The following is a 113894-nucleotide window of genomic DNA, read 5'->3' as shown; positions in this document are numbered from 1 at the left end:
CGAGGGTGTCGTCGTCGTCGCGTGCGGTGCGGATCGCCATGGCCGGCCTCATCGCGTGGCGGCGGCGTCGGCCGCTGCCGGCGCCTCGGCGTGGAGGCGGTCCAGGTCGCGCGACACCAGTTGCTGCACACCGGCCGACAGATCGCCCAGGCGCTGGCGCAGCCCGCCCAGGCGCCGCGCGAGGTGGTTGTAGAACATCACTGCCGGAATCGCCGCGACCAGGCCCAGCGCCGTCGCCAGCAGCGCTTCGGCGATGCCTGGCGCCACCACCGCCAGGGTAGTGGTATTGGCGCGGGCGATGCCGACGAAGCTGCGCATGATGCCCCACACCGTGCCGAACAGGCCGACGAACGGTGCGGTGGCGCCGATGCTGGCAAGCAGCCCGATGCCCTGGCGCCACTGTCGCGCGTGGTCCAGTTCCACCCGCTCCAGGCGCGAAGCCAGCCGTTCCTTGATCCCGGCCGCGTCGCGCAGGCCGCTGGACTGCTGCAGTTCAGCGCGCGCTTCCTGCAGCAGCGCGCGGGCGGCAGGCGTGTCCAAGGCCGGCTGCGCCTCGGTCTCGCGCAGCCGCTGCGAACCCCGCAGCGCCGCGCGCGCGGCCTGCAGCGCCGCGCCGGCGCGCGCCAGTTCCCGGTGCTTGGCCAGGAGCACCGTCCACGTCGCGACCGAAGCGACGACCAGGCCGATCATCACCGCCTGCACCACCAGGTCGGCATGCAGGAACATCTGCCAGGCGCTGAGGTCGGCTGGACGCGGTGCGATGGGGGAGATGGGGGCGATAGCGGTCATGGGCTGGGAGGCGGCGTGGTAGGAGGGCGGCGCGGCGGGACGGTATTCAGCGCGGTGGTGGCGCGTCGCGCGGCGCAGGGCGGGTCAGCACGAAGGCGGCGCTGGCGGCGATCAGCGCGCCGACGCCGAGCGCCAGCGTCGCGCCGGGATGCGCGCCGCAGCAGAACAGCAGATAGCCCAGCGCCATGCCGCTGGCGGCGAGCCACTTGCCGCGGCGCGTGATGGCGCCCTGCTCGCGCCACAGGCGCAGCGTCGCGCCGTAGCGCGGATGCGCCAGCAGCCAGGCGTCCAGCCGCGGCGAGGAGCGCGAAAAACAGTACGCTGCCAGGATCAGGAAAATGGTGGTCGGCATCACCGGCAGCACGGCGCCGATCAGGCCCAATGCCAGCATCAGCAGGCCCAGGCCGCACCACAGCGCGCGGCTCAGGTGCACGGTCGCCTCCACGGCGGCATCGGCCTCATCGCGGCGTCGCCGGCAGGTGCAGGTCCACGTACGCCTGCACCTGCGCGAACGCGCTGCGCGCGGCGGCGATCACCGCCTGTTCCTGCCCGGCATCGAGCGCCAGGCGGTCGAGCGCGGCGACGAACTGGCGCCAGTGCTGCGCGCGCCCGTCCTCGTGCCCGGCCAGATGGCGCGCGCCGAACTGCGCGTGCAGGCCCAGTTTCGCCGCCAGCCTGGCCAGGATCGCCGCACCCAGGTTGGAGCCTTCGGCCACGTACAGCCAGCCCAGCGCAGCGACCTGGGTGGGGTGGCCGGCGCTGCCGGGCGCGGTAGTGTGGTCGGCGGGAAGCGCAACGCCCAGGTCGTGCAGGTCGGCCACGAGCGCTGGCAGACGCCGGCGCTGCGCCAGGTCCGGCACCACGCTGGCCAGCACCGGGTTGGCGTAGATGCGCTCCATGTCGCAATGGAACCGGTATTGCACCTGCAGGAAGCGCGCGTAGTTGTCGCGCGAGGCGAACGGTTGCGCGGCCATGATGCGCCGGTCCAGCCGGGTATGCGCCTGCGCGGTGGCGGCCTTCAGGCGCTGCGCGCGGCTCGGCGCGGGGGAGGGGGCGATAACGGGTGGCGACGGCGTGTGCGTCACAGGGCGCGCTCCAGTTTCAGGTTGATGGTGTTGCGCTCGTAGCCGTACAGCCAGTCGACGTTGCTGCGCACGCGGTTGTGGCGCAGCGTCAGCAGCGGCACGAAGCCGCCGGCCGCCAGGCGCGGCGCGCGCAGCACCAGGGTGTAGGTGCGCTCGGCATCGTGGCGGCGTGCGCGCAGGACCGCGCTGTAGGCGCCGTAGTCGCGCAGCCGGTAGGAGGCGAACACGGTGGCGTCGATGCCTCCCGGCCATTGCCGCGAACCGCCCAGGCGGACGCCGCGCTGCAGGTACGCCTCGGTGTCCTGCACGGCGGCAGTGTCGCTGGCGTCGACCCCGGCGAACACGGTCCAGCGCGCATCCAGGCTGCGGAAATAGGTGGCCGAGGCGCTGCGCATGATCGCGTCGTAGTTGGCGGCGTAAGCGCGGCGGCGGTAGCGCATGTCCTTCCAGTCGCCTTCCAGCTTGACCAGCGACCGCGGCGACAGGCTCCAACTCCATTCCGCATGCACGCCCCAGGCGCCATACAGCGCCTGGTTGCCCAGCGCGTAGTAATCGAACGAGGGCGCCAGCGCCAGGCTGTGGCGGCCGCTGCGATAGCTGTAACCGGCCTGGGTCAGCGCGGTGAGTTCGTTGTAGGCGCCGTTGTCGCGATAGCTCTGGCCGAACAGCAGCGTGCGCAGGTACAGCCCATGGTGACCGCGCAGCGGCAGGCGCCGTTCGGCGCTGGCATCGTAGTCGGCGCCGAAGGCGACGATCGCCGTGGGCGTGCTGCGGCTGAAGTAGCAGCGCCCTTCCAGCGGCAGCAGGCAGATGGAACTGGCCGAGGTGCGATTGACGTTGTCGCTCCAGGCCGGTCCCAGCGCGAAGGTGCCGTTCCAGTCGCGCCGGTTGGCCAAGGCCTGGCGGAAGCCGGCGATGGTGTTGCGCACGCCCTCGGTCCTGGGATCGCCAGCGTCGATCGAGGCGGCAATGGCTGCGAACGCCTGTTCGGCCTCGCGGTCCTGCTGGTCCTCGAACAGCACCCGCGCCAGTTCCAGACGCCCGGGCAGGAAGTCCGGCTGCAACGTCAGCAGCGCGCGGTACTCCCGCTCGGCGTCGCCGTAGCGGCCGCGGTTGCGCGCCACCGCGCCCTGCGCGTAATGCACCAGCAGCGGGTCGCGCTCGGGCAGGGTCAGGTATTCGGCGAGGAACCGCTGCACGGCCGGCCATTGTTTGTTCTGAAGCGACAGGTACAGCGCGCGGCCGACGTCGTTGGCGGTCGGCGCGACGACGTAGGACATGCCGTCGACGACGATGCTCGGTCGCTCGCCGGTGGCCGGCTCCTGCACCAGCGCGCGTTCGCGTTCGAGCGCCTGGCCCTGGTCGCGCTGTTCGAGCAGGCGTCGGGTATCGTCCTGCGCCTGCGCCATCGCGCACGGCGCGGCCGCCAGCCACGCGAGGCAGGCCGTCAGTGCGACAAGCGTGCGTGCGCGCCGTCGGCGCGCGGAAGAAATGCAAGGCATCGAGCAACCGGTGCGAAAGCGGAGCAGGACTGGCATGGTCGTGGCTGGTCCTGCCCGGGTACGGATCGAAAGGCGCGGACGTGCCGCGCAGACGGATTACTGCTTGGCGCCGCCGAAGGCGGTGTCGTACTTCACCCCGGCAAAGTCGGCGATGCCGGCCAGCGCGGCCTGGTTGGCGTAGAACTGGCCGGACACCGCGCCGTTGGCCGCGACCACGCTGCCGGACTGGCGGGCGATGGCGTTGCTGCCGGAGATGCTGGCGTTGCTGTTGATGCTGGCCGTGCCGATGTTGACCGCGAAGCCGGCGTTGTTCTGGATCGAGCCGGTCAGGCGGCCGGTGCCGAAGTTGGCGGTGAAGGTGCCGGTCAACTGGTTGCCGGCGCTGTAGTCGTTGATGCCGACCATGCTGTAGGTGGCGGTGCCGGCGCTGGGCACGCTGCTGTCCGGCTTGTCGCCGACGAAGTACACCGTGTGCGTGTTCAGGCCATCGGCGTTGTCCTTGCGCGAGTACCACTCGCCGAACCACACGTCCTGGCTGCCGACCTGGGAGAAGGCGAACACGCCGAGGTTGTCGTGGCTGCTCGGTGCGCCGCTGTACGGGAAGTTCAGCACCTTGACCGAGCCGACGCCGCCGTACATCGAGAGCCCCTTGAAGTCCACCGGCTTGTCCAGGCCGGTCGAGTTCACCGCGATGCCGGCCTGGCCGGCACGGTGCGGGCCGCCGTTGACGGTGGATTCGCCGACCTTGACGTAGCTTTCGTTGCTCGACTTGCCCAGGAACGGGGCTGCGTGCGCGCTGCCCAGTACGCTGGCGATGGCCAGGCCCAGCAGTGCGGCGTGAGGACGTTTCATGTTCATGCGATGGATCCTTCTGGTTGGTTTGGAACGAGGAAGGACGTCCGTGTCCGGTTCGAATCACACTCCTTGAACGGCGTGCGGGAGATCAGAATCTCCCGGTCATGCTGAGTTTCAGCGTGCGTCCGGGGGCGGCCACCGTGGAGCGGGTGGCCGGGTCGACGTAGTAGCGATCGGTGAGGTTGGTCGCGCCCAGTTCGATGCTCAGGTTCTTGCGCAGCGCATAGCGGGCGTAGGCGTCCAGCAGCAGCGTGGTGCCCCAGGAGAACGGCACGTTGAAGGTGTAGACCAGGCGGCCGTCGCCGCCTTGCACGGAGTTCTCGCGGAACCATTCCAGATCCGGATTGCGATACTGCCGGTAGTAGGTCAGGCGGCTGCCCAGCTCCAGGCGCCGCTGCAACAGGCGCGTGCCCAGCGACCAACTCGCCGACAGCTTCGGCGTGCTCTGGGTGAGCAGGTAGCCGCCGACGAAGCCGTAGTCCACGCAGGTCGGCACGATCCGGCCGCTGCCGATGACATAGCCGTTGTTGCTGGACAGCAGCGCTGCCGTGGTCTCGTCGCAGACTTCGTTCTTCAGCGTGTAGTTAACCCCCAGATCGGTGAACAGGCGGCCGTCGTCGTAGCGGCCCTGCAGCTCCAGGCCGCGGATGGTCTGCTTGTCGATGTTGTCGAACTTGAACTGCGCGTCGCGTTCGATCACGTCGCGGGTCTTGCTGGCGTAGTAGGCCAGCTTGACGTCGGCGGTGGTGTCCGCGCCGAGCAGCGCGCCCAGGTCTTGGACGTAGGCCAGTTCCCAGGTGTGGGCGTGTTCGGGTTTCAGGTCCCAGGGATTGAGCGAGGCGGAGAACGCAACCGTGCTCTCGAACATGCTCGGGAAGCGCAAGGTCTCGCTGTAGCGCAGATACGCCCTGCTGACATCGCTGAAATCCAGCGTCGCCGAGAAGAACGGCATCCAGCCGTGGTCCTTGCGGCGGCGCGCCCTGGCGTCGCCAGTGCTGACGACGGGGCTGGCCAGGCACGTCTGCCCGAGTGTGCCGGGCAGCGCATCCAGCGATCCGTTTAGGCAGGCATTGCCGGCCTTGGTGTAGCGGCCATGCGCATCGGCCTGCCATGGCGCCTTGTGCTGCACGTCGTACTGGGTCGGCACGTTCTGCAGCAGGTCGGCGGCGATGGCGTCGTACTCCTCCTGGGTGATGATCTCCAGGTCCAGCAGTTCGCGATTGCCGGCAAGCTGGTCGGCGATCAACGCCTCGCGCTCGGCCTGGGTGTAGGTCTGGGTGGTGCGATAGCTGATCTCGTAGCCGTCGACCAGCGACTGTCGCAGTTGCCCGGCGTGCGCGGCCAGGAAGTCGTCGAACGCCCAGTACGTGGCGTAGCGCGCGCCGGCGCTCAGCGCCAGCCGCTCGAGCGGCCGCCATTCCACGTTGAAGTAGGCCTGCCGTTCCTGGCGCCGGCCCGCGCGCGGATACATGCGCCAGCCATCGCTGACGCCGAAATAGGCGTCGTCCGAGCGCAGGCGCTCGTGCTGCACGCTGCCGCCGACGCTCAGATCGAGGCCATCGGCCAGGCGGACGCGGTTGCTCGCGGTGAGCCCGGTGCGGTCGTTGCGCGCATTGGCCAGGGCCGTGTTCCTGAGCAGCGGGTTGTCAGGCCCTTGCGCATAGTTGGGGAAGCCGCCGGCGGTGTAGGTGGCGCTGGCGGTGTCGGTGCGCCACAGCGTGGCGTCGAGGTCGAGCCAGCGGCTGTCGGCCGGGTGCCAGGTGTAGCGCAGGTTCCAGGCCTGCGCATCGACCCGGCTCAGCGGCCACTGGATCGCAGCGCGGTTCGCCGATTCGATGATCCGCGAAGGCATCACCTCGCCGTAGTGCGAGAGGCTGTCGCGATAGCCCAGTTGCAGCGCCTGCGCCTCGCTTGGCCGCCAGCCGAGCTTGAACAGCCACGATTCCATCTGGCTGGAGGTATTGGCGACCTCGTCGCCGGGCCGCCAGTAGTTGGCCATCGACAGGATGTAGTCGTCGGCGGAGGAGCCGCGCGAGCGGCTGTAGTAGCCGGCGCCGTGCCTGCCGGCATAGTAGTTGCCGCGGTCGCGATAGGCGTAGGCGGCGAACAGGTCCACGGAGTCGGCGGGGCGCCAGCCCAGCGCCAGACGGTAGGCGAGGTCCTCTCCGGAGAACACGTTGTCGCCGCCACCGCCATGGCGCGGCTGCACCTGCAGGGTGCGATCCTCGTAGGGTGCGTTCGGCGCGTTCTGCGGGAAGCCGGTCACCGTGCGGTAGTCCTGGCCGGTGTGCAGCCGCGGCAGCCGCGGCGCCACCGCGTTGCTGCTGCCTTCCACACGCACTTCGCCGCCGATGCGCTGACCGGTCTCGAGCACGTCGTCCACGTCCAGGGTGTCGATCACCATCGCGCCACCGATACCGGTGGCGACGTTGCGGGTCAGCGACGGTCCCTTGAGGATCTGGATGCCGCCGATCAGCAGCGGATCGATGTAGTTGCGATTGCTGGCGCCGTTGTATCCGCGCCACACGGTCAGCGCCTGCTCGGTACCGTCGATGCTCACCGGCACCCGGCCCGGCCCCTGGATGCCGCGGATGTTGAGATCCAGCGCGCCGCTGTTGCGCGCATCGCCGCTGAACACGCCGGCGACGCCGTTGACCAGATCAGACGGCGTGGCGCCCTTGTAGCGTTCCACCTCGGTGCGACCGATGTACGCGCTGGACAGGTCCAGGTCGTACACCGCGTCGCGGCCGCGCTGGTCGCGAACGTCGCCGCCGGCGCTGCGGTCGTCGCCGGCCACGCGCAGCGTATCGGTGACGATCGCCCCGGCGGGTGCCGCGGCGCGCTCCAGCGTCATCGCCCGAGTGCCGGTGCGCCGTGCGACCAGGCCGCTGCCCTGCAGCAGGCGTTGCAGCGCCTGTTCGGCGCTGTAGTCGCCTTTCACCGCGGGGGCGTTCGCTCCATCTGCGATCTGGCCGGCGTACAGCACCTGCAGGCCGGTCTGCGCGGAGAGTTTCAGCAACGCCTGCGGCAGCGGCTGCGCCTCCAGATCGATCGCATGGCGGACCGACGCCGCCGTGCTGCCGGGCGCGCGCGGCACCTGGGCCAGGGCTCCGGCGCTGAGCAACATCAGGGTGAGGGTACTGCTGAGCAGGGCGAGACGCGGCGCGGGACGGGGGCGGGCGGTGGAGCGGTGGATGGGCATACGGTCGCTGGGCAGGAAGATGTTTAATGAGAACGAAACGCATTACGTTCTTTCCTGCTTAGACGGGCTCGTCCCGGCCGATCCCCCAGCCGCGACGGCCTGGTCTTGTCCTCTGCCCGGTCTTGTTTATCTCGAGTTCATGTTCTGTGCGCCGGCGGCAGTGGCCGCCTCCCGCGTACGTCGGTGCACGAGGGTGACCACTCCCAGGTCGAGCGCCTCCAGGTTGAGGCTGTCGAGCAAGGTACGCAGCGCGCGCTCGGGGTCGGCGACGTCCAGCGATCCGGAGACCGGCAATGCGCGCAGGCGCGCATCGCGCACCAGGACGCGGTCGTGTCGGTAGCGCGAGAGCTCTTCCAGCACCTGCGCCAGCGGCGTGGCGTCGAACAGCAGTTGCCTGCGTTGCCAGGCGCCGACCGCCAGCGGGTCGAGCGGCGCGAGCCGATGCACCCGGTCGCCGCTCAGGCGCGCGCGCTGGCCGGCGCGCAGCACGGCAGTGCTGCCGCCGTCCGGCGCGCGCACGGCGACACGGCCGTCGATCACGGCGACCTCGGCGGTGCGACCCTGCAGGCGCACATCGAAACGCGTGCCGAGCACCCGGGCGCTGCCGCCGGCGCTGTCGACCACGAACGGACGCCGTGGATCGTGCGTCACCTGCAGCAACGCTTCGCCGCGCAACAGCTGGACCGAGCGCAGGTGTGCCTGCATGTCCACGGCGATGGCGCTATCGGTGTTGAGCGTGACCACGCTGCCGTCGCGCAGATGCACGATGCGCACCTCGCCGACCCGGGTGAAGGCATCGCTGCGCAGTCGGTCCAGGCCGCCCCCGCCAATCCAGGCGCTGCCGCCGATCGCCAGCGCCAGCGTGGCGGCCGCGGCGTAGACCGGCCGCCGGGTTCGCCGCCGCCGCAGGGGGGATGCCGGCGCGCGCGGCGCGACGGCAGCGGCAGAGACGGGCGGGGCGAGGTCGATGCCCAGTTCGTCGCCGATGGCCGCGGCTGGGGCGTGCAGCACGCCGAGCAGCGCGCGTGCCTCGGCCATCGCCTGCGCATGCAGCGCCGGCGCCAGCGCCAGCCACGCGGCATGGGCGCGCCAGGTGGCGTCATCGGCATCCGGGTCCAGGCGCAAGGTCCAGTGCACCGCCTGTTCGAACACGCTGTCATCGAGCAGGCTGTCATCGGGTGAGTGAGGGGCGGTCATCGGTTGCCTATCCGTCAAGGAATGGGTCGGGCATCAGCGCAGACGGATGCCGGGCTATGTACGGGACGACGGGTCGACAGCGCCGGTTCCCCCGGCGGTGCCGTCAAATCTCGCGGCCGGCCTCGCGCAAGCGGCGTCGGCAATGGGTCACGGCCACGGCGATGTGTTTTTCGACCGTGCGCGGGGAGATGTCCAGATGCGCTGCGATCTGCGCGGTGCTCATGTTGCGGCCGCGGAACAGCACGAAGACGCGCCGTGCCTGCGGCGGCAGGTCGCGGATCGCCTGCAGCAGCACGGCGTACTCCTGCCGGCTCAGCGCGCTCTGGTAGGGCGAGGGCGCCGGACTGGGCACCTCGTGGCTGGTGTCGTTGGCGGCAAGGAAGCGGCTGCGCGATGCGGTCACGCGGCCGTGGTCGTTGGCGACGTTATCGATCACCGTGCGCAGGTAGCGTCCCGGGTCGCGCACAGCCTCGGCGCCCCCGGTGCCGGTGCCGGCGCCGCGCGTGGCCAGGCGGATCCAGGCATCGTGCACCAGATCGCCGGCCGCCCCCGCGTACTTGCGCGCGGCGTAGCGCTGCAGCTCCTCGTACTGGCGTTCCAGCGCCTCCACCAGCGGTGCAGGGCCGGGCGGGGGAGAGGAAAGGGGCATGGCATCCATCCCGGAAACCGTGTGGAAGACCGGCAGTCTAGTGCGGGTGATAGTCATTCTCAATTGCGGCGATATTGTGCCGCCTGTCGGCGCCGGCGCGCGCAGCGCGCCGGCCGAGACCGGTCGCCCTTGGAAATCGCTTGTGCATCATGCGCTTGCCGCCCCGTTGCGGAGGCGGCCGGCGCGCCAGTGTCAGGTGCGACATGCGCGCCGGCTTGCGGTCGCGGCTGGGACTGGTATCGTGCGCCGCCCGACCGTCGACGCCGAGACCCGAGCGATGCGTGGCACTCTCTACATCGTGGCGGCCCCCTCCGGCGCCGGCAAGAGCAGCATCGTCAACGCCACCCTGGCGCGCGATCCGCAGATCGCGCTGTCGATCTCGTTCACCTCGCGCGCGCCGCGGCCGGGCGAACGCCATGCCGAGCACTACCATTTCGTCTCCGCCGACGCGTTCCAGGGCATGATCGATGCGGGCGACTTCTTCGAGTACGCCCGCGTGCACGGCGACTGGAAAGGCACCGCGCGGCAGTCGGTGGAGCCGCAGCTGGCCGCCGGCCACGACGTGCTGCTGGAGATCGACTGGCAGGGCGCGCGCCAGGTGCGGGCCAAGGTGCCGGATGCGGTCAGCGTGTTCATCCTGCCGCCGTCGCGCGAGGCCCTGGAGCAGCGCATGCGCAAGCGCGGCCAGGACAGCGAGGCGGTGATCGCGCAGCGGCTGGCCGCCGCGCGCGAGGAGATGTCGCACTACGCCGACTTCGACTACGTGATCGTCAACGAGCATTTCGACACCGCGGTGGACGAGATGTGCGCGATCTTCGTCGCCAGCCGCCTGCGCCGGCCGCAGCAGCAGCAGCGCCATGCCGCGCTGATCGACACCCTCCTGCAGGAACAGCCAACTGGCTGATTCCAAAGGGAACTGAATGGGGTGGGGTTGATCTCGGGCGGTTGCCGCCCTACAATCCCCGCCCTTTCCCTCATTCGAACGCGTGGCCGCCGCCGGCCCGCCGGGAGCCCGCATGGCCCGCATCACCGTAGAAGATTGCCTGGAAGTCGTTAACAACCGTTTCGAACTGGTCATGATGGCGTCCAAGCGCGCCCGCCAGCTCGCCAACGGCGTGCAGGCCACCCTCGACAACACCGAGTCGGCCGACAAGCCGACCGTGCTGGCGCTGCGCGAGATCGCCGCGCGCAAGATCGACAACGCGCTGATCGACGAGGTCGAGAAGGCCGAGCGCGAGCGCGCCGAGCGCGAAGCCCTGGAATGGGCCGCGGCCGAAGTGGTGGCCGACGAGGACATGTCCAAGAACGACGACTGATCGCGTCCCGCGTCGCGATCGTCCTGCGAACAGCCCGCATCCGCGGGCTGTTTCGTTTTGCGGGTTTGCCGTCCACGCGCCGCTGGCATAGTCTTTCCGCATGAACCCAGGCCCTTCTGCCCAGGTCGCCCACGCCGCGCCATCGTCGGCCGACGAGGCGGTCCCCGACTACGTCCTGCAGCTCGAACGCAGCGCCAGCTATCTGCCGCCCGAGCAGATCCCGCTGCTGCGCCGCGCCTGGGAGGTCGGTGCGGCCGCGCACGCGGGGCAGACCCGCAAGTCCGGCGAGCCCTACATCACCCATCCGGTGGCAGTGGCCGGGGTGCTGGCCGAGCTGGGCCTGGACGTGGAAGCGCTGATCGCGGCGATCCTGCACGACACCATCGAAGACACGCCGCTGACCCGCGCCGAGCTGGCCGCCGAGTTCGGCGAGGCGGTGGCGGAACTGGTCGACGGCGTCACCAAGCTGGACAAGCTCAAGTTCCGCGACCGCCAGGAAGCGGCCGCCGAGAGCTTCCGCAAGATGCTGCTGGCGATGTCGCGCGACCTGCGCGTGATCATGATCAAGCTCGCCGACCGCCTGCACAACATGCGCACGCTGGGCGCGCAGAGCGCCGAGGCGCGCAGCCGCATCGCCCGCGAGACCCTGGAGATCTACGCGCCGATCGCCCAGCGCCTGGGCATGAGCCTGATGAAGTCCGAGCTGCAGAACCTCGGCTTCCGCGCGCTGCATCCGTGGCGCCACGCGATCATCGAAAAGCACATCCGCAGCCAGCCGGTGGTGCGCCGCGAGTCGATGGCGCAGGTGGAAGTGCAGTTGTCGCAGCGTCTGGCCAAGGAAGGGCTGGAGCACCGGCTGGTGAGCCGGATCAAGACCCCGTGGAGCATCTACAACAAGATGCGCGACGAGAACAAATCCTTCGACCAGGTGATGGACGTGTTCGGCTTCCGCCTGGTGGTGCGCGGCGTGCCCGACTGCTACCACGCCCTCGGCGCGGTGCATGCCACCTTCAAGCCGCTGGACGCCCGCTTCCGCGACTTCATCGCCATTCCCAAGGCCAACGGCTACCAGTCGCTGCACACGGTGCTGTTCGGGCCTTACGGCTCGCCGATCGAGGTGCAGATCCGCACCGAGGAAATGGACCTGATCGCCGAACGCGGCGTCGCCGCGCACTGGACCTACAAGTTCGGTGGCGACTCGCCCAACAGCGCGCAGAGCCGCGCGCATGCGTGGATCGTCGAGCTGATCGAATCGCAGCGCGCCGCCGGCTCGTCGCTGGAGTTCCTGGACAACGTCAAGGTCGACCTGTTCCCGGACGAGGTCTACCTGTTCACGCCCAAGGGCAAGATCCTGGCGCTGCCGCGCAATTCCACCGCGCTGGACTTCGCCTATGCGGTGCACACCGACGTCGGCAACCGCGCGGTGGCCTCGCGCGTGGACAAGAAGCTGGTGCCGCTGCGCACCAAGCTGGTCAGCGGACAGACGGTGGAAGTGATCACCGCGCGCTCGGCCACGCCCAAGCCGCAGTGGCTGGAGTTCGTGGTCAGCAGCAAGGCGCGCACCGCGATCCGCCACCAGCTCAAGCAGCTCGAACACGAGGACGCGGTGCAGCTCGGCCATCGCATGCTCGATCGCGCGCTAGAGGCGATGGACAGCTCGCTGGAGCGGCTGCCCAAGGGGCGCCTGGATTCGTTCCTCAGCGAGCACCGCTACCCGCGCCTGGAGGCGCTGCTGGCCGACGTGGCGCTGGGCAACTGGATGCCCAACCAGGCCGCGCAGGCGCTGATGGCGTATGCCGAACTGCGCGGCGGCGGGCACTCCAAGCACTCGCAGGAAAAGATCCTGATCAACGGCACCGAGCGCGGCGTGGTCAGCTTCGCCAATTGCTGCCAGCCGATTCCCGGCGACGAGATCATGGGCTACCACACCGCCGGCAAGGGCATCGTGGTGCATCGTCTGGACTGTCCGAACCTGGCCGAACTGCGCAAGTCGCCCGAGCGCTGGGTGCCGATCGGCTGGGATACCAGCGTCATCGGCGACTACGACACCGCGCTGGTGGTGGACGTGGAGAACCGCACCGGCGTGCTCGCGCAACTGGCGGCGGCGATCGCGCAGAGCCAGTCCAACATCGAGCGCGTCGACTACCTGGACCGTGACTTCAACGCCGCGGTGCTGCGCTTCAACATCCAGGTGCGCGACCGCAACCACCTGGCCGAGGTGATGCGCCGGCTGCGGCGCTTGAATGCGGTGCAGAGCGTGCGCCGCCAGTAGGCGGTGCCGGGCGGAATGGGTCGGGAGTTCTTGTGGGAGGGACTTCAGTCCCGACGCGTGATGGTGTCGGGCGGCTTTCTGCTTCCCTCGTCGCGGCTGAAGCCGCTCCCACAAGGAATGGGTAGGGGCTTCGTGCCAGTGCCCGTGATCGGGCATCGTCCGCGCCGCCTGCCAACGCGGCTGCATGACAGTCGACGCCTGCGAAAAACGCTTGGTCGCGATCCTGTCACGGTCATGCTCCCAAATCCCCAATCCCCAACCACGCACGCCAGCTAAACTAGGCGGACATTCTTCCAACGGAGTCGCCATGTCCCGCCAGATCATCCATACCGACCGTGCACCGGCCGCGATCGGCCCGTATTCGCAGGCCGTGCGCGCCGGCAACACCGTGTACTTCTCCGGGCAGATCCCGCTGGATCCGGCCACCGGCGAGATCGTCGCCGGCGACATCGCCGCGCAGGCGCGCCGCGCGTTCGACAACCTGCAGGCGGTGGCCGAGGCGGCCGGCGGCTCGCTGGACCGCATCGTGCGCCTGGGGCTGTACCTCACCGACCTGGCGCAGTTCGCGCAGGTCAACGCGGTCATGCAGGACTACTTCCAGGCGCCGTTCCCCGCGCGCTCCACCATCGAAGTCTCGGCGCTGCCCAAGGGCGCGGGCTTCGAAGTGGACGCGGTGATGGTGCTGGACTGATCCCCCGCCGTGCCGCGCGTGCAGGTTCCGGCGCCGGCGCTGTCGGCGGCAGGCGAGGCGCCGCTGACCACGCTGCCCGGCGTCGGTCCCAAGCTGGCGGAGAAATTCGCCGCGCGCGGCCTGTCCACTCTGCAGGACCTGTGGCTGCACCTGCCGCTGCGCTATGAGGACCGCACCCGCCTGACCACGGTGGCGGCGCTGCAGCCGGGCGTGCCCGCCCAGATCGAGGGGCGGGTGCAGGCGGTGGATCGCGGCTTCCGCTACCGGCCGATGCTGCGCGTGGCGGTCGCCGACGAGTCGCGTGGCACCCTGGTGCTGCGCTTTTTCCAGTTCCGTGCCGCGCAGGCGGCGCAGTTCGCGGTCGGCGCGCGCTTGCGCGCCTTCGGCACGCCCAAGCCGGGCCAGCACGGGCTGGAGTTCGTGCATCCCAGCTACCAGTTCCTCGGCGAGGGCGACGATGCGGCGCTGGGCGATCGCCTGGATCCGGTGTACCCGGCGGTGGAGGGTGTCGGCCCGGCGACCGTGCGCCGGCTGATCGGCCAGGCGCTGGACCGGCTGCCGGAGGAGGCGGCACTGGAACTGCTGCCGGCGTCGCTGCTGAGCGAACTTGGCCTGCCGTCGCTGCGCAGTGCGTTGCTGGTCGCGCACCGGCCGCCGCCGCAGGCCGACCTGGCCGCGCTCGCCGCCGGCCTGCATCCGGCGCAGCAGCGCCTGGCGCTGGAGGAACTGCTCGCGCATCACCTGAGCCTGCGCCGCCAGCGCATCGCCATGCAGTGCCAGCCGGCGCCGTCGCTGCGCGGCCGCGGGCTGCTGGCCAAGCGCCTGCAGCAGTCGCTGCCGTTCCAACTGACCGGCGCACAGCAACGCGTGTTCGCGCAGATCCGCACCGACCTGGAGCGGCCGGCGCCGATGCTGCGGCTGGTGCAGGGCGACGTCGGCAGCGGCAAGACCGTGGTCGCCGCGCTGGCGGCGATGCTGGCGGTGGACAAGCGCAAGCAGGCGGCGCTGGCCGCGCCCACCGAACTGCTTGCCGAACAGCATCTGGCCAACCTGCGCGGCTGGCTGGAGCCTCTGGGCGTGCGCGTGGCCTGGCTGGCCGGCAAGGTCACCGGAAAGGCGCGCAGCGCGACCCTGGCGCAGATCGCCTCGGGCGAGGCGCAGGTGGTGGTCGGCACGCACGCGCTGATGCAGGAGGCGGTGCGCTTCCACGACCTGGCCCTGGCCATCGTCGACGAGCAGCACCGCTTCGGCGTGCACCAGCGCCTGGCGCTGCGCGACAAGGGCGCTTCCGGCGCAGGCGTGCCGCATCAACTGGTGATGACCGCCACGCCGATCCCGCGCACCCTGGCGATGGCCGCCTATGCCGATCTGGACGTCTCCTCGATCGACGAACTGCCGCCGGGGCGCACGCCGGTGCAGACCATCGTGCTCAACGCCGAGCGCCGTCCCGAGCTGGTGCAGCGCATCCGTGTGGCCTGCGCCGAAGGCCGCCAGGCCTACTGGGTCTGCACCCTGATCGAAGAGGCCGAGGACAACGAGAAATCCGCGCTGGGTGGTGCCGGCAACCGGCTCGAGGCCAGCGCCGCGCAGGCCACCTTCGAAGCGTTGTCGGCGCAGTTGCCGGAACTGCGCGTGGGCCTGGTCCACGGACGCATGAAGCCGGCGGAGAAGCAGGCGGCGATGCGCGCGTTCAAGCAGGGCGAGATCGACCTGCTGGTCGCCACCACCGTCATCGAGGTCGGCGTGGACGTGCCCAACGCCTCGCTGATGATCATCGAGAACGCCGAGCGCCTGGGCCTGGCGCAGCTGCACCAGTTGCGCGGGCGGGTCGGGCGCGGCGCGGCGGCGTCGAGCTGCGTGCTCATGTACCAGGCGCCGCTGTCGGCGATGGCGCGGCAGCGCCTGGAAACCATGCGCCAGACCAACGACGGCTTCGTCATCGCCGAGAAGGATCTGGAACTGCGCGGTCCCGGCGAACTGCTCGGCACCCGCCAGACCGGCCTGGCCGCGTTCCGCGTGGCCGACCTGGCCCGCGACGCCGGCCTGCTGCCGCGCGTGCACGCGCTGGCCGACCGGCTGCTGGAGGAAGCGCCGGTCCTGGCCGACCGCATCGTCGCGCGCTGGGTCGGTGGGGCGGTGCGGTTCGCCGGGGCGTGAGAGGCCGGGATTCGGCATTGGGGATGACCAGTCATTCGGCTGTTGAAAGCGGGGATTCGTAAAGCGACCGGCCCGGCTGCCCCCGCGAATCCCCACTCCCCACTCCTTCCCATGCCTGCGCCGCAGTGCCAGACTCGGCGGCCGAATGGACGAGCGAAGCGACGCATGAGCGACAAGATTCCCCTGTTGATCGATACCGACCCCGGCGTGGACGATGCGCTGGCGCTGCTGATGGCCTTCGCCGATCCGCGCCACGAGGTGGTCGGGCTGACCATCGCCGCCGGCAACGTCGGGCTGCGCCACACCGTGCGCAATGCGCTGAAGCTGTGCGAGGTGGCCGGGCGCGAGGATGTGCCGGTGTTCGCCGGCTGCGCCGATCCGCTGCTGCACCCGTCGGTGGACGCCGGGCACGTGCACGGTCAGGACGGTTTCGGCGACGTCGACCTGCCGCCGGCCGCGCGCGGCGCCGAGGCCGAGCATGCCGCGCTGGCGATCCTGCGCCTGTCGCACCAGTACGCAGGGCGCCTGCTGCTGGTCGCGCTGGGACCGCTGACCAATATCGCGCTGGCGCTGAAGCTGGACCCGACCCTGCCGCAGCGCGTCGGCCGCTTCCTGGTGATGGGCGGGGCGATCACCTGCCACGGCAACATCACCCCGGCCGCCGAGTTCAACATCGCCTTCGACCCGGAAGCCGCGCACATCGTGTTCAAGGCGTTCCCGCACATCGAGGTCGCCGACTGGGAGGCGACCGTGGCGCACGGCCTGCCGCACCGCGAGGTCGAGCAGTGGCTGGCGGTGGATGCGCCCAAGGCGCGCTTCTACGAACTGATCTCGCGCAAGACCCGGCTGTGGTCGGAAGACGCACGCGGCGAGCACTGGTACGCCGCCGACGCGCTGGCGATGGCCTGGGCGCTGCAGCCCGACGGCGCCGAGGAGGTGCAGTCGCGACCGATGCAGATCGAGCTGTCCGGGGTGCATACCCGCGGCGCCACCCTGGTCGACTGGAATCGCCAGCTGGGCCTGCCGGACAACGCGACCATGCTCATCCGCTATGACCACGCCCGCTTCCTGGGCCTGGCCCGCACGGCGGTCGACGCCGGCTGAGCCTGCCGATCCCGCCCGGTTACGGGCGGGACCCCAGTGGTAGAGCAGTCGCGAGCCGTCACCTCACTTGCCACCACGTAAACGTTGCGTGGAGGGCGGCAGGGCTGTTATAGTTTCCCTCTTGTCCAGCAGCCACCTACGGTGCGAGCCCATGAAGGCCGACATCCATCCCCAGTACCGCGACGTCGTGTTCCACGATGTCACCTCCGATTTCAAGATCCTGACCCGTTCGACCATGTCCTCGAAAGAGACGGTCAAGTGGGAGGACGGCGAAGAGTATCCGCTGATCAAGGTCGAAATCTCCTCGGCTTCGCACCCGTTCTACACGGGCAAGCACAAGGTCATCGACACCAGCGGCCGCATCGACAAGTTCCAGAAGCGCTACGCGCGCTGATCGGAACCGTCGAACGGATGTAAAGCGACGGCCGCTTGCGCGGCCGTTTTGCTATCCGCCACATCCTGTCTTCCCGGCGTTGACGCGCCGGTGTCATCCTTCCGTGAAAGTGCGGCGAGGATGCAACGCTGTGTCGCTTTCCTGCCGCCATCGTGCAACGTGGGTGGTGAGCGACGACGCAAATGCTGCTGTGCGATAATGGCGCGATCCGTGGCGATTGCCGTGGACTTCCTTCACGCGTCTGTTCGCAACGTAATCGGACAGGCGCCTTCCATCGAGGAGCGCACACTGTGTCCGATCTTGATCAGGTCACGTTGAACGCCGGCGACAAGTCGGTCGTTCTTCCGGTACTCAAGCCCACCCTGGGCAACGATTGCGTCGACATTTCCAAGTTGACCAAGGAGACCGGTCTCTTCACCTACGACTCGGGCTTCACCGCGACCGCCAGCTGCAAGTCGGCGATCACCTACATCGACGGCGACAACGGCGTGCTGCTGTACCGCGGCTACCCGATCGAGCAGCTGGCCGAGAAGTCCAACTTCCTCGAAGTGGCCTATCTGCTGATGAACGGCGAGCTGCCCACCGCCGACGAATTCAAGAAGTTCGACCACGAAGTGACGCATCACACGATGATGCACGAGTCGCTGAAGAACTTCCTCGGCGGCTTCCGCCACGACGCGCACCCGATGGCGATGATGGCCGGTACCGTGGCCTCGCTGTCGGCGTTCTACCACGACACCCTCGACCTGAACGATCCGGAGCAGCGCCGCCTGGCCGCGATCCGCCTGATCGCCAAGGTGCCGACCATCGCCGCCGCCGCCTACCGCTACTCGATCGGCTGGCCGATTCGTTATCCGCGCAACAACCTCGGCTACGTCGAGCGCTTTCTGCACATGATGTTCGAGGTGCCGAGCGAGCAGTTGCAGATGAACCCGGTCGTGGCCAAGGCCCTGGATCTGCTGTTCATCCTGCACGCCGATCACGAGCAGAACGCCTCGACCTCGACCGTGCGTCTGGTCGGTTCCACCGGCGCCAATCCGTATGCCTCGGTCGCCGCGGGCATCACCGCGCTGTGGGGCCCGGCGCACGGCGGCGCCAACGAAGCCGTGCTGAAGATGCTGGAAGAGATCGGCACCGCCGACAACGTCGAGAGCGCCGTGGCCAAGGCCAAGGACAAGAACTCGAGCTTCCGCCTGATGGGCTTCGGCCACCGCGTGTACAAGAACTTCGACCCGCGCGCGAAGATCATCCGCGAGATGACCCACAAGGTGCTGGGCGAGCTGGGCGTCAACGACCCGCTGTTGGAAGTGGCGCTGAAGCTGGAAGAGGCCGCGCTGAAGGACGACTACTTCGTGCAGCGCAAGCTGTACCCGAACGTCGACTTCTACTCGGGCATCATCTACAAGGCGCTGAACATTCCGGTGGAGATGTTCACCGTGATGTTCGCCATTGCCCGCACCGCTGGCTGGGTCTCGCATTGGCTGGAGCAGCAGGTCGACCCGGAAATGAAGATCGGCCGTCCGCGCCAGATCTACACCGGCTACGACAAGCGCGACTACACCAGCGCCGACAAGCGCTGAGCGATCGCCGTCAAGGCTCTCCCGAACGCCCCGCCTCGCGGGGCGTTTTTCGTTTGTGGCGGGGTCGAAGCGGGGAGGCAGATTGGTAGTAGCCTGTCGTGCCCACTGCAGGCCGCGACGCGGGGCGCCAGCCAGCTGTGCGGCGCCCGCGGCATCCTGGCGCGGCGGTCCGCTCAGCCGGACTGGTAGTCGGCGATGTCCTGCTCGGTCAGCAGCTGCCGCAGTTGCGGCATCGAGGCGCGCCGCATCGGTTTTTCGTCCACCTGCGACAGCGGCGCCTGGCGCAGCGCGTCGTAGGGCAGCACGGTCAGGTCGAAGGTCAGCTCCTCGGCGGTGAACAGCCACACCGGGAAGTCCTCGCTGCGCTCGCGGTCCAGGCGCAGGCGGCGGCTGCGCAGTTCGGCCGGGATCCGGTGTTCTTCGAGAAAACGTGCCACCGCCTCGGTGTCGTCGCTGTGCAGGTGCAACTGCACCGGACTGTTGGCGTCGGCGGTACCGTCGTGCACCGGTCCGGCCAGGCGTGGCGCGAAGGCGTGCAGGAAGTCCATCGCGCGCAGCGCCGCCTCGCGGCGCCGGCGCAGTTCGCCGGCATGGTCGGGGCCGGCGAACAGCCGCTGGTACTCGCGCAGGGCGTCCTCGATCTCGCTGTTGCGCGGCAGCGAGGCGTCGTCGTGGATGCCGAGCCGGTCGGCGGCCTTGAGCTTGGCCTGGTGGAAATCGCGGATGCCGCCTTCGGCCATCAGCCGAGCGGCTTCATGCGCCAGCCGGCGGCGGCGTTCGTGCGTGCGGGTCCGGGCGTGTTGCCGAGCGTGGTGCATGGTGCGCCTCCCCTCAAAGCCTGCCCCGACTGTACCGCAGCCTTGCGAAATTCGGGTGTAGCAGCTGTCCCTGCCTGAGGCGGCGTCCGCCGGGCGAGGCACGCCCGGCGGGAACTGCCCCGGCGAGCGCCGGGGCGGGGGAACGCGACGCGATCAGAAGATGTCGAATGCCGCGTCGTCGGTCTTCTGGTCCTGCAGGCTTTCGTCGAACTGCTGGATGCGGTCCATGTCCTCGGTCTTGACCCATTCCGTGGCGCCGTTGAGGCTGACCTGGACCATGCCGCCCGGCGGATCGTTGCGGGCGATCGGCTGATCCTTCAGCGCGACCCGCATGTAGTCGATCCAGATCGGCAGCGCCGCCTTGCCGCCGTATTCGCGGTAGCCGAGCGAGCGGTAGTCGTCGCGACCGACCCACACGGTGGTCACGTACGGGCCGCCGAAGCCGGAGAACCAGGCGTCGCGATGGTCGTTGGTGGAGCCGGTCTTGCCGCCCACGTCCTCGCGGCCGAGCACCTTGGCGGCGGTGCCGGTGCCGCGCTGGACAACGTCGCGCATCATCGACACCAATTGATAGGCGGTGCGCTCGTCGATCGCGCGCGGCGCCACCTTGGCCTCGGGGTCGGCGGGCTTCTCGGCGGCAGCCGCCGTGGCCGCGGGCTCCGCAGGCTTGGCCGCCGGCGGCGGCGTGGCCGCGCCGAAGTTGAAGCCGTCCACCACCTGGCTGACCGGTGCGGCGTTGCCGCCGACGCTGCCGCAACTGCGGCAGGCGGTCAGCGGATGTTCCTGGAACAGGACATTGCCGTCGCGGTCGGTGACCTTGTCGATGATCCAGGTGTTGACCAGCGAGCCGCCGTTGGCGAACACGGTGTACCCGCGCGCCACCGACAGCGGGGTCAGCGAGGCGGTGCCCAGCGACATCGACAGGTTCGGCGGCAACTCGGCTTCCTGGAAGCCGAACTGGCTGATGTACTTGCGCGCGAAGTCCACGCCGATGGCGTCCAGCAGGCGCACCGAGACCAGGTTGCGCGACTGCACCAGCGCCTCGCGCAGGCGCATCGGGCCGCGGAAGCCGCCGCCGTCGTTCTGCGGCGACCAGGTCTTGCCGCGGCGGTCGCGGAACACCACCGGTGCGTCGAGCACGATCGAGGCCGGGTTGAAGCCCTTCTCGAACGAGGCCGCGTACAGGAACGGCTTGAAGCTGGAGCCTGGCTGGCGGCGCGCCTGGGTGGCGCGGTTGAACTTGTTGCCGGCGTAGCTGAAGCCGCCGACCATGGCGCGCAGCGCGCCGTTGTTGGCGTCCAGCGACACCAGCGCGGCCTGGCCGCGCGGGATCTGGGTGATCTCCCATTCGCCCGGCTTGTCGCCTTCCTGGATGCGCACCAGGTCGCCGCGCTTGAGCAGGGTGGCGGGGCTGCGCCCGGTCCAGCGGCTGGCGGCCACCGGCAGCACCAGCTCGGTCTTGTTGGCGAGCACCACGGTGGCGCTGCCGTCGCTGCCGGTGCCGGCGACGATGCTGGGCAGCATCCCGCCTTGCGCGTAGACGCCGCTCAGATGGCTGGCCAGCGCCGCCGCATCGGCGGTGGCCGGGACGTCGAAATGCTTTTCCACTCCATGCCAGCCGTGGCGGCGATCGTAGACGACCAGGCCCTGGCGCACGGCATGGTTGGCGGCGGCCTGCAGGGTCGCATCGATGCTGGTGTAGACGTGGTAGCCCTTGTCCAGCACGTCGCCGCCGAAGCGCGCGATCATTTCCTGGCGCACCAGCTCGGCCACGTACGGGGCCTCGACCTCGACCGGGCGCTCGTGCGGCGCGGCGTGCATCGGCACCGCCTTGGCCGCCTCGGCCTCGGCCGGGGTGATGAAGCCCAGCGCGGCCATGCGGCTGAGCACATAGTTGTCGCGGCGCTGCTTGGCGCGCTCGGGGTTGCTGATCGGGTTGCCGCTGGAGGGGAACTTGGGGATGCCGGCCAGCGAGGCCATCTCGTCCAGGCTCAGCTCGTTGAGCTTCTTGCCGTAGTAGTACTCGGCGGCGGCGGCGACGCCGTAGGCGCGGTTGCCGAAGAAGCTCTTGTTGAGATACAGCTCGAAGATCTCGTCCTTGGTCAGTTCGGCCTCGATCTTGCGCGCCAGCAGGATCTCCGCCAGCTTGCGGGTATAGCTGTATTCCGAGCTCAGGAAGAACTGGCGGGCCACCTGCTGGGTGATGGTGGAGCCGCCCGGCACGCGCTTGTCGTTGGTGGTGGCCAGCAGCCACACCGCGCGGGCGATGCCCTTGTAGTCGACCCCGCCATGCTCGTAGAACCGGGCGTCCTCGGTGGCCAGGAAGGCCTGCTTCAGCCGCTCCGGCACGTCTTTCATGGTGATGGGGTAGCGCCGGGTCTCGCCGAACAGCGCCATCAGCTTGCCGTCGCTGGAGTAGACGTACATCGGCTCCTGCAGTTCGACCTTGCGCAGGGTCTGCACGTCCGGGAGCTTGGAGGAGACGACGTAGTACAGCCCGCCTGCCACGGCGGCGCCGACCAGGCCAAGGAGGACGAACAAGACCAGCGCCCAGCGCAGCCAACGACGAAAACGGGGCATCGCGAGAGATTCCGATTGCAGATTTCTTGGGCGCAGAGTATAGAGTACGCCGGGGAACGGCTGGGGCCGGTTCCGGGGATGCGACGGGTTTGCTGCCGCAGGTCATGCCGTGACACGGATCGCGACATGCAACCGGGCGGTTGCCAATTGCAAAAAATTTGTTATTAATGCGCTGGCGCAACATTGGCGTCCAAGTGCCCGCCGGCAGGGGAAAATCCGTGGGGCTTATCCCAAAGAGTCAGCAGCCGCTGATCGGCATCGACATCAGCTCGACCGCGGTCAAGCTGCTGCAGCTTTCGCGTAACGGCAACCGGTTCCGGGTCGAGCATTACGCCGTCGAACCCTTGCCGCCCAATGCCGTGGTCGAAAAGAACATCGTCGAGGTCGAGGCGGTGGGCGAGGCGATCCGCCGCGCCGTGACCCGGTCCGGCACCCGCGCCAAGCATGCCGCGGCCGCCGTGGCCGGTTCGGCGGTGATCACCAAGGTGATCCCGATGCCGGCCGAGCTGGACGAGAGCGAGCTGGAAGCCCAGGTCGAGCTGGAGGCGGTGAACTACATCCCGTACCCGATCGACGAAGTGAACCTGGATTTCGAAGTGCTGGGCGTCATCCCCAACAACCCCGAGATGGTGCAGGTGCTGCTGGCCGCCTCGCGCTCGGAGAACGTGGAACTGCGCCAGTCGGCCCTGGAGCTGGGCGGGCTGGTGGCCAAGGTGATGGACGTGGAGGCCTTCGCGGTCGAGAACGCCTTCGCGCTGGTGGCCAGCGAGCTGCCGGTGGCCGCCGACGGCATCGTCGCCCTGGTCGACATCGGCGCCACCATGACCACCCTCAACGTCCTGCGTGGCGGGCGCAGCCTGTACAGCCGCGAGCAGGTGTTCGGCGGCAAGCAACTGACCGACGAAGTGATGCGCCGCTACGGCCTGACCTACGAAGAAGCCGGCATGGCCAAGCGCCAGGGCGGGCTGCCGGAAAGCTACGAGGTCGAGGTGCTGGAGCCGTTCAAGGAAGCCACGGTGCAGCAGATCAGCCGCCTGCTGCAGTTCTTCTATGCCGGCAGCGAATTCAACCGCGTCGACCATATCGTGCTGGCCGGCGGCTGCGCCGCCCTGGCCGGATTGCCGGAGATGGTGGAGGAGCAACTGGGCGTGGCCACGGTGGTCGCCAACCCGTTGGCGCAGATGACCCTGGGGCCGAAGGTGCAGGCGCATGCGCTGGCCCAGGACGCGCCGGCGCTGATGATCGCCACCGGCCTGGCGCTGAGGAGCTTCGACTGATGGCGAAGATCAATCTGCTGCCCTGGCGGGCGGAACGGCGCAAGCAGCGCGAACGCGAGTTCTATTCGATGCTTGGCCTGGCCGCGTTCGCCGGGGTGCTGCTGGCGGGGCTGATCTGGTTCTACTACGACCTGCAGATCAGCGGCCAGAACGAGCGTAACGCGTATCTGCAGGCCGAGATCGAGAAGGTCCAGGCGCAGAACAAGGAAATCGACACCCTCGACGAGAAGAAGCGCCGCCTGCTGGCGCGCAAGCAGGTGATCGAGGAACTGCAGGCCAAGCGTTCGCAGATGGTGCACCTGTTCGACTCGCTGGTGCGGACCATTCCCGACGGCGTGGTGCTGACCTCGGTGAAGCAGGAAGGCGACATGCTGACCCTGGAGGGCCGCTCGCAGTCCAACGCGCGGGTCAGTACCTACATGCGCAACCTCGAGGGCTCGGGCTGGATGACCAATCCGGAGCTGACGGTGATCGAGGCCAAGGCCCAGGAGAAGGAAGCCAAGGGTCCGATCGTCGATACCAAGGCGCTGCCGTACGTGTTCACGCTGCGGGTCAAGCTGCCAGTGCCGGGCGAGAGCGCCGATCCGGCCGCCGCCGGGACGGCACCTGCGGGTTCCGCTGCGCCCGGAACTCCTGGCGCAGCCCCCGCGGGCGGCTCGCCTGGCACGCCGCCGGCGCAGGCTCCGGGCGCTCCTGCGCCTGCACCTGCCGCGGGTAGTCCTGCCGCACCGGCGCCGGCCACCGCGCCGGCACCCGCCGCCACGCCAGCGAAACAGGGACCGGCGTCATGAGCAAGAAATTCAACATCAAAGAGCTGGATTTCAACAACATCGGCAATTGGCCGCAGCAGGCCAAGATCGTGTTCTGCGTGCTGGTGACCCTGTTCATCCTGACCCTGTCCTGGTTCCTGCTGATCAGCAGCAAGAGCGACGAGTTGCAGGCGCTGGAGCAGAAGGAAACCGAACTGCGCGCCTCCTTCGAGAAGGAGCAGAGCCGTGCGGTGAACCTGCAGCCGCTGAAGCAGCAACTGGTGCAGATGGAGCAGGTGCTGCAGCAGATGCTGCGGCAGCTGCCGAGCAAGACCGAGATGCCCGACCTGATCATCGACATCTCGCAGACCGCGCTGTCCAGCGGCCTGACCAACGAGTTGTTCCAGCCGGGCCCGGAGTCGCCGAAGGAGTTTTACGCGGAGAAGCCGATCGCCCTGCGCATGGTCGGCAGCTACCACCAGTTCGGCGCCTTCGTCAGTGGCGTGGCCTCGCTGCCGCGGGTGGTGATCCTGACCATGCACGACATCAACCTGAAGCCGCGCGACAAGAGCAACGGCATCACCGCGCGCGGCGAACTGGAGCTGTCCGGTACGGTCAAGACCTATCGCTACCTGGACGACAAGGAAATGGCCGACCAGGAACAGGCCGCGGCGGCCGCGAAGAAGGCCGGAAAGCAAGGCGGTGGCGCATGAGCCGGCAGCATCGGGTGGTCAGGATTCTCGTTGCGGGCGCGCTGGCGCTGGTGCTTGGCGCTTGCGGCCGCACCATCACCAGCACGCCGGGCGATGCGCCGAATCTGGAGAACTGGGTGAAGGAAGTGCGCGCGCGACCGGCGCAGCCGCTGGAGCCGTTGCCGGTGATGCAGCAGTTCGAAACCTTCGAGTATGCGGCGCAGGGCCTGCGCGATCCGTTCAGCGATGCCTGGGCCAGTCCCGACGGCAGCAGCGGCCTGCGCCCGGATCCGAACCGTCGCAAGGAACCGCTGGAACAGTTCCCGCTGGACAGCCTCAACATGGTCGGCACGCTGGGCAGCGGCGCGGGCCAGGTGGCGCTGGTGATGGCGCCGGACAAGGTGACCTACCGCGTGCGTCCGGGCGTGTACATGGGGCAGAGCGATGGCCGCGTGACCGGGGTGCACGAGGATCGCATCGATTTGATTGAACTGGTGCCGGATGGCGCCGGCGGCTGGCTGGAACGTCCCGCCTCCGTCGCGCTGGACGATCAATGATTGATTATGGGGATAGCACGATGACTTTTTCCAAAGCCCTGAGCCTGCGCCCCATCCGGCGCCACGCGACGATGCGGCTATGCGCGTTGGGGTTGGCGGCGATGCTCGGGAATGCGGTCGTCGCCAGCGCGGCGCCGCCCGCCGCGCCTGTTGCCGCGTCTCCCGCACCTGCGGCGGCGCCGGCCAAGCTCACGGTGTCGAAGATCGACTTCAAGCGCGGCGACGGCGGTGCGGGGCGGCTGATCCTGTCCTTCAGCGGCACCGGCGCCAGCCCGGACCTGCGCACCCAGGGCAACAGCGTGGTGGTCGATGTCGGCAACGCCACGCTGCCGCCGGAGTTGCAGCGTCCGCTCAACGTCACCGACTTCGCCACGCCGGTGCAGCGCATCGATGCCAAGCCCTATGCGGGCGGCGCCGAGCTGGTGTTGAACACCAATGGCGCGTTCGAATCGCTGGCCTATCAGTCGGGCAACGAGTACGTGGTCGAGATCACTCCGCGCGCCGCCGCGCCGGCGGTGGGTGCGGTCACCGCGACCACGGTCAGCCAGGCCGCCGCGCAGGTGGCGGCCCGCGGCTACAGCGGCAAGCCGGTAACCTTCAACTTCCAGGACGTGCCGGTGCGCACGGTGCTGCAGTTGATCGCCGAGGAGTCCAATCTCAATATCGTCGCCTCCGACACTGTGCAGGGCAGCGTCACCCTGCGCCTGGTCAATGTGCCCTGGGACCAGGCGCTGGACATCGTGCTGCGCGCCAAGGGCCTGGACAAGCGCCGCGACGGCAAGGTGATCTGGGTCGCGCCGCAGCAGGAGTTGGCCAAGTTCGAGCAGGACAAGGAAGACGCGCGCATCGCGATCGAGAACCGCGAGGACCTGATCACCGACTACGTGCAGATCAACTATCACAGCGCCACGGCGATCTTCAAAGCGCTGACCGAGGCCAAGGGCATCGGCGGCAGCGGTGGTGGTGGCGGCGGAAGTGGTGGTGGCAGCGGCAACAGCCAGAACGACAATGGCTTCCTGTCGCCGCGCGGGCGTCTGGTCGCCGACGAGCGCACCAACACGCTGATGATCAGCGACATCCCGAAGAAGGTCGCGCAGATGCGCGAGCTGATCAATGTGATCGACCGCCCGGTCGACCAGGTGCTGATCGAAGGCCGCATCGTCATCGCCACCGATACCTTCGCACGCGATCTGGGTGCCAAGTTCGGTGTCGGCGCGACGCGCACCTATGGGGACAATGTCGCTACGGTCGGAAGTAACGCGGCTGGCGGTGGCGTCAATACGCGTGGTCTCAACGTCGATCTGAGCGGTCCGACCTTCACCAGCGCGCAGACCCTACCCAGTCTTGCCTACACCCTGCTCGGCAAGAACTTCAATCTGGACCTGCAGCTGTCGGCATTGCAGGAAGAAGGGCGGGGCGAAGTCATTTCCAATCCGCGCATCGTGACCTCCAACCAGCGCGAGGCCGTGATTCGGCAAGGTAAGGAAATCGGCTATGTCACCATTACCGGTGGAACCGCCGGAACTGCGGCGACGCCCAACGTACAGTTCAAGGAAGTGCTGCTGGAGCTGAAGGTCACCCCGACCATCACCGACGATAATCGTGTGTTCTTGAACATGAACGTCAAGAAGGACGAAGTCGAACGCTACGTGGTCTTGCAGAACTACGGCACCGTACCGGAAATCAACCGCCGCGAGATCAATACGGCGGTGCTGGTCGACGATGGGCAGACGGTGGTGATCGGCGGTGTCTACGAGTTCAACGACCGCAGCAGCATCTCCAAGGTGCCGTTCCTGGGCGACGTGCCGTTCCTGGGCAATCTGTTCAAGAAGCGTGGCCGCAACAAGACCAAGGCCGAATTGCTGATTTTCGTGACCCCGAAGGTGATGCACGTGGCCAAGCGTCCGCCGGCCTAAATGCCGCGGACAAGGCGGGAAACCTTCGACGGGAGAGGCGCAAGCCTCTCCCGTCGGCGTTTAGTCCCATCGATGAGGAAATCCTGAATTCGCAGCACGCGGCCTCTGCCGCGCGCGGAACCATTTTCACCGGCGATCGGTCAGACTGCACAAATGAACACTCCATCCCCGACCCTCGATTCCCCGCCGGCCGCGCCCGAGCAGCAGCGCCTGCACGCCGCGTTCGTCGCCCTGCGCGACGGCCTGTCCCAGACCATCGTCGGCCAGTCGGCGCTGGTGGAGCGCCTGCTGATCGCGCTGCTCGCCGATGGCCATCTGCTGGTCGAAGGCGCGCCCGGCCTGGCCAAGACCACCGCGATCCGCGCCCTGGCCTCGCGCCTGGAAGCGGATTTCGCCCGCGTCCAGTTCACCCCCGACCTGCTCCCGGCCGACCTTACCGGCACCGAGGTGTGGCGCCCGCAGGAGAGTCGCTTCGAGTTCCTGCCTGGGCCGATCTTCCATCCGATCCTGCTCGCCGACGAAATCAACCGTGCGCCGGCCAAGGTTCAATCGGCCCTGCTCGAGGCGATGGGCGAGCGCCAGGTCACCGTCGGCCGGCATACCTATGCGCTGCCGAAGCTGTTCCTGGTGATGGCGACGCAGAATCCGATCGAGCAGGAAGGCACCTTCCCGCTGCCGGAGGCGCAGTTGGACCGCTTCCTGATGCATGTGCGGATCGGCTACCCGGAAGCGGCCGCGGAGGCGGAGATCCTGCGCCTGGCGCGTGAGCGCGCCCGCGAGACGCTGGAGGCCGGCGAGGCGCCGCCGCCGCGCATGCCGTTGGAAGACGTGTTCGCGGCGCGCCGCGCGGTGCTGGCGCTGCACATGGCACCGCCGCTGGAGCGCTATCTGATCGAATTGGTGCTGGCCTCGCGCGATGCCAGCGGCTACGACGCCGCGTTGGCGCGGCGCATCGCCTGGGGCGCGAGTCCGCGCGGTTCGATCGCATTGGAGCGGTGCGCCCGCGCCCGCGCCTGGCTGGCCGGGCGCGATTTCGTCACGCCCGACGACGTGCGCGCGGTCGCCGCCGATGTGCTGCGCCACCGCGTGCTGCCCAGCTACGAAGCGACCGCCGAGGGCTGGGATGGCGATCGTCTGGTCGCGGCGCTGCTGGACAAGGTGCCGCCGCCGTGAGCGGACGCCGCCAAGTACGGCTGTTGCCCGCCGCCCGCCTCCGCGCGGAGTAACGACGATGGCACCGCAGCCGACCGCGCCGGGCACGCCGCACGCTGCCGCGCCGGCCGAGGCGGGGATCCGTCCCAGCCTGGCCGAGCTGATGGCCTTGCGCGCCGCGGTCGCACGCATGCCGCCGCCGCGCCGAGGCCGCCATGGCCTCAGTGGCGCCGCCCCGTCGCCGATGCGCGGGCGCGGCATGGAGTACGCCGAGTCGCGCGAGTACGTGGCCGGCGACGACGTGCGGCACATCGACTGGCGGCTGACTGCGCGCAGCGGCCGCACCCACACCAAATTGTTCCAGGCCGAGCGCGAACGGCTCAGTCTGATCGTCGCCGACACCGCGCCGTCGCTGTACTTCGGCACGCGCGTGCGCTTCAAGTCGGTGCAGGCGGCGCGTGCCGGGGCGGTGGCGGCGTGGGCGGCGCAGCGGCAGGGCGATCGGCTGGCCGCCTTGCGCGGCAGCCGCAGCGAAGCGCCGGTGCCGCCCGCCGCCGGGCCGCGCGGCGTGCTGCGCGTGCTCGATGCACTGGCGCGCTGGTATGCGCAGCCGCCGCAGGACGATGCCGGCCTGAGCATGGCGCTGGATCACGCGGCCAAGCTGCTGCGCCCGGGATCGCGCCTGACCGTGCTGGCCGATCCGGCCAGTGCGCAGGCCGTGCCCGCCGCGCGCTGGGCCGGGCTGGCGCTGCACAACGAAGTGGAGTTGCTGCTGCTCGCCGATCCGCTGGAAGTGCATCCGCCACGCGCCGCGCTGCCGTTCTGGGCAAGCGGCCGCCGCGTGGAAGTGGATCTGCTGGCAGGCACCGCGCAACAGCGCTGGCGCGCGCAATTCGTGCAGCCGTTGGAAACCCTGGCGGCGGAACTGCCGGGCCGCGGCGTGCAGGTGCGGGTGTTGCTGAGCGACGCACCCAGCGAGTCGTGGTTGCTGCCGGTGCAACGGGGGGCGTCGGCATGAGCCCGCAGCAATTGCCCCTGCGCGATGTGCATCTGCCGCCGGCACCGGCCTGGTGGCCGCCCGCACCGGGCTGGTGGATGCTGGCGGCGGTGCTGCTGCTGGCGCTCGGCGTGGCACTGTTGGTATGGATGCGCCGGCGCCGGCGCGAGCAGCGCTGGCAGCGTCAGTTCGATGCGGCGACGCGTACGGGCGAACCGCCGGCGCAGGTGGCCGCGGTCTCGGAGCTGCTGCGGCGCGCGGCGCAACGCCGCGATCCGGCCGCTGCGGCGCTGCAGGGCGAAGACTGGTTGCGGTTCCTTGATGGCGGCGACAAACACCAGGCGTTCTCCGCCGGCCCCGGCCGCGTGTTGCTCGACGGTGGCTACCGCCCCAGCCTCGACCCGGCGCTGGTGCAGGCATTGCTGCCGCTGGCGCGGCGCCGCTTCCTGGCGTTGATGACGGCGCGGCGTGGAGGACGGCGATGAGCCTGTTGTCGTCGTCGTGGCAGAGCCTCAGCGACTTGCTGGCCGGCTTCGCCTGGCCGTGGATGTGGCTGGCGATGCCGCTGCCCCTGCTGGCCAATCTGTTGCTGCCGGCACGGCGCGGCAATGCGCCGGCCTTGCGCGTGCCCTATGGCGAGCGCCTGCAGGCCGTGGCCGCCGCGCCGGCGCGCGGCGGGCTGTGGCGCGCCAGCGTGTGGCTGGCGTGGCTGGCCTGGTTCTGCCTGTGCGCGGCGGCGGCGCGGCCGCTGCAACTGGGCGAACCCATCGCGCCACCGCAGCAGGCGCGGCAGCTGATGCTGGCGGTGGATCTGTCCGGCAGCATGAGCGAGCCCGACATGACCCTGGGCGGGCGCGTGGTCGATCGTCTGACCGCGGCCAAGGCGGTGCTGGCCGACTTCCTCGATCGCCGCGATGGCGACCGCATCGGCCTGCTGGTGTTCGGCCAGCAGGCGTATGCGCTGACTCCGTTGACTGCGGATCTGGCCACGGTGCGCGACCAGTTGCGCGACAGCGTGGTCGGCCTGGCCGGGCGCGAGACCGCGCTGGGCGACGCGATCGCGCTGGCGGTCAAGCGCCTGCGCGAGCAGAAGCAGGGCGAGCGCGTGCTGATCGTGCTCACCGACGGCGTCAACACCGCCGGCGTGCTCGACCCGCTGAAGGCCGCCGAACTGGCCAAGGCCGAACACGTGCGTGTGTACACCATCGCCTTCGGTGGCGATGGCGGCATGTCCCTGTTCGGCCTGCCGATCCCCGGCAGCGGCGGCGACGACCAGGTCGACGAGGACACGCTGCGCAAGATCGCGCAGGACACCGGTGGGCGCTTCTTCCGCGCCCGTGATACCGCGGAGCTGGCGTCGATCTACGCCGAACTGGACCGGCTCGAGCCGGTGCGTTCGGCCGGTCCTGCGGTGCGGCCGCGGATCGAGCGCTACGCCTGGCCGCTGGCGGCGGCGCTGGCGCTGGCGTTGCTGTCCTTCATCTGGCCCTGGAGGCGGCAATGACCCGCGCGATGGAGTTCCTCCAGGCATTGCACCTGTTGCGCCCCGAATGGTTGTGGGCGCTGCTGTTGCTGCCGTTGCTCGGCTGGAGCTGGTGGCGCCGGCGGCGGCGCCGCGACATCTGGCGGCGCACGGTGGACCCGCATCTGTTGCCGCATCTGCTCGCGCGTGGCGATGCCAAGGGCAGTGCTGGCCTGTTGCTGGGCGCGCTGGGCTATGCGCTGGCGGTGCTGGCGCTGGCCGGACCGAGCTGGCGCCAGGAACAGCAGCCGCTTTGGCAGGCGCGCACGCCGTTGGTGATCGCGCTGGACCTGTCCGCGCAGATCGACGCGCGCGACCTGCCGCCGTCGCGGCTGCTGCAGGCGCGGGCCAAGCTGGCGCGGCTGCTGCACGAGCGCGCCGGCGGCGAAGTGGCGCTGGTGGCCTACGCTGGCGAGCCGTACACGGTGGCGCCGCTGACCGACGATGCGGCGAACGTGGCCCTGTTCCTCGACGCGCTGTCGCCGCAGGTGATGCCGGTGGCGGGGCAGCGCACCGACCTGGCGATCGATTGGGCGGCGCAGTTGCTGCGCCAGGCCGGCTTCTCCCGCGGCGACATCCTGGTGCTCAGCGACCAGGCCGACGCGCAGGCGCAGCAGGCCGCGGCGCGCGCGGCCAGGCAGGGCTATCACGTGTCCGCGCTGGGGCTGGGCACGGCGCAGGGCGCGGCCTACCGCGACGACCAGGGTCGGCTGTCGCACGCGCAATTGGATGCGGGCGCGCTGCGCGCGCTGGCGGAAGCGGGCGCGGGCCGCTACGCGGCGTTGACGCCAGACGATACGGATCTGCGCGCGCTGGGCGTGCTGCGGCCGCAGGAAGCGGACGCCACGGCGGCCGACGAAAGCCATGGCCGCGTGTGGCTCGATCAAGGCTATTGGTTGCTGCCGCCGCTGATGCTGCTGGCCTTGCTCGCGTTCCGCCGTCGCGGTGGCGCCGCGGTGCTGCTGCTGGTGTTGGCGCCGCTGGCGATGCCGCTACCGGTGCATGCGCAGGCTCAGGCGCCAGCGCCAGCACAGACGCCGACACTCGGTCCTGTCGCAGGCGGGTGGTGGGAACGTGCCGACCAGGTCCGCCAGCAACGGCTCGATGCAGGCGTGCAGGCCTACCGCAAGGGCGATTTCGCCGCCGCGCAACAGCAGTTCGAAGGCATCGACAGCGACGCCGGCTGGTACAACCTCGGCAATGCGCTGGCACGGCAGGGCCGTTACGACGAGGCGATCGACGCCTACGACAAGGCGCTGAAACTGCATCCGCAGATGGCCGATGCGATCGCCAACCGCGCCGCGGTGGAGGCCGCGCGCAAGCGCCAGTCGTCGCAGGACTCCAAGTCCGGCCAGCAGGGCAAGGACGGCAAGCAGCAGAAGAGCGGGCAGTCGCAGAACGGCCAGCAACAGAACGGCCAGCAACAGAACGGTCAACAGCAAAACGGTCAACAGCAGGCGGGTCAGCAGCAGAACGGCGCCCAGCAGAACCCGCAGCAGAAGAACCAGCAGCAAAACGGCCAGCAGCGCGACGGCCAGCAGGGACGCAATGGCGCCAAGGACGCGCGGCAGGCGCCGCCGAAGCCGGGCGATGCACAGGCGCAACAGCAGGCCGATGCGGCGCAGCGCCAGCAGATGCAGCAGGCGATGGCACAGCAGGGCGGCACCGACAAACAGTCCGCCGAGCGCGCCGCTGCCGCCGCGAACGAGACGCCGCAGCAACGCGAGCAGCGCCAGGCGGTCGAGGCGTGGCTACGGCGGGTGCCGGACGATCCGGGCAATCTGCTGCGCGCCAAATTCAGGCTGGAACACGAACGCAGGCAGCGGGAACAAGAGCCATGATCCACTTCAAGCGACTCGGCCAGGGAGCCCGCGCCTGCGTGGTGCTGATGGTGTTGGCCGCGCTGCTGCTGGCGCTGCCGGCGGCTGCCGCCACGCGCGCGTGGCTTGATCGCGACAACGTCGGCGCCGGCGAGGGCGTGACCCTCAACATCGAGACCGACCAGGCGGCGGCCACGCCGGACTACGCGCCGCTGCGCGCGGATTTCGCGCTCAGCAACGAGGTCAAGAGCCGGCAGATGCAGATCGTCAACGGCGCGGTCTCGTCGAAGTCCTTGTTCGGGGTGATGCTGACGCCGCGCAGCACCGGCACGCTGGAGATTCCGTCGCTGCAGGTCGGCAACGAACGCACCGCGCCCTTGCGGCTGGAGGTGGCCGCGGCCAGCGCCGCGGTGCCGGCCACCGCCAATGCCGACGTGCCCGCGCAGGTGGGCAACGCCGACGTCTTCGTGCAGACCGTCGTCGACGACGCGCGGCCCTACGTGCAGCAGAGCGTGGGCGTGGTGGTGCGGCTGTATCTCGGTGTGCCGCTGAGCTCGGGCGAGCTGGACCTGGACGCGCCGGCCGGCGCGTCGCTGCAGCGCGTCGGCGACGACATCCAGAACCGCCGTCAGATCGACGGGCGCATGTACACGGTGGTCGAGCGGCACTACCTGCTGGTGCCCGAGCGCAGCGGCTCGCTGCTGTTGCCGGGCGCGCGTTTCAGCGGCCGCGGCCCCACCGGCTTCTTCGACGACTACTTCGGCCGCGGCGGCGAACTCAATGCGCGCGGTACCGCGCAGACCCTGCAGGTGCGCGCGCAGCCGGCCAATGCGCCGCAGCCGTGGCTGCCGCTGCACGAACTGCGCCTGCGCTACACCGCCACGCCGCAGCGTGCCAAGGCCGGCGAGGCTGCCGACATCGTGGTCGAGGCCACGGCACGCGGCGCGACCCAGGCGCAGTTCCCCGAACTGCCCACGCCCAGTGTCGATGGCGCGCAGGTGTTCGCCGAGCCGCCGCAGGTGCAGGAACGCTTCGTCGACGGCGGGCCGCAAGTGACCGTCACCCGCCGTTACTCGATCGTGCCGCAGGCGGCCGGCCCGTTACTGGTGCGTGGCCTGCGCATGCCGTGGTGGGACGTGGGCGCCGGCGCCGCGCGCGAGGCCAGCCTGCCGGACCTGACCCTGCAGGTGCAGCCCGGACAGGGCGTGCCCGCGCCGGCCCCGGCTCCGGTCAGCCCGGCGGCGCCGACGCTGAGCCTGGTTCCCGCTGACACCGCGGTGGCGCCGACGCATACCCTGCGGGGATGGCTCGCCTCGTCGCCGCTGTGGATGGCGCTGGCCGCGGGCTTTGCGGTGCTGTGGCTGGCGACCCTGGTCTGGGCCTGGCGCCGCTTGCGCCGTGCACGCGGCGTCGCAGCGCTGCCGGGCTCGGCGGCCAACGCTGCGCCGGGTGCGACATCGGCACCCGCGACGGCGCGCGCCGCATTGCCGGAATTGCGCAAGGCCCTGGACAGCGGTGGTCTGGACGAGGTCGCGGCGATCCTGTGCGCGCAGGCCGGCGTCGCCGACCTGGATACGGTGGTGCAGCGTCTGGACGATCCGGCGCAGCGCGACGCGGTGCGACGCATGCAGCACGCACGCTGGGGCGGTGGCGGCGATGTGAGCGGCGCACGCGCCGCGTTGCGCCAGGCGTTCTGGGCTGGGCCGCGCTGGCGCACTACGCCGCGCAAGCAGGACAAGGACGAGTTGCCGCCGCTGTATCCGCGTGATGCGTGAGGCATTGGCGCTTGCGGCCCGCGATTGGTGGGCGCTGTGACGCGGGTGTTTGCCGACGAGGACGCGGTGGTGCCGGACGATGGCGCCGCTTGCTCAGTCGAGGAAGCGCATTCCCGCATACGGCCGCGCGCGACACGAGGCCAGCCGCGAATGCAGGTCGCCGACATGCGCCTCCAGGCGATGCCCATCCGGATCGAGGAAATACAGCGAGTCGCCTTCGCTGCGATTGCGCTGCCACAGCGGCACTGCGTGATCTTGCAGGCGCTGGGCAAAGTCGGCGAAGGCGTCGGTGGCGATGGAGAACGCATAGTGCGTGTAGTCGGCCGACGCGGGGCCGCGCTGCGGGTCCAGCGACAGGCAGAGCCACAGTTCGCCCAGACTCAGGTAGGCGCCGTGGTCCCAGCACGCATGCGCGCGCAGACCGAGGACATGCCGGTAGAACTCCAAGCTGCGCTCCACATCGCGCACGGCCAGCGTGAGGTGGTTGAATCCGGTCAGCATGGGCGGCGTTCGAGATGGTTGATGTGGGCACTTTAGCGTCTGCGCCGTAGGCACGCTGGCCGCCCTATGGCCCTGCTGCGGGGCGCAGGGCGGACACCGGTCATGCGATGACTTGAGAACGGCCAGTGTGGGTTTGTTAAGCTTCACGCTTCTTCTGGCCAGGCGCTGCTCATGACCGATACCCCCGTGAAGGCCGAAACCGGCATGCCGTTGCACTGGAAAATGGCGATCGGCTTCGTCCTCGGGCTGGTGCTGGGCCTGGCGGTGCATCTGAGCGTGGGCGGCGATGCGGCCTGGGTGCAGGCGCTGACCAAGTACCTGACCACGCCGTTCTCCAAGCTGTTCCTCAATCTGATCTTCATGCTGATCGTGCCGCTGCTGTTCTCGGCGCTGGTGATGGGCATTTCGGAGATGGGCGACATCCGCGCGCTCGGCCGGATCGGCTGGAAGACGCTGGGCTACACGGTGGTGCTGTCGGGTGTGGCGGTGCTGCTGGGTCTGGTGCTGGTGAACGTGCTCAAGCCGGGCATCGGCGTGGATCGCGAGTTGGCGCAGCAACTGCTGCAGCAGAACGTGGAGCGCACCGCGCAGATCGTCGACCAGAGCAGGCATCAGCCGCACGGCATGGACATGCTGCTGTCGATCGTGCCCGACAACGTGGTCGAAGCCGCGTCCAGCAATGGCGCGATCCTGTCGCTGATGTTCTTCGCGGTGATGTTCGGCGTGGGCATGGTGCTCAGCGAAGACGCCAAGGTGGCGACGCTGCGGCGCGGCATCGAGGGTGTGTTCGAGATCTCGATGACCTTGATCGGGCTGGTGATCCGCCTGGCGCCGTATGCGGTCGCCTGCTTCATGTTCAACCTGGCGGCATTGTTCGGATTCGAGCTGCTGGTGCGGCTGGGCGCCTACGTGGGCGTGGTGGTGCTGGCGCTGGGCCTGCACATGGTGGTGAGCTACGGCGTGGCGGTGCGCCTGGCCGGGCGCTCGCCGTTGTGGTTCTTCCGCGCCACCCGCGAGGCGACGGTGATGGCGTTTTCCACCGCGTCCAGCAACGCCACGCTGCCGACCGCGCTGCGCGTGGCCGACCAGATGGGGCTGCCGCACAAGGTCTCGCGTTTCGTGCTCACCGTCGGCGCCACCGCCAACCAGAACGGCACCGCGCTGTTCGAGGGCGTGACGGTGATCTTCCTGGCCCAGTTCTTTGGCGTGGAGTTGAGCATCGCGCAGCAGTGCATGGTGATGCTGGTCTGTATTCTCGGCGGCATCGGCACCGCCGGCGTCCCGTCCGGCTCGTTGCCGGTGGTGGCGCTGATCTGCGCGATGGTCGGGGTGGACCCGGTCGGCATCGGCATGATCCTGGGCGTCAACCATTTTCTGGACATGTGCCGTACCGCGCTGAACGTGACCGGCGACCTGGCCCTGACCACGATGGTGGCCAAGGGGGAGGATGGCGGGGATTCGGGAGTCGGGATTCGGGATTGATGAAGGCGGCAGCGTCGCGGCCTGAAGGGCCAGGCATTGGACCAGCTTCAGCCGCGATGGGTGTTTGCTGGCAATGGCCCGTCGCGGCTGAAGCCGCCCCTACGTCATCTCGGGTGTCCAGCCGGTGACGCTACCAATCCCCAATCCCCAATCCCCGCCTGTGGGACAATAGTGGGCCCGACGCCACGCGCCCGCTTCCGACAGATCCCTCATGACGACGCCCACCCGCCGCGAACTCGCCAACGCGATCCGTTTCCTTGCCGCCGATGCGGTCGAGGCCGCCAATTCCGGCCATCCCGGCATGCCGATGGGCATGGCCGACATCGCCGAAGTGCTGTGGAACGACTTCCTCAGCCACAATCCGAACAACCCGCACTGGTTCAACCGCGACCGCTTCGTGCTGTCCAATGGCCACGGTTCGATGCTGCAGTACGCGCTGCTGCACCTGTCCGGCTACGACCTGCCGATCGAGGAGCTCAAGCGCTTCCGTCAGCTGCACAGCAAGACCGCCGGCCACCCGGAGCGCAGCGAGACCCCCGGGGTGGAGACCACCACCGGTCCGCTCGGCCAGGGCTTCGCCAACGCGGTCGGTTTCGCGCTGGCCGAGAAGTTGCTGGCGCAGCGCTACAACCGTCCCGAGCACCAGATCGTCGACCACCGTACCTGGGTGTTCATGGGCGACGGCTGCATGATGGAAGGCGTGTCCCATGAAGCCGCCTCGCTGGCCGGCACCTGGGGCCTGGGCAAGCTGGTGGCGTTCTGGGACAACAACCATATCTCGATCGACGGCAACACCGCCGGCTGGTTCAGCGACAACACCCCGGCGCGGTTCGAGGCCTACGGCTGGCACGTGATCCGCGATGTCGACGGCCAGGATGCCGATGCGGTCAAGGCCGCGATCGAGGCGGCGATCGCCGAGAGCGAGAAGCCGACCCTGATCTGCTGCCGCACCACCATCGGCTTCGGTGCGCCGACCAAGGCCGGCAAGGAATCCTCGCACGGCGCCGCGCTGGGCAAGGAAGAACTGGAAGGCGCGCGCAAGGCGCTGAACTGGCCGTATGCGCCGTTCGAGATCCCGCAGGAAATCTACGACGGCTGGCGCGCCGGCGGTGCCGGTACGTTGCGCCAGGCCGAGTGGGAGCAGGCCTTCGACAAGTACGCCAAGCAGTACCCGGCCGAAGCCGCGGAACTGACCCGCCGCTCGCATGGCGAGCTGCCGGAAGACTTCTTCTCCCAGGCCGACGCCTACATCGCCAAGCAGGCCGCCGAAGGCCAGACCATCGCCTCGCGCAAGGCCTCGCAGATGGCGATCGAGGCGTTCGCGCCGCTGCTGCCGGAACTGGTCGGCGGGTCGGCCGACCTGGCGCATTCCAACCTGACCCTGTGGAAGGCCAGCAAGTCGGTCGCCACGGATGATCCGAACGCCAACTACGTGTACTACGGCGTGCGCGAGTTCGGCATGACCGCCATCGCCAACGGTCTGGCACTGCACGGCGGCTTCATTCCGTTCGACGCCACCTTCCTGGTGTTCAGCGACTACGCACGCAACGGCGTGCGCATGAGCGCGCTGATCCCGGCGCACGCGATCCACGTCTACACCCACGACTCGATCGGCCTGGGCGAGGACGGCCCGACCCATCAGCCGGTGGAGCATCTGGCGTCGCTGCGCTACATCCCCAACAACGACGTGTGGCGCCCCTGCGACACGGTGGAGTCGGCGGTGAGCTGGAAGGCCGCGATCACCCGCAAGGACGGCCCGAGCTGCCTGGTGTTCAGCCGCCAGAACCTGCCGTTCCAGGCTCGCACTGAGGCGCAGATCAAGCTGATCGAGCGCGGCGGTTACGTGCTGGCCGATGCCGAGGGCGGTACGCCCGACGTGATCCTGATCGGTACCGGTTCGGAGGTGGGCCTGGCGGTGGAAGCCAAGCAGGCGCTGGATGCCGCGGGCCTGAAGACCCGCGTGGTGTCGATGCCCTGCACCGACGTGTTCGATCGCCAGGACGCCGCCTACCGCGAGTCGGTGCTGCCGTCGGCGGTGCGCAAGCGCGTGGCGGTGGAAGCCGGGGTCACCGCGTTCTGGCGCGCCTACGTGGGCCTGGACGGCGCCGTGGTCGGCATCGACAGCTTCGGCGCCTCGGCGCCGGCGAACGTGCTGTACAAGCACTTCCAGATCACCGCCGAACACGTGGTGGCGGCGGCGAAGGCGCTGTAAGCCGAGAGCCACGATAGGGGACGAAAAAGGCCGGCGCATGCCGGCCTTTTTCTTGCCTGTGTGGGTGTGTCGGATGAGGAAAGGGACGCTTCTACGACCACGCAATCGGCGCGATGCGCATCGGTGATGCGATCAACCGCGCTTGCGCGGCTTGCTGCGCGGCGTCGCAGGCTTGCCGGCGGCGCTGCCGGATTTCTGCGGCGTCGCCAGTGCGCCCGCCTCCTGCAGTTGCTGCAGCCAGGACAGTGCATCGACGTAGGACAGGAAGTGCTGCAGGTAGCCGGGCGAGAGCGTGCGCATCAGCGCCAATGCGCGATGCACCAGCACGCCGGAGTTGAGCGGGCCGGCGTCGGCGGGGGCCGGTTGCAGCGACTGCCGCAATTGGCTGCGGCTGCGCAGTTCTGTCCACAGCCGGCGCGCGTCTTCGACCGCGGGCAGTTGCGGTGCGGTGAGTCGCGCCGCTGCGGTCGCTGCGGTGGGCAAGGGCGATGGTGCGGGGAGTTCTGTGTCGATGGCATCGGTCGCCGTGGGGGCTTCGTCGTTGGCCTCCAGGTTGGCGCCGTGGTCGTTGCCGGCGCGGATCGCAACCGCCGCGGCGCGGAACTGCGCCAGCAAGGCGCCGAGCGGGCCGGGTTGCATCGCTCGCACTGCGGCCTCGGCATCGCCAGCGCTTTGCGGCGCCGCGTCCAGTGCCGCGGCGTACGCGTCGAGCAACGCGGACAGTTTCTGCTCCAGCAGTTCCCGCGCCTTGCCCTGCTGCGCCTCGGTGCGGCGCGCCAGCGCTTCGAGGAAGCGGAAGCGCAGCGGGTCCAGCCGCTCGGCATGCTCAGCACGCCAGGCGGCGAGGCGATCGGCGGCGGCGATCCGATCAGGGCGCATGCGGTGTCGCTGTGCTCTTGCGCATGCGCGGCAGCGGCGCCATCTCCACGCGGCGGTTGCTGGCGCGTCCGGCCTCGTCCACGTTCGGCGCCACCGGCTGCTGCGCGCCGAAGGCGGCGGCGAAGACTGCATCGGCCGGTACGCCGGCCTCGATCAGCGCGCGGGTCACGGTCAATGCGCGCTCGGCCGACAGTTCCCAGTTGTCGGCGAACTGGCGATTGCTCTCGCGCACCTGGCGATCGTCGGTGAAGCCGCTGACCATCAGGATCTCGTCGCGCGCCTTGAGGTAGCCGGCCAGCGGCGCGGCCAGGCTCTTCAGCAGGTCGCGGCCCTCCGGCTGCAACTGGTCGGAGTTCAGTGCGAACAGCACGTTGCCGCGGATGCCGATGCGGCCGTCGACCAGGGTCACCCGGCCGGCCGCCAGCGGCGCGGCCAGCGCCTGTTCCAGGGTCTTGCGCTGCTGCGCTTCACGCTGGCGCTGGCGCATTTCCGCATCCAGCTTGTTCGACAGCTGCAACTGCACGCCGATCACCCCGATCAGGATCAGCACGAAGGCGCCGAGCAGCACCGACATCAGGTCGCCGAACACCGCCCAGACCGGTGCGCCGTTGTCGGCCTCGAGTTCCAGCTCGTCGCTCATGCCGCGTCGGCCTGGTCGGGCGCCTGGCGCGCGGCGAGCTGACGCAATTCCTCGGTGATCTGCTGCTGCGAGAGCATGCTCAGGTCGATCACCTCACGCGCCTGCGCCACGTAGTAGGCCAGTTGCTCGTCGCTGCGCGTCAGCGACTTGTCCAGCGCCTGCTCGATGCCCTGCAGGCGTTCCAGCAGGGCCATGTTGGATTCGCCGAAGGCCTGCACCGCGCCGGAGAACGCGTCGCCCAGGCTGACCACCTCGGTGACGCCGGCGACGACCTGCGCGGCAGCGTCGTCGAGCTTGCCGGTCTGGGCGTCGATCTGCTCGGTGAAGCGGCTGCCGACGCGCTCCAGTAGATCGGCCGACGTCGCGACCAGGGCGTCCACCGCGCTGCGTTGTTCGGTGGACGCGTGGTTGACCGCTTCCAGCAAGGTCTGCAGCGTGGCCAGCAGGCGGTTGCGCTCGTCGAGCATGGCGGTGTCGCGGACCATGCTGTCGGAGAGTTTCTGGCGCAGTTCCGCGACCACGTCGGCCGCGGCCTTCGGCGCTTCCGAGGCCACCTGCACCAGCCGTTCGATCTCGGCGATGGTGTCGCGCGCCTGTGCCTGGCCTTGCTCGGACATCGCCGCCGCGGTTTCCTGCAGGGTGCTGCAGATCTCCTGCTGGCGCTGTGCGATGCGCTCGCCATGGTGCTCCCACTGTCCGCCGAGGGTCGCGGCCATGCTGGCGAAGCTGTCGGTCCAGGCACGCAGACGCGCCTGGTCGCGCGCTTCCAGTGCCTCCTGCAGGTCGGCATGGGCCTGCTGCAGCGTCTCGGCGAGGGCGGCGGCGCGCTGTTCCAGGCTGGCCGCGGCGGTGTCCAACGCCTGCGCGTTGCGCGTGGCCAGGGCCTCGTTGACCTCGCGTTGCTGCGCCAGCGCCGCGCTCCACGCCTGTTGCACGGCCTCGACGGTGGCGTCCAGGCGGGTCGCCACGGTCTCCAGCGCCTGCGTCGTGTGCGTGGCGAGGGTGTCGTTGATCGCGCGCTGCTGGGCCAGCGCCGCGTCCCAGCCCTGCTGTGCGGCCTCGGCGGTGGCGTCCAGCCGCGTCGCCACGGTGTCCAGTGCCTGTGCGTTGCGTGCGACCAGGGCCGCGTTGGCCTCGCGCTGCTGTTCCAGCGCCGTGCTCCAGGCTTGCTGGGCAGCTTCCGCGGTGGCATCCAGACGGCTGGCCACCGCGTCCAGTGCCTGTGCCTGGCGCGCGGCGAGGCCGTCGTTCGCTTCGCGTTGCTGCGCCATCGCCTCGCTCCAGGCCTGCCTGGCGTCGTCGCTGGCGGCTTGCAGGCGTGCCGCGGTCGCCTCCACCAGCGTGGTGGCACGTTGCTCCAGGCCGTCGCCGGCGCGTTGCAACGCGCTGCCAAGTTCCTGCAGCAGCGCGCCATTGACGCGTTGCTGCTCGGCCAGCGCGCTGTCCCAGCGCTGCGTTGCCTGTTCGGCGGCCTGGGCGAAGCCATTGGTCAGGCCGTCCAGCTGCTGCTGCACCGCCTGGCCGACGCTGTCCTGCAGCGCGGCGGTCTCGCGTGCCACGCCGTCGAGCGTGCGTTGCACCACCGGTTCCAGCGCGTCGCCGAACGCCCGCGCGTGCGCGGCCACGCCGGCCTGCAGGGCGTGTTCGACCGCGCCGGCCAGGCGCGTGTAGGCGGCCTCGGTGCGGCTGTGGAAGGCGTCCTGGCTGCTGGCCAGGCGTTCGCCGCTGACCGCGCTGTGCTGTTCCAGCGCCGCCATCATCGTCTGCATGCGTTCGATCAGGCCGGGCATCAGCGTGGCCTGGGTCTGCAGCAGCTTGAAGGCCTCGTTGCGCTGGTAGGCCAGCGAATGCGTGCGCAGCGCGGTGGCCGCATGCAGGTCCAGGTGCTGTACCACCTGCAGGCGCTCGCGCCGGCACAGCGCGGCGAGCAGGCCGAGCATCGCCGAGGCGGCCACGCCGGCGATGGAGGTGCCGAAGGCGAAGCCCAGGCCCTTCAGCGGCGCCGCCAGCGAGGCGCGGATGGCATTCAGATCGGTGGCGCTGTCCAGCGCCAGGCCGGTGCCGCGCAGCGTCGCCATCATGCCCAGGAAGGTGCCGAGCATGCCCAGCAGCACCAGCAGGCCGACCAGGTACGGGGTCAGCGCCGGCACCGGCAGGGCCGCGCGTTCGCCTTCGATGCGCAGGCGCACCGCGTTGCGCAGGCTCGGGTGCAGCCGTTGCAGCCAGCCGCCCAGATCGCTGCGCGCGGCCTCGGCGTCGCTCAGCGCGGTGTGCAGGGTGGCAGTGGCCTGGCGGTAGCGGTACAGCTCGGCGATGCCGGCCAGGTAGCACAGGCCGATCAGCGCGGCGAAGCTTGTGCCCAGCGGGTTGGAGCCGAGATAGCCGACGCCGATCCAGCAGACCACGGCAAGGCCGGCGAGGAACAGGACGGAATGGAGCAGGGTCTTGGGCATGAGGGTCGAATCAACGGCTGCGAAGCGCGGCGAGCAGCGCTTCGATGGGATGGAAACGGACGTCCAGCTCGGCGCGCAACACGCTGTGCAGGTCCTGGCGGAACAGGTCCAGCCAGGCCGTGTCGGCAGGCGCCGGCGGAACGTCGGTGAGGGATGGATCGGGGGCGGGCGCGGCGGCCGCGCGCAGGCGCTGGAAATGCGCTTCCAGCAGGTTGGGCACCGTCGCCAGCAGGGTCTGCTCGCGCGGGCTCAGGGTCAGTTCCATCACCGCATCGACCTCGGCCAGCCGCGCCATGTCCGGCGAGAGCGGGACCAGGGCATCGCGCAGCAGGCCGCGCAGGCGTCCGGTCGCGGTCAGCATCGCGCGCTGCAGCGCCTGGTAGCGCTGGCGGAACGGCGCGTAGTCGATCGGTGCGTCGGGGTCGTGCTGGCGCTTGCCCACGGGCTTGCCGGTTTCCTTGGCGATGTCCAGGGCGATGCTCTCTTCCAGTGCAGCGCGCACGCGGCCGCATTCGGCCTCCAGGGCCGACGGTTCCGGCGCCTCGGGGGCGTCCTCGGCAGGCTCGGGCAGTTTGCCGTCCAGCGCCCGCGACACCGCCACCGCGCGGTTCCAGTCGATCCATTGGCCGAGCCGGTCGGCCAGCGCGGGGCTGGACGCGGGCATCGGCGCATCGCTCAGGCGCGCCAGCAGGCGAATGAAGGCCGGGCCCGGGACGGGCGCCCGTGGAGGGGCTTTCGCCATGTGAGTGGTCAAAAACCCGCAATTTTACACGCGAATGACATCGGCTGCCCGGAGGCGGCCGATGCCGAACCGCGAGGGGACGCCAGCGACCTCAGCGCGCCTGGCGTTCGTTGCGAATGCGTTGCCTCATTTGCATTGCGGCTTGTTCATCTTGATGTCTTTCAGATCGGCAGCCGTATACAGCGCCGCGGGGCGGTTCGGGTCGTTCTGCATGTTCTGGTAGAGATTGGCCAGTGCCTGCAGATGGCCGTCTTCGCCGCTGCCGAAACGCTGCTGTTCCGAAGCCTTGGCGCCGTACAGGCCATTGCACAGCAGGGCTTTCCTGAAGATCTTCAGCACTTCCACGCGCGCGTAGTAGGTCTGCAGGCGCTGTGCGGCGTCTTGCGGTTGGTGATTGATCTTCGCGTAGTTGCTGTTGCAACGCGGACCGAGGTCCGTCGGATAGGCAGCGGCGATGCCCGCGCAACTGGCGACGGTGGCGGGCGGAGCGGCCAGCGCAGCAAAGGGCAGGAGTGTCGACAGCACGAGCAGAAGAGCGCGGAGCGATGGGCGCATGTTCATCGAAGGGAATCCTTGGTCGCAATGGGGATGGATGGTCGGCTTGCGCGCCATGCAGACATGGTCGTCGCGCAGCCACTGTCGTTGCGTGCCGATATGTGCGGGATCGGGAAATGTCCCTAGATGCCCGGGCCTTCAGCCCGAGGAAGCGCGATGCAGCTTGCGGAGGATTGCCGCACCCCTCGATGCTTCGGCGCCAGGAGTGGCCTCTGAGGGCGGGTCGCGGCGCTGGTGCATCCTGCCCAATGCCTTGCGTGCAGTCTGCACGCAAGGCACTCGCCGCAGCGGCGGAGGCAGGGCAGCGTCAGTAGGTGTAGCTCAGCGTGAGCATGTACACGCGCCCGGTTTCCACGTAGGCGCCGTCGGCACCGGGGTCGTAGGCCATGTAGCGGGTGGACTTGCCCTGGGTTTCGTAGAACGTGGCCGAATTCAGCAGGTTCTTCGCGGCGATGCCGACGTCGATGCCGTGCGGCAGGTGGTAGGTGGCGGTGAAGTCCAGCGACTTGACCGGCTGCAGGTAGTAGTTGAGCCGGTCGCTGGTCAGGCCGAGCAGTTGCAGGCCGGTGTAGTTGTAGCTCAGGTCGGCGCGCAGGCGGCTGTCGTCGTAGAACAGGTCCAGGTTGTAGATACGCTCGGGCGCACGCGGCAGCCAGGTCTTTTCCGGCTGGTCGGCGCGCTTGCTGTCGGCGGAACTGTGTTGCAGGGTCAGGTTGGCGGCAACGCCGAAGTTGCTCCAGAACCCAGGCAGATCCTGCAGGCGCTTGCTGCCGGCCAGTTCCACGCCGTACAGCGTCGCGGTGCCGCCGTTCTGCGGCATGGTCACCGGCACGCCGTCCTCGAAGGTGGTACCGGTCGAGACCAGGCCGCCGAGCGTGTTGTCGTTGCTGGTCGCCGACTGCGAGGTGTAGATGAAGCCGGTGATGCGCTTGTAGTAGGTCGAGGCGCTGAGCACGCCGCCGTTGCGGTCGTAGAACTCCGCGGACAGGTCTGCATTGTCGGCCTTGCTCGGCTGCAGGTCGGGATTGGGTTTGGAGATGCCGATGACCTTCTGGGTGGGGTCGACCGTGTACACCGTCTCGCCGGAGATCAGCCCGAACGCCGGGCGGCTGAAACTGCGCCGCAGCGAGGCGCGGTAGACGGTCAGCTCGTCCGGGCGGTAGTTGAGGCTGATGCCCGGCAATACTTCGCCATAGGTGCGGCCGCTGCCGACGAAGCGGCCGTTGATGCCGTCGCCGTTCGATTGCCAGGCATCGGCGGAGTAGCGGGTCAGTTCGTAGCGCACGCCGGGCAGGAGGGTCACCGCGCCGACATGCAGCGTGGCCATCGCGTAGCCGGCGTAGATCGCCTCGGTACTGGAGGTGGTGTTGGCGTTGTAGTCGTTGGCGGTATAGACGCCTGCCCCATTGGGATCGTTGACGTACTTGTACGGCACCGCCTGCGCACGCACCCAGTCGCGGTCGAGGATCTTGAACGGGCCGTCGTAGTGGCCGTCGAAGGCGGCATAGGTGAGGCGGCCGGGCAGTGCGCTCAGCGGCGGGCCGCCAGCGTTGGGGAACACGTAATTGGGGCCGCCGAAATACGGGCCGTTGTAGACGAAGTTGCCGTCCTTGTGGAAGAACGGGTGATCGTAGGAGCCGCGGTCGGCGTGATCGAGCGACAGGCCGGTCTTGACCTCGTCGAGCACGTCGCCGTCCACGCGGTAGCTGATGTCGGCATGCGCGCTGGCGCGGTTGTCGTGGCTGCCGGCATCGTGGCCCTGGGTCTTCCAGAACAGCGCCGAATCCAGGCTGTAGAAGAAGTTCTTCAGGGCCGGCGAGCTCGGGCCGATGCTCGGATAGGTCGGGTCGCTCAGGTCGAACGCAAAGCTGCCCGGGGTGAAGCCGTACAGGCTTGCGGCGACGTAGTCCGGGCGGCTGCGCGTGCCGCGTCCGAAGGAACTGCCGTAATCGAAGCGCAGACGATCCAGCGTGGTCTGCCCGCCCAACTGCAGCGTGGCCAGGGTTTCCTTGATGTCGTGGGTGTTGAAGTAGCCGCCACGCACCGCGGTCGGCTGGTTGTTGACGGTTTCCAGGCGTGCGCTGGATTGGTCCTGCTGGCCGGTGACGTTGTAGCTGCCGTAGATGGCGCGCGCGAAAAGGGTGGTGTGCTCGCCCTGCCAGTCGAAGGCGAGGTTGCCGCCGTAGCGCTCGATCTGGCTGGTGTAGACGCTGTACTTGTAGCGGGCGCTGAGCAGCGGGCCGACGTCGCGCAGGTCCACCGCCTTGGCCTGCGCCGGGTCCGCCGGGAAGTAGGCGCTGTTGGGCGCCGGCGCCTGCGCCATGTTGTTGTTCCTGCCGTAGTAGGCCGAGGCATAGACGCCGAACGCATGGTCGTCGCCGAACTTCCAGGCCAGCTCCTGTTGCAGCGTGCCGCCGGTATGCTTGCCGCCAAGGTCGGAAGCGAGCGCGTTGAACTGGCCTTGCGTGGTGGTCTTGCCGTAGAAGTCGCCGTCGAAGTCGAACGCGCTGGGCGTGCGCATGTCGATCGTGCCGCCGATCGCGTCGCCCGGCAGGTCCGGGGTCGGCGACTTGGAGACCTTGACCGACTGGATGCCGAACGGCGCGAGCATGTTCAGCGAGATCGCGCGCGTGGACGAATCGGTCTCGGGCATGCCGAAGCCGTTGAGGCGGTAGCTGTTGTAGCTGGCATCCAGGCCGCGGATGCTGACGTAGGCGTTCTCGCCGGTGGTGGCCTGGCCCAGGTGCATGTCGCTGTAGGCCGACAGCCCGGGCAGGTGCGCGACCACGTCGGCGATGCCGGCGGAGGGAATCGCATCGATCTGCTGCTTGCTCATCACGCTGTTGACGCCGTTGGACAGGCGCTGTTCGTCCAATGAGCCCGGCACGGTGGCCTGCGCGGCCTGCACGTTGACCGAGTCCAGGGTGGTGGTGCGCGCGCTGGCGTCATCGGCGTCGCTGGCGCGGGCGGTTGGCGAGAGCGCAAGCGCGAGGGCGATGGCACAGCACAGGGGGCAGGGGCGATGGAACGGGAGCATGGGGGTGGCTCGTTGGGGGGAAACAGCGGTTGCGATCCGAAGTCCGGACACGCCGATGCCGGCGCGCGGATCGCCCAGGCCTTCCATTGCGTACGTGTGGGGCGTGGCCGCGACGTCGCGCGGCCAATGGCATTCAGTGGCCCAGGTCGACGCCGTGGCAGTCGGCCTGCGGACGCTGCGGATTGCAGCGGGCGACGGCGTCGTCGGGGAAGCGCACCACGTAGCCGGAGGCGGCAGGCTCGTGATCGGGAAAGTCGGTGCTGAGCAGTTGCGCGCCGCTGGCGAGCATGGCGTCGCGTCGCGCAGTGTCGTTGCGCAGGGCTTCCTTGAGGTCCGCGTCGGTGCGGGTGCGCACCAGGTAGCCGGCCTTCACCAGCGTCGCGATCTCGTCGGCGCTGCCGTCGTTGCGTTCGACGAAGGCGGCGTCGTCTGTGCCGGGATCGGCATTGGTGAAGCACACGCGGCCGCGCAAGGACGGATGGCCGGCCAGGTAGGCCGGGCCGATCGAACGCTGGTCGAGCAGGAACACCACCTTGCCGCGCGCCGCGGAGAGCGCCGGCCAGCCCTGCGCGAGCACGGCGGCGTTGAGCGTGGCCGCGCTGCCGCGTACCTGGTCGGGGCTGATGTAGTCGTTCGCGGCGAATACCGAGCGCAGTTCGGCATCCAGTGCATCCAGCGCCTTGCCGTCGAACGGCTCCGGCTGCACCGTGGGGAAGGCCGCCGGCACGGTGGATTGCTTGGTTTCCAGCAGGATGAAGATCGGCAGATGCCCGGGGTGCCGTTGCGACCACGCCCGCACCTCGCGCAGGCAGGCCAGCAGCGGCTGGCAGGTGCTGCGCTGGTCGAGGTCCTGGATGTGCATGACCTTGAAGCCCGGCCGCTGCATCACGCCTGGCGCGGCGATCGGCGGAGCCGGCGGCAGCCCGGCCTTGGCAAGCTGGTCGATCATCGCCGGGTGCGCGTAGCGTCCGCCCTTGGCGTCGGCGTAGATGTCCAGTTCGATCTGGCGCACGCCGTCGTCCAGTTGCTGCGTCAACGGCGGATGCCGGTAGTCCAGCACCGCGAACGTCGCTGGATCCAGGCGTTTCCACAGCGCCGCTTCGCTGGGCGCGAAGCCGGCGTGGTAGCTGTTGTGGCTGCCGATGTACTGCAGGTCGCCAAGCCTGGGTGCGGCGCACAGCGCAGATGGCAACAGCGCCAACACCGCCAGCGGCGCGCGCAGCGCAGCTGGCGCACTGCGGAGTTTCGACGACATCGGGACAGAACGTTGGGGGAACATCGTGGTCACGCTTGGTAACGATATCTCGACAGCATCCCGAGTGCAGTTGACGCGGGTGTTGCCAAATCGTGTCATGGTCCGCGCTGTGCCCACGATCGTGCGCGGTGTCCTATGCGTGCATGATCGTCGTCACGTTGTCGCGGCTGGTTTGGACAAGCACCGCCGGCGATGCGCTTTTGCCGCAACTCAGCGCGAAGCGTTGTCGTTGTTGCGAGAGCGACTTGGCCGCGACGGGCATTCCCGATCGCGCGCGTTGCGGCTGTCGGCCCAGGGCACGTCGAGCCGCTTCTATACGTAAACCCTGCGTCGCCGGGTGGCTCCCTGCCGTTGCCGCGCGTGCGTCATTGCGGCGTGCGCGTGCGCTGCAGGGCGAATGCCAGCAACGTCGCGTCCAGCCGTTCGCCGAGGCTGCGCGGCGCGTCCAGCCCCATGCGCTGCATGCAGGCGGCATCCGCCGCGGGACGCGCCAGCACCGCGCTGGCCACCGTCTTCAGCTTGGCGCCGGTGCTGGCAGTGTGCTGCTGAAGCCAGGACAGGGCGCGCAGCAGGCGTTGCTCGACCTCGGTGAAATCGCTGCCCAGCGGATAGTCGGGCAGGGTGCCGTCGCGGCGGAACGGCGCCAGCGCGTCGCGCACGCGCGCAGCCTGATTGCGTTGCCAGTGCGTGGGTGCTGCGAAGTCGGCGGCCAGCTTGCCGTTGGCCTTCGCCGTCTCCAGCAACGCAAGTTGCGCCTGCACGTCGGCGATCCCGACCATCGCCGCGATGCAGTCCTCGTCGGTCAGGCCGCGCAGGTCGGCGATGCCGTACTCGTTGACGTAGAGGTCGCGCAGGTGCCGCGGGATGGTGGTGTGGCCGTAGTTCCAGCGCACGTTCGACTGCGTTGCGCCGGCATCGCTGCGGACGGCGCGGAACATCAGTACGCTGCGCGCGTCGTCCAGCGCGTGCGCCATGGACACGAAGTTGTACTGGCCGCCGACGCCGGACACCACGCGGCCATCGTCCAGTGCATCGGACACCGCCGCGCCGAGCGCGGTGGCCATCATGCACGAGTTGAAGAAGCGCGCCTCGCGCCGCTGTACCCGGCGCAATGCCTCGTCGCCGTAGAGCTGGTTGATCTCGCTGATGCGGCGCATGCCGATCGCCGCGCGCGCCTGCGGATCCATGTCGCGCAACCAGGCGTAGAACTCCGGCGAACCCAGGTAGAACGCGCCCTGCAGGTATTCGCCCTCGCGCTCCAGGCGCTGCAGGTCCTGCGCATCGGCAGTGCCGTCGGCCACGCGCTGCAGCAGCGGCGCGTCGTCGAGCACCTTGCGCCGGATCACCCCGCACTGGACCAGTTGCCGGAAACCTTCGTTGAGCATCTCGCTGCAGCCGAACAGGCCGACCGCGAACGGCTCCAGGCCGCCGCATTCGCGCACCGCCGGATGCCACTCCAGTTCCGGATCCAGCGCCGCCAGCACCTGCCGGTAGCGCGCGTTGTCGGTATGCCGCAGCACCAGCGCATGGCACAGCGCATCGGCCAGCGTGCCGATGCCGATCTGCAGGGTGCCGCCGTCGCGCACCAGCGTGCTGGCGTACAGGCCGATGGCGTAATCGGCATCGGCGACCGGCTGCCGCGGCAGCCCGAACAGGCGCGGATACGGCCCCGGCGGCGTCACCACCACGTCGAAGAAGCTCGGCTCCACCGCCGCGCAGCCGCCGATCCACGGCAACTGCGGATCGACTTCGGCCACCAGCAGCGGCCGCGGCAGGCCGCGCCGCTGCACTGCGGCCAGGGTGTCCTGGGTGATGTCGTTGTTGCACGAGAACGACAGCCGGGTGCCGTCGGGTTCGAGCGCCACCTTCTGCACGATCAGGTTCGGCGCGCGCTGCGCCACCGCATCGGCGGCATGGGTGTAGTTGAGGCTGGTGTAGCTGCGCTGCGCCTGGGTCGAGCGCAGCAGCGCGCCGGACTGCATGTAGAACTCTTCGACCTGGATGTGCGCCGGCAGCGCATCGCGCTGCATCGCCTGCACGTAGCGCAGGCGCGGGAAGTCCTCGCCGAAATGGCGCTGCACGAACGGCCGCGCGAACCGACCCTGCAGCCCACCGCCGGGCGCCGGCGGATTGAGCGACAGCGCGGTGTAGATCTGCAGCGGCCGCGTCGGATCGTGCTCGATGCGCTCGTACAGCGCGTTGAGCAGGCGATGCGGCTTGCCCAGGCCCAGCGGTGCGCCCACGCGCAGCGGGCCGGCGATGCGCTGCAGGATCAGGTCGGCAGCGGCGTCGAGGTCGTCGAGATGATCGGTCATCGGCATAGCTTAGAGGGTGTGCCGGCGATTGCGTGGATCGTGGTGCGCGCGCGATGCGCGGGGTGCCGCGGCGTACGCGATTGGCGGCGACGACCCCCGGGCGTGGTGGCATGCCGATCGCCAGGGCATCGGTCGTTGCGCAAAAAAACGCTTGACATGCGTTTTGTTTACGCGCGTAATCATTGAAAATTTACGGGCGTAAACGAAATGTCGATCAGCGATGCGGAAGCCGTGGTCATGGAGGTGCTGTGGGAGCGGCACCCGCTCAGCGCCGAAGAGGTGTTCGCCGCCTTGTCCGGGCATGGCGGCTGGGCCGAACCCACGGTCAAGACCCTGCTCAACCGCTTGCTCAACAAGGGCGCGATCCGCGCCGACAAACAAGGCCGCCGCTATCTGTACACGCCCCTGCTGCAGCGCGCGCAGTGGGTGCAGCAACAGAGCGAAGGCCTGCTCGACCGCCTGTTCGGCGGCCGTATCGCGCCGTTGGTGGCGCACTTCAGCGAACGCGGCAAGCTCAGCGATGCCGATATCGCCGAACTCAAACGACTGATCCAGGAGCTGGACGATGAGCATTGACGGGATCGTGAGGGACCTCGGGAGTACCGCGCTGGTCGTCAGCGTGGCCATCGCGGCGGTGCTGGCATTGCGCGTGCCGATGCGGCGCGCGTTCGGCGCCGGCATCGCCTACGCGCTATGGATCGCGGTGCCATTGGCGCTGCTGGCGGCACTGTTGCCGAGCGGCTGGCGTCCAGCGTTGCCGGCGGGCTTGGCGCTGGACATGCCGGCGGTGCTGGTCGGCGTGACACGGGCGCAGATGTCGGTAGGCGACGGCGTGTCGGCGAGCGGACAGGCCACAGTCTGGTTGCTTTCGTTGTGGCTGGCGGGTGCGCTGGCCTCGGCGACCGTGCTGTGGCGGCAGCAGCGCCGCTACCGACGCAGCCTGGGTCGCTTGCAACCTGGCGAGGATGGCGTGCTGGTCGCCGAGCATGCGCTGCATGGGCCGCTGGTGCTGGGTGCGTGGCAGCCGCAAGTGGTGGTGCCGATGGACTTCGCCGCGCGCTATCCGCCGCCGCAGGCGCAACTGGTGCTGGCGCACGAACGCATGCATATCGCCCGCGGCGACACCCGCAGCAATCTGCTGCTCGCCGTGCTGCGCTGCGTGTACTGGTTCAATCCGCTGCTGCACTGGGCGGCCACGCGCTTCCGCCTGGATCAGGAACTGGCTTGCGATGCCGCGGTGCTGGTTCGCCATCCCGGCACGCGCCGGCATTACGCCGAGGCGATGCTGCAGACCCAGTTGGACGCGCTTGCCTTGCCGGTGGGCTGCCATTGGCAGGCGGGCAGCGTCCTGTGCCAGCGCATTGCCTTGCTGCGGCGTCCGGCGGTGCGCGGTTGGCGTCGTCGTCTGGGCCTCGCGGCGGTGACGCTGGCCGCGTTGAGCGGGAGTGCGATGGCACTGGCGTTGCCAACTGGAACAGATGCCACGGGCGTGGCACGCGATCTTGCTGCGAGCGAGGTGGATGGCACGTCGGCACGATCGGTGCAGCAGGCGTCGGTGGTCGCCGCGCGGACCGGAGCGCGGCCTGCCAAGGTGATCGACATGCCGCCCCCGAAATACCCGGATGAAGCGGTGCGTGCCGGCGTCTCCGGCAAGCTGGTCCTGCTGGTCGACGTGGATGCGCACGGGGCGCCGAGCGGCGTGCGCGTGCTGGATCATGGCAGCGGTAGCGCAGTCTTGGATGCTGCCGCGGTCACCGCCGCCTGGAAGTGGCGCTTCTCGCCGGCGACTGCGCACGGACGCGCTGTGGCCAGCCGCGTGAAGATCCCGGTCGCGTTCGACGTGGAAATGTACCCCGAGGAGGCGCCGGCTGGCGTCGCCGATGCTGCGAATTACCGCTGGTATCGCCTGGGCGAGGATGCCGGCGACACTTTGGCGAGCTTGTGCGACAAGGTGTTCTCCGGCAAGGGCGGCGCCGCGCCGCTGTGCGGCATGGCGCGGACCGTGCGATGAGTGCGCACTTGCGGACCGGCATGCTGCTGGCGTTGGTCCTTTCCGGCTGCGCCAGCCACGTGCCGAAAGACGCGCCGCAACCGACCCAGCGCATCGACTCGGTGGATCAGCGCATGCTGGAAACAGGATTCGGCGCGGCGCCCGGTGCAGCGGCGGTGCAGTCGTATCGGATGCAGCCGCAGGAAGTGTTCCGCATGCCGCAACCGCTGCAGGCGCCGACGCCGCAGTTGCCAGGCGCGTCGCTGCGCCGCACGTTGGCCCCGACCACGGTGTGCGTGCGGGTGATCCTGTCCGCGCAAGGCATGGTGGAGCGCAGCGCCCTGTTGAACGATCGCCCAGACTGCAGCGCGGGCGCGCAGCCGGAGATGGCCGATCTGCTGCAGGCGGTGCAGGACGCGGTCGCGCACTGGCGCTTCGTGCCGGCGGCGATCTGCACCTATGCCGATCCGGCGCAGCGGCCGGCGCAGGAGGGGCGCTGCGACGATGCGCAGTCGGTGCAGGAGGTGCCGGTGACGCTGGCCTACGCGTTCACCTTCGAGGTCCGACAGGGCAAGGCCAGCGTGCAGTCGGGACGCGTCGGCGGCGCGCGCTGAGCGCCGCGATCGCAGTGTGCGGTCTGCCTCGTCCGTTGCCGGGAACTACAGCATCTCCGGCTTGAACAGGCGCCGCCGCGAGATCTCCGGGCCGGACAGCATGAAGCGGCCGTCGCCCCGGTAGTGCAGGGTGCGCGGCCGCTTCGGCGAGGCGGCGACGTGCGCCTTGACCACCTCCCATACGAACAGGCCGTGTTTGCCGATCTGGCTGCCATCGTGCAGGCGGCATTCGAAGCTGGCGTAGCACTCGGCGATCAGTGGCGCCGCCAGGTGCGTGGCGGGCACCGCGGTGAGGCCGAAGTGCGCGAACTTGTCCAGGTCCGCACCGCTGGTATTGCCGATGCCGACCACGGTGTCGACCAGGTCGGCGGTGGGCAGGTTGATCACGCATTGCTTGCTGCGCCGGAGCAGCGCGAAGCTGTGGTTGGCGCTGGAAATGCAGCAGGCCAGCAGCGAGGGCGAGAACTCCAGCACCATGTGCCAGCCCAGGGTCATGATGTCGCGTTGCTGCTTCCACGCCGAACTGACCAGCACCACCGGGCCCGGCTCGAGGAAGCGGCGCACGTCCTGGGTGGGGAAGTCGAGCTTGCGGTAGCGGCGCATGCGCAGTCTGCCGTGGCGGGGCCTTCAGTCTCGCCGGCCCGGGTGAACGCGATGTCGGCGTCAGTCCAGCCGATGCACCGCGTCGGCGATGCGTGCCACTTCCTCGGCCTGGTGGCTGACGTAGAGCATCGGCAGGCGCACGTCGTCGCGTACGCGCTGCAGGTAGGGGATCAGTTCGCTGCGGCGGTCCGCGTCCAGCGCCGACAGCGGTTCGTCGAACAGCAGCAGCGACGGTTGCGACAGCAGCGCGCGGCCGATCGCCACGCGCTGCGCTTCGCCGCCGGAGAGCGTGTCGGGGCGCCGCCCGAGCAACGCGCCGATGCCGAGCAGCTCGACCACCGCGTCCAGTGCAAAGCGCGCCGGCCGGCCGCGGCCGTGGCGGCCGTAGCCAAGGTTGCGGCGCACGTCCATGTGCGGGAACAGGCGCGCGTCCTGGAATACGTAGCCGATGCCACGGCGATGCGCCGGCAGGTCGATGCCGGCGGCGCTGTCGTACAGCACCCGGCCATCGATGGCGATGCGCCCGCCGCGCGGCGGCAGCACCCCGGCGATGGCGTTGAGCAGGCTGGTCTTGCCCGCACCGGACGGACCGACCAGGGCGACCACGCGCGCCTGTTCCTCGATGCGCACGTGACGGGCGAAACGGCCGCGCTGCAGGTGCAGGTCGATGCTCAGCATCGGTGCAGGCTCCGGGTGCTTGCGCGGCTCATGCATCCGCCTCCGCGCCGCGCTGGCGCCGGACCAGCCACTCGGAGGCCAGCAAGGCGCCCAGCGAGATCGCCAGCGCCACCGCCGCCAGCCGCCAGATGCCGGCTTCGGCGCCGGGCACCTGCAGCAGGCTGTAGATCGCCGAGGCCAGGGTCTGGGTCTGTCCCGGGATGTTGGAGACGAAGGTGATGGTGGCGCCGAACTCGCCCAGCGCCTTGGCGAAGCCGAGCACGCCGCCGGCGACCACGCCCGGCCACGCCAGCGGCAGGGTGACGGTGAAGAACACCCGCCAAGGGCCTGCGCCGAGCGTGGCGGCGGCCGCTTCCAGGCGGCGGTCGGTGGATTCCAGGGCCAGGCGGATCGCCCGCACCATCAGCGGGAAGCCCATCACTGCGCTGGCCAGCGCCGCGCCGGTCCAGCGGAACGCGAACTGCACGCCCAGGTGCTCGAACAGCCAGCCGCCGATCGGCCCCTGCAGGCCGAACAGTTGCAGCAGCGCGTAGCCGGTGACGATCGGCGGCATCACCAGCGGCAGGTGCAGCAGCGCGTCCAGCAACGACTTGCCGAAGAAGCGGCGCCGCGCCAGCAGCCAGCCGCAGGCCACGGCGAACGGCAGGCTGGCCAGCGCCGCGACCAGCGCGACCTTGACGCTCAGCGCGATCGCGGTCAGTTCCTGCGCGGTGAAGTCGAACAACGCCAGGCCTCAACGGGCGAGCGAGAAACCGTGGCGACGGAAGATCGCCTGTGCCGGTGGCGTGCCCAGCCAACGCACGAAATCGGCAGCGCTCTTCGCCTGCGCGCTCGCCCGCAGCGGCGCCACCGGATACACGATCGGCGCGTGGCTGTCGGCGGGGAAGGTCGCCACCACCCGCACCTTCGGTTCGGCCTGGGCGTCGGACCCGTAGACGATGCCCAGCGGCGCTTCGCCGCGCGCCACCAGCATCAGCGCGCTGCGCACGCTCTCGCTCTCGGCCAGGCGCGGCTGCACGCTGTCCCACTGACCCAGCGCCTGCAGTGCGGCGCGCGCGTACTTGCCGGCCGGCACGCTGGCGGTCTGGCCGACCGCCAGGCGCCCCTGCGCGCCGAGCGCGGCGAGCAGCGCGCCGGGTTTGCGCAGGTCGACCTGCGCCTTGCTGGCGGCCTGCGCCACCAGCACCAGCGTGTTGCCGAGCAGGTCGCGGCGCAGTGCCGGATCGATCAACTTGCGCTGCTGCAGGTAGTCCATCCATTCCTGGTCGGCGGACACGAACACGTCCGCCGGCGCGCCCTGTTCCACCTGCCGGGCCAGCGTGGAGCTGGCGGCGTAGGACACCTGCACGGGGGTGCCGCTGGCGCGCTGGTAGGCGCTGGCGGCCTCGTCCAGCGATTCCTTGAGGCTGGCGGCGGCGAACACGGTCAGCGGCGTCTGCGCCGAGACCGGCGCGATCGCGGTGGCGGCGATCAAGGTGCACAGGCACAGCAGGCGGCGCAGCGGTCGGGTCATGGGTCACTCCAGCGGGATAGGGGAGGCGATGCGACAGGGCGCGGCGGCGCGCGCGCCTACGGTCGCGCAGCGCTGTCGCAACTCCGCATCCTAGCGCGCCGGCGGCGCGCTGCCTGCTCACGCCGCCGGCGGCGCCAGGTCGTCGGTGCGGCCGGCCTGGATGTTGGCGCGCACCGACGGCTGCATCAGCCGCGGCTCGGCCAGCGTCGCATCGCGCGCCTGGCGCAAGGCCACGAAGGCCGCTTCTTCGATGCCATCGCGCACATGGATGTTGCTGCGGCGCTGTTCGCCGATGCTGGTCTGGCAGGCCACCGCGCGGCCGCCTGCGCCGTAGTCGTGGCACACGAACACGCGCGTCGCCTCCGGCAGCGCGTACAGCCGCTGGATCGAGCGGTACAGCGTGGCCGCGTCGCCGCCGGGGAAATCGCAGCGCGCGGTGCCGCTGTCGGGCATGAACAGCGAATCGCCCGGGAACAGCGCATCGCCGATCAGGTAGGCGACGCTGTCGCCGGTATGGCCGGGCACGGCGATCACCTGCGCGTGCACACTGCCGATCGCGAAGCGCTCGCCATCGGCGAACAGGTGATCGAAGCCGCAGCGCGCCTGCGCTTCCGCGTCCAAGCCGAACTGCGGCGCGAAACGGGCGCGTACCTCGCGGATGCCGTCGCCGATCGCCAGCGTCGCCTGCGGCCAGCGCTGCTTGAACCATTGCGCGGCGGAGACATGATCGGCGTGGGCGTGGGTCTCGAGAATCCAGCGCAGGTGCAGCCCGCGCGCGTCCAGGCAGGCGGCAAGCGCCTGCGACGGTGCGTCGTCCAGTGCGCCGGTCTGCGGGTCGTAGCCGACCACCGGGTCGATCACCGCGGCGTCGTGGCCGTCCTCGACCACGTAGCTCCAGGTGCCGGAACCGGCGTGGTGGAAGGCGTGGACGTGCGGATGCTGGCTCATCGATCGCTCCGGGTGGCGGCAGGTGGCGCGGCGCTGCAGTAGATGCCGTGCAGCACCTCGAGGATGTGCTGCACCGGGCCGGGCACCAGCGAATAATAGATGGTCTGACCCTCGCGGCGGGTCTGCACCAGTCCATCCTCGCGCAGCAGCGCCAGGTGTTGCGACAGCGCCGACTGGCTCAGCTCCACACGTGCGTTGAGCTCGCCGACCGATTGCTCGTGGTCCACCAGCAGGCACAGCAGCAGCAGCCGCTTCTCGTTGCCGAGCGCCTTCAGCAGGCGCGCCGCCTCGCTGGCGTGCGCGCGCATCGCAGCAGGGTCCAGGGCGGTTGCGGCGCGGCGCGGCATGGGCTCAGAAATCGACCGGGCCACCGGCCGCGGTCCAGCCCAGGAAGCCGCCGGTCAGCGAGCGCACCGCGGTGTAGCCCAGATGCTGCAGGCTCAGTGCCGCCAGGGTGGAGCGGCCGCCGCTGGCGCAGTACAGCAGGATCGGCTGGTCGCGTCGGGCCAGCGCCGGATCGGCGTCGAGACGGAATTCGAGGATGCCGCGCGGGATGTTGATGGCGTTGGGCAGATGGCCCATGGCGAACTCGCCGGGTTCGCGCACGTCGATGATCCACTCGCCGGGCAGCGGCGTGGCGGCGGCATCGGTGTGGGCAGGGGTTTCGTGGATCTGCGCGCGTGCGCGGTCGACCAGGACTTGGGCGGAGGAGGCGGGCATTGGGGGTGCTCGGCGGGAAAGTGCGGCCATCATATCAGTTGACTCTAATATAAGAAAATTCTAATTTATCTCGCGGCCAGCCTCGGGCGGCCGCGCCCGATCTGCCGCGGTGGGGTGCCCACCGACGGCGCGGATGCGCCCTTTCCTCTGGAGTTCGATCATGCGTGTGCTTCGTTGGCCGATCCGCTGTGCCTGGCGTGCTGGACGGCGGCGCGGGACGCTTGCGTCTGCCGCTGCGCCGGCCCGCGGCAGCGGTCGCGCACCCCCGGTGGGCGCGCTCGTGGCGCTCGCGGCGCTGGCGCTCGCTGGTTGTCGCCATGACGCCGAAAGCCTCGCGCCGCCGCCGTTGCCGGCGCTGGCGACTGTGCCGGTGGAGCCCGCGGCCATGGCCTCGCGCTCCTGGGACGGCGTCGTGACCGCGGTGGAGTACGCCGATCTCAGCGCGCAGACCAGCGGGCGCGTGCGCAGCGTCGCGGTGGATGTGGGCGACCGGGTCGCCGCCGGCCAGGTGCTGCTGCAACTCAGCGCGGTGGAACAGCGCGCCAGCGTGGCCAGTGCGCAGGCGCAAGTGCGTGCCGCCACGGCCAGCGCCGACGAGGCCGAGGCCAGCTATCGCCGCTATGTGTCCCTGGCCGGGGCGCAATACGTGTCCCGCGCGCAACTGGACCAGGCCCGCGCCACCCGCGATGCGGCGAACGCCGCACGCGCTGCCGCCGTCGCGCAACTGGCGCAGGCGCAGCAGCCGGCCGACTACACCGTGGTGCGCGCGCCGTTTGCGGGCGTCATCAGCGCGCGTCAGGTGCAGCCGGGCGAGGCGGTGGCGGCCGGGCAGGCCTTGCTGTCGCTGTACGTGCCCGGCGCGCAGCGCATCGAGGTGCAGGTGCCGCAGTCGGATGCGGACGCTGTCCGCGCCGCGCGTCGCGTGCAGGTGCGGTTGGACGATGGACGCCTCCTGCAGATTCCGCAGATGACGGTGTTCCCTACCGCCGATCCACGCAGCCACAGCGTCACGGTGCGGGTGCCGTTGCCGGCGCTGCAGCCGGCCCCGGCACCCGGTACCACGGCCAAGGTCGAGATGCCGCTGGTTGCCGGCGATGCCGCGGAGGCGGCGCCGTTGCGCATTCCGCTGTCGGCGCTGCTGCAGCGGGGCGAACTCAGCGCGGCCTATGTGCTGGCCGACGGTCGGCTCAGCCTGCGGCAGCTGCGGATCGGGCAGCGCGATGCGCAGCGCGTGGAAGTGCTGGCCGGGCTGCGCACGGGCGAGTGGGTGGTGCGCGATCCGGTCGCTGCCGGGCAGGCGCTGGCCGCGCAGCGGCGCGCGCTGGCGGAGCGTTGAGATGGCTGCCGGTTTCGGGATGTCCGGCCGCCTGGCGGCGTTCTTCCAGGCCAATCCGCTGACGCCGGTGCTCGCCCTGCTCGGCCTGCTGCTTGGTCTGGCGGCGGTGGCGATCACCCCGCGCGAGGAAGAGCCGCAGATCGACGTGACCATGGCCAACGTGTTCGTGTCGCTGCCGGGCGCCGATGCGCGCGAGGTCGAACAGCTGCTGAGCACGCCGCTGGAACAGAAGCTCGACGAGATCGAGGGTATCAAGCACGTGTACTCGGTGAGCCGCCCCGGGCAGGCGGTGTTGACCGTCGAATTCCAGGTCGGGGTGCCGCGGCAGACCGCGCTGGTGCGCCTGTACAACCAGGTGTATTCCAACCTGGACGTGTTGCCGACGCAGATGGGCGCCAGCGCGCCACTGGTCAAGCCCAAGGGCATCGACGACGTGCCGGTGATGAGCGTGACCCTGTGGAGCGACGATCCGCAGCGCAGCGCCGCCGACCTGGGGGCGATCGCGCGCACCCTGGAGACCGAACTCAAGCGCATCCCTGGCACGCGCGACATCTACAGCATCGGCGCGCCGCCGCGGGTGGTCACGGTGACGCTGGATCCGGCGCGGCTGGCCGCCTACGACCTCACCGTGGCCGACCTCGGCCAGGCGCTGCAGGGGGCGAACGTGGTGCGTCCGCTCGGCGACCGCATCGGTGGCGGCGGTGCGGTGCCGCTCAGCGCCGGGCGGTTCCTGGCCGATGCCGACGCCGTGCGCGAGCTGGTGATCGGCGTGCACGACGGCCGGCCGCTGCAGTTGCGCGATGTGGCACAGACCCAGGCCGGTGCCGACCTGCCCACGGCCTACGTGTGGTACGGCACGCCGCCCACGCGCGGCGGCCCGGCGCAGGGGCGCGCGCCGGCGGTGACCCTGGCCATCGCCAAGAAGCCGGGCAGCGACGCCTCGGCGCTCACCCGCGCGGTGAGCGCGCGCCTGCAGGCCCTGCGCGGCGAACTGCTGCCGCAGGGCGTGCATGCCGAGGTCACCCGCGACTACGGCACCAGCGCGGCGGCCAAGGCCGCCAAGCTGATCCACAAGCTGGTGTTCGCCACCGCCTCGGTGGTGCTGCTGGTGCTGTTCGCGCTGGGCTGGCGCGAGGCCATCGTAGTCGGCAGCGCGGTGGTGCTGACCCTGGCGCTCACGCTGTTCGCCTCGTGGGCGATGGGCTTCACCCTCAATCGCGTGTCGCTGTTCGCGCTGATCTTCTCCATCGGCATCCTGGTCGACGACGCCATCGTGGTGGTGGAGAACATCCACCGCCATCTGCGCGCCGGCGGCAAGACCTTGCGCGAGGCGATTCCGCCGGCGGTGGACGAGGTCGGCGGCCCGACCATCCTCGCCACCTTCACCGTGATCGCGGCGCTGATGCCGATGGCCTTCGTCAGCGGCCTGATGGGGCCGTACATGCGGCCGATCCCGATCAACGCCTCGGTCGGCATGCTGCTGTCGCTGGCGATCGCGCTGGTGGTGACGCCCTGGCTGGCGCTGAAGCTGCTGAAGCGGCATGTGCCGGCGCAAGCCGCGCAGGCACACGCGCGGGGCGACGCGCCACCGCGCCTGCAGCGCCTGTTCGGGCGCTTGCTGCACCCATTCCTGGATCCTGTCCGCGGCGCGCGCCGGCGCGGCTGGCTGTTCGCCGACATTGCGGCACTGCTGCTGGCCGCGGTGGGCCTGGTCGGGCTGCAGTGGGTGGTGCTGAAGATGCTGCCGTTCGGCGACAAATCGGAACTGCAGATCGTGGTCGACCTGCCCGAAGGCAGCACCGTGCAGGACACCGATGCGTTGCTGGTGGACCTGGCCGGGGTGCTCGACCGCGCGCCCGAGGTGCACGACTACCAGGGCTATGCCGGGACCTCGGCGCCGGTCAACTTCAATGGCCTGGTGCGGCAGTACTTCCTGCGCAGCGGCAACAACGTCGGCGACCTGCAGGTGAACCTGGTCGACAAACACCAGCGCACGCGCCACAGCCATGCCATCGCCCGCGCGCTGCGTCCGCCGCTGGCGGCGATCGCACGCCGGCATGGCGCCTCGCTGAAGGTGGTGGAGGTGCCGCCGGGGCCGCCGGTGCTGTCACCGTTGGTGGCCGAGGTGTACGGGCCGGACTATCCGCGCAGCCGCCAGCTCGCCCTGGCGCTGGAGCGGCGCTTCCTGCGCACGCCGAACGTGGTCGATGTCGACACCAGCGTGGAGAGTGCCGCCACCCGCGAAACGCTGGTGGTCGACCGCGTGCGCGCCGCGCGCCTGGGCGTGAGTCAGGCCTCCATCGCCGATGCCCTGGCCACGGCGGTGCAGGGTCTGGACGTCACCTGGCTGCACGATGGCACATCCAAGGTGGCACAGCCGGTGCGGCTGCGCCTGCCGGGCGCCGCACAGGCCGCCAGCGCGCGCCTGCTGGCGCTGCGCGTACGCGGCGGCGATGGGCAACTGGTGCCGCTGTCGGAACTGGTCACGGTGCAGCGCCTGCCCTGGGACGACAGCATCGCGCACAAGGACCTGCGGCCGGTGGTGTACGTCACCGGCGACGAAGCCGGACGCCTGGACAGCCCGCTATACGGCATGTTCGACCTGGTCGGGCAACTGCGCAGCCACCGGCTCGATGGGCAGACGCTGCAGCAGCATTTCATCGCGCCGCCGGTCGACACCGCCGACTTCGCGGTGAAATGGGACGGCGAATGGCAGATCACCTACGAGACCTTCCGCGACATGGGCATCGCCTACGCGGTGGGCCTGTTGCTGATCTATCTGCTGGTGGTGGCACAGTTCCGCAGCTATCTGCTGCCGCTGGTGATCATGGCGCCGATTCCGCTGACGGTGATCGGGGTGATGCCGGGTCATGCCCTGCTCGGCGCGCAGTTCACCGCGACCAGCATGATCGGCATGATCGCCCTGGCCGGCATCATCGTGCGCAATTCGATCCTGCTGGTGGACTTCGTCCGCCATGCCCTGGCGCAGGGACGCAGCGCCGAGCAGGCGGTGATCGAGGCCTGTGCGGTGCGCGCACCGCCGATCGTGCTGACCGGCCTGGCGGCGATGCTGGGTGCGCTGTTCATCCTCGACGATCCGATCTTCAACGGCCTGGCGGTGGCGCTGCTGTTCGGCATCCTGGTCAGCACCGCACTGACCCTGCTGGTCATCCCGTTGCTGTACTACCCGCTGGCACGGCGCGAAGCGGCGATGTGAGCGCAAGGCTGCGTCCACACGCCGTTACCGGTGCTGGCGTAGAGTCGAAATCCCTTTCTGCGAAGTGGAGTTTCCACGATGCCCATCGGCGATCCGATCCGCGTCACCCTCGAGCAGGACACGGACTTCGCGTTCCGCATTCGCTTCGACGAAACCACGCTGGAGCCCTGGTTGAGCGACGAAACCGCGCCGCTGGGCCAGGAGCGCGGCCCCAATCCCACGCGCATCCTGCTGGCCGGCATCGCCAATTGCCTGGCGGCCAGCCTGCTGTTCGCGATGCGCAAGTACAAGAACGATCCGGCCGGCGTGGTCGCGCACATCACCGCCACGCCGATGCGCAATCCGGAAGGGTTCTGGCGCATTCCGCAGGCCTCGGTGGAACTGCAACTGCCCGTCGCCAACCAGGACTACGCGCAGCTGGAACGGATCCTGGCCCAGTTCGAGCAGTTCTGCGTGGTCACCCAGAGCGTGCGCCAGGGCATCGACGTGCAGGTCACGGTCAAGGATGCGCAAGGCACCGTGCTGCTGGGCGACAAGAGCATCGAGGCCGGCGCATGACCACGCTGCTGCATGTCGCCTGCCCGCACTGCGCCGCGCTCAACCGGGTGCCGGAGGCGAAACTGACGGACGCGCCGCAATGCGGACGCTGCCATCGCGGCTTGTTCGACGCCACACCGGTCACGCTGACCGCCGAGACGTTTGCCGCGCATGCCGAGCGCAGCGAGCTGCCGCTGCTGGTGGACGTGTGGGCGCCGTGGTGCGGCCCATGCCGGACCATGGCCCCGCACTTCGCCGCCGCGGCCGCGCAGCTCGAGCCGCGGCTGCGCCTGGGCAAGCTGGACAGCGACGCGCAGCCGGCGTTGGCCCGGCGCTTCGGCATCCGCAGCATCCCGACGCTGCTCCTGCTGCGCCAGGGCCGCGAACTCGGCCGACACAGCGGCGCCATCGGCACCGCCGAGATCGTGCGCTGGACGCGGGCACAGTTGAATTCTGCGTGACGCTCTCGTAGCAGCGGCTTCAGCCGCGATAGGTTTGCCCAGGAAAGCCCATCGCGGCTGAAGCCGCTCCTGCACGGTGCGCCGGGCTTACTTGCCCAGCGCTGCGTTCAACGTGGCCGCCAGATCCGCACCGGCCTGGCGCAACTGCGCCTCGGCCACCGGGCGCCAGGTCGTCACGTAATCGGGCGGCAGCGTGGCGCCGGGCGGATAGAAGCCCGGACGCAGCATGATCTTGCAGGAGGCCTCGGCCCACGCCGCGGCCGGCGGCGGCAGCGCGCTGCCCGCCGGCGAGGGCGCCGGCAACGGCTGCTTTTCCAGCTCGGCCAGGTAGGCCTGCTCGTCCAGTCCGCGGCTGCGCAGCAGGCCGCTGTCCCACAGCGAGTGCAGATTGCTGCCCTTGCCCTCGAACTGGATCTGCACGGTGTTGGCGCCCTTGTCGCGGGCGTAGCCGGCATGCAGCGGCTGCTGCACGTCGCCGGCGAAATGCACCACGAACTTCAGCGCCTGCGCACGCGCGGCCTGCGGCTGGCTGCGGTCGGCGAGGATCGCGGCCTGGCGGCGCAGCGCCTCGACCGCGCAGTTGCCGTCCGGGCAGTCGCGGGTCTGTTCGTAGTGGCAGTCGTTCTCGGCCAGGTTGACGTAGTGCCAGCGCGCGCTGCGCTTTCCCAGGTCGGGATCGTGTTCGCGGAGCTGGTCGGCCCAGTTGGCGACGCCGGCCAGGGTCGGGTCGGGTTCGCCCTGCAGCAGGGTGCGGACCTGCGCGCGGGCTTGCGGGGTGAGTTGTGTGTCGGCGAGATCGGCGACCAGGCGGTGACCCAGCGGGCCCCAGGCGAAGGCGGCGGACGGTGCGGCGGCGAGGGCCGCGGCGAGCGCGGTGCGAACGAAGGGAGAGATTTTCATGCGCCGATTCTAGCCGGCGCCGACGACGCGGCCATGACGCGCGTCAGGTCTGTTGCGTTGCCGCTCAGCACGGCGGACGCCGGTGCCAGACGGCGTCGCCGACCGCGCCGAGCCGCATCCGAGGACGCGACCCGGCTGCAGGCTCAGAAATACATCAGGTACGCGACGCCGTAGGTGACCGGATCGAGCTTGGCCTTGCCGAGCGTGCTGCCGTCCACTTTCACGTCGCTGCGCATGCCGGTCCAGCGCGCATCCACGCGGATCGCGCTGCGTTCGCCGACCGCGAAATCCACGCCGGCATGCAGCGCCGGGCCAATGCTGTCCTTGAACTTCACGTCGTTGGACGCGAACGCGCCCTTGCCGTCGCTGCCGAGGAAGGCGGTGTAGTTGAGGCCGGCGCCGACGAACGGGGAGATGTCGCCGTTGCCGTTGAAGTGGTACTGCAGCGAGATGGTCGGCGACAGCATCCAGGCGCTGCCGATATCGCCGCCGCGGTCCAGGCCGATCTTCTGCTGGCCGACCAGGCCCTGGATTTCCACGCCGAGGTTGCCGCGGAAGAAGTATTCGTAACTGAACGACACGGCCGGCGCGACGTCGGCGTCGAAGCGCTGGTCGCTGCCGCGCAGCGTGCCGTTGGACGACCCCGGCACCATGCCGTGCAGACCATAGCTGGTGGTGAAGTGGCCGGCCGACTGCGCCGCGGCGGGCAGGGCGATGCTGGCGAGGGCGGCGACGGCAAGGCGACGGAACAGGCGTGGCGGCATGGGAGACCCCGGTGGACGACGAGTGGGCGGATGCGAACCCCGTGTCGGCCTGGCGGGCACCGATCCACATCCGTGTGGCGCGTAGTCTGCCAGAGAAGCGGGGCGGACGCGCTGCGCTCCGGCGAGGCCGCGTGTGCGGCCCGCGCGTCGATCCGGTACGGCCATGCTCCGGAATGGCGCCGCTGCCGCGAGCGGCGCCGATCCTGTTGCCGCCGGCGCCGCAGGTCGCAGCGGCGCCGGCGCCCGTCTCAGAACTTCATCACGTAGGCCAGGCCGTACACCAGCGGATCGATGTGCGCGGTGCCCAGGTCGCTGCCGTTGACCTTGACCTTGCTGTCAATGTCGATCCAGCGCATGTCCACGCGCAGCGCCGACTTGTCGGTGAGCGCGATGTCCACGCCGGCATGCGCGGCCAGGCCCCAGGAGTCGTCCAGCTTGAGCTTGCTGCCGGCCAGCGCGCCGGTGGTCTTCTCGCTGAAGAAGGTGGTGTAGTTGAGGCCGGCGCCGACGAACGGCGAGACCTTGCCGGCGCTGTTGAAGTGGTACTGCAGTGACACCACCGGCGGCAGGTGCTTGGTGCTGCCGACCTTGCCCACGCCCTTGACGCTGATGTCGTGCTCGAACGGCAGCGCAGCCAGCACTTCCACGCCCAGGTCCTGGTGCACGAAGTACTCGAAGGTCACCGTCGGGCGGATGTTGCTGTCGATGCGCAGCGGCAGGGTGCCGCCGGCGAGCGTGCCGTTGTCGGACTTCGGGTTGACCTGGTGGGCGCCGATGCCGATGGTCCAGTCGCCTTGCGATTGCGCCAGCGCCGGCAGGGCGCACAGGGTCAGGGCGGCGGCCAGGCCGGCGAGCAGGAGGGGGGAGGTGGTGCGCATGGTGGAGTCTCGGTTGGGTGTGGGCGCAGTGTCCGGCGCGCCGCCCCATGCCGCCTTGATCCTGATCAAACCGGCGTGCCCGGCGTGGCGCGGCCGGCCTGCTAGAATGGGATTTCCCCTTCCATCCGCCGCGCCAGGCGCGGCCGCAGGAGCTACTGAAATGGCAATCAAGGTCGGCATCAACGGTTTCGGTCGCATCGGGCGCAACGTGCTGCGCTCGGCGGTGCAGAATTTCGGCAGCGACATCGAGATCGTCGCCATCAACGACCTGCTCGAGCCGGATTATCTGGCTTACATGCTGCAGTACGACTCCGTGCACGGCCGCTTCCAGGCGGAGGTGTCGGTCGACGGCAATCATCTGCTGGTCAACGGCAAGAAGATCCGCCTGACCCAGGAGCGCGATCCGGCGGCGCTGAAGTGGGGCGAGGTCGGCGTGGACGTGGTGATCGAGTCCACCGGCCTGTTCCTGACCAAGGAAACCGCGCAGAAGCACCTGGACGCCGGCGCCAAGAAGGTGATCCTGTCGGCGCCGTCGAAGGACGACACGCCGATGTTCGTGTATGGCGTCAACGACAGCACCTACGCCGGCCAGGCCATCGTCTCCAACGCCAGCTGCACCACCAACTGCCTTGCGCCGCTGGCCAAGGTGATCAACGACAAGTGGGGCATCAAGCGCGGCCTGATGACCACCGTGCACGCGGCCACCGCCACCCAGAAGACCGTGGACGGGCCGAGCAACAAGGATTGGCGCGGCGGCCGCGGCATCCTGGAGAACATCATTCCGTCCAGCACCGGTGCGGCCAAGGCGGTCGGCGTGGTGATCCCGGAGTTGAACAAGAAGCTCACCGGCATGAGCTTCCGCGTGCCGACCTCGGACGTGTCGGTGGTCGACCTGACCGTGGAACTGGAGAAGCCGGCCACCTACGCCGAGATCTGCGCTGAGGTGAAGGCGCAGAGCGAAGGCGCGCTGAAGGGCATCCTTGGCTACACCGAGGACAAGGTGGTGGCCACCGATTTCCGCGGCGACGCGCGCACCTCCATCTTCGACGCCGATGCCGGCATCGCCCTGGACGGCACCTTCGTCAAGCTGGTGTCCTGGTACGACAACGAGTGGGGCTACTCCAACAAGTGCCTGGAAATGGTCAAGGTGGTGGCGAAGTAAGCCGCCTGGCGTCGTCCACAAAGAAAGCGCCGTGCGGCGCTTTTTTTGTGTCTGTCCTATCGCCGTTGTGAACCGGCTGCCGTTGGCGCTGCGCTTACTCGGCTTCGATGCGCATGTCCTCTCCGCTACCGGTCACTTTGACCCGGCTGCCGACCGCCAGCCCGGACACCTCGGCACTGGGCTTGGAGACCACCACTTGCGTCTTGTTGTCGAAGCGGACTTTAACCATATAGTGCGCCGCCGGGCCATTGCCGGCGATCTTGGCGCCGACGGTCTTGCCTGCGGCTTCGCCGGCGCCAGCGGCCACTGCCGTTGCGCCGACGTTGGCATTGCTGGCTTTCAAACCCAAAATGCTGCCAGCCATGCCGCCGAGCTTGGACGCGACATCGGTGATCTTCTTAGTGCGCTCAGGCACGTCCGTATTCTTGTTCTCGATCGGCTCCAGCGCCACGATCTCGCCGTGCCGTACTTCTGAGGCCATCGCGGATGCGGCCATCGCCAGTAGTGTCAATGCGATAGCCGACCAAGCGAAGCGGACGAGCGGTTTCTTTGCGGTCATTGATCTGCCCCTGTAGGTATGATGAAGCGCTGGCTTACCTGCGCTGTGCTTACTTGCTTTTCTTTGGCCGGCCCCAGCTTCGGAAGTAAGGATCGCATTTGCTGCCGGCGAAGTCGTAGCGGGTGATGATGCCCTCGGCATTTGCGATGAAGGTGACTTCGCAGTGATGTTCGGCCGGCACATACACCTGCTGGCTGTGCTCGTTCTGTTCGAAGATCGGTGTGGGCGCCATGCCCCCGCCGCCCGGGGTCATGCCGACGACTGCGCCCTGCGTGGTCCAGTAGTCGGTGCGGTAGTGCGCATCGACACCGAAGTTGTATGTATAGGCGGTTTCGTGAGTCTCGGGGTTTTCAGAGGTGTACAGGCCACGGTCTACCGGCCACTGCATCATCAATTCGCCGGCGTCGTGACCGACCCAGCTGCGGGCGATATCTTCGGGTTTGCCGAACATGTCGGCAGAAGAGAGTGGCGACACGCCTAATAGCGCAAAAGCGCACAGCAAGCGCATAACGCAGGAGCGACGAAACCTGTGCATTGCGGTACATCCTTGCTCTAGTGGTGCTGGATCCATGGACGAGCGTATCGAGCGCGATTGCGCGATTTCTATCACGCTCAGGTGACGCCGACAAGCGCCCTTGGATGCTTCCTTGGCTGACCTTCCAATAATATTTCCTACAGCGCCTGCAGGATCAGCGAGTGCCAGCCGGTGCGGTAGGTTTCGTAGCCGGGAGAGGCGGCGTGCGCGATGCAGTGCGGCCGGCCGTCGAGATCGATCAGCACGGCGCCGCGCGGCTGCTTGAACAAGGCATCGCGGCCGTCGAAGTCGATCCGGTCCTGCAGCATGCGCCCGGCCGAGTCGGCCAGCACCCGGCCCTGCGCATCGACGATGCAGACGCGGCTGCGGCCCCATTCGGATTCGGACAGCGGCGTGCGCTGCACGATCGTCTGCGCCAGCGCGTCCCAGCGGAACACGATGCCCAGCACGCCTAGTACGCGGCCATCGACGCGACCGCCGTCGCGCACCGTGCATGCGTACACCAACACGCGCTCGCCGTCGGCCAGCGCGCTGGCATGCACGTCCTGAAAGCCGAATTCCTCGCCGCTGCGCGTGCGCATCGCGTGTTCGAACCATGGCTGCGCGGAGACGTCGCTGCCGACCGAGCCGAACTGCCGTGGCCGGCCGTTGGCGCGGATGCGGCCATCGCTTCCGGCCAGGATCAGGTCGAAGTAGACCGTGTACGAATCCAGGATCTGGCCCATGCGCCGCGAGGCGTAGGCCAGCGCCTCGGCATCGCTGTCGGCACGCGCCGCGGCGACCACCGCGGCGTCGGTGGCCCACCAGCGCACGTCGCAACTGCGCTCGTAGAGGTTGCGGTCGATCAGGTCGATGTTGCTCAGGGCCAGCTCGCTGAGCCGCGTGCGACGCACGTCGTCCTGCAGGCGGCCCAGTGTCTGCCGCATCTCCGCGCTGGTGCGCGCGGCGACCTTGTCCAGGTCCTGGGTGGCCTCGGCCACGCGTCGCGACAGCCCGTCCATTTCCTGCGCGATCACGCTGAAGCCGCGTCCGGCGGCGCCGATCCGCGCCGACTCGATGCGCGCGTTCATGGAGATCATGTGGGTGGTGCGGTTGATCGCGTCGATCCCCTGCAGCGAGCGGCGCAACTGGCCGAGCAACTGGTCGGACAAGCCGACGACGGCGCGAATATGGTCATCGATCCCCGCGTCGGCGGGGTGGGCGGGTAGGTTCATTCATGCTGCCGGTGGGGTGGGAGAAAACAGCAGACGGACGGCGCGATAAGGGGTGTAGCGGCCGCCGGTGCACGGGACTTGAGGACGGTGCGAAGACCGTTTGTCGGAACGCCGGGCCTTGCGCTGACTGGGCTGCGGCCCCGTCCGTGGGCCGATGTCGGTGCCGAACTCGTCTACCATCTGCGCCAGGTCCGGCGCCGCCGGGCTCCCGGTGCGCGCCACGGGCGCCGCACCACCGCCTTTGGAGATGTGAGACGAATGGACAAGTTGGTCGTGCTGGTGGTGTTTGCGGCGCTGGTGGTGCTGGCGTTGCCACTGCTGTCGATCGTGGCCTTGGTTGGGCAGTCGCGCCTGCGCCAGCGGCTCGCCGCACTGGAGGCGCAGGTGGCGCGGATGGCCGCCGCCACGCCTGCCGCCGCAACGGATCGCGCCGATTCCGCGGCCGCTGCCGCAGAGGGCCAGGCTGCCGTCGCCGAACCTGAGCCCGAGGCGGAGGGCATGCCGTTCGCTGCAGGCCTCGACCTTCCGCGTCCAGACCCGTTCGCCGAGCGCGCCGCGGCGCCACCGCCGCTGCCGCCGCCCTTGCCGGTGCCTCCCGGGGACGACGATTTCGCGACGCTGGCCGCCGCGGTCGAACGCGCCGAGCAGCAGCAAGCCCAGGCGCGTACCGCCGCGACGGCCCAGCCCGCCGCGCCGCGTGGGCCGGATCCGATCGAACGGCTGTTGGGCGGGATCAAACGCTGGTTCACCGAGGGCAATGTCCCGGTCAAGATCGGCATGCTGGTGCTGCTGGCCGGCGTCGCCGCACTGCTGAAGTACGCCGGCGACCAGGGCTGGCTGCGCATGCCGATCGAGCTGCGCTACGCCGGTATCGCCGCCGCGTCGCTGGCCGGCCTGGCCTTCGGCTGGCGCCAGCGCACGCGCAAGCGCAGCTTCGCGCTGGCCCTGCAGGGTGGGGCGATCGGCGTGCTGCTGCTGACCGTGTTCGCCGCCTTCAAGCTGTCCGGGCTGATCCTCGCCGGCGCGGCGCTGGCGCTGAGCATCGCCCTGGTCGCGGGCATGTGCGTGCTGGCGGTGGCGCAGGAATCGCGCACGCTGGCGGTGCTGGGCACGCTGGCCGGCTTCCTCGCGCCACTGTGGCTGTCCACCGGCGGCGGCAACCATGTGGCGCTGTTCTCCTACTACGCGCTGCTCAATGCCGCGGTGTTCGCGATCGCCTGGTACCGGCCGTGGCGGGTGCTGAACCTGCTCGGGTTCGGCTTCACCTTCGGCATCGGCACGCTGTGGGGCGTGTTGCAGTACCGGCCCGAGAAGTTCGCCAGCACCGAGCCGTTCCTGCTGCTGTTCTTCGCCTTCTACCTGCTGATCCCGATCCTGTACGCGCGGCGCCAGGCAGCGCGCAGCACGCTGATCGACGGCAGCCTGGTGTTCGGCACGCCGCTGATCGCGTTTTCGCTGCAGGCGGGGCTGCTGCGCGGCGACGGCCTGCCGTTGGCCCTGTGTGCGCTGGGACTGGCGGCGATCTATGCCCTGCTGGCGGCGGCGCTGATCCGGCGCGCGAGCTTCGCGATGCTGGGGCAGGCGTATGCGGTGCTGGCGGTGGGGTTCGCCACGTTGGCGGTGCCGCTGGCGCTGTCCGCGCGCGCGACCGCCAGCGTGTTCGCGCTGGAGGGGGCGGCGTTGGCGTGGCTGGGCCTGCGCCAGCGGCGCTGGCTGCCGCAGTTCAGCGGCGCCGGCCTGCAACTGGCGGCGTCGTTCGGTTTCCTGGTGGGCGTGGAGGACATCGCCCAGGACACCCAGGCGGTGGCCAACGCCACCTTCATGAGCGGGCTGCTGCTGGCGCTGGCCGGCTTCGCCAGCGCCTGGTGCTACCGCCGTGGGCGGGCCGCCGTGCCGGCGCTGGGCTACTACGTGTGGGGGCTGTTCTGGTGGTGCGGGATCGGCGTCACCGAGATCGTGCGATTCGTCGACGCCGACGCGCGTGCCGACGTGCTGCTCGCCTGGGTCGCGGTCAGCGGCTGGCTCGCCGCCGAGGCGCAGCGGCGCTGGCCGGCACTGGCGCTGGCCGCGACCACGCTGGGTGGCCTGGCCCTGGCCTTGCCGCTGGCGGTCTGGCAGGCCGATGTGCACGGGCAGCCGTTCGCCGGGCATGGCGCCTGGGCCTGGGCGCTGTTCGCGGTGCTCGGCGTGCGCAGCCTGCTGTGCCTGCGCGACAGCGGTGGCGGCGTCGCGCGTGCGGCGCAGTTCGTGTGGTGGCTGGTGTGGCCCAGCGTGGTCGGGCTGCTGTGCACCTGGATCGCGCTGCACAGCGAGCTCGCCGCCGGCTGGCGCTGGATGCTGTTGCTGGCGCCCTGGTTGCTGGCGACGGCGCTGTCGCTGTGGCGCTGGAATTGGCTGGCGGCCCCGCTGGGTGCGGCATTCGCGCCGTGCCGCAGCGCGCTGCAGAGCACCTACTTCGGCCTGCTGGCGGTGGCCTGGCTGTACAGCCTGGGCCTGCCCGGCAGCAGCGCGCCGCTGCCCTGGGTGCCGGTGCTCAATCCGCTGGAACTGACCCAACTGGCGCTGCTGGTCCTGGGCGTGCGCTGGACCCGCACCGCGGAGCTGCCGGCGCTGCTGCGGCCCTGGCGCACCCAACTGTTGGCCGGTGCCGGCTTCCTGTGGATCACCAGCGTCACCCTGCATGCGGTGCATTACTGGGCGGCGGTGCCGTGGCCCGGCGTGCTTGGCAATGGCGTGGCGCAGACCAGCCTGACCGTGGTCTGGAGCGTGCTGGGCGTGCTCGGCTGGGTGCTGGGCTCGCGGCGCGGCCAGCGCGGCCTGTGGCTGGCCGGCGCGGTATTGATGGCGGTGGTGCTGGGCAAGCTGCTGCTGGTGGACCGCGGCAACCTCGGCAACGTCGCCGGTATCGCCTCGTTCATCGCGTACGGGTTGTTGTGTACGGTGGTCGGCTATCTGGCGCCGGCGCCGCCGCGCGCTGCCGAACCGGCCGAGGAGGCCATCCCATGATCCGACGTGCGCTGTTTCCATTGTTGCTGGCCGGGTTGCCGCTGTGCGCGTTCGCGACCAGCCAGCGCGACGACTACGCCCAGCAGTGGCCGCTGACCCTGCAGGACGCCGATGCCGGCGCCTATCGCGTGCAGCTCGACGATGCGGTCTACCGCAGCGCGCAGCGCGCCTCGCTGGGCGACGTGGAGGTGTTCAACGCGGCCGGCGACCCGCTGCCGGCGGCCCTGTTCGCCGCCGAACAGGCCGAGACGGCGCCGCGCCGGCAGCCGTTGCCGTGGTTTCCGCTGCCGGCGGCGCCCGACGGGCGGACCCCGGATCTGGAGCTGATCGCCGAGCGCGACAGCGACGGCAGTGTGCGCCGCATCCAGACCCGCGTGGCCGGCGCTGGCTCCGACGCGGGCGCTGCCGGCTGGCTGGTCGATGCCAGCGCGTTGCATGCGCCGCTGCGCGCGCTGTCGCTGCAATGGGCCGCCGCTGCGCAGCCACAGCAGGCGCGCTACCGCGTCGAGGGCAGCGACGATCTGCGCGACTGGGAGGTGCTGGTGGCCGATGCGACCCTGGTCGACCTCAGCAACCAGGGGCACCGGCTGCAGCAACTGCGCATCCCCATCGGCCGCGAAGTGCGCTATCTGCGCCTGCTGCCGCTGGCCGGTGCCGGCGCGCCGCCGCTGACCGGGGTGGAGGCCGAACTGGCACCGACGCCGGTCGTCGCCGACTGGCATTGGCAACAACTGGACGCGGCGAGCACCGATCCCGCGCAGCACGGCTATGCCTTCGTGTCGCCGGGGCGCTACCCGGTGACGCGCGTCGACATCGCCTTGCCCGGCAACAACGCCATCGAATGGCGCGTGCAGAGCCGCGACAGCGCCGAGGCGCCGTGGCAGGACCGCGCCGGTCCATGGTTGGCCTACCAGGTGGGCGGCGGCAGCCGCTCGCCGCCGCAGGCGCTGACTGCGCCGGTGCGCGACCGCTACTGGCGGTTGCTGGCGGCGCAGGACCCGGGCCGGCAGCGGCCGGCGCTGCGCCTGGGCTACCAGCCGGAGACGCTGGTGTTCCTGGCGCAGGGCGCGCCGCCTTATGCGCTGGCCGCCGGCAGTGCGCGCACCCAGCGTGCGCAGGCGCCGCTGGCCGCCGCGTTGCAGGCCTTGCACACCCAGCGTGGGCCGCAATGGGCGCCGGCCACTGCCAGCCTCGGCGCGGCGCAGCCACTTGCCGGTGCCGCGGCGCTGCAGGCGCCACCGCCGCCGCGCGACTGGAAGACCTGGCTGCTGTGGGCGCTGCTGGTCGGCGGTGCGCTGCTGGTGGTCGGTTTCGCGCTCAGCCTGCTGCGCAAACCCGGCGCCGGCGAGGGCACGGGCTGATCGATCCCGCGGCGACGGCGTGCACGCCGCGCCGCGCGCGCGGGGCAGCGCACCGTCCCCCAGCGATTTGCCGCTGTGCGGCCGACGCCGGACAATGGCGGTTTCGCCGGCGCGCGGCGATCGGCCGAACGGCGTGCACCCGACGTTCCGATGCCGACGCCGATACTGCACCGATGGCGCGGTTTTCCCTTTGCAACCCCACGAAAGCGAGCAATCACATGTCCATCCTGCGAATGACCGATCTCGACCTGTCCGGCAAGCGCGTGCTGATCCGGCAAGATCTGAATGTGCCGATCGACAATGGCCTGATCACCTCCGAGCAGCGCATCCTGGCCTCGGTGCCGACGCTCAAGCACGCGCTGGAGCAGGGCGCGGCGGTGATGGTGACCTCGCATCTGGGCCGGCCCAAGGAAGGCGTGTGGACCCAGGAGGATTCGCTGGAGCCGGTGGCCATCCGCCTGGCTGCGCTGCTCGGCGTCGACGTGCCGCTGATCCGCGACTGGGTCGATGGCGTGGACGTGCAGCCCGGGCAGATCGTGCTGCTGGAGAACTGCCGCATGAACGTCGGCGAGGGCAAGGACGACGAGGCCCTGGCGAAGAAGTACGCGGCGCTGTGCGACGTATTCGTGATGGATGCCTTCGGCACCGCGCACCGCGCGCAGGCGTCCACCCATGGCGTGATCAGGTTCGCGCCGGTCGCCGCCGGCGGCCCGCTGCTGATGGCGGAGCTGGACGCGCTGGCCAAGGCGCTGGAACAGCCGGCCAAGCCGCTGCTGGCGATCGTCGCCGGCAGCAAGGTCTCGACCAAGCTGGAACTGCTGTCCAACCTGGTGGACAAGGTCGATCAGCTGATCGTCGGCGGCGGCATCGCCAACACCTTCATCGCCGCGGCCGGGCATGCGGTCGGCAAGTCGCTGTGCGAGCCGGACCTGCTCGACACCGCGCGCAAGATCGTGGCCGATGCCAATGCGCGCGGCGCGGCGATCCCGCTGCCCAGCGACGTGGTGGTGGCCAAGCAGTTCATGCCCGACGCCGAGGCCACGGTGAAGGCGGTCACCGACGTCGCCGACGACGACCTGATCCTGGACATCGGCCCGCAGACCGCCGCGCACTACGCCGAGCTGATCGCCAGGGCCGGCACCGTGGTCTGGAACGGCCCGGTCGGCGTATTCGAGTTCGATGCCTTCGGCAAGGGCACCGAAACCCTGGCGCGGGCGATCGCCGCATCGTCGGCGTTCTCCATCGCCGGCGGTGGCGACACCCTGGCCGCGGTCGACAAGTACGGCATCGCCGAGCAGGTCAGCTACATCTCCACCGGCGGCGGCGCGTTCCTGGAGTTCCTGGAAGGCAAGACCCTGCCGGCGGTGGCCGCATTGCAGGCGCGCGGCGCGTGAGCGCCGCCGACGTCCTGTTCTTCGACCTGGACGGCACCCTGGTCGATTCGGAGGTCGGCATCGTCGGCAGCCTGCGCCATGCCTTCGCCGAACTGGGCCAGCCGCTGCCGACCCCGGCGCAGTTGCGCGCCTGGATCGGCCCGCCGCTGCGCGACAGCTTCCAGCAGCACTTCGGCGGCGATGCGGCGTTGGTGGAGCAGGCCTTGACGCTGTACCGCAGCCGCTACGACAGCCATGGCTGGCGCGAGCACACGGTGTTCCCGGACATCGGCGCGGCGGTGGAGGCGATCGCCGCAGCCGGGCATCGCCTGGCGGTGGTGACCTCGAAGAACGAGCGCTTCGCGCGGCGCATCGTCGAGCAGTTGCCGTTCGGCGCTCGCTTCGAGGAGATCGTCGGTGCCAGCGACGACGGCGCGCGCCGGGCCAAGCCGGACCTGATCGCCGAGGCGCTGCGCCGGCTCTCTGTCGTGCCGGCGCAGTGCCGCATGATCGGTGACCGGCGCATGGACATCGACGGCGCGCGCCATCACGGCATGCGCAGCATCGGCGTGCTGTGGGGCTTCGGCGATGCCGAGGAGCTGCGCCAGGCCGGTGCCGATGTGCTGGCGCAGTCGCCGGCGCAGTTGCCGGCGCTGGTTGCGGCCTGAGTCGCCTGAATGGGCATGTGCGCCGGTGCGTTCGGCGCACATGGCTTGGCCGCGCATCGCGCGTGGCCTGATGTCATCTCATCCAGATGGCGCCCGCGGGCCGGCGCCGGTTGGCGCGGCATGACCACATACTGTCCCGCATTGTCCGCTCGCTATGCCGGACCGCGCGTGCGTCTATGCCGAAATGCCATGCTGTGTGATGGGCGCGTGTGCTAGCTTTGAGCGCTTTTTCCAAGGATGCCATCATGATCGAACGCCAGCGCCGCACCAAGATTCTCGCCACCCTCGGTCCGGCCACCGACCCGCCCGGCGTGCTCGAGGATCTGTTCCGCGCCGGCGTCAACGTGGTGCGGTTGAACTTCAGCCACGGCGATCCGTCCGGCCAGGCCAAGCGCGCCGCCGAAGTGCGCGCCGCCGCGGCCCGCGTCGGTGCCGAGATCGGCATCCTCGCCGACCTGCCCGGTCCGAAGATCCGCATCGAGCGCTTCGCCCAGGGCAAGGTCTCGCTCAAGCTCGGCGACCGCTTCGACCTCATCGCCGATGCCAATGCCGCGCCGGGCGACGCCAGCCAGGTCGGCGTCAGCTACCTGGGCCTGCCGCAGGACGTGGCGCCGGGCGACGTGCTGCTGCTGGACGATGGCCTGATGCAGCTGAAGGTGGTCGAGGTGCAGGGCGAGCGCATCGTCACCAGCGTGCTCAACGATGGCGTGCTGTCCGACCGCAAGGGACTCAACAAGCAGGGTGGCGGCCTGTCGCTGGGCGCACTGACCGAGCGCGACAAGGAACTGATCGGCATCGTCGCCAAGATCGGCGTGGACTTCATCGCGGTGTCGTTCTGCCGCAACGCCGAGGACATGAACGAGGCGCGGCGCATCGCCCGCGCGCACGGCTGCGACGCGGCGCTGGTGTCCAAGATCGAGCGCACCGAGGCGATCGAGAACCTGAGCGAGATCGTCGAGGCCTCGGACGTGGTGATGGTCGCGCGTGGCGACCTGGGCGTGGAAATCGGCGACGCCGAGCTGCCCGGCCTGCAGAAGAAGATCATCAAGGAATCGCTGGCGCAGAACAAAGTGGTGATCACCGCCACGCAGATGCTGCAGTCGATGGTGGAGAGCCCGATCCCGACCCGCGCCGAAGTGCTGGACGTGGCCAACTCGGTGATCGACGGCACCGACGCGGTGATGCTGTCGGCCGAGAGCGCCGCCGGCGCCTATCCGATCCGCGCGGTCGAGGCGATGGCGCGCATCTGCCTGGGCGCCGAGCGCCAGTTCGAGACCGAAACCGACTTCGGCATGGCCCCGCGCAACCTCGAGCGCGCCGACCAGGCCATCGCCATGGCCACGATGTTCCTGTCCCAGCACGTGGGCGTGCGCGCGATCGTGGCGATGACCGAATCCGGCGGCACGCCGCGCTACCTGTCGCGCTTCCGCGCCAAGGCGCCGATCTTCGCGGTGACCCGCCACGACGGCGCGCGCCGGCACATGGCGATGATGCGCGACGTGTTTCCGATCAACTTCGACAGCCGCGGCCTGACCCCGCGCGAGGCCGCGCGCGGCGCGATCCGCGTGCTGGTCGAAGCCGGCCTGCTGGCGCCGGGCGACCGCGTGGTGTTCACCAGCGGCGAGCACATGGAAACCCACGGCGCGACCAACACCCTGCGCCTGCTGGAGGTCGGCCCGGACGGCCGTGCCAGCGGCCTGGGCGAACTCTGAAGGACGCGGCGCGGCGGCTCCGGCCGCCGCGCCGTCGGCAATACCTGTTCGATCGCGCATGGAACGGCGCGGCGCCCTCCCGTTCCCTGATCGTGCGACACCCCCATGACGTCCCCAAGCGCGCACGCCGAACTCGGGCTGGACCTGCCCGAGCGCCCCGGCACGCATTGCCTTGAACACCTGATCCAGGCCTCGGCCACGCGCGAGCTGGTGGTCACCGAGGATATCCGCGACCGCCGCGGCATCCTGCTCGTCGCCAAGGGCCAGCGCATCAACGCCGGCCTGCGCGAGCGCCTGATCGCGCGGCGCCTGCTGCGTCCGCTGGAATCCTCGCTGGCGTTCTGCGAGGAACTGCGCCCGAGCGAAGTGCAGTTGGCCGCGCAGCGCGAACTGGACGAACACCCGCACCTGCGGCAATTGCTGGGCGAGCAGGCGCAGCCGGTGATGGCCATGCTGGCCCGCGCCCGCACGCTGGGCGCGCCGGGCACCTTGCTGACCACCCTCGGCCAGACCCGGCCGGCCGCGTTCTCGCACGCGGTGCGGGTGGCGATGCTGGTGTCCTGGCTGGCGGCGCTGCTGTCGCGCTCGGATGCGGCGATGCGCGAGGCCGCGGAAGTCGGCCTGCTGCACGATCTCGGCGAGATGTACGTGGATCCGGTGGTGCTGGAGATTCCGGAGGCGCAGCAGGACTTCGCGCAGTGGCGCATGCGCTGCGTGCACCCGGTGATCAGCGCCGCGCTGCTGGGCGAATCCGGCGTGTACTCGGCGCAGCAGGCCGCGGCTGCACGCGAGCACCACGAACGCATCGACGGCTCCGGCTATCCGGTCGGCGCGTCGGCGCTGTCGCCGTTGGGCCGGTTGATCTCCTGTGCCGAAGCGCTGGATGGGTTGTTCGAACGCGAGCAGGGCCATGCGCAGGCGCTGGCGCGGATGCGCATCGCGCTGCGCGTGGTGCCCGGACAGTTCCCGCGCGACGTGGTCGACCTGCTGACCGAGCGCCTGCGCGACTGCGCGCTGGAACAGGCGCCGGCGCACGATCCGCAGCACCTGCGCGAGGTGGTGGCCGCCCTGCTCGACGGCCTGGAACGGGCGCGCGACGAGGCGTTGCGGCTGCAGCGCGGCGGCGACCTGCGCGAGGACGAGCGCGCGGCCTTGCAGCATCTGCTGCTGTTGATCGTGGGCTACATCATGGCCATCCACGATTCCGGCGCCGGCAAGATGGTCGAGCAACTGCCGTGGCTGATCGCCGCGCCGGAAGCGGCCGAGGAAGTCGATCGCGTCTGCTGCGAACTGCGCTGGCAGCTGCCGGGGCTGCGCCGCCACGCCGCGTTGCTGGCGCACCGCCGCGCGCGCAGTGCCGACGACTGGCAGCCCTTGCTCGATGCGCTCGACATCGCCTTGCCGACAGCGCAGGGCGCGCCTGCGCCGGTGCCGGCCCTGGACACTGCGCCGCTGCAGACCGCGCAGGCCGAACAAGAGGCGCAGTGTGACGCAATGACGGATGCACTTGGCTGACGTGCCGGGAACATGCACGGTCTACGCCTGTAACCGCTTGCAATTCCCGCGGTAACGGAATGCATGCAGGCCGGCCCGGTATAATGGGCGTTCCCCCGCTGCAGCCATCAGGAACCGTATGAGCATCGAACAGCTTGCCGAAACCGCACAGGCAATGGTCGCCCCGGGCAAGGGCATCATCGCGATCGACGAATCCACCAGCACCATCGCCAAGCGCTTCGCCGGCGTGGGCATCGAGAATGTCGAAGAGAATCGCCGTGCCTACCGCGAGCTGCTGCTGACCACGCCCAAGCTGAGCGACCACATCTCCGGCGCGATCCTGTACGACGAGACGATCCGCCAGAAGACCAAGGACGGCGTGCCGTTCGCCAAGTACATGGCCGAGCACGGCATCATCCCCGGCATCAAGGTCGACAAGGGCACGCATCCGCTGGCCGGCATGCCGGGCGAACTGATCACCGAAGGCCTGGACGGTCTGCGCGCGCGCCTGGAGGAGTACTACAAGCTCGGCGCGCGCTTCGCCAAGTGGCGTGCGGTCATCACCATCGGCGAGGACATCCCGTCGGGCGTGTGCATCGAGACCAATGCGCATGCGCTGGCCCGTTATGCCGCGCTGTGCCAGGAGCAGGGCCTGGTGCCGATGGTGGAGCCGGAAGTGCTGATGGACGGCGACCACGACATCGAGACCTGCTACGAGGTCACCGAAGCCACGCTGCGTTCGCTGTTCGGCGCGCTGTACGAGCAGAACGTGGTCCTGGAAGGCACCATCCTCAAGGCCTCGATGGTCATCGCCGGCAAGGACTGCGACGAGCAGGCCAGTGTCGAGGAAGTGGCCGAGTCCACCGTGATGTGCCTCAAGAGCACCGTGCCGGCGATCCTGCCGGGCATCGTGTTCCTGTCCGGCGGCCAGACCGACGAGCAGTCCACCGCGCACCTCAACGCGATGAACCAGCTCGGCAACCTGCCGTGGCCGCTGAGCTTCTCCTACGGCCGCGCCATGCAGCAGGCCGCGCTGAAGCTGTGGGCGCAGGACATGAAGGGCAATTTCGCCAAGGCGCAGCAGGTGGTGTACGAGCGCGCCAAGGAAAACGGCCTGGCCGCGCTGGGCAAGTGGCAGGGCTGATCGGCCCCGCAACGCCTGCGAGGAAAGAAAAACGCCGGCATCGCCGGCGTTTTTCGTTTCGGGGCCATCGTGTTGCGGGAGCCGGCAGCGGAGCTTGCGCACTGGTGGCAAGGCCGCAGGGCGCGTCGGCGAGGCACGCCGCGGCGCTCAGGGGGCGATCGCCGCTGGCGCGTGGAAGCGATAGCCGCTGTTGCGCAAGGTCTTCACCGGCAGCGGGCGTCCGCTGATCTCTTCCACGCGGCGCCGCAGGCGGTACATCTGCGTGTCCAGCCGCCGCCGGTCGTACTCGAGGAAGTTCACCCCCAGCCCCTCGGCGATCTCGCGGTGGCCCACGCTCTCGCCGGCATGGCGCATCAGGCAGGCCAGCACCAGCAGATCCTGGCGCGACAGCGGCACCGGCGGCGCGTTGGGAACGTTCAGGCGTGCGGCGGCCAGTTCCAGGACCCAGCGCGCCGCCGGCGGCGGCAGGGCCAGGCGCCGGCCCAGCGACGCCAGGGTGGCAGCGAGTTCGTCCAGATCGACGCCCTTGCCCAGGTAGTGGTCCACGCCGAGTTCCAGTCCCGCGATGCGGTCGCTGGCGGTGTTGCGTGCACTGAACACCACGATGCCCAGCCGATGGCCGGCACGCCGCAGTTCACTGACCAGTTCCAGGCCGCTGCCGTCGGGAAGACCGACGTCGATCACGGCCATGGTGTGGCGCGCCGGATCGAACCGCGTCCGGAAGCCGGCGATGCTGTCCACGCAGAGGACGACGTAGCCCAGATCCTGCAGGAACTCGCTGAGTTCCTCGCACAGCACCGGCTCGTCCTCGAGCAGGATCACGTCGGACATGGAGTCGCGTCCTCGCGCAGTGCGGTTTGCTGTAACGTCATCGGCTGGCAAGGGTGCGGTATGGCGAATGATGGCGCAATGGTGGCGCTGGCTGGTGGGCGCATGGCTTGTGGTGGGCGTGGCCGTGGCCGCCGACGCGGCGCCATCCCCGGTCGCGGCGCTGCCGTTGACCAGCGCGCACCAGGATGCGAGCGGGTATCTGCAGCGCCTGGACGATCCGCACGGCCGACTGGACGTGGTGCAGGCCGCCGCCGCGACCGGCTGGACCCGGCTGCCCGACGGCCTCAACGCGGGATTCGCCGACGGTGCCGTGTGGCTGCGCCTGCCTGTTCATGTCCAGAGTGTACCGCCCGGCGGCTGGATGGTGCGATTGAGCAATGCCTTGCTCGACGACGTGCAGGCCTACGCGCGGCCCGCGGGCGGCGCCTGGCGCGCGCTGGGGGACAGCGGCGAGCGCGTGCCGCGGCGCGATTGGCCGGTGGACTACCGCAGTCCGGTCTTCCAGTTTGCGCCAACGCATGCGGGCGATTACGAGGTGCTGCTGCGGTTGCGCAGCAAGAACGCGTTGGTCACCCGTCTGGACGTCTGGCAACGGCTGCCGTTCGATAACCACTCGCGGCGCGAGGGGCTGCAGTTCGGCCTGTATTTCGGCTTCTACCTGTTGCTGCTGTGCCTGCACGTGTTGTTCTGGCTCGCCACGCGCGCGCGCATGAGTGGCCTGTTCGTGGCCTATCTCGGCGGCTGCGTATTCAACGAAGCGATGTCCATCGGTCTGGTGCAGCAGGTCACCGGCATGCCGATGGCGTGGAGCGACACGCTGTTGGGCATCAGCATCGCCTGCAGTCTGCCGGTGGGATTCCAGGTCGCCAGCCGGCAACTGAACCTGCGCGCCTTTCATCCGCGGCTGGTGCGCTGGGGCACACGTCTGTTGTGGGCGGTCGCGTTGGGTTGCGCCGTGTTCGTGCTCGCCGGCCACTACGCCTGGGGCATGCAGCCGGTGCAGTCGCTGGGCCTGCTGGAGATCCTGCTGCTGGCGGGGCTGGGGCTGCACCTGCTGTGGCGCCGCTATCGGCCGGCGCTGTTCTTCGTGCTCGCGTTCTTTCCGTTCTATCTGGGGGTGATGTTGGGCTTCCTGCGCAACCTCGGATTCGTCCCGGTCAATGCATGGACCCAGTACGCCACCACGTTCGGCACCATGCTGCACATGACGCTGCTGAGCGTGTTCCTCATCGGCCGTTACGAGCGGCAGCGCCGATTGCGCGAACGGCGGCATGCCGAGGCCGCGGTGGCACTCGCGCGCAGGCACGGTCTGGCGCTGGAGCGTGACGTGGCCTTGCGCACCGCAGAGCTGCGCAACGAAATCGGCAGGCGGCAGGCGCTGGAGAACGACCTGCGCGGCTTGCTGCAGACCGAGCGCAAGGTCATGCAGGAGCAACGCGATTTCGTGGCGATGGTGTCGCATGAGTTCCGCACGCCGCTGGCCGTCATCATGACCTCGGCGCAACAGCTGGCGCGCAAGCTGGATGCGCCGCCGGAACGCAATCGCGTGCGCTGCGGCAACATCCGCGACGCGGCGCAACGGCTGCTGGCGCTGGTGGACGAGTATCTCGCCGACGACCGCATGGGCGAGGCGGCCTCGGAACTGCGGCTGCAGCCGTGCGCCCTGCGCGTCCTGCTCGACGACCTGTGCGGTGACTTCCCGCCGCAGCGCGTGGTCTGCGAGATTCTCACCGACGACGACGGTCTGCTCACCGACACCGGACTGCTGCGGGTGGCCGTGCGCAACCTGCTCGCCAATGCCGACCGCCATTGCCCGGCGGGCATGGCCATCCGCGTGCGCGTCCGCGGCAGTGCCGGAGGGCTGCGGCTGGAGGTCGCCAATCCGGGCGAACGCATCGCGCCTGCCGAACGCGAGCGGCTGTTCCAGAAGTACTACCGCGGCGAAAGCGCGCGGCATGCGCCGGGCGCGGGGCTCGGTCTGTACCTGGTGCGGCGCATCGCCGAACGTCTTGGGGGATGGGTCGGCCTGGCCAGGCAGGCACCCGACGAGTCGGTCTGCTTCGTATTGCTGCTGCCGCGCCGCCCGGATGCACAGCTCGCAGTGTCGCGCGTGCCGCCGGCGACGGATGCCTGATCGCAGGCGGCCGTGCGTATCCCGACGCACGCTCTGCGCCAACAGCAAAAACAATCGGGCGCGGCGACGACCGATCGCCGCGCGTTTGTGCAGAGAGCCCGGTGCCGATTCGTGTGCCGGCGAGGGCCGTGACGAAAGCCGTGCCATGACCCGACGACACCGCCGCGCGGTGTCGTCGGGTCATTCCCGGCTACTGCCGGATGATGCAGCTGTCCGCGGAGGCGTTGGACGCGCCCGGGCTGCAGGCGACCGCCGGGGCGCGGATGCCGCCGTCGACGATCAGGATCGAGTCGGTGGCGGCCGTCACGGTGCCGCTGCTGCCGCCATGTGCCGCGGCCGCCAGTTGCCTGGCCGTCTCGTCGGCCTTTTGCGGACTGGTCTCTGTCGTGCTGCCGGCATCGCTGGTCACCGTGGCGGCGGCGACCGAGGTGTTGATCGCCTGCACGGTGGTGGTGGGCAACTGGACAGCGGCGCCGCCGCCATCGCCGCTGCCGGCGACCACGTTCAACAGGCCATCGACGTAGCTGATGGCGTAGTTGGATAGTCCCGTACCGGTGGCGCCGGAGGCGGTGATGGCGTAGTTGCCGACCGCAGCGCCGCTGCCGGCACCGGCACTGTTCAGGGCGACGCCGGAGACGGTGTCGCGGTTGAGCAGGCCGGAGACACGGTAGCCGGTGAGGGTGGCGGTGCTGCCGACGGTCTTGCTGGCATCGCTGGCGACGATGCGCAAGGTGGCCGGATCGACGCGGAGGCTGCCGTCGACGTAGCTGACGACGTAGTTCGACAGCCCGGCGCCGGTCGCGCCGGAGGCGGTGATGGCGTAGTTGCCGACCGCGGCGCCGGCACCGGCGCCGGCGCTGCCCAGGGCGACGCCGGAGACGGTGTCGCCGTTGAGCAGGCCCGAAACGCTGTAGCCGCTGAGGTTGACGGTGCCGCCATAGGTCTTGTTGGCGTCGTTGGCGACGATGCGCAGGGTGGCCGGATCGACACGCAGGCTGCCGTCGACGTAGCTGACGACGTAGTTGGACAGCCCTGCGCCGGTCGCGCCGGAGGCGGTGATGGCGTAGTTGCCGACCGCGGCGCCGGCACCGGCGCCGGCGCTGCCCAGGGCGACGCCGGAGACGGTGTCGCCGTTGAGCAGGCCCGAAACGCTGTAGCCACTGAGGTTGACGGTGCCGCCGTAGGTCTTGTTGGCGTCGCTGGCGACGATGCGCAGCGTCGCCGGATCGACGCGCAGGCTGCCGTCGACGTAGTTGACGACATAGTTGGACAGCCCGGCGCCGGTCGCGCCGGAGGCGGTGACGGCATAGTTGCCCACTGCGGCGCCGCTACCGGCGCCCGCGCTGCTCAGCGCGACCCCGGAGACGCTGTCGTTGCCGATCAGGCCGGAAACGCGGTAGCCGCTGAGGTTGAGGGTGCTGCCGTAGGTCTTGGAGCCCGAGGTCGCCGTCACTGTCAGCGTCGCCGGGGTGATGGCGATGCCGCCGGAGACCACGTAGCCGATGTCGTAGCCCTGCTGCGAGGACGCCAGGCCACCGATCTGCAGCATGCCGTTGCCGGTGGTATAGCTGCCGACGCCATTGCCTGCGGTCGCGTAGCGCAGCGACGATCCGAACAGCAGGCTGGGGTCGAAGGCGCCGCCGGCCGTGTAGGACGAGATCGTGCCGCTGACACCGTTGCCATCGTAGGTCTTGTCGAGCCCGGAGAGGCTGGTGCCGATCGTCAACGGGGTCAGGAAGCTGCGCAGCAGCGGCGTGCCCATGTGTTCGTACAGGCGCCAGGTCTGGCCGGTGCCGCCGCGGTTGTCGATCGCCCAGCCGGCATCGGTGAAGGTGGACAGCGTGTTCAACGCGCTCCAGGACCTGCCGCCGCTGATCGCATCGATGCTGCCGGTGTTGCTGCCCGCCAAGCGCAGGCCGGCGTTGATCGGATTACCGCCGATGTCGGTGGCGAAGAAGCTGGCGTTGATCGTGCCACTGTTGGTGCCGACCAGGCCGCCGACGGCGTTGCTGCCGCCTATGTCGCCGATGGCGTAGCTGGCGTTGATGATGCCGCCATCGTTATAGCCGACCAGACCGCCGAGATACTGGGTGCCGATCACGCCACGGCCGCCGGCATAGGCCGCGTTGATGGTGCCGGTCAGGTTGTAACCGACCAGGCCGCCCGCATACTCGGTGGCGGCGATGAAACCAGTGGCATAGACACGGGCCAGGCTGCCTCGAGAGTTGTACCCGACCAGCCCGCCGATGTACGACGTGCCGGAAACATCGCCGACGGCGTAAGCGTCGCTGAGGCTTGTGCTGAAGAGGTTACCGACCAGTCCGCCGACATAGTTGACTCCCGATGCGCCACCGGTCGCGTGCGCGTTCGTGATGGTCCCCCTGTTCGCCACTCCGATCAGCCCGCCGACGTAGTTCGAGCCGGAGACGCTCCCGCTGGCCTGCACATTGGTGAGGGTAGCGGTGGACGCCTGGCCTAGCAGACCGCCCGCATGCGTGGTGGTCGCGGTGACGTTGCCGCTGGCCGAGGCGTTCTGGATCTGGCTCTGATTGGCGTTGCCGATCAGCCCGCCGACATGGTCGCCGCTGGCGGTGCTGGTGCTGGTCGCGCTGCCGCTGGCCTGCACGTTGCTGTAGTTGCCCTGGTAGTCGTTGCCGACCAGGCCGCCGACACTGCTGCCGCCGGAGACCGTGCTCGACGAGGACGACGCGTTGATCGTGCCGCCAGCGTTGCTGCCGATCAGTCCGCCGACGTAGTTGCCGCTGTAGGGGCCGCCGCTGCCGACCACGCTGCCGCTGGTCTGCGCGCCGGTGATCGTCCCGGCGTTGTTGTAGCCGCTGAGGCCGCCGATGAAGTTGCCGGTGCCGCTCATGGTGCCGGTGACGCGGATGCCGCTGAGCGTGCCGGCATTGAAGCCGGCGACGCCGCCCACGTAGGCAGTGCCGGTGACGGTGGCGCCGGTCAGGGCGAGGTTGACGATCCGGCTGGCAGCGCCGGTGTTGCCGAACAGGCCGACGTAGGACGTGCCGCCGCGGGCGATGGTCAGCCCGGAGATCGCGTGGTTCGCGCCGTCGAGGCTGCCGGTGAAGGCGTTGTTGCTGTCGCCGACCGGGCTGAAGCCGGCGCTGCTCCACATGCCGCTGGCGTTGCTGCCGGCGGTCTGGCTGGCGTCGATGTCGGCCGACAGGCTGTAGTTGGCCGCCATGTTGTACGCCATCAGTTGCAACTGGTGTGCGTTGCCGATGGTGGTGCTGTACTCGCTGGCCAGGAACGGGCGCGTCTGCCCCTCGATCATGATCCAGGCCGGACTGCCGACGCCATCGCTGGCGACGTAGACGTTGCTGGTGCCGGCGAGCAACGCCCAGGTGCCGAGATTGCCGTAGGTGCTGTGGCTGTAACGGTTGTTGCTGCCGAAGCTGGTCAGATTGGTGGCGCTGCCGCCGCCCCCGCTGCTGATGGCATTGGCCTGGCCGGTGCTGTCGACGTCCCACGACGCATTGCTGACGCTGCCCGAATTGGCGCCGATCAGTCCGCCCACGTTGTTGTTGTTGGTGCTGATGACGGCACCCGTGGCGTAGCTGTTGCTGACGCTGCTGGAGCTGACGCTGGCACCACCCGCGTTATTGACGCCCACGAGCCCGCCCACCGAGGCCGTTGCGGTGACGCTGCCGGTGGCGTAGGTGTTGGCGATGGTGCTCTGGTAGTTCATGCCGACCAGCCCGCCGACCATGGAACTGCTGCCGGTCACGCTGCCGGTGGCGTAGCTGTTCTTGATCGAGCCGGCGTTCTGGTTGGTTCCGACCAGGCCGCCGACGGAACTGGTGCCGCTCACGGTGCTGGTGGAATACGTGTTGGTCAGGCTGCCGCCGTCGTTGTAGCCGACCAGGCCGCCGGTGTTGCTGGAGCTGCCGGTCACGCTGCCGGTGCTGTGGGAATTGCGGATCGTGGCGCCGACGTTGTTGCCCGCCACGCCGCCGACGGTGTTTTGCCCGTTGACGCTGCCGTTGAACACGCCGTTGTCGATCAAACCCAGGTTGTAGCCGGCCAATCCGCCGATGCCGCCCGAGGTGCCGCTCACCACGCCGTCGACGGTGACGTTCTTGATCGCGCCCTGGCCGTAGCCGACCAGGCCACCGACGTAATAGCCGCCGGAGATGGAGACGTTGCCCAGGTGCACATCGCGGATGAGGCTGTTGCTGCTGGTGGTGCCGAACAGACCGACGTAACCGCTGGCGCCGGAGATGGTCAGGTTGTTGATGCTGTGGCCCAGGCCGGCCAGCTTGCTCTGGAAGGAGGACACCAGGGCGCTGCTGCGGGTGACGCCGGCCAGGTCGATGTCCTGGGCCAACGCATAGGCGCCGGGGCTGTTGAAATAGGTAGCCGCGTCGGCCAGCGAGTGGATCAGCGTGTACGCCTGCCCGTTGATCGCCAGGCTGGCGTGCGCGCCGCCGAGCGAGACGGGGGTGTTGACGTAGTAGTCGCCCGTGCCGCCGACGGTGCCGTTGTCGGTGTAGCCGCCGTAGTTCAGCACCAGGCCGGCCGTGTTGCCGGTGGCGGTGACGGCGGCATTGAGATAGATGCTGTGGTAGGCGTCCAGGGTCAGCGTGGAGTTGCCGCTCCAGCCGATCGCCGCATTGACGTTGATGTCGCCGCTGCCGTTGCTCACGGTGCCCGGGCCGCTGGCGTTGGTGCTGGAGGTGAGCAGGATGACGTTGGTGCCGCCGTTCAACGCGCCGCTGATGGTGCTGGCGGCCGCGCTGTCCACGGTCAGGTCTTCCGGGTCGACCAGCCAGGTGCCGGCGCTGCCGGGGCCGGCGCCCTTGGCGCCGACGGCGATGCCGGAGAAGTCGACGGTGTGGCCGCTGGTTTCGAGCAGGCCGCCGCTGCCGCTGCCGGCCGCGTTGGCGCGCAGCGCGCCATGCACCGCGGTGTGGCCGTCGGACCAGACCACGATGGAGCCGCCGTTGCCCTGGCCGGTCGCGCTGGCATCGAGCAGCGCGCCGTCGGCGACTGTGGCCGCACTGGCGTGTTGCAACTGTTCGCCGCCCTGGTAGCCGCCGCCGATGCGCACGCTGCCGCCGGCGGCGGTGCCGCTGGCGTCGATGCGGCCAGCGACGTTCACCGCGCCATCGGACAGCACCTGCACGCTGCCGCCGTGGGTGCCGGAGACATCGATGCGGCCGCTGCTGGCCACGTCGCCGCCGCTGCCGACCAGGCGCACGCTGCCGCCGGAGGTGTCGATGCCGGTGGCTTCGAGCGCGCCGGTGTTGTTGACCAGCAACTGCGACAGCCCGGTGCTGCCGGCCTGCAGCAGGATCTGCCCGCCATTGGCGCGCAGCGTGCCGCTGTTCTCCACCGCCGCCGCCGCGCCGTCCACCGACTGGCTGGCCGCCGCGACCATCTGCATGCCGATCGCGCCGGCCGCGTCCATGGTCACCTTGACCTGATCGGCGGAGAGCAGGCGGATGGCGCCGCCGTCGGCGCTGATGCTGCCGCGGTTGGCGACATGGTTGCCGACGAGATTGACCGAGCCGCCGTTGCCGGCGCGGATGCTGCCCTGGTTGACCACGCTGGCGGCGCCATGGTCGCCCCGCGCGAGCAGGTAGCCGTTGTCGTCGTCGCTGGCCAGGCCCAGCGAACTGGCGACCAGGCCGCCGACGTTCACCTGCGCGTGGTTGCCGAACAGAATGCCGGCGGAGTTGATCAGGAACACATTGCCGTTGGCGCGCAGGCTGCCGTCGATGACGCTGGCGCCGCGGCTGGCATCGATCAGGTTGAGTGCCACCGCCGAGCTGGACGGCTGCACGAACACCACGCTGGCGTCCTTGCCGACGTTGAAGCTGTTCCAGTTCAGCACCGCCTTGGCCGCGTTCTGGTCGATCTGCAGCGTGCCGCCGTTCTGCGACACGGTGGCGCCGGTGGCGCTGGACAGCGACGGCACGCCGCTGGCGTGGGCCGGCGCCGCCAGCGCACAGGCCAGGGCGAAGGGCAGCAGCGGCGCGGCCAGGCGCGCCGCGCCGGTGCCGGTGGCGCCGGCGTGGCCGGTGGCGACTTCGGAGGCGACCTGGAGCACGCCGAGGTGGCGGTTGAAGACGAGGCGGTAGATGCGGTTCATGGAGATCCCCAGGTCAGAAGGTCAGGCCGAAGCGGGCCCAGTAGCGCACATCCTTGCCGTCGCCCGGCTTGGTGGTGCCGGTGGGCTTGGCCGCGGCCAGATCGAACGAGAGTCCGTGCCAGTCGGGCAGCCGGAAGCTGAGGCCGACGCCGGCGCCCTCGAAGGTGGTGACGCTGTCGTACACCGCGCGGTTGGCGCCGTTCGGGTAGACCCGGCCGTAGTCGTAGAACACGCTGGCGGTCAGCAGTTGGCCCCAGGCGCGGCCGCCGAACGGCGAGGCGGCGCTGGCGAAGCCTGGTGCGTCCACCTGGTACTCCAGGCCGGAGTCGAAGCCGCGGTCGCCGAGCGCGGCGCCGAGCGGGAAGGCGCGCACGCTGGTCGGTCCACCCAGCGAGAACTGCTCCAGCGGGGTCAGGGTGTCGTCGCTGTACTGGCCGTTGACCCGCAACTGCAGGCGCTGCGTGGCGGTCAGCCCCTGCAGCCGGGTGTAGCTCAGGCGCGCGACGGTGAAGTGGCGGTCGTGGCGGGCGTACAGGTAATCGGTCTGCGGCGAATCGTCGTCGAGCGCGCCGCGCACGCTGAGCTGCAGCAGGTCGATGGCGTGGAGCCGGCGGTCGTCGTGGCGCACGCTGGTGCCGAGCTCGGCCACGTCGAATTTCTGCTTGGACAGCAGCACGCCCAGGCCCTGCAGGCGCGAGCTTTCCTTGACCAGGTGCAGCCAGCTCTGCACGCGCCAGGCATCGGAATTGACGAACTTCCAGTCCAGGCCCAGCGCGCTCTGCTGGGTCGGGCCCTGGATGTCGAGCGCGGCGAACGCGCCGTTGTCGAGGTTGACCACGCTGCGCGTGTAGGACGCGCTGGCGCTGAGGCCGTCGACGCCGGCGATCGGCACCTGGTAGGCGAGGCTGCCCTGCCAGGTATTGGCCGGATCCAGCGCATAGGCATAGCTGGCCGACAGGTGGTCGCCCAGACCGAGCGGGTTGTTCCAGTCCACGCCGAGCTGCGCGCGGTAGCGGCCGATGCTCGGGGTGCCGTAGTTGCTGGCGCCGACGCTGACCTGCAGCGGGCGCTCCTCGCTGGCCTGGATCACCACGTCGGTCTCGCCGGGGTTGGCGCCGGGCTTGAGCACGGAGGTGGCGGACACGCCCGGCAGGTCGCGGGCATACAGCAGCGCCGACTGCAGATCCTGCTGGCGCAGGATCTGGCCCTGCAGGGCCAGGGCAGGGCTGGCGATCAGGCGGTCGTCGTAGCGGCGCGTGCCCTCGACGGTGATCTTGCCGACCCGGCCTTCGACCACGCGGATCTCGACCACCTGGTCCGGCCCCAGGGTCTGCACCGGCAGATATGCCCGGGCGACCAGGAAGCCGGCCTGGCGGTAGGCCTGGGTCAGCGTGTCGGCGATCTGCTGCAGTTGCGCGAAGCTGAGCTGGGCCGGCACCGTGCCGCCGCCGAGTGCGCGCAGGCGCGCGTCGGCCAGCGCCTGCAGGCGCGCCGGATCGATCTGCTCGCGCGGATGGTCGCCGACCCCGGTGACGCGGATCGCCTGTACCGCGATCGGCGCCGCGGCGTCGGTGGTGCTGGTGCCGGTGGACGGGGCGGCCTCCTGGGCCAGTGCCGTCGCGCAGGTCAGCGTCAAGGCCAGGCCGGCGGCCCACGGAAGCACGAACAGCGCATTCGCCAGCGTACTCGGACGCGGACGGCAAGAAATCGTCATGATGTTAAGGTGGCGTTAGGGTTGAGGCTCGCGCAATGTAGCCTTCCCACCGCCGATCAATCTGAGCGAATCTGAGCGCGCGATCACTCTTTGCGCGGTCCCCCGACACGGTGTCGGGATAATCCCCACAGCACGCTGTGCCAGCGCCGGGCGCTGGGCGGCCGCCATCTCAGTGAATCAGGGCGTGCCTGCGCCCGGGTGGAACGCAGGCCCTGTGGTGATTCGCGGGTAGTCGCCGGGTCTCTGAGAGCGTCCGGGTCGACCGCTCAGGCTGCAGTGGCGCACTGCGCGTCGCGCAACGCCTGCCGGTACGCCTTGGCGGTGGCGTCGTTGTAGGCCACCAGGATGATCCGCTTGGGCACCGCATGCGCGCGCTGCCAGGCGTCGGTCTCGGCCACCGCGATACGCGCGGCCTGGTGCAGCGGGTAGCCGTAGACGCCGCAGCTGATCGCCGGGAACGCCACCGAGTGCAGGCCCATCTGTTCGGCCATGCGCAGGGCGCGCCAGTAGCAGTTGGCCAACAGGGCCGGTTCGTTGTGGGCGCCGTCGCGCCACACCGGACCGACGGTATGCAGCACGTGCCGCGCCTTGAGCTGGTGGCCCGCGGTGGCGCGCACCTCGCCGACCGGGCAGCGTACGCCCGGCTTGAGTTCCGGCAGGCGCCGGCATTCTTCCAGCAGTTCCGGGCCGGCGGCACGGTGGATGGCGCCGTCCACGCCGCCGCCACCGAGCAGGGACTCGTTGGCGGCGTTGACGATCGCGTCCACGTCGAGCTGGGTGATGTCGCCTTGCCAGATTTCGATCTTCATGCGCCGATCTTTAGGGGAGCCGAATGATGGATGCGTGAGGGTGTCGCCACCGCCGCCGCGCGCTGCCACGGCCGCTTAACCGGCCAGCGGCAAGACTGACGCGCCCCCATCTCAGCACCTGCGACATGAACCCGAACCCGCCGCCGCCACAGGTCGCCGATGCCCTCGCGCAGGGCCAGATCATCAAGGCGATCAAGCTGCTGCGCGCGCACAGCGGCATGGACCTGCGCAGTGCGAAGGAGCAGGTCGATGCCTGGCTGCTGGCCGGCGCAGCGCGCACGGTGACGGAGATGCTCGACCGCCACGCCTCCGGGGCGGCAGCGGGCGCGACGTCGGCGACCGGGGCGCAGGCGCCGGCGGCGGCCGAGGAACGGCACCTGCCTCCGGCGGCGGAACTGGCGCTGCGTCGCGGCGAGCGGCGGACGGCCGCCAAGCTGGTGTTCGAGCACTATCCGGACATGTCGCTGCGCGAGGCACTGGAGATGGTGCAGCGGCATCTGCGCTCGGCGCCGACGCTGGGTGCCGCCTCGACCGTGGCCGCCGGCGACCGCGGCGGGGCCTGGCGTTGGGTGCTGCTGGCGCTGTTGCTGGCTGCGGCGGCGGCCTGGTGGCTGGCGCGCTGAGGCATGCTGACGCGGCCAGTGGCTACAGCCAGCGCGCGACCTGCGCGCAGTAGCGCGCATAGGCGCTGCCGAAGCGTTCGCGCAGGCGCGCTTCCTCGTAGGGGATGACCACCCGCTGCAAGGCTAGCAGCGGCAAGGGCAGCAACAGCGCCGACCACGGCCAGCCGATCTGCACGCTCAGGCCGAGGTAACTCAGGGTCAGGCTGACGTACATCGGGTTGCGGGTCAGCCGGTAGGGCCCGTGGCAGACCAGGTGCGAGGGCGCGCGCTCGGGCAGCAGGGTGGTGCGGTCGCGCGCGAACAGCACGAAGCACCAGCAAGCCAGCAGCAGGCCGGCGAGCGCGACGGCGCCGCCGCCCAGTTGCAGCCAGGCCAGTGCAGCGCCCTGCGGCAACGGCAACGGCAGCGCGTGCTGCAGGCTGGCGCCGAGCAGCAGCGCCAGCAGGAAATGCACCGGCGAGGTCGTGCGCACCAGCAACGGCACGCGCACCTGCGCACGTGCGGGCGGTGGATCGGTGCGGTCGGTTCGGTCGTGCATGCAGTCCTTCCCTGGTTCGGTTGCGGCCGCGCAAGTTTACGCGGCTGCCCACGGCGTCCGCGCGCGCACGCGTCACGAATGGGCACGGGCGCGACCCGGCAGTGCCTCGTCGTGCGTGGCAGTGCGCGCAAACCCGATTACCCTAGCGCCCGTGCGGCACGTCGCAGACGCTTGCGTTCGACGTGTCGCGTCGTTCCGCGTCGATCGCACCCGATGCGCCGGTCGTTCCCCTTCCGCCACCACTGTCCCGCCTCATGCCAATCGCTTCCGCCAGCAGCACCGCCGCCCCGCGCCGCCGGGTCATCCTCGAAGACGACATCGACGGCTTCACTCCTGCGCAGCTGTTGCTGCTGCAATCGCCCGAGGTGGAGGTGCTGGGCATCTCGGTGGTCAGCGGCAACATCTGGCGCGACGAAGCGCTGGCGCATACCCGGCGCCTGCTTGAGATCGCCGGGCGAGGCGAAGTGCCGGTGCTGCCCGGCCCGGTGTTCCCGCTGCTCAACAGCGAGGTCGCCACCGAGCGCTGGGAAGCGCTGTACGGCAAGTTGCTGTGGAAGGGCGCCTGGACCCGGCAGTGGGTCGAGCACGACACCGTGCAGAGCGCGCCGCGCTACCACGCCCACGACGTGGTCCCGGACCTGCCGCTGGGCAATCCCACCGTGGTGCAGGCGGCCAGCGAGCCGGCCGCCTTGTTCATGATCCGCAAGGTGCGCGAGTTCCCCGGCGAGGTCAGCATCGTCGCCACCGGGCCGCTGACCAACCTGGCCTTGGCGCAACGGCTCGATCCCGACTTCGCCACGCTGGCCAAGGAACTGGTCTACATGGGCGGCAGCCTCAATCCGCGGCAGCGCCGCGACAGCGTCTCGGCGGCGCAGTTCGCGCGCGAGTTCGTCAATTCGCCGCGGCGCGAATTCAACATCCGTTGGGATCCGGAGGCGGCCAGCATCGTGATGCGCGCGCCGTGGCGGCGCATGGTGATGGTGCCGGTGGATCCGTCCACCGCCACCGAACTGACCCCGCAGCTGCTGGCGCGGATGGGCGCCGCCGACACGCCGATCGGCCATGCGCTGCGCCGGCGCGAGCCTGGCTTCCCGATGTGGGACGAACTGGCCACCGCGGTGTGGCTGCGCCCGGAGCTGGCCACCGTCAGCGAGACGCTGTACGTGGACACCAACACCGAGTTCGGCGCCGGCTATGGCGACATCCTGTCGTGGGCGCCGGGCTATCAGCCGGGCCTGGGCGAGCAGGCGCAGCAGGTGGTGCGCGAGGTCGACGTGGCCGCCATCGAGCAGTTGCTGGTGGAGCGCCTGACCGCGCCGCAGCCGCCGGCGCTGGGCGCGCCGCTGCCGGGTTGAGGCATGGCGCACGCGGACCTGCAGTCCGCTGCACGCCACGTCGTCCTGGTGCGCAGCGGGCTCGTCGTCCTGCCGCTCGCGTGCGGGGCAGGCGGGACGCCGGCCTGCGGTGTGCCGGCATGAGCGCATCCGTGCCCGACGACCGCCTCGCGCAGGCGAAGGCCTTGGTCATGGCAGCGTTCCGGGAGCCGCAGCGTGCCGATGCGCTGCTGGCCGAGGCCGAGACACTTGTGCGCGCCGCGGCCAGAGCGGCACCCGCCGATCCACGCCCGCTCACCTGTCTGGGCGCGGTGCTGTGCGATCGCGGGCACTACCGGCGGGCAGCGGCGGCACTGCGCCGCGCCGTGCGCTTGCAGTCCGACGATCGCAGTACCTACTTCAATCTGGGCGTGGCCTTGCTCAACGTGGGCCAGCAGGCCGAAGCCATGGCCGCGTTCCGGCACGCGGCCAGCCTGCGCGCCGCGCCGATATCGTGGACGGCGTACTTCGATCCGCACGCACAATAGCGATGCCGCGCCGGTGCGGCATTGCCAGCTGCGCGCTTACGGCAGGCCGGCCAGCCAGTCGTCGTCGCTGCCTTCGTTGATGTCGGCGAACAGCGGCGTGGAGAAGTAGCGTTCGCCGGTATCCGGCAGCATCGCCAGGATCACCGCGCCGGGCGCCGCGGTCTCGGCCACGCGCAGCGCGGTGGCCACCGTGCCGCCGCCGGAGATGCCGGTGAAGATGCCTTCCTCGGCGGCGAGGCGCCGCGACACCGTGATGGCGTCGGTGTCTTCCACGCTCAACACTTCGTCGTAGACCTCGCGGTTGAGCACCTCGGGCACGAAATCCGGCGTCCAGCCCTGGATCTTGTGCGGCTTCCACTCCTGGCCCTGCAGCAGGGCCGCGCCGGCCGGTTCGGTGGCGGTGATGTGCACTTCCGGACGCGCGAGCCGCAGCACTTCGCCGACGCCGGTGAGGGTGCCGCCAGTGCCCCAGCCGCTGACGAAGTGGTCGAGCCGGCGGCCGGCGAAGTCGCGCAGGATCTCCGCGGCGGTAGTGCTGCGGTGGTAGGCCGGATTGGCCGGGTTGGCGAACTGCCGAGCCAGGAACCAGCCATGCTGCTTGGCCAGTTCCTCGGCCTTGCGCACCATGCCGCTGCCGCGCTCGGCGGCCGGGGTCAGGATCACCTTGGCGCCGTAGGCGCGCATCAGCTTGCGGCGCTCGATCGAGAAGGTCTCCACCATCGTCGCCACGAACTTGTAGCCGCGTGCGGCGGCGACCATCGCCAGCGCCACGCCGGTATTGCCGGAGGTCGCTTCGACGATGGTGTCGCCGGGCTTGAGCAGGCCGCGCGCCTCGGCGTCGAGCACGATCGCCAGGGCCAGGCGGTCCTTGACCGAACCGCCGGGATTGAAGGCCTCGACCTTGACGTACAGGTCCACGTGCGCCGGCGCCAGCCGCTGCAGCTTGACGATCGGGGTGTGGCCGATGGTGTCGAGGATGTTGTCGTAGATGGCCATGCGTGGGGTCTCCGGAAAGTGCGGGTCAGGCGGCGTGGGCCAGGGTAGGCGCCGCCTGCTTCGGGGAAGGTGAGGGCAGCGCGTGCAGCGGTGCGGCGCCGAACCAGTGCAGGGTGTCGGCCAGCGCGGCCACCTCGCCCAGGATCAGCAGCGCCGGCGCACGCACCGCATGCGCGCGGGCGGTGTCGGGCAGGTCGGCGAGGGTGCCGCGCACCACCCGCTGCTCGGCACGCGAGCCGTTCTCGACCAGCGCGAAGGGCGTGCCGGCGGCGCGGCCGGCGGCGAGCAGGCGCGTGCGCACCGTGTCCAGGCCGGCCACGCCCATGTACACCGCCAGGGTCTGCCGTTCCTGTGCCAGTGCGGTCCAGTCCAGGGTGTCCAGCGAGGCCTTGCAGTGCGCGGTGACCAGGCGCAGCGACTGTGCGTGGTCGCGATGGGTCAGCGGGATGCCGGCGTAGGCGGCGCAGGCGAGTGCGGCGGTGATGCCGGGCACCACCGCGTAGTCCACGCCGTGCGCGCGCAGGTATTCCAGTTCCTCGCCGCCGCGGCCGAACACGAACGGGTCGCCGCCCTTCAGTCGCACCACCCGGCGTCCGCGCCGCGCGTGTTCCAGCAGCAAGGCATGGATCTGCTCCTGCGCCACGCTATGGCCGTCGGCCGACTTGCCGACGGCGATGCGCTCGGTGCCGGCCGGCACAAGCTGCAGGATCGCGGCGCTGACCAGGCGGTCGTGCAGGACCACGTCGGCCTGGCGCAGGGCGTGCAGCGCGTGGCCGGTGAGCAGGCCGGGATCGCCGGGACCGGCGCCGACCAGGGTCACGCTGCCTGGGCGCAGCGGCAGCGCCTGCTGTGCGGCGGTCTCGGCGGCAGCGGCATTGGCTGCGGACGCCGGCTCGGCCGGCACGGCTTGCGCCAGCACCCGCCGCGCGGCCGCGGCCTGCAGCGCCTGGCGGTTGGCCGTGGCGTCCTCGCTCGCGGCGATCAGGTACCAGACGCTGTCCAGCCAGGCACTGTCGAAGGCGCCGTGCAGCCAGGCCAGCCGTCCCTGCGCGGCCAGCGCATGCAAGCCCGGGGTCAGGGTCGGCGCGGCGACCCGTGGCAGGGCGCCGGCGGCGAGCAGTGCCTGCAGCTGGCGCTCGGCGGCCGCGCCGCCGCCGATCACCAGCACGGCCCGGTCGCGCAGGTCCGGATACAGGGCAATCGGGGCAGGGCTCACAGGGCGGCTCGCAACGCGGGGCAGGCGGGAGCGACGACCGTAGCGCCGGCTCATAGCCCCAGGAAATGACTTCATGCCCAAGGCAGATAGCTTTCGGTTATAAGGTGAAAGGCCGAATTCCACTACAGTCGAGCGTCCCGCCTGGCGGCGCCTCGCCCTCGTCCCGATGACGCTGACCCAACTCCGCTACCTCGTCGCCATTGCCGATGCCGATCTGAACATCACCCTGGCGGCGGCGCGCGTGCACGCCACCCAGCCGGGGCTGTCCAAACAGCTCAAGCAACTGGAGGACGAACTGGGATTCCTGTTGTTCGTGCGCAAGGGCCGCAGCCTGGAAACGGTGACTCCGGCCGGGCGCGAGGTGATCGAGCGCGCCCGTGCGGTGCTGGCCGAGGCCAACAACATCCGCACCTACGCCGCCAACCAGCGCCGCGAGAGCCAGGGCCAACTGACCCTCACCACCACCCACACCCAGGCGCGCTTCGTGCTGCCGCCGGCGGTGGCGCAGATCAAGCAGGCCTATCCTCAGGTCAGCGTGCACCTGCAGCAGGCCGCCGAGAGCGCGGCGCTGGATCTGCTCAGCCAGGGCGACGCCGACATCGCCATCGTCAGCACCGCCGGTAGCGCGCCGGCGGCGGGCATCGCCGTGCCGCTGTACCGCTGGCGGCGGCTGGTGCTGGTGCCGCGCGGGCATGCGCTGGACGTGCCCAAGCGGGTGCCGGACATGGTCGCGTTGGCGGCACAGCCGCTGATCAGCTACGAATCCTCCACGCGCGCCGGCTCCTCGCTGCAGCGCGCCTTCGGCCGGCTCGGACTGGAGCCGCGGATCGCGCTGACCGCGCTCGACGCGGACCTGATCAAGACCTACGTGCGTACCGGACTCGGCGTGGGCCTGCTGGCGGAAATGGCGGTGAGCGCCAACGACACCGATCTGCGCGCGTGGCCGGCGCCGCCGGAGATTCCCGACTGCATCGCCTGGGCGGTGCTGCCGCGCGACCGGGTGCTGCGCGACTACGCGCTGGAGCTGGTGCACGTGCTGGCGCCGCAGATCGACACCCGCGACCTGCGCCGGGTGATGGAAGGCAACCAGCAGCCGGACTGGCCGGCGCCGCCGAGCTGGGAAGATCTGACTCAGACCATTACCAGCTAGAAGCCGGGAATGGGGAATCGGGACTGGGGAATCGCGACAGCGGCGTCCTTTGATCGATATGGCGATTGGCTTCGGACAGACGTCTGGCAAAAGAAGTAAGGGCAACGGCGTCGCGGCCTGCACTGGAATGAAGACCCCGCACCGGCGTGGTTGCCTGCAGTGCGCGTTGCCGCAGCGCGAGCCGCCGCCTATCATGCGGCCCCTTCTGCCACCCGGCAGACCGCGACCCTGGGCGTGCCGGCGCCTGCCGGTACCACGCCGCCGCTGTGCGGCCGCCGCCCAGGGCGCGTCGACTTTCCCAACGCAAGGACGCCCGATGCATCCTGTTCTTCAGCACAACCTGTTCTTCGTCAAGGAACAGGTCGGCATGTTCAAGGCCGCCAACAACTACGACGTGTTCGATCCGCACAGCAACCGCAAGCTGCTGGAATGCCGCGAGCCGAACCTGGGCGTGTTCACCAAGATCTTCCGGTTCTCCGACTACAAGCGCATGACCCCGTTCCAGGTGGAAGTGCGCACTCCCGAAGGGCAGAAGGTGCTGACGGTGAAGCGCGGCTTCTCGCTGTTCCTGTCCCGGGTGGAGGTGCTGGATGAGCACGATCGGCTGGTCGGTTCCTTCAGCCAGAAGTTCTTCTCCATCGGCGGCAAGTTCGACGTGCTCGATGCCCAGGGCGCGCCGGTGTGCACCCTGCGCGGCAAGTGGACCAGCTGGGATTTCCGCTTCGTGCAGGGCGAGCGCGAACTGGCGCAAGTGTCCAAGAAGTGGGCCGGGCTGGGCAAGGAACTGTTCACCAGCGCCGACAACTACATGCTGTCGATCGCCGAGAGCCTGCCGGCCGAGGATCCGCGGCGGATCCTGATCATGGCGGCGGTGCTGTGCATCGATATGGTGTTGAAGGAGTGACTTTGAGGCCGGGATTGGGGAATCGCGGTGAAGCCGGGAATGGGGAATCGGGATTGGGGAATCGCAAAAGCTGGATTCCCGCGGCTGCTGCACCCTGGCCCCTCGCACTGAGCGGCGCTGGCCATTGCGGGAGGGACTTCAGTCCCGACTGCAGGCTGCCGGAAGACCTCAGTACCTCACTGTTCCCTGCCAAGCCTTAGCGACTCAACGCTGCGCGGCTGCGCTTGACATCTTCCTTCTCCCCCCGGGAGAAGGTGCCCCGAAGGGGCGGATGAGGGTACGGTCGCCAGTGCCAGTACCCGCGCTCAGCGCAGCGCAGTTCAGGCCCCTCACACTGAGTGGCCGTGGCCATTGTGGGAGGGACTTCAGTCCCGACTGCAGGCTGCCGGAAGACCTCAACCTCACTGTTCCCTGCCAAGCCTTAGCGACTCAACGCTGCGCGGCTGCGCTTGACATCTTCCTTCTCCCCCCCGGGGAGAAGGTGACCCGAAGGGGCGGATGAGGGGACGGTCGCCAGCGCAAGTACACCTGCGCCAGCGTGGCTCGGGCGTCAGGCGTCCGTGCTCGCCGCCGGCAGCAGCACGGTGAAGTGGCTGCCGTGGCCCGGCTGGCTGCGCACTTCCACGGTGCAACCCAGGGTCTCGGCGGCGCGGCGCACGATCCACAGGCCCAGGCCGAGGCCGTCGCTGCGCGGGTCGGCCTGGCGGAAGGCCTGGAACAAGGTGCGCAGGCCCTCTTCGTCCATGCCGATGCCGCGGTCGATGATCTCCACCGCCACCTGGTCGCCGCGGCGCCGGCAGCCGATCAGCACCTTGCCCTGCGCGGTGTACTTGACCGCGTTACCGAGCAGGTTGCCGAGCAACGTGGACAGCAAGGCCGCGCTGCTGCGCACGCGCAAGGACGTCGGCACGCTGCGCAGCTGCACGCCCTTGGCCGCGGCCTGCGGCTGCCAGGTGGCCAGGATCGGTGCCAGCACGTCGGCCAGGGCCAGGGTCTGCAGCGCCGGCAGGCGCAGCTCGCCGGCGGCGGCGTTGGTGGCGAGCTGGTCGAGCCCGCTGGCGACCTGGTTCAAGGCGGTACGTGCGGTCTCCAGCGACCCATCCTGCGCCGCGTCCTGCTGGCGCTGCAGCTTGCTCAGCGCATAGGACGCGGTACGCAGCGGGGTCTTCAGGTCGTGGCCGGCGATGGCCATCAGGCGACTGCGGTAATGGTCGGATTCCTGCGCCAGATGCAGCGCCTTGCGCAGTTCCAGTTGGCCCATCGCCTGCCGCGCCAGCGCGCGCAGCGCTTCGATCTGCTCGTAGCTGAGTTGGCGCGGGCGCCGGTCCAGCACGCAGACGGTGCCAAGGGCCAGACCGTCGGAGGTCTTCAGCAGCGCGCCGGCATAGAAGTGCAGGCGCATCTCGCCGGTGACCAGCGGATTGCAGGCGAAGCGCGGGTCCTCGCGGGTATCCGGCACCAGAAGCAGGTCGTCCTCGAGCAGAGCGTGCGCGCACAGCGAGGTCGCCAGCGGCGTTTCGCGCGTGCCCAGCCCGATCTCGCTCTTGAACCACTGGCGCTCGCTGTCGATCAGGTTGACCACCGCGATCGGTGCCTGGCAGATCAGCCCGGCCAGCCGGGTGATGTCGTCGAACGCCGGCTCGCGCGGGGTGTCCAGGATCGCGTAGCTGTGCAAGGCGTCCAGCCGCAGCGCTTCGTTGCGGGGCTTGGCCGCGCAATAGACCGGGTCGGCGGCGGGTTCGACGGGAGACATGCGGCGCGACTCGGGCGGAAAGGCACGCAGTCTATGGTACCTGTCACGGTTTTTGCCGACGCGGCGTTCACACGGTGCTCGCGTGCGCTGCACCTGCGCTTAGCGAATCGGCTGCGCCGGCGGTGTCGCCTGGTCAGCCCACCCAGCGGCCCTCCGCGTCGACCAGCGGCGTCCCGTCCTCCTTGGCGAAGGCGCCGCGCTGCGGCGACGGCAGGATCTCCAGCACGGTCTCCGACGGCCGGCACAGGCGCGTGCCCAGCGGGCTGACCACGATCGGCCGGTTGAGCAGGATCGGGTGCTGCAGCATGGCCTCCAGCAGCGCGCCATCGTCCAGCGTCGGGTCGTCCAGCCCCAGCTCGGCGTAGGGCGTGCCCTTCTGCCGCATCAGGTCGCGCAGCGGCAGCCCGCTGGCCGCCGCCAGCGTCTGCAGGGTGGCGCGGTCGGGCGGGGTCTTCAGGTATTCGATCACGGTCGGCTCGACGCCGCTGTTGCGGATCAGCCCGAGCACGTTGCGCGAGGTGCCGCAGGCGGGGTTGTGGTAGATCGTGATCGTGGGCATGGGGCGGCTCGCTGAGTGGGACGGAACAAGGGCGGCCGTGCCGGAATCCTGCACGCGGCCGCGGCCGATGGTGCCGCAATCGGGGCGCCATGCAAGCGCCGCGCTCGCCGGACACGGCGGTGCGCGGCGCCCGCGATGGTCGCCGCCGCGTCGGAAACGCCGGCCCGTCGTCGATCTGCAGAGAGCGCATGGTCCGGCCAGGCAACGGACGGATCACCTTGCCGGGCGCCTGGGCGGCGGCAGGACGATGGCGATGCGGCCGTGCTCCGGGGGCGGTAGCGGCCGCTGGGGCTTCGGTCTACCGACCGAGGACGCTGCCGGTCCGGCACCGCCACGACGTGCATGCGTCACTTCGCCGCACACGGCATCGCACGCGTTTCAATGGCCGTCGCACCCTCTAGAATGCGCCGATGGTCCGTCTCCGTCAGCTGCCGTCGTGTTGGGCCGCGCTCGCCGCACTGGCGCTCGGCTTGCTGCTGCTGGCGCCGCCGATCAGCCAGTGGCGGCAGGCGCAGGCCGAGGCGGCGGCGTTGCAGGACCAGGTGCTGTGCACCAGCGGCGGCCTGCGCCTGGCGGCGCTGGCGGGAGCCGTCTCGGCGGCGCATGGCGGCCACCACGACGATGCCGGCCTGGCGCACGCGCCGGCCTGCGATTACTGCCTGCTCGCCGCGCGGCTGCTGCCGTGGGTAGTGCTGTTGCTGGCGTTGCTGCCCTGGCGCTGTCCGCCAGTGCCTGTGGCGGCGCGGCACAGCCGTGTCGTCACGGCCGCCGCACGCCGCGCACACCCGCCGCGCGGGCCACCGCTGTTCTCCTGATCCACGGGTTGTCGTTCCCGTGCCGCGGCGCCGCTGCGGCACGCCCTCGTGCCGATGGAGTTTTCGCCATGTTCCGTTTTCCTGCCATGCCACCGGTGGTGGCGTGCTGTTGCGTGTGTCTCGCCGCGGCCGCGCCCGCCCATGCCGCCGATGCGCCGCCCGGCGCCGCCGGCGATTCCGTGCTGACCCTGGGCAAGGTCCAGGCCACCTCGCCGCTCGCCGCCGGTTCCAGCGCGCGCAGCGTGTTCAGTTCCGTCGACATCCTTGGCGGCGACCTGCTGCAGGACCAGCATGTGGACTACAGCTGGGAGTTGCTGATGCGCGCACCCGGCGTGCAGGTGACCCAGTTCAAGATGGGCACCGACGCTGGGCGCTTCTCCTTTCGCGGCTTCAACGGCGAAGGCCGGGTCAATGCGGTCAAGCTGCTGATCGACGGCGTGCCCAGCAACGACAATGCCGGCGCCATGCCGTACCTGGACGCGGTGTTCCCGCTGGACATCGCCGCGATCGAGATCGTGCGCGGCACCAACGACCCGCGCTACGGCCTGAACGCGATCGCCGGCAGCGTCGACGTGCTGACCCGCAGCGGCGGCAACGACGGCCGCGCCAGCGTCACCGTCGGCAGCTTCGGCACCCGCGAGGTACAGGCGACGCAGGGCATCGAGCGCGGCGCCTGGAGCCAGAACTACTTCGGCGCCTGGCGCGACAGCGACGGCTATCGCGACCATGCCGACGCGCGCAAGCACGCGTTCGCCGGCAAGTGGTTCTACACCGATCCGGACGGGCGCTGGCGTGCCGGACTCAGCGCGCGCGACTACCGCAACACGGCGCTGGAGGCGGGGTATCTGGACTACGCCACCGCGCAGCGCGCGCCACGCAGTTCGCCCGACTACGCGCGCGACGACCGCAGCCAGCGCCACACCACGCAGGTGTCGCTGCACCTGGATGCGCGTCTGGCCGAGACCGTGCAGGGCAGCGCCAAGGCGTACTGGAACCGCTACGACAACCAGCGCTGGGTGCGCTTCACCGCGGCCGGCGCGCAGCAGGAACGCGACACCGACGAGCGCCAGCGCGGCCTGCTGGCCAGGTTCAGCTGGCGCCCGGCGCTGGCGCGTGCCGACGCCTTTGCGCTGGAGGGTGGGGTCGACGCGCAGTGGCAGGACAATATCTCGCAGCGCTACCGCACCGTGGCGCGCGTGCGCACCGCGCCGCTGCGCGACTGGGATTTCGATCTGCACACCGAAGGCGCCTACGTGCAGGCGGTGCTGCGGCCGACCGCGCGCCTGCAACTGGTGCCGGGCTACCGGGTGGATCGGGTCGGCGGGCAGTTCCGCGACCTCGCCAGCGGCGCGCGCTATCCGACCTACGCCTACGGCACGATCCGCCAACCCAAGTTCAGCGCGGTGTACGCCCTGACCGCGCAGGCCAGTCTTTACGCCAACATCGGCCGCACCTTCCAGATCGGCAGCGGCAACGGCGCCTACCGTACCCAGGCGCGCAACCTGGCACCGTCCTACAACGATGGCTGGGAGACCGGCCTGAAGTTCGCCGGTGCGCAGCAGCGCTGGGACGCACGCGTGGCTTACTGGGAGCAGCGTGCGTCCGACGAAGTGGCGACCATCCTCGGCGTGAACGGCAGTGTCGGCACCGGCGAGGTCGGCAACGTCGGCAAGACCCTGCGCCGCGGCTGGGATGCGCAACTGAACCTGCGTCCGGACGAGCGCTGGACGCTGTGGCTGGCGTATTCGCGGCAGCGCGCGGTCATCGTCACCCCCGACCCGAGCGCGCCGGCCACACGCGGCAAGGAAATCGAGAACGTGCCGCACTACCTGGCCAACGCCGGCATCGACTGGCAGGTCACGCCGCGGCTGACACTGTCGGCCTGGGGAAACGCACAGGGCGATTACTACGTGGAGCGCAGCAACACCCTCGGCCGCTACGGCGGCTACGCACTGGCCAATCTCGGCGCGACCTGGCGCTGGCGTGCGCAGCGCGAGGTCTCGCTGCAACTGAAGAACCTGACCGATCGGCACTACGTCTACGCCTGGTACGACAGCGGCTCCTCCGGTTACTCGCCCGGCGACGGCCGCGCGCTCTACGCCACGCTGAGCTGGGGCTGGTGATGACGACGCACTCTCCCGCGTCCGCTGTGGCGCCGGCACGCTTCTACCGCGCCGTGTGGCGCTGGCATTTCTATGCCGGCCTGCTGGTGCTGCCGCTGCTGGTCTGGCTGGCGCTGACCGGTGCGGCCTTCGTCTATCAGCAGCCGATCGACGGCTACTTCCACCGCGCGCTGAAGACCGTGCCGGTAGCCGCCCACGCGCAGACGCTGGCGCCGCAGCGGCTGCTGGACGTGGCGCTGGCCGCGCAACCGGGCCAGGCACTGCGCTACACCACACCGCCGCGGCGCGATGCCTCGGCGGAAGTGACCATCGCCACCGCCGATGGCCGCCGCGAGGTCGTGTACGTGGACCCGTACCGGGCGCGGGTGCTGGGGCAGTTGCCCGAGCACGGCACCGTGGCCTGGACCATCCGCCGCCTGCACAGCCTCGACTACGTCGGCTGGTTCGCCAATGCGCTGATCGAGGTGGCGGCCGGCTGGGCGATCCTGCTGGTGTTCACCGGCGTGTACCTGTGGTGGCCGCGCGGGCGCCGCGGCGGCGTGACCACGGTGCGCGGGCGGCCGGCGCAGCGGCTGTTCTGGCGCGATCTGCATGCGCTCACCGGCAGCGTGGTCGGGGTGCTGCTGCTGTTCCTGGCGCTGACCGGGATGCCGTGGTCGTGGTTCTGGGGCGCGCAGGTCAACCGCCTGGCCAATGGTCATCACTACGGCTATCCGTCCGGGCTGCGGGTGGACCTGCCGATGTCGACGCAGCGGCTGAGCGACAGCGAGGTGCCGGCGTGGTCGCTACGCCAGGCGCGCCTGCCGCAGTCGTCGCCGCCGGCCGCGGACCCGCACGCGGCGCACGGCGCGCATGGCGGACACGAGGAGCATGGCGAACACGGCGGCATGGCCGACATGCCGGACGCCATGCCGGCGGCGGGCGCGATCGGCCTGGATGCGGCGGTGGCGCGGTTCCAGGCGCGCGGCATCGCACCGGGCTACAGCGTGGCGCTACCGCGCGGCGTGCGCGGGGTCTATACCGCCTCGGTGTATCCGCCGGACCTGGCACAGCAACGGGTGATCCATCTGGACCAGTACAGCGGCCAGGTGCTGCTGGATATGCGCTATGCCGACTACGGCCCGCTGGCCAAAACGCTGGAGTGGGGCATCAACGTGCATCTGGGCCAGGAGTACGGTGCGCTCAACCAGATCGTGCTGATCGTGGCCTGCCTGGGCATCGTGCTGCTGTGCGTGAGCGCGGCGGTGATGTGGTGGAAGCGGCGCCCACAGGGCGGGCTCGGGGTGCCGCCGCTGCCCGCGGACCGGCGCACGCTGCGCGGCGTGGTCGCGCTGCTGGTGCTGGGCGGGATGCTGTTTCCGCTGGTGGGTGTGTCCTTGCTGCTGATGCTGGCGCTGGACTGGGTGCTGGTGCTGCGGCGGGAGCCGGTGGTGGGGGCTTAGCGGGTCGAGGTCGGAATGTGCTGTGATGCTGCCGCGATAAGCCGATCCATCGGCGCATCCGACTTGTTGCAGTCGGGACTGAAGTCCCTCCCACAAAGAGCGATCCGCGGTCATTGTTGCCGTCAGCCTTGCACTGGAGATAAGGGGCTGTCTCTGTAGAAGCGGCTTCAGCCGCGACCGGGCGTTCCCATGAAACCCGGTCGCGGCTGAAGCCGCTTCTACTGAAAAAACGCGGTGTGGCCGGTAACGCCTGTCGCAGTTGACGCCGCGCCTACAAAAAGCCCGAACGTGTGCTGGCGCGTCTCACAGATCCTCATGGATCCCGCACTCGCGCTTGAGGCCGAAGAAGCGGGTGTCTTCCTCGCGCATGCCCGGTTCCCAGCGGCGGGTGGTGTGGAAATCGCCGATGGAGACGTAGCCCTGTTCCCATAGCGGGTGATAGGGCAGGTCGTGCTGCTGCATGTATTGCCACAGGTCGCGGTCGCTCCAGTCGGCGATCGGGTTGATCTTGTAGCGCTCGCCGCGCTTCTGCACGAACGGGGTCTGCGCGCGGCTGTCGGACTGGCTGCGGCGCAGGCCGGTGAACCAGGTGCCGACCTTCAGTTCGTCCAGGGCGCGACGCATCGGCTCGACCTTGCGCAGGTTGTTGTACTGCTCGATGCCGACCATGCCCTGTTCCCACAGGCGGCCGTGGCGCGCTTCCATCCAGGCGCGGCTGACCAGCGGGCGATAGATCTTGAGATTGAGCTTGAGTCGGTCGGTCAGCGCGTCGGCGAAGCGGTAGGTCTCGGCGAACAGGTAGCCGGTGTCGATCAGGATCACCGGGATGTCCGGGCGCTGCCGGGTCAGCAGGTGCAGGGTGGCGGCCGATTGCGCGCCGAAGCTGGACGACAGTGCCGCTTCGGCCGGGCCGTGCTGCAGCGCCCAGGCCACGCGCTCGGGCGCGGACAGCGTCGCCAGCAGCGCATTGGCGGCATCGAGATCCAGGGCCGGCACCGGTGCGTTGGCGGAGGCGTCTTGGGAGGCGGCGGGCAGAGCGCTCATGCGTGCAGTTCCGACGGAATCAGGTGACGGTGGGTGGGATAGGCGGGCAACTCGACCACGCCAGTGCGGTGCAGGAAATCGCCGAAGCGCTCGTCCTCATGCCGCTCGTTGGCATAGCGCGCGAACAGCGGTTCCAGCGCGGCGAGGATCTCCGGTTCGGCGATGTTCTCGCGGTAAAGGGTGTTGAGGCGCTGGCCGCGGTGGTCGCCGCCGAGCATCAGGTTGTAGCGGCCCGGCGCCTTGCCGACCAGGGCGATCTCGGCCAGGTACGGCCGCGAGCAGCCGTTCGGGCAACCGGAGAGGCGCAGCAGGATCGGCGCGTCCTGCAGGCCGTGGCGCGCCAGCAATGGCTGCAACTGCGCGGCGAAGGCCGGCAGGTAGCGCTCGGCCTCGGCCATCGCCAGGCCGCAGGTGGGCAGGGCGACGCAGGCCATGGCCGCGCGCGCCAGCGCGGTGGGTGCGCGGTTGCCAGCGTCCAGCGCATGCGCGCGCACCAGCGCGTCGATCGCATCGCGTTGCGCCGCGGGGATGCCGGCGATCACCAGGTTCTGGTTCGAGGTCATGCGGAAGTGCGCGCCGTCGCCAGTGTTGCGCAGCTGCGCGGCGATCACGCGCAGGCCGCTGAGGTACTGTGCGCCGTCGGCGTGGTCGGCGATGCGCCCGGCCGGCAGCGACAGGGTCAGGTGCCAGCGGCCGTCCTCGCCGGTCTGCCAGCCGGCGCGGTCGCCGTTGTGCTCGAAGGCGAAGTCGCGCGTGGGCTGCAGGCGCACGCCGGCACGCCGCTCGATCTCCGCCAGCACCGTGTCCAGGCCGTGGTCGTCGATGGTGTACTTGAAGCGCGCGCGCTTGCGCACGGTGCGGTTGCCCAGGTCGCGCTGGGTGGTGACCACCGCGGTGGCGACGTCGCGCAACTGCGCGCGGTCGATGAAGCCGACCACGTTGGCCACGCGCGGGTAGGTCTCCGCATCGCCATGGCTGGCGCCCATGCCGCCGCCGAGGCTGACGTTGTAGCCGGCCAGCGTGCCGTCGGCGCCGAGCACGCCGATGAAGCCCAGATCGTTGGCGAACACGTCCACGTCGTTGATCGGGGGCAGCGCGAAACCGATCTTGAACTTGCGCGGCAGGTAGGCGTTGCCGTAGATCGGCTCGTCCTCCTGCCCGCTGCCGGCGACCTGTTCCTCGCCCAGCCAGATCTCGTAGTAGGCGCGGGTATTGGGCAGCAGGTGTTCGGACACGCGCGCGGCGTCGGCGTAGAGCGTGGCGTGCGCCTGCGAGGCCAGCGGATTGGCGGCGACCTGCACGTTGCGGTTGACGTCGCCACAGGCGGCCAGGGTGTCGATCAGCGCGGCGTTGATCGCCTGCATGGTCGCCTTCAGTTCGCGCTTGATCACCCCGTGGAACTGGAACGCCTGGCGCGTGGTGACGCGCAGCGAGTGGTTGCCGTAGGTGGTGGCGATGGCGTCGAGCTTGAGCCACTGCGCCGGATCGACCACCCCGCCCGGGGTGCGCGTGCGGATCATGAACTGGTAGGCCGGCTCCAGCTTCTGCCGGCGCCGCTCCTCGCGCAGATCGCGGTCGTCCTGCTGGTAGCTGCCGTGATACTTGATCAGGGTCTGATCGTCCTCGCGCAGCGCCCCGGTGACCGGATCGGCCAGGCTCTGCAGCAGCGACCCGCGCAAGCGCTGGCTGTGGTGCTTGATGTCTTCGACGGAGTGGGACATTGGGCAGGGAATCGAGAATAGGGAATAGGGAATGGCAAGAGCGGGTGCGTCGGATTACGGAAAGCCCGTCGAGGTCGGCTGTTGCCCATTCCCCATTCCCGTTTCCCGATTCCCCGCCTCAATAGACATCACGCGCATACCGCCCCTCTCGCTGCAGTTGGCTGAGGTAGGCGGCGGCGTCCTCGGGGCTGTGGGCGCCGTGTTCGGCGACGAGCTCCAGCAGGGTGGCGTGCACGTCCTTGCCCATGGCGATGGCGCCGCACACGTACAGGTGCGCGCCGTTCTGCAGCCAGTCGTAGACGGCACGGCCGTGTTCGCGCAGGCGCTGCTGCACGTAGACCTTGGAAGGAGCGGTGTTCCCGCGCAGCGGTTGCACGTCGCGCGAGAACGCCAGGTCCAGCCGGTGCAGTTCGCCGCTGCGCAGCGCCTGTTGCCATTCGGCCTGGTAGAGGAAGTCGCGGTTGAAGTGGCGGGCGCCGAAGAACAGCCAGTTGCGGCCGCTGGCGCCGCTCTCGGCGCGCTCCTGCACGAAGCCGCGGAACGGCGCCACGCCGGTGCCGGGGCCGATCATCAGGATGTCGCGGCTGGCGTCGGCCGGCACCCGGAAGCGTTCGTTGGGTTCGATGTACACCGGCGCGCTGTCGCCTTCGGCCAGGGCAGCCAAATAGCCGCTGGCGGCGCCACCGTGCGCATGGCCGTGCGCGTCGTAGGCCAGCACGTCGACGGTGAGGTGGGCTTCGTCGCCGACCCGCTTGCGGCTGGAGGCGATCGAGTACAAGCGCGGGACCATCGGCCGCAGCGCCTGCAGCAGCGCGGCGTGGTCCCAATCCGCCGGCCAGCGCCGCAGCACGTCGATCACTTGGTGATCGGCGAGCAGCGCCGCCAGGCCGGCGGTCTGGGTGGGGTCGAGCAGCTCGGTCAGCGCGGTCGCGCCGGCGCGTTCGGCGACCGCGCTGAGCAACGGGCGCGAGGCCCGTGTCAGTTCGCGGTGGCCGCTGAGCCACTCGTGCAGGGACAGTGTCTGCCCATCGGTGGTGAGTTCGACGTGACCGTCCAGTCGCGTCGCGGTCAACACCGCCTCGACCAGTGCAGGCGGGTTGCGATGGCGCACGCCCAGGGCATCGCCGGGTTCGTAGTGCAGGCCGCTGCCGGCCAGCGACAGCTCCAGGTGGCGTACGTCCTTGTCGGCCGGGCCGTGCGCGGCGTAGCGCGGGCCCTTGAAGTCGCGGCCGCTGATCGGCTGGTTGGCCAGCACTTCGGCGGCGAACGGCTGGGTGCGGCTCCAAGCCGTCGCCGCGGTGCCGCGCAGCGGGGTCACCGTGGCCGACGGCGCCGCGGGCGTGTGGCGGCCCAGTACGTCGCGTGCCTGCGCCAGCGCCTGCACGCGCCATGGCGCCGCGACCGTCTCGATCTCCAGGTCGGCCTCGCCCAGCGGCAGCAGCCGCTGCGCGCCGAGTTCGGCCAGGCGCGCATCCAGGCGCCGGGCGATGCCGCAGAAATCGGCGTAGCTGGAATCGCCCAGGCCGAGCACGGCGTACTGCAGCTGCGGCAGCTTTGGCGCGCGCCGGCTCTGCAGGAACTCGACGAAGCCGATCGCATCGTCCGGCGGGTCGCCCTCGCCCTGGGTGCTGATGACCACGTACAGCAGGCGTTCGTTGCCCAGTTCGCGGGTGGGATAGACGTCGGCGCGCAGCAGGCGCACCGCCAGCCCGGCGGCTTCGGCCTCGGCGGCCACCTGTTCGGCGGCGCGGCGCGCGTTGCCGGTCTGGCTGCCGTAGACGATGCTCAACTGCGGCGCGGGCGAGGGTGACGCGGCGGCACCGGCGACCACGGCCAGCGCCGGGGTTGTCGGCCCCTGCGCCTGGGCCAGGCCGGCGGCGTAGCCGGACAGCCACCACAGGCCGGCCGCGTCCAGGCCCTCCACGGTCCGCGCCAGCAGTGCCTTGCGCTCCTCGGGCAAGGGGCTGGGCGGCAACGCGGGCGAGGCGGCGGTCATGGCCGGTCCGGGTGTTGGGAAGGGATGACCGATGTTAGGGAAGCGTTGCGCGGTGCAGAAAGGAACAGGGGTTATCGGCTCATGCCCGGGGCTTATTTCTGCCGGGCGGCCGGCGCGACGCACACTGCCGCCCCGACTGCCACGACCGCTGCTACGCTTCGGTCCGGTCTCCTACTGCCTGCCGCCGCCGTCTCGATGAGTGCGTTCCCCCTGTCCCACCTCGACCGCCTAGAGGCCGAGAGCATCCACATCCTGCGCGAGGTCGCTGCCGAGTTCCGCAACCCGGTGCTGCTGTATTCGGTGGGCAAGGACAGCTCGGTTCTGCTGCACCTGCTGCTCAAGGCGTTCGCGCCGGCGCCGCCGCCGATCCCGCTGCTGCACGTGGACACGCGCTGGAAGTTCCGCGAGATGATCGCCTTCCGCGACCGCCGCGCCGCCGAGACCGGCGTGGAGCTGCGCGTGCACATCAATCCCGACGGCGTCGCCCAGGACGTCGGCCCGTTCAGCCACGGCGCCAGCGTGCACACCGACGTGATGAAGACCCAGGCGCTCAAGCAGGCGCTGGACCTGTGGAAGTTCGATGCCGCCATCGGCGGCGCGCGCCGCGACGAGGAGAAGGCGCGCGCCAAGGAGCGCGTGTTCTCGTTCCGCAACGCGCACCACCGCTGGGACCCCAAGCAGCAGCGTCCGGAGTTGTGGAATCTGTACAACCCGCGCATCCATCCCGGCGAGAGCGTGCGCGTGTTCCCGCTGTCCAACTGGACCGAGCTGGACATCTGGCTGTACATCTACCGCGAAGCGATTCCGGTGGTACCGCTGTACTTCGCCGCCGAGCGTCCGGTGGTGGAGCGCGACGGCGCGCTGATCATGGTCGACGACGCACGCCTGCCGTTGCGTCCCGGCGAAACCCCGCAACTGCGCCGCGTGCGCTTCCGCACCCTCGGCTGCTACCCGCTGACCGGCGCGATCGAGTCGCAGGCCGACACCCTGGGGAAGATCATCGCCGAGATGCTGCAGGCCACCACCTCCGAACGCCAGGGCCGGGTCATCGACCAGGATCCGGGTGCGTCGATGGAGCAGAAGAAGGTGGAGGGGTATTTCTGATGGGTTGGGAATCGGGAGCAGGGAATCGGGAATCGCAAGTGCAAAAGCAAGCATCGCCGCCATCTGGCGCGTCGCAGGAGACCGCTGTTTCCATTCCCCATTCCCCATTCCCTATTCCCGTAGGCGGCGACGCAGTCGCCGCCTACCTGCAGCAACACGAACACAAGCCGCTGCTGCGCTTCATCACCTGCGGCAGCGTCGACGACGGCAAGAGCACGCTGATCGGTCGCTTGCTGTACGACAGCAAGCGGCTGTTCGACGACCAACTGGCTGCGCTCGGTGTCGACAGCAAGCGCCACGGTACCCGCGGCGGGGCGATCGACTATGCGTTGCTGCTGGACGGCCTGGCCGCCGAGCGCGAGCAGGGCATCACCATCGACGTGGCGTACCGCTATTTCGATACCGACCGACGCAAGTTCATCGTCGCCGACTGCCCCGGGCATGCGCAGTACACCCGCAACATGGCCACCGGGGCGTCCACCGCCGATGTGGCGGTGGTGCTGGTCGATGCGTCCAAGGGCGTGCTGACCCAGACCCGCCGGCACAGCTACATCGTCGCGCTGCTGGGCATCCGTCACGTGGTGCTGGCGGTCAACAAGATGGACCTGGTCGAGTTCGCGCAGGCGACGTTCGACGCGATCGCCGCCGAGTACCGCGCGCTCGCCACGCAGTTGGGCATCGCCGACGTGCAGTGCATTCCGCTGTCGGCGCTGGAGGGCGACAACCTGTCGCAGCGTTCGGCGCGCATGCCCTGGTATGCCGGCCCGGCACTGCTCGAACACCTGGAAGGGGTGCAGTTGGGCGCGCGCCGCGGCGACGGCGGCCTGCGCCTGCCGGTGCAGTGGGTCAACCGGCCGCACGCGCAGTTCCGCGGCTTCGCGGGCACCGTGGCGGCCGGCGCGGTACAGCCCGGCGATGCGGTGGTGGTGCTGCCGTCGGCGCGGCGCGCGCAGGTCGCGCAGGTGCTGATCGGCGCCGATGCGGTGCCGCGCGCGGTGGCCGGGCAGGCGGTGACGCTGACCCTGACCGAGGAGATCGACGTCAGCCGTGGCGATGTGATCGCCGCTGCCGGCGATCCGCCGGAGGTGGCCGACCAGTTCGCCGCGCACGTGCTGTGGATGGACGATGCCGCGCTGCTGCCGGGTCGCCCGTACTGGCTGAAGATCGGTGCGCGCACCGTGGCCGCCAGTGTCACCGAGATCAAGCACCGCATCGACGTCAACACGCAGGAGCGGCTGGCGGCCAAGCGCCTGGAACTCAACGAGGTCGGTTACTGCAACCTGGCGCTGGACCAGCCGATCGCCTTCGCCCCGTACGCGCAGGACCGTGCGCTCGGCGGCTTCATCCTGATCGACCGCCACAGCAACGCCACCGTCGCCGCCGGGACCCTGGATTTCGCGCTGCGCCGCGCCGGCAACGTGCACTGGCAGCACCTAGACGTGGACAAGGCCGCGCGCGCGCGGATCAAGGGACAGACACCGAAGGTGCTGTGGTTCACCGGCCTGTCCGGCGCCGGCAAGTCGACCATCGCCAACCTGGTCGACAAGCGCCTGCACGCACTGGGCTACCACACCTTCATTCTCGATGGCGATAACGTGCGCCATGGCCTGAACCGCGATCTGGGCTTCACCGACGAGGACCGCGTGGAGAACATCCGCCGCGTCGCCGAGGTGGCCAGGCTGATGACCGATGCCGGCCTGATCGTGCTGGTCAGCTTCATCTCGCCGTTCCGCGCCGAGCGGCAACTGGCGCGCGAGCGCTTCGGCGAGGGCGAGTTCCTCGAAGTGTTCGTCGACGTGCCGTTGCCGGTGGCCGAGGCGCGCGACGTCAAGGGCCTGTACGCCAAGGCGCGCGCTGGCCTGATTCCCAACTTCACCGGCATCGACTCCCCGTACGAGGCGCCGGAGCGGCCGGAACTGCACCTGCACGCCGATGGCGACAATGTCGAAGCGCTGGCCGCGCAGGTGCTGGCGGCGCTGGGGTTGCAGGACTGAGGTGGCGAGGGGGGGTAATTGGCGCGGCAGGTGTCGACCGTCTCGCCGTGCCCCTGTAGCGCCCTTTGTAGGAGCGGCTTCGGCCGCGACCACGCTTTCCCGGTAACGCCCATCGCGGCTGAAGCCGCTCCTTGTATCTGGACATGTCGCCCCTAAACAGGCGTCATGTCTTCCGACTGATCATCGGAGGAGGTGCGGGAGGTCCAGTCGCTCCTAAAGCTTCGAGCTTGCATCGTAGATCGGCTCCGCCCTCCACATGCTGGCCCTTGTGTGTCCGAACGGTATCCAGAGTCCGCCCGCGGGCGTGAACTCGCATCGACAAGGCAGGACCGGGCCCAGCGCCGAT

At 69.8% G+C, this 113894-nt stretch carries 92 protein-coding genes (1 of these 92 running past the window's edge); 47 read left to right on the top strand and 45 right to left on the bottom strand.

The window, feature by feature from the left end; all coding sequences use genetic code 11:
- The 9 genes from CEK68_RS16140 to CEK68_RS16100 all read right to left on the bottom strand — a co-directional run.
- Positions 1-40, bottom strand: the 5' end (the start) of a protein-coding gene (locus CEK68_RS16140) for a biopolymer transporter ExbD (protein WP_148829637.1). The gene continues 386 nt to the left of window position 1, outside the view; only the first 40 of its 426 coding nucleotides appear in the window; its start codon is at positions 38-40; its stop codon lies off the left edge, out of view.
- An 8-nt stretch (positions 41-48) separates the two neighbouring features.
- Entirely contained in the window at positions 49-726 is a 678-nt protein-coding gene (gene exbB / locus CEK68_RS16135) for a tonB-system energizer ExbB (RefSeq protein WP_152240013.1), read from the bottom strand.
- Positions 727-835: 109 nt separating this feature from the next.
- Positions 836-1222 (bottom strand): YbaN family protein, encoded by a 387-nt coding sequence (locus tag CEK68_RS16130; RefSeq protein WP_226977916.1) that lies wholly within the window; start codon positions 1220-1222, stop codon positions 836-838.
- Positions 1223-1247: 25 nt separating this feature from the next.
- A complete protein-coding gene (locus CEK68_RS16125; protein WP_152239993.1) occupies positions 1248-1874 on the bottom strand; it encodes a biliverdin-producing heme oxygenase in 627 nt (208 codons plus the stop codon).
- A complete protein-coding gene (locus CEK68_RS16120; protein ID WP_152239992.1) occupies positions 1871-3283 on the bottom strand; it encodes a surface lipoprotein assembly modifier in 1413 nt (470 codons plus the stop codon). Before CEK68_RS16120 ends, CEK68_RS16125 begins: the two co-directional genes overlap by 4 nt.
- A 189-nt stretch (positions 3284-3472) precedes the next feature.
- Positions 3473-4234 (bottom strand): Slam-dependent surface lipoprotein, encoded by a 762-nt coding sequence (locus CEK68_RS16115; RefSeq protein WP_017907247.1) that lies wholly within the window; start codon positions 4232-4234, stop codon positions 3473-3475.
- Between the two features lie 85 nt (positions 4235-4319).
- Positions 4320-7433 carry a TonB-dependent receptor gene (locus CEK68_RS16110; protein ID WP_152239991.1) on the bottom strand — a complete coding sequence of 1038 codons (3114 nt, stop codon included), beginning with the start codon at positions 7431-7433 and terminating at the stop codon, positions 4320-4322.
- A gap of 126 nt (positions 7434-7559) precedes the next feature.
- Positions 7560-8630, bottom strand: coding sequence for a FecR domain-containing protein (locus CEK68_RS16105; RefSeq protein ID WP_152239990.1), 1071 nt, complete (start codon positions 8628-8630; stop codon positions 7560-7562).
- A gap of 103 nt (positions 8631-8733) precedes the next feature.
- On the bottom strand, positions 8734-9279 hold the full coding sequence (locus tag CEK68_RS16100) for a sigma-70 family RNA polymerase sigma factor (protein WP_226977915.1): 546 nt from the start codon (positions 9277-9279) through the stop codon (positions 8734-8736).
- Positions 9280-9556: 277 nt separating this feature from the next.
- Between CEK68_RS16100 and gmk the strand changes: the two genes are divergently transcribed.
- From gmk to CEK68_RS16060, 8 genes are all read left to right on the top strand, one after another.
- Entirely contained in the window at positions 9557-10183 is a 627-nt protein-coding gene (gmk, locus tag CEK68_RS16095) for a guanylate kinase (RefSeq protein ID WP_026143411.1), read from the top strand.
- A 112-nt stretch (positions 10184-10295) separates the two neighbouring features.
- A complete protein-coding gene (gene rpoZ / locus CEK68_RS16090) occupies positions 10296-10595 on the top strand; it encodes a DNA-directed RNA polymerase subunit omega (RefSeq protein WP_010343101.1) in 300 nt (99 codons plus the stop codon).
- A gap of 100 nt (positions 10596-10695) precedes the next feature.
- Complete coding sequence (locus tag CEK68_RS16085; RefSeq protein WP_017909851.1) at positions 10696-12867, top strand: bifunctional (p)ppGpp synthetase/guanosine-3',5'-bis(diphosphate) 3'-pyrophosphohydrolase; 2172 nt, start codon at positions 10696-10698, stop codon at positions 12865-12867.
- A 307-nt stretch (positions 12868-13174) separates the two neighbouring features.
- The gene (locus tag CEK68_RS16080) at positions 13175-13558 is read left to right on the top strand and encodes a RidA family protein (RefSeq protein WP_010341827.1); all 384 of its coding nucleotides are present in this window, start codon (positions 13175-13177) and stop codon (positions 13556-13558) included.
- Positions 13559-13567: 9 nt separating this feature from the next.
- Positions 13568-15715, top strand: coding sequence for an ATP-dependent DNA helicase RecG (gene recG, locus CEK68_RS16075; RefSeq protein WP_152239989.1), 2148 nt, complete (start codon positions 13568-13570; stop codon positions 15713-15715).
- Positions 15716-15880: 165 nt separating this feature from the next.
- A complete protein-coding gene (locus CEK68_RS16070; RefSeq protein ID WP_152239988.1) occupies positions 15881-16819 on the top strand; it encodes a nucleoside hydrolase in 939 nt (312 codons plus the stop codon).
- A gap of 151 nt (positions 16820-16970) precedes the next feature.
- On the top strand, positions 16971-17213 hold the full coding sequence (locus CEK68_RS16065; protein ID WP_010341537.1) for a type B 50S ribosomal protein L31: 243 nt from the start codon (positions 16971-16973) through the stop codon (positions 17211-17213).
- A gap of 290 nt (positions 17214-17503) precedes the next feature.
- Positions 17504-18793, top strand: a complete 1290-nt coding sequence (locus CEK68_RS16060) for a citrate synthase (RefSeq protein ID WP_026143410.1) — start codon at positions 17504-17506, stop codon at positions 18791-18793.
- Positions 18794-18966: 173 nt separating this feature from the next.
- Here CEK68_RS16060 and CEK68_RS16055 read toward each other — a convergent pair whose 3' ends face one another.
- Positions 18967-19611 carry a hypothetical protein gene (locus CEK68_RS16055; RefSeq protein WP_017909856.1) on the bottom strand — a complete coding sequence of 215 codons (645 nt, stop codon included), beginning with the start codon at positions 19609-19611 and terminating at the stop codon, positions 18967-18969.
- Between the two features lie 153 nt (positions 19612-19764).
- On the bottom strand, positions 19765-22191 hold the full coding sequence (locus CEK68_RS16050) for a penicillin-binding protein 1A (protein ID WP_148830004.1): 2427 nt from the start codon (positions 22189-22191) through the stop codon (positions 19765-19767).
- 218 nt (positions 22192-22409) lie between these two features.
- Here CEK68_RS16050 and CEK68_RS16045 point away from each other — a divergent pair, with 218 nt between their 5' ends.
- From CEK68_RS16045 to CEK68_RS15995, 11 genes are all read left to right on the top strand, one after another.
- Positions 22410-23468, top strand: coding sequence for a pilus assembly protein PilM (locus tag CEK68_RS16045; protein ID WP_017908825.1), 1059 nt, complete (start codon positions 22410-22412; stop codon positions 23466-23468).
- Positions 23468-24259 carry a PilN domain-containing protein gene (locus CEK68_RS16040; RefSeq protein WP_152239987.1) on the top strand — a complete coding sequence of 264 codons (792 nt, stop codon included), beginning with the start codon at positions 23468-23470 and terminating at the stop codon, positions 24257-24259. The genes CEK68_RS16045 and CEK68_RS16040 overlap by 1 nt, the downstream gene beginning before the upstream one ends.
- A complete protein-coding gene (locus CEK68_RS16035; protein ID WP_017914107.1) occupies positions 24256-24930 on the top strand; it encodes a type 4a pilus biogenesis protein PilO in 675 nt (224 codons plus the stop codon). Before CEK68_RS16040 ends, CEK68_RS16035 begins: the two co-directional genes overlap by 4 nt.
- A complete protein-coding gene (locus CEK68_RS16030) occupies positions 24927-25466 on the top strand; it encodes a pilus assembly protein PilP (RefSeq protein WP_026143551.1) in 540 nt (179 codons plus the stop codon). Before CEK68_RS16035 ends, CEK68_RS16030 begins: the two co-directional genes overlap by 4 nt.
- Before the next feature lie 20 nt (positions 25467-25486).
- Positions 25487-27382 (top strand): type IV pilus secretin PilQ family protein, encoded by a 1896-nt coding sequence (locus CEK68_RS16025; protein WP_152239986.1) that lies wholly within the window; start codon positions 25487-25489, stop codon positions 27380-27382.
- A gap of 153 nt (positions 27383-27535) precedes the next feature.
- Positions 27536-28555 carry a MoxR family ATPase gene (locus tag CEK68_RS16020; RefSeq protein WP_017914104.1) on the top strand — a complete coding sequence of 340 codons (1020 nt, stop codon included), beginning with the start codon at positions 27536-27538 and terminating at the stop codon, positions 28553-28555.
- 58 nt (positions 28556-28613) lie between these two features.
- Complete coding sequence (locus tag CEK68_RS16015; protein WP_152239985.1) at positions 28614-29552, top strand: DUF58 domain-containing protein; 939 nt, start codon at positions 28614-28616, stop codon at positions 29550-29552.
- Positions 29549-30016 (top strand): DUF4381 family protein, encoded by a 468-nt coding sequence (locus tag CEK68_RS16010; RefSeq protein ID WP_152239984.1) that lies wholly within the window; start codon positions 29549-29551, stop codon positions 30014-30016. Before CEK68_RS16015 ends, CEK68_RS16010 begins: the two co-directional genes overlap by 4 nt.
- Positions 30013-31035 (top strand): VWA domain-containing protein, encoded by a 1023-nt coding sequence (locus tag CEK68_RS16005; protein ID WP_017917350.1) that lies wholly within the window; start codon positions 30013-30015, stop codon positions 31033-31035. Before CEK68_RS16010 ends, CEK68_RS16005 begins: the two co-directional genes overlap by 4 nt.
- Positions 31032-32894: a VWA domain-containing protein gene (locus CEK68_RS16000; protein WP_152239983.1), complete on the top strand. Its 1863-nt coding sequence runs from the start codon at positions 31032-31034 to the stop codon at positions 32892-32894. Before CEK68_RS16005 ends, CEK68_RS16000 begins: the two co-directional genes overlap by 4 nt.
- A gap of 47 nt (positions 32895-32941) precedes the next feature.
- Positions 32942-34648: a BatD family protein gene (locus CEK68_RS15995; protein WP_193314227.1), complete on the top strand. Its 1707-nt coding sequence runs from the start codon at positions 32942-32944 to the stop codon at positions 34646-34648.
- Positions 34649-34741: 93 nt separating this feature from the next.
- Here CEK68_RS15995 and fos read toward each other — a convergent pair whose 3' ends face one another.
- Entirely contained in the window at positions 34742-35149 is a 408-nt protein-coding gene (fos, locus tag CEK68_RS15990; protein ID WP_017917353.1) for a fosfomycin resistance glutathione transferase, read from the bottom strand.
- Positions 35150-35320: 171 nt separating this feature from the next.
- Here fos and CEK68_RS15985 point away from each other — a divergent pair, with 171 nt between their 5' ends.
- Together CEK68_RS15985 and tkt are read left to right on the top strand one after the other, a co-directional pair.
- On the top strand, positions 35321-36631 hold the full coding sequence (locus CEK68_RS15985; protein ID WP_152239981.1) for a dicarboxylate/amino acid:cation symporter: 1311 nt from the start codon (positions 35321-35323) through the stop codon (positions 36629-36631).
- 211 nt (positions 36632-36842) lie between these two features.
- Complete coding sequence (tkt, locus tag CEK68_RS15980; protein ID WP_152239980.1) at positions 36843-38843, top strand: transketolase; 2001 nt, start codon at positions 36843-36845, stop codon at positions 38841-38843.
- Positions 38844-38975: 132 nt separating this feature from the next.
- Here the strand turns inward: tkt and CEK68_RS15975 are convergent, their stop codons facing one another.
- From CEK68_RS15975 to CEK68_RS15940, 8 genes are all read right to left on the bottom strand, one after another.
- The gene (locus CEK68_RS15975) at positions 38976-39722 is read right to left on the bottom strand and encodes a DUF2894 domain-containing protein (protein ID WP_152236133.1); all 747 of its coding nucleotides are present in this window, start codon (positions 39720-39722) and stop codon (positions 38976-38978) included.
- Positions 39712-40362, bottom strand: coding sequence for an OmpA family protein (locus tag CEK68_RS15970; protein ID WP_152236134.1), 651 nt, complete (start codon positions 40360-40362; stop codon positions 39712-39714). The genes CEK68_RS15975 and CEK68_RS15970 overlap by 11 nt, the downstream gene beginning before the upstream one ends.
- Positions 40359-42815, bottom strand: coding sequence for a DUF802 domain-containing protein (locus CEK68_RS15965; protein WP_152239979.1), 2457 nt, complete (start codon positions 42813-42815; stop codon positions 40359-40361). The genes CEK68_RS15970 and CEK68_RS15965 overlap by 4 nt, the downstream gene beginning before the upstream one ends.
- 10 nt (positions 42816-42825) lie before the next feature.
- Positions 42826-43557, bottom strand: coding sequence for a DUF3348 domain-containing protein (locus CEK68_RS15960; RefSeq protein ID WP_152239978.1), 732 nt, complete (start codon positions 43555-43557; stop codon positions 42826-42828).
- A 126-nt stretch (positions 43558-43683) separates the two neighbouring features.
- Positions 43684-44169 (bottom strand): hypothetical protein, encoded by a 486-nt coding sequence (locus CEK68_RS15955; protein ID WP_226977914.1) that lies wholly within the window; start codon positions 44167-44169, stop codon positions 43684-43686.
- A 250-nt stretch (positions 44170-44419) separates the two neighbouring features.
- A complete protein-coding gene (locus CEK68_RS15950; protein ID WP_152239977.1) occupies positions 44420-47149 on the bottom strand; it encodes a TonB-dependent receptor in 2730 nt (909 codons plus the stop codon).
- A 133-nt stretch (positions 47150-47282) separates the two neighbouring features.
- On the bottom strand, positions 47283-48404 hold the full coding sequence (locus tag CEK68_RS15945) for a phosphatidylinositol-specific phospholipase C1-like protein (protein ID WP_152239976.1): 1122 nt from the start codon (positions 48402-48404) through the stop codon (positions 47283-47285).
- Between the two features lie 365 nt (positions 48405-48769).
- Positions 48770-50725 carry an acetyl-CoA hydrolase/transferase C-terminal domain-containing protein gene (locus CEK68_RS15940; RefSeq protein ID WP_152239975.1) on the bottom strand — a complete coding sequence of 652 codons (1956 nt, stop codon included), beginning with the start codon at positions 50723-50725 and terminating at the stop codon, positions 48770-48772.
- A 201-nt stretch (positions 50726-50926) separates the two neighbouring features.
- Between CEK68_RS15940 and CEK68_RS15935 the strand changes: the two genes are divergently transcribed.
- The 3 genes from CEK68_RS15935 to CEK68_RS15925 are packed head-to-tail and all read left to right on the top strand — an operon-like array spanning position 50927 to position 53323.
- Positions 50927-51295, top strand: a complete 369-nt coding sequence (locus CEK68_RS15935; RefSeq protein WP_010340889.1) for a BlaI/MecI/CopY family transcriptional regulator — start codon at positions 50927-50929, stop codon at positions 51293-51295.
- Complete coding sequence (locus CEK68_RS15930; protein ID WP_152239974.1) at positions 51285-52730, top strand: TonB family protein; 1446 nt, start codon at positions 51285-51287, stop codon at positions 52728-52730. Before CEK68_RS15935 ends, CEK68_RS15930 begins: the two co-directional genes overlap by 11 nt.
- Positions 52727-53323 (top strand): hypothetical protein, encoded by a 597-nt coding sequence (locus CEK68_RS15925; RefSeq protein WP_152181036.1) that lies wholly within the window; start codon positions 52727-52729, stop codon positions 53321-53323. Before CEK68_RS15930 ends, CEK68_RS15925 begins: the two co-directional genes overlap by 4 nt.
- 45 nt (positions 53324-53368) lie before the next feature.
- Here the strand turns inward: CEK68_RS15925 and CEK68_RS15920 are convergent, their stop codons facing one another.
- The 7 genes from CEK68_RS15920 to CEK68_RS15890 form a co-directional block, all read right to left on the bottom strand.
- Positions 53369-53926, bottom strand: a complete 558-nt coding sequence (locus tag CEK68_RS15920; protein ID WP_152181037.1) for a flavin reductase family protein — start codon at positions 53924-53926, stop codon at positions 53369-53371.
- Between the two features lie 60 nt (positions 53927-53986).
- On the bottom strand, positions 53987-54604 hold the full coding sequence (locus tag CEK68_RS15915) for an ATP-binding cassette domain-containing protein (protein ID WP_152239973.1): 618 nt from the start codon (positions 54602-54604) through the stop codon (positions 53987-53989).
- Between the two features lie 28 nt (positions 54605-54632).
- Positions 54633-55328, bottom strand: coding sequence for a molybdate ABC transporter permease subunit (gene modB, locus CEK68_RS15910; protein WP_152239972.1), 696 nt, complete (start codon positions 55326-55328; stop codon positions 54633-54635).
- A gap of 9 nt (positions 55329-55337) precedes the next feature.
- Complete coding sequence (gene modA / locus CEK68_RS15905; protein WP_152239971.1) at positions 55338-56117, bottom strand: molybdate ABC transporter substrate-binding protein; 780 nt, start codon at positions 56115-56117, stop codon at positions 55338-55340.
- A 117-nt stretch (positions 56118-56234) separates the two neighbouring features.
- A complete protein-coding gene (locus CEK68_RS15900; RefSeq protein WP_152239970.1) occupies positions 56235-57065 on the bottom strand; it encodes an MBL fold metallo-hydrolase in 831 nt (276 codons plus the stop codon).
- Positions 57062-57412, bottom strand: coding sequence for a metalloregulator ArsR/SmtB family transcription factor (locus CEK68_RS15895; RefSeq protein WP_152181042.1), 351 nt, complete (start codon positions 57410-57412; stop codon positions 57062-57064). Before CEK68_RS15895 ends, CEK68_RS15900 begins: the two co-directional genes overlap by 4 nt.
- A gap of 4 nt (positions 57413-57416) precedes the next feature.
- Positions 57417-57785: a rhodanese-like domain-containing protein gene (locus CEK68_RS15890; RefSeq protein WP_017909974.1), complete on the bottom strand. Its 369-nt coding sequence runs from the start codon at positions 57783-57785 to the stop codon at positions 57417-57419.
- A gap of 385 nt (positions 57786-58170) precedes the next feature.
- Between CEK68_RS15890 and CEK68_RS15885 the strand changes: the two genes are divergently transcribed.
- The 4 genes from CEK68_RS15885 to trxC all read left to right on the top strand — a co-directional run bounded on the left by CEK68_RS15885 (position 58171) and on the right by trxC (position 63336).
- A complete protein-coding gene (locus CEK68_RS15885) occupies positions 58171-59121 on the top strand; it encodes an efflux RND transporter periplasmic adaptor subunit (RefSeq protein ID WP_156117322.1) in 951 nt (316 codons plus the stop codon).
- Position 59122: 1 nt separating this feature from the next.
- Complete coding sequence (locus tag CEK68_RS15880; protein WP_152239968.1) at positions 59123-62338, top strand: efflux RND transporter permease subunit; 3216 nt, start codon at positions 59123-59125, stop codon at positions 62336-62338.
- A gap of 78 nt (positions 62339-62416) precedes the next feature.
- Complete coding sequence (locus CEK68_RS15875) at positions 62417-62896, top strand: OsmC family protein (RefSeq protein ID WP_152239967.1); 480 nt, start codon at positions 62417-62419, stop codon at positions 62894-62896.
- Positions 62893-63336 (top strand): thioredoxin TrxC, encoded by a 444-nt coding sequence (trxC, locus tag CEK68_RS15870; RefSeq protein WP_152239966.1) that lies wholly within the window; start codon positions 62893-62895, stop codon positions 63334-63336. Before CEK68_RS15875 ends, trxC begins: the two co-directional genes overlap by 4 nt.
- Positions 63337-63423: 87 nt before the next feature.
- Here trxC and CEK68_RS15865 read toward each other — a convergent pair whose 3' ends face one another.
- The 3 genes from CEK68_RS15865 to CEK68_RS15855 form a co-directional block, all read right to left on the bottom strand.
- The gene (locus tag CEK68_RS15865; RefSeq protein WP_152239965.1) at positions 63424-64236 is read right to left on the bottom strand and encodes a S1/P1 nuclease; all 813 of its coding nucleotides are present in this window, start codon (positions 64234-64236) and stop codon (positions 63424-63426) included.
- 143 nt (positions 64237-64379) lie between these two features.
- Positions 64380-65000, bottom strand: coding sequence for an OmpW family outer membrane protein (locus tag CEK68_RS15860; RefSeq protein ID WP_152239964.1), 621 nt, complete (start codon positions 64998-65000; stop codon positions 64380-64382).
- A gap of 248 nt (positions 65001-65248) precedes the next feature.
- On the bottom strand, positions 65249-65878 hold the full coding sequence (locus tag CEK68_RS15855) for an OmpW family outer membrane protein (protein ID WP_017917377.1): 630 nt from the start codon (positions 65876-65878) through the stop codon (positions 65249-65251).
- A 160-nt stretch (positions 65879-66038) separates the two neighbouring features.
- On the opposite strand from CEK68_RS15855, the gene gap reads away from it, so the two are divergent.
- Positions 66039-67040: a type I glyceraldehyde-3-phosphate dehydrogenase gene (gene gap, locus CEK68_RS15850; RefSeq protein WP_017911669.1), complete on the top strand. Its 1002-nt coding sequence runs from the start codon at positions 66039-66041 to the stop codon at positions 67038-67040.
- Between the two features lie 94 nt (positions 67041-67134).
- Here the strand turns inward: gap and CEK68_RS15845 are convergent, their stop codons facing one another.
- From CEK68_RS15845 to CEK68_RS15835, 3 genes are all read right to left on the bottom strand, one after another.
- Positions 67135-67536: a hypothetical protein gene (locus tag CEK68_RS15845; protein WP_017917378.1), complete on the bottom strand. Its 402-nt coding sequence runs from the start codon at positions 67534-67536 to the stop codon at positions 67135-67137.
- Between the two features lie 112 nt (positions 67537-67648).
- Entirely contained in the window at positions 67649-68134 is a 486-nt protein-coding gene (locus CEK68_RS15840) for a hypothetical protein (protein ID WP_152239963.1), read from the bottom strand.
- Between the two features lie 137 nt (positions 68135-68271).
- Positions 68272-69348: a cache domain-containing protein gene (locus CEK68_RS15835; protein ID WP_017917380.1), complete on the bottom strand. Its 1077-nt coding sequence runs from the start codon at positions 69346-69348 to the stop codon at positions 68272-68274.
- Positions 69349-69606: 258 nt separating this feature from the next.
- Between CEK68_RS15835 and CEK68_RS15830 the strand changes: the two genes are divergently transcribed.
- The 7 genes from CEK68_RS15830 to CEK68_RS15800 all read left to right on the top strand — a co-directional run bounded on the left by CEK68_RS15830 (position 69607) and on the right by CEK68_RS15800 (position 80106).
- The gene (locus tag CEK68_RS15830; RefSeq protein ID WP_152239962.1) at positions 69607-72354 is read left to right on the top strand and encodes a DUF2339 domain-containing protein; all 2748 of its coding nucleotides are present in this window, start codon (positions 69607-69609) and stop codon (positions 72352-72354) included.
- On the top strand, positions 72351-73715 hold the full coding sequence (locus CEK68_RS15825) for a DUF3999 domain-containing protein (protein WP_152236158.1): 1365 nt from the start codon (positions 72351-72353) through the stop codon (positions 73713-73715). Before CEK68_RS15830 ends, CEK68_RS15825 begins: the two co-directional genes overlap by 4 nt.
- A gap of 218 nt (positions 73716-73933) precedes the next feature.
- A complete protein-coding gene (locus CEK68_RS15820; RefSeq protein ID WP_152239961.1) occupies positions 73934-75109 on the top strand; it encodes a phosphoglycerate kinase in 1176 nt (391 codons plus the stop codon).
- Positions 75106-75756, top strand: a complete 651-nt coding sequence (locus CEK68_RS15815) for an HAD-IA family hydrolase (RefSeq protein WP_152239960.1) — start codon at positions 75106-75108, stop codon at positions 75754-75756. Before CEK68_RS15820 ends, CEK68_RS15815 begins: the two co-directional genes overlap by 4 nt.
- 245 nt (positions 75757-76001) lie before the next feature.
- Entirely contained in the window at positions 76002-77468 is a 1467-nt protein-coding gene (pyk, locus tag CEK68_RS15810; RefSeq protein WP_026144035.1) for a pyruvate kinase, read from the top strand.
- 105 nt (positions 77469-77573) lie between these two features.
- Positions 77574-78983, top strand: a complete 1410-nt coding sequence (locus CEK68_RS15805; protein WP_152239959.1) for an HD domain-containing phosphohydrolase — start codon at positions 77574-77576, stop codon at positions 78981-78983.
- A gap of 118 nt (positions 78984-79101) precedes the next feature.
- On the top strand, positions 79102-80106 hold the full coding sequence (locus tag CEK68_RS15800; RefSeq protein WP_010341500.1) for a class I fructose-bisphosphate aldolase: 1005 nt from the start codon (positions 79102-79104) through the stop codon (positions 80104-80106).
- A gap of 147 nt (positions 80107-80253) precedes the next feature.
- Here CEK68_RS15800 and CEK68_RS15795 read toward each other — a convergent pair whose 3' ends face one another.
- Complete coding sequence (locus CEK68_RS15795) at positions 80254-80937, bottom strand: response regulator transcription factor (RefSeq protein WP_152239958.1); 684 nt, start codon at positions 80935-80937, stop codon at positions 80254-80256.
- A 94-nt stretch (positions 80938-81031) separates the two neighbouring features.
- On the opposite strand from CEK68_RS15795, the gene CEK68_RS15790 reads away from it, so the two are divergent.
- Positions 81032-83071, top strand: coding sequence for a sensor histidine kinase (locus CEK68_RS15790; protein ID WP_226977912.1), 2040 nt, complete (start codon positions 81032-81034; stop codon positions 83069-83071).
- 190 nt (positions 83072-83261) lie between these two features.
- Here the strand turns inward: CEK68_RS15790 and CEK68_RS15785 are convergent, their stop codons facing one another.
- The 3 genes from CEK68_RS15785 to CEK68_RS15775 form a co-directional block, all read right to left on the bottom strand.
- Entirely contained in the window at positions 83262-89186 is a 5925-nt protein-coding gene (locus CEK68_RS15785; RefSeq protein WP_152239956.1) for an MBG domain-containing protein, read from the bottom strand.
- A 13-nt stretch (positions 89187-89199) separates the two neighbouring features.
- On the bottom strand, positions 89200-90900 hold the full coding sequence (locus tag CEK68_RS15780; protein ID WP_152239955.1) for a ShlB/FhaC/HecB family hemolysin secretion/activation protein: 1701 nt from the start codon (positions 90898-90900) through the stop codon (positions 89200-89202).
- A 266-nt stretch (positions 90901-91166) separates the two neighbouring features.
- On the bottom strand, positions 91167-91709 hold the full coding sequence (locus tag CEK68_RS15775; protein WP_152181057.1) for an O-acetyl-ADP-ribose deacetylase: 543 nt from the start codon (positions 91707-91709) through the stop codon (positions 91167-91169).
- Between the two features lie 125 nt (positions 91710-91834).
- Here CEK68_RS15775 and CEK68_RS15770 point away from each other — a divergent pair, with 125 nt between their 5' ends.
- A complete protein-coding gene (locus CEK68_RS15770; RefSeq protein ID WP_152239954.1) occupies positions 91835-92332 on the top strand; it encodes a hypothetical protein in 498 nt (165 codons plus the stop codon).
- A 22-nt stretch (positions 92333-92354) separates the two neighbouring features.
- Here the strand turns inward: CEK68_RS15770 and CEK68_RS15765 are convergent, their stop codons facing one another.
- Positions 92355-92870, bottom strand: a complete 516-nt coding sequence (locus tag CEK68_RS15765; protein ID WP_152239953.1) for an isoprenylcysteine carboxylmethyltransferase family protein — start codon at positions 92868-92870, stop codon at positions 92355-92357.
- A 254-nt stretch (positions 92871-93124) separates the two neighbouring features.
- Between CEK68_RS15765 and CEK68_RS15760 the strand changes: the two genes are divergently transcribed.
- Both CEK68_RS15760 and CEK68_RS15755 read left to right on the top strand, forming a co-directional pair.
- On the top strand, positions 93125-94225 hold the full coding sequence (locus CEK68_RS15760) for a nucleoside hydrolase (protein WP_043094962.1): 1101 nt from the start codon (positions 93125-93127) through the stop codon (positions 94223-94225).
- A gap of 119 nt (positions 94226-94344) precedes the next feature.
- Complete coding sequence (locus CEK68_RS15755) at positions 94345-94731, top strand: tetratricopeptide repeat protein (RefSeq protein WP_152239952.1); 387 nt, start codon at positions 94345-94347, stop codon at positions 94729-94731.
- Positions 94732-94767: 36 nt separating this feature from the next.
- On the opposite strand, the gene cysK is transcribed toward CEK68_RS15755, so the two are convergent.
- Together cysK and cobA are read right to left on the bottom strand one after the other, a co-directional pair.
- Entirely contained in the window at positions 94768-95727 is a 960-nt protein-coding gene (cysK, locus tag CEK68_RS15750) for a cysteine synthase A (RefSeq protein WP_152239951.1), read from the bottom strand.
- 25 nt (positions 95728-95752) lie between these two features.
- Positions 95753-96943: a uroporphyrinogen-III C-methyltransferase gene (cobA, locus tag CEK68_RS15745; RefSeq protein WP_152239950.1), complete on the bottom strand. Its 1191-nt coding sequence runs from the start codon at positions 96941-96943 to the stop codon at positions 95753-95755.
- Between the two features lie 166 nt (positions 96944-97109).
- Between cobA and CEK68_RS15740 the strand changes: the two genes are divergently transcribed.
- Together CEK68_RS15740 and CEK68_RS15735 are read left to right on the top strand one after the other, a co-directional pair.
- Positions 97110-98093, top strand: a complete 984-nt coding sequence (locus CEK68_RS15740; RefSeq protein WP_152239949.1) for a LysR family transcriptional regulator — start codon at positions 97110-97112, stop codon at positions 98091-98093.
- Between the two features lie 316 nt (positions 98094-98409).
- Positions 98410-98997: a phospholipid scramblase-related protein gene (locus tag CEK68_RS15735; protein ID WP_152239948.1), complete on the top strand. Its 588-nt coding sequence runs from the start codon at positions 98410-98412 to the stop codon at positions 98995-98997.
- A 550-nt stretch (positions 98998-99547) separates the two neighbouring features.
- Here the strand turns inward: CEK68_RS15735 and CEK68_RS15730 are convergent.
- Together CEK68_RS15730 and arsC are read right to left on the bottom strand one after the other, a co-directional pair.
- Positions 99548-100750, bottom strand: a complete 1203-nt coding sequence (locus CEK68_RS15730; RefSeq protein ID WP_152239947.1) for a GAF domain-containing sensor histidine kinase — start codon at positions 100748-100750, stop codon at positions 99548-99550.
- Between the two features lie 133 nt (positions 100751-100883).
- The gene (gene arsC / locus CEK68_RS15725) at positions 100884-101309 is read right to left on the bottom strand and encodes an arsenate reductase (glutaredoxin) (protein ID WP_152236170.1); all 426 of its coding nucleotides are present in this window, start codon (positions 101307-101309) and stop codon (positions 100884-100886) included.
- A 410-nt stretch (positions 101310-101719) separates the two neighbouring features.
- On the opposite strand from arsC, the gene CEK68_RS15720 reads away from it, so the two are divergent.
- The 3 genes from CEK68_RS15720 to CEK68_RS15710 all read left to right on the top strand — a co-directional run bounded on the left by CEK68_RS15720 (position 101720) and on the right by CEK68_RS15710 (position 105689).
- Complete coding sequence (locus CEK68_RS15720) at positions 101720-102124, top strand: DUF2946 family protein (RefSeq protein ID WP_152239946.1); 405 nt, start codon at positions 101720-101722, stop codon at positions 102122-102124.
- Positions 102125-102192: 68 nt separating this feature from the next.
- Positions 102193-104247, top strand: coding sequence for a TonB-dependent receptor (locus CEK68_RS15715; RefSeq protein ID WP_152239945.1), 2055 nt, complete (start codon positions 102193-102195; stop codon positions 104245-104247).
- The gene (locus tag CEK68_RS15710) at positions 104247-105689 is read left to right on the top strand and encodes a PepSY domain-containing protein (protein WP_152239944.1); all 1443 of its coding nucleotides are present in this window, start codon (positions 104247-104249) and stop codon (positions 105687-105689) included. The genes CEK68_RS15715 and CEK68_RS15710 overlap by 1 nt, the downstream gene beginning before the upstream one ends.
- 303 nt (positions 105690-105992) lie before the next feature.
- Here the strand turns inward: CEK68_RS15710 and CEK68_RS15705 are convergent, their stop codons facing one another.
- The 3 genes from CEK68_RS15705 to CEK68_RS15695 form a co-directional block, all read right to left on the bottom strand.
- Positions 105993-106733 (bottom strand): phosphoadenylyl-sulfate reductase, encoded by a 741-nt coding sequence (locus CEK68_RS15705; protein WP_152239943.1) that lies wholly within the window; start codon positions 106731-106733, stop codon positions 105993-105995.
- Positions 106730-108454, bottom strand: a complete 1725-nt coding sequence (gene cysI / locus CEK68_RS15700; RefSeq protein ID WP_152239942.1) for an assimilatory sulfite reductase (NADPH) hemoprotein subunit — start codon at positions 108452-108454, stop codon at positions 106730-106732. The genes CEK68_RS15705 and cysI overlap by 4 nt, the downstream gene beginning before the upstream one ends.
- A gap of 118 nt (positions 108455-108572) precedes the next feature.
- The gene (locus tag CEK68_RS15695) at positions 108573-110450 is read right to left on the bottom strand and encodes an assimilatory sulfite reductase (NADPH) flavoprotein subunit (protein WP_152239941.1); all 1878 of its coding nucleotides are present in this window, start codon (positions 110448-110450) and stop codon (positions 108573-108575) included.
- Positions 110451-110645: 195 nt separating this feature from the next.
- Between CEK68_RS15695 and cysD the strand changes: the two genes are divergently transcribed.
- Both cysD and cysN read left to right on the top strand, forming a co-directional pair.
- Positions 110646-111554: a sulfate adenylyltransferase subunit CysD gene (gene cysD / locus CEK68_RS15690; RefSeq protein WP_152239940.1), complete on the top strand. Its 909-nt coding sequence runs from the start codon at positions 110646-110648 to the stop codon at positions 111552-111554.
- A complete protein-coding gene (cysN, locus tag CEK68_RS15685) occupies positions 111554-113548 on the top strand; it encodes a sulfate adenylyltransferase subunit CysN (RefSeq protein WP_152239939.1) in 1995 nt (664 codons plus the stop codon). The genes cysD and cysN overlap by 1 nt, the downstream gene beginning before the upstream one ends.
- Positions 113549-113894 lie beyond the last annotated feature (346 nt).

Source organism: Xanthomonas sp. LMG 12461 (assembly GCF_009192935.1).
In the GTDB taxonomy this organism is placed as follows: Bacteria; Pseudomonadota; Gammaproteobacteria; order Xanthomonadales; family Xanthomonadaceae; genus Xanthomonas_A; species Xanthomonas_A sontii.
Note: the sequence above shows the minus strand (reverse complement) of the source record. Positions and strands in the feature narration are given on the sequence as shown.

Excerpts from the sequence above, each read along its gene's own strand:
- exbB (WP_152240013.1), bottom strand. The coding sequence starts at position 726 with ATGTTCCTGCATGCCGACCTGGTGGTGCAGGCGGTGATGATCGGCCTG.
- CEK68_RS16120 (WP_152239992.1), bottom strand. The coding sequence starts at position 3,283 with ATGGCGCAGGCGCAGGACGATACCCGACGCCTGCTCGAACAGCGCGAC.
- CEK68_RS16115 (WP_017907247.1), bottom strand. The coding sequence starts at position 4,234 with ATGAACATGAAACGTCCTCACGCCGCACTGCTGGGCCTGGCCATCGCC.
- CEK68_RS16110 (WP_152239991.1), bottom strand. The coding sequence starts at position 7,433 with ATGCCCATCCACCGCTCCACCGCCCGCCCCCGTCCCGCGCCGCGTCTC.
- CEK68_RS16105 (WP_152239990.1), bottom strand. The coding sequence starts at position 8,630 with ATGACCGCCCCTCACTCACCCGATGACAGCCTGCTCGATGACAGCGTG.
- CEK68_RS16100 (WP_226977915.1), bottom strand. The coding sequence starts at position 9,279 with ATGCCCCTTTCCTCTCCCCCGCCCGGCCCTGCACCGCTGGTGGAGGCG.
- gmk (WP_026143411.1), top strand. The coding sequence starts at position 9,557 with ATGCGTGGCACTCTCTACATCGTGGCGGCCCCCTCCGGCGCCGGCAAG.
- rpoZ (WP_010343101.1), top strand. The coding sequence starts at position 10,296 with ATGGCCCGCATCACCGTAGAAGATTGCCTGGAAGTCGTTAACAACCGT.
- CEK68_RS16085 (WP_017909851.1), top strand. The coding sequence starts at position 10,696 with ATGAACCCAGGCCCTTCTGCCCAGGTCGCCCACGCCGCGCCATCGTCG.
- CEK68_RS16080 (WP_010341827.1), top strand. The coding sequence starts at position 13,175 with ATGTCCCGCCAGATCATCCATACCGACCGTGCACCGGCCGCGATCGGC.
- CEK68_RS16070 (WP_152239988.1), top strand. The coding sequence starts at position 15,881 with ATGAGCGACAAGATTCCCCTGTTGATCGATACCGACCCCGGCGTGGAC.
- CEK68_RS16065 (WP_010341537.1), top strand. The coding sequence starts at position 16,971 with ATGAAGGCCGACATCCATCCCCAGTACCGCGACGTCGTGTTCCACGAT.
- CEK68_RS16055 (WP_017909856.1), bottom strand. The coding sequence starts at position 19,611 with ATGCACCACGCTCGGCAACACGCCCGGACCCGCACGCACGAACGCCGC.
- CEK68_RS16050 (WP_148830004.1), bottom strand. The coding sequence starts at position 22,191 with ATGCCCCGTTTTCGTCGTTGGCTGCGCTGGGCGCTGGTCTTGTTCGTC.
- CEK68_RS16040 (WP_152239987.1), top strand. The coding sequence starts at position 23,468 with ATGGCGAAGATCAATCTGCTGCCCTGGCGGGCGGAACGGCGCAAGCAG.
- CEK68_RS16035 (WP_017914107.1), top strand. The coding sequence starts at position 24,256 with ATGAGCAAGAAATTCAACATCAAAGAGCTGGATTTCAACAACATCGGC.
- CEK68_RS16030 (WP_026143551.1), top strand. The coding sequence starts at position 24,927 with ATGAGCCGGCAGCATCGGGTGGTCAGGATTCTCGTTGCGGGCGCGCTG.
- CEK68_RS16025 (WP_152239986.1), top strand. The coding sequence starts at position 25,487 with ATGACTTTTTCCAAAGCCCTGAGCCTGCGCCCCATCCGGCGCCACGCG.
- CEK68_RS16020 (WP_017914104.1), top strand. The coding sequence starts at position 27,536 with ATGAACACTCCATCCCCGACCCTCGATTCCCCGCCGGCCGCGCCCGAG.
- CEK68_RS16015 (WP_152239985.1), top strand. The coding sequence starts at position 28,614 with ATGGCACCGCAGCCGACCGCGCCGGGCACGCCGCACGCTGCCGCGCCG.
- CEK68_RS16010 (WP_152239984.1), top strand. The coding sequence starts at position 29,549 with ATGAGCCCGCAGCAATTGCCCCTGCGCGATGTGCATCTGCCGCCGGCA.
- CEK68_RS16005 (WP_017917350.1), top strand. The coding sequence starts at position 30,013 with ATGAGCCTGTTGTCGTCGTCGTGGCAGAGCCTCAGCGACTTGCTGGCC.
- CEK68_RS16000 (WP_152239983.1), top strand. The coding sequence starts at position 31,032 with ATGACCCGCGCGATGGAGTTCCTCCAGGCATTGCACCTGTTGCGCCCC.
- CEK68_RS15995 (WP_193314227.1), top strand. The coding sequence starts at position 32,942 with ATGGTGTTGGCCGCGCTGCTGCTGGCGCTGCCGGCGGCTGCCGCCACG.
- fos (WP_017917353.1), bottom strand. The coding sequence starts at position 35,149 with ATGCTGACCGGATTCAACCACCTCACGCTGGCCGTGCGCGATGTGGAG.
- CEK68_RS15985 (WP_152239981.1), top strand. The coding sequence starts at position 35,321 with ATGACCGATACCCCCGTGAAGGCCGAAACCGGCATGCCGTTGCACTGG.
- tkt (WP_152239980.1), top strand. The coding sequence starts at position 36,843 with ATGACGACGCCCACCCGCCGCGAACTCGCCAACGCGATCCGTTTCCTT.
- CEK68_RS15975 (WP_152236133.1), bottom strand. The coding sequence starts at position 39,722 with ATGCGCCCTGATCGGATCGCCGCCGCCGATCGCCTCGCCGCCTGGCGT.
- CEK68_RS15970 (WP_152236134.1), bottom strand. The coding sequence starts at position 40,362 with ATGAGCGACGAGCTGGAACTCGAGGCCGACAACGGCGCACCGGTCTGG.
- CEK68_RS15965 (WP_152239979.1), bottom strand. The coding sequence starts at position 42,815 with ATGCCCAAGACCCTGCTCCATTCCGTCCTGTTCCTCGCCGGCCTTGCC.
- CEK68_RS15960 (WP_152239978.1), bottom strand. The coding sequence starts at position 43,557 with ATGGCGAAAGCCCCTCCACGGGCGCCCGTCCCGGGCCCGGCCTTCATT.
- CEK68_RS15955 (WP_226977914.1), bottom strand. The coding sequence starts at position 44,169 with ATGGCGCGCAAGCCGACCATCCATCCCCATTGCGACCAAGGATTCCCT.
- CEK68_RS15950 (WP_152239977.1), bottom strand. The coding sequence starts at position 47,149 with ATGCTCCCGTTCCATCGCCCCTGCCCCCTGTGCTGTGCCATCGCCCTC.
- CEK68_RS15945 (WP_152239976.1), bottom strand. The coding sequence starts at position 48,404 with ATGTCGTCGAAACTCCGCAGTGCGCCAGCTGCGCTGCGCGCGCCGCTG.
- CEK68_RS15940 (WP_152239975.1), bottom strand. The coding sequence starts at position 50,725 with ATGCCGATGACCGATCATCTCGACGACCTCGACGCCGCTGCCGACCTG.
- CEK68_RS15935 (WP_010340889.1), top strand. The coding sequence starts at position 50,927 with ATGTCGATCAGCGATGCGGAAGCCGTGGTCATGGAGGTGCTGTGGGAG.
- CEK68_RS15930 (WP_152239974.1), top strand. The coding sequence starts at position 51,285 with ATGAGCATTGACGGGATCGTGAGGGACCTCGGGAGTACCGCGCTGGTC.
- CEK68_RS15925 (WP_152181036.1), top strand. The coding sequence starts at position 52,727 with ATGAGTGCGCACTTGCGGACCGGCATGCTGCTGGCGTTGGTCCTTTCC.
- CEK68_RS15920 (WP_152181037.1), bottom strand. The coding sequence starts at position 53,926 with ATGCGCCGCTACCGCAAGCTCGACTTCCCCACCCAGGACGTGCGCCGC.
- CEK68_RS15915 (WP_152239973.1), bottom strand. The coding sequence starts at position 54,604 with ATGCTGAGCATCGACCTGCACCTGCAGCGCGGCCGTTTCGCCCGTCAC.
- modA (WP_152239971.1), bottom strand. The coding sequence starts at position 56,117 with ATGACCCGACCGCTGCGCCGCCTGCTGTGCCTGTGCACCTTGATCGCC.
- CEK68_RS15900 (WP_152239970.1), bottom strand. The coding sequence starts at position 57,065 with ATGAGCCAGCATCCGCACGTCCACGCCTTCCACCACGCCGGTTCCGGC.
- CEK68_RS15895 (WP_152181042.1), bottom strand. The coding sequence starts at position 57,412 with ATGCCGCGCCGCGCCGCAACCGCCCTGGACCCTGCTGCGATGCGCGCG.
- CEK68_RS15890 (WP_017909974.1), bottom strand. The coding sequence starts at position 57,785 with ATGCCCGCCTCCTCCGCCCAAGTCCTGGTCGACCGCGCACGCGCGCAG.
- CEK68_RS15885 (WP_156117322.1), top strand. The coding sequence starts at position 58,171 with ATGGCCTCGCGCTCCTGGGACGGCGTCGTGACCGCGGTGGAGTACGCC.
- CEK68_RS15880 (WP_152239968.1), top strand. The coding sequence starts at position 59,123 with ATGGCTGCCGGTTTCGGGATGTCCGGCCGCCTGGCGGCGTTCTTCCAG.
- CEK68_RS15875 (WP_152239967.1), top strand. The coding sequence starts at position 62,417 with ATGCCCATCGGCGATCCGATCCGCGTCACCCTCGAGCAGGACACGGAC.
- trxC (WP_152239966.1), top strand. The coding sequence starts at position 62,893 with ATGACCACGCTGCTGCATGTCGCCTGCCCGCACTGCGCCGCGCTCAAC.
- CEK68_RS15865 (WP_152239965.1), bottom strand. The coding sequence starts at position 64,236 with ATGAAAATCTCTCCCTTCGTTCGCACCGCGCTCGCCGCGGCCCTCGCC.
- CEK68_RS15860 (WP_152239964.1), bottom strand. The coding sequence starts at position 65,000 with ATGCCGCCACGCCTGTTCCGTCGCCTTGCCGTCGCCGCCCTCGCCAGC.
- CEK68_RS15855 (WP_017917377.1), bottom strand. The coding sequence starts at position 65,878 with ATGCGCACCACCTCCCCCCTCCTGCTCGCCGGCCTGGCCGCCGCCCTG.
- gap (WP_017911669.1), top strand. The coding sequence starts at position 66,039 with ATGGCAATCAAGGTCGGCATCAACGGTTTCGGTCGCATCGGGCGCAAC.
- CEK68_RS15845 (WP_017917378.1), bottom strand. The coding sequence starts at position 67,536 with ATGGCCGCATCCGCGATGGCCTCAGAAGTACGGCACGGCGAGATCGTG.
- CEK68_RS15840 (WP_152239963.1), bottom strand. The coding sequence starts at position 68,134 with ATGCACAGGTTTCGTCGCTCCTGCGTTATGCGCTTGCTGTGCGCTTTT.
- CEK68_RS15835 (WP_017917380.1), bottom strand. The coding sequence starts at position 69,348 with ATGAACCTACCCGCCCACCCCGCCGACGCGGGGATCGATGACCATATT.
- CEK68_RS15830 (WP_152239962.1), top strand. The coding sequence starts at position 69,607 with ATGGACAAGTTGGTCGTGCTGGTGGTGTTTGCGGCGCTGGTGGTGCTG.
- CEK68_RS15825 (WP_152236158.1), top strand. The coding sequence starts at position 72,351 with ATGATCCGACGTGCGCTGTTTCCATTGTTGCTGGCCGGGTTGCCGCTG.
- CEK68_RS15820 (WP_152239961.1), top strand. The coding sequence starts at position 73,934 with ATGTCCATCCTGCGAATGACCGATCTCGACCTGTCCGGCAAGCGCGTG.
- pyk (WP_026144035.1), top strand. The coding sequence starts at position 76,002 with ATGATCGAACGCCAGCGCCGCACCAAGATTCTCGCCACCCTCGGTCCG.
- CEK68_RS15805 (WP_152239959.1), top strand. The coding sequence starts at position 77,574 with ATGACGTCCCCAAGCGCGCACGCCGAACTCGGGCTGGACCTGCCCGAG.
- CEK68_RS15800 (WP_010341500.1), top strand. The coding sequence starts at position 79,102 with ATGAGCATCGAACAGCTTGCCGAAACCGCACAGGCAATGGTCGCCCCG.
- CEK68_RS15795 (WP_152239958.1), bottom strand. The coding sequence starts at position 80,937 with ATGTCCGACGTGATCCTGCTCGAGGACGAGCCGGTGCTGTGCGAGGAA.
- CEK68_RS15785 (WP_152239956.1), bottom strand. The coding sequence starts at position 89,186 with ATGAACCGCATCTACCGCCTCGTCTTCAACCGCCACCTCGGCGTGCTC.
- CEK68_RS15780 (WP_152239955.1), bottom strand. The coding sequence starts at position 90,900 with ATGACGATTTCTTGCCGTCCGCGTCCGAGTACGCTGGCGAATGCGCTG.
- CEK68_RS15775 (WP_152181057.1), bottom strand. The coding sequence starts at position 91,709 with ATGAAGATCGAAATCTGGCAAGGCGACATCACCCAGCTCGACGTGGAC.
- CEK68_RS15770 (WP_152239954.1), top strand. The coding sequence starts at position 91,835 with ATGAACCCGAACCCGCCGCCGCCACAGGTCGCCGATGCCCTCGCGCAG.
- CEK68_RS15765 (WP_152239953.1), bottom strand. The coding sequence starts at position 92,870 with ATGCACGACCGAACCGACCGCACCGATCCACCGCCCGCACGTGCGCAG.
- CEK68_RS15760 (WP_043094962.1), top strand. The coding sequence starts at position 93,125 with ATGCCAATCGCTTCCGCCAGCAGCACCGCCGCCCCGCGCCGCCGGGTC.
- CEK68_RS15755 (WP_152239952.1), top strand. The coding sequence starts at position 94,345 with ATGAGCGCATCCGTGCCCGACGACCGCCTCGCGCAGGCGAAGGCCTTG.
- cysK (WP_152239951.1), bottom strand. The coding sequence starts at position 95,727 with ATGGCCATCTACGACAACATCCTCGACACCATCGGCCACACCCCGATC.
- CEK68_RS15740 (WP_152239949.1), top strand. The coding sequence starts at position 97,110 with ATGACGCTGACCCAACTCCGCTACCTCGTCGCCATTGCCGATGCCGAT.
- CEK68_RS15735 (WP_152239948.1), top strand. The coding sequence starts at position 98,410 with ATGCATCCTGTTCTTCAGCACAACCTGTTCTTCGTCAAGGAACAGGTC.
- CEK68_RS15730 (WP_152239947.1), bottom strand. The coding sequence starts at position 100,750 with ATGTCTCCCGTCGAACCCGCCGCCGACCCGGTCTATTGCGCGGCCAAG.
- arsC (WP_152236170.1), bottom strand. The coding sequence starts at position 101,309 with ATGCCCACGATCACGATCTACCACAACCCCGCCTGCGGCACCTCGCGC.
- CEK68_RS15720 (WP_152239946.1), top strand. The coding sequence starts at position 101,720 with ATGGTCCGTCTCCGTCAGCTGCCGTCGTGTTGGGCCGCGCTCGCCGCA.
- CEK68_RS15715 (WP_152239945.1), top strand. The coding sequence starts at position 102,193 with ATGTTCCGTTTTCCTGCCATGCCACCGGTGGTGGCGTGCTGTTGCGTG.
- CEK68_RS15710 (WP_152239944.1), top strand. The coding sequence starts at position 104,247 with ATGACGACGCACTCTCCCGCGTCCGCTGTGGCGCCGGCACGCTTCTAC.
- CEK68_RS15705 (WP_152239943.1), bottom strand. The coding sequence starts at position 106,733 with ATGAGCGCTCTGCCCGCCGCCTCCCAAGACGCCTCCGCCAACGCACCG.
- cysI (WP_152239942.1), bottom strand. The coding sequence starts at position 108,454 with ATGTCCCACTCCGTCGAAGACATCAAGCACCACAGCCAGCGCTTGCGC.
- CEK68_RS15695 (WP_152239941.1), bottom strand. The coding sequence starts at position 110,450 with ATGACCGCCGCCTCGCCCGCGTTGCCGCCCAGCCCCTTGCCCGAGGAG.
- cysD (WP_152239940.1), top strand. The coding sequence starts at position 110,646 with ATGAGTGCGTTCCCCCTGTCCCACCTCGACCGCCTAGAGGCCGAGAGC.
- cysN (WP_152239939.1), top strand. The coding sequence starts at position 111,554 with ATGGGTTGGGAATCGGGAGCAGGGAATCGGGAATCGCAAGTGCAAAAG.